Here is a 115,296-nt window from a genome sequence, read left to right as displayed (position 1 = left end):
AACCATAACTCGTAAGCACTTAGACCATCAGTACCGTCAACTCCGTTTAATCCGGCAGGAAGTGTTACTGTTACCGCTGTACCTTCCTCATTAGTGTAAGTAACAGTTCCGTCACCATTATCAACTAATGTGGTTACTGTTTCATATTGCGTAACAAAATCTGATATGTTAATTACGGTAGTCTCTCCAAGTTCATTTGTAAAAGTTATTGTACCTGCATTAATATTAGCTACAATACTTGTCACTGCCTGATTATCCTGAATTATACCTGTAAGATCAATATTGGTTTGGTTACCGTTTTCATCGGTATAAGTAATAGATCCGTCTTCATTTTTCACTAAAGAGGTTAATGTCTCAGCATTTTGAACCAATGTAGGTAAATCAATAACAACCGGGTTATTGTTCTCATCGGTATATGTCAGGGTATTAGCCGTTTGATCGTACACTAAAGTGGTTAATGTTTGATTACCCGGTATATCAATAACCGTTACCACACCATCTTCACTAGTGTAAGTATAGGTACCGTTACCATTATCTACCAGCGTAGTGATGGTTTCGTTAAAGATATCAAGGTCGGTTAAAATCCTGTTCCATTTATTATCAAACCAATAATAATAGCCTGGATTTACATCTGCTGTTTGTGAAGTATTGTAAACTAAAAGGCTTGAAACATTACCATTTGTTATGGTTGTGGCGTCTGTCGTATCTGTTAGGGAAACCTGTGGTATTAAAATACCCTTATCTTCAGATACAATTTCGAGTTGTGCAGAGGCATTAGGGCTGGAGGTTCCTACACCTACCTGCGCATTTGCAGCTGCCGCTCCCAGTAACAAGACCAGGGCAGACAATAAGTTTTTCATCGTCATTAGTAATTAAATTTCTTTTTTTGGGTTTTGATGTCTAAAAGTCTTTGGGGAAAACTTTTAAATATTTTACGGTATTTGTGGGGGCAATTTTGTAATTTACATCTTTAGTTTATAGATTTATATTAGACATATTTAACATCTCATTATATCTTAACATATAACAAAGCCTTAAATACTGCCTTATGTAAATTCCAATTTTTAATCACCCGGACGGGGTTGTCCTAACAAACCCACATCACCTCTTGCAGCATGTTCTTTTTTGTTTCAAAAAACTGTAAAAAAGTATTAAACAACACTTAAATTATATCACAGATTTTTTACTCCTCAGGGGAAAAAATCAGGAACGGTTACTTTTTGGGGGCAGTTATCGTTCTCTGTTAATAAAAACTTAATTTCTGATGCAAATCTCTAATTTTAAATCGCATATGGCGTAAAAAATAATTGGAAAAATACCTTTCCCAATTATTTGAACATAGACAAAACATAGAATTCATGGTTTAATTACGGTTTAATACTGAAACAACTATGATATTTACAAAACAATTATTATTTTCCCTTTGAGAGAGTGTGTTTTTTCCACAAAACAAACGATCAATGAAGTTTTTAAAAACAAAAAATAATCGAAAAAGAACAACAAAAATCACTCACACAAGTAACCAAAAAATAAGCAGCTCATAAATTTTGATTTGATTTGACAGGAGATAATAACAAAACCAGTAACGTTAAAAACCACATACAGGCAAAAAAGCAACCTAAGAGACTTTACAAACCTTAAAAGTTTAATCACAAAAAAAAGCCGAACCTTAAATATAAGGTCCGGCCTAGAGATAGTATATAGATTGGTATTGGGTGGTTCTTAAAGTTATACTAGCACTTGTGTACATGCTATTTAATTATCAAAAACTATATATAATAGAGTATCTTAAATTTAAACACTATAATGTTATGCTACTCCTTCCTTCTTAGTATAGTCTGACGGAGTACACCCCATAATATTTTTAAAATGTCTGTTGAAAGAAACTTTCGAATTAAAACCACTCTCAAAAGCAACTTCTTCCATTGTCATCTCACCTTCATTACCCTGAAGCAACTCACATGAATAGCTAATACGGTATTTATTAATATACTGATTAAAATTTTCTCCTATATAAACATTAAAGAGCTGAGTAAGATGGTGCTTAGAAAGTTTCATTTTCTCTGCCAGTACTTCCAGAGACATATCATTATCCAGAAAAACTTTTTCATCCTTAAAAAAATGCTGTAGCTTTTCCTCATATACTTCAAACATGTTTTCATTAAGTGCCGACTTAGCATATTTTTGAGGAGACGTTTTCAGGGAAATAACATCTTCGTTATTATGTAAATCATCATTCTCGTTATTAACATCCATTGCGTTAGCAGGCATATTTTCAGTTTGTAAACTTAAATTTTCAGATAATTTATCTTCTTCTTTTATTTCTTCCTGATCAAACTCTTCATTTACCGATCGCATAAAAGCAATAAAACTATACACCTTATACCTAAATGCGACTGCTACTAAAAATAAAGCCAGTGTATAGAAAATTGAACTAAAAATTACAGGGTTCACTTTGCCCGTATTTAAAAACTCTTTAATGAGATAAACTGAAGAAACAATACTCACAAGTATAACAAGAGCTGATGAAAAACTTAAAAGTTTACGAGCCAAAGGATCATTGTCACGTTCGTTTTTAGCTTTACCATATAAAAGTGCCCAAACAGAATAAGATGTCATCGATACAAAAACCGAAAGAAACATTATGTTGTTATATACCGGCAAATATGCATTTAGGAAACTAAATTCGTTTACAATGAGATAAGCAAAACAAAAAATAAAAGACGGGATAAAATGAACATAAACCGATTTCCTTGAAAACTGATTATTAATACGTGAGTTTACAGCATAATACTTAAACGGACCATATGCCAAAAAGAAAGGTATTGCCATGAAGGTATAATTACCACCGGCATATATACTAACTAGGGCAAATAATGCCTGTAGTGATGCAAATACCAAAAAGGCATTACATATCCTGTCGAATAATAAAACTGACTTTATTTGCGATGCAATATAAAGTGTAGCTGCCGTAAGAACGAGCAGGCCAATTAATACTAATTCAATCATAACAAATAATCATTTTGTGCACGTATGCAGTTAAAAGATTACTCTGCTTATCTTATACAATTCAGTTAAAAAATCAGTTACATAATCAAAATTCTCCCGAAATAAATACACGACAATACCCCATAGTGATTAAACCAAGGAGAAATCATGAATAAATCAGGCAAAAACTAATCTACTTCTGTTTTGTAAAGTTTGTTATCAGATTGATGAGCATTATTGTAATTAAATGCCTTTAAAACTTTTTGGGGGGATTTTAAAAACATAGCATTAGTAAATTAATTTTAGTTGTATTTTTATTTAATGGGGCGTTGCAAATCTATGTATTAAATTTATATCATTGCATAAAATTATATTTTTAGTTGTGTAGAATTATTTCTACAAACTAGGAATTGATCAAAAACATACAATAAATTTGGTTGATTTATAAGTTAAATTCATAGCCCCCAAAATGAATTATTTTCAATCTTTTATCCTATTACTGCTTTGCGTTGGCTGTAATACTATTAGTGCGCAGGAAAAGTTCCTGCACACCTGGTATTCAGCCGATAGTAACAACCTACCCCAAAATACGGTTAACTCTATAGTAAAAGATAAATACGGCTATATATGGCTATCTACAGAGAATGGTATAGCACGATATGACGGACAAACATTTGACATTTACAATTCTGAAAATATTCACGGGCTTATATCAAACAGGATGCGCCTTTTTAGCGGTATTCCCGAAAACGATAGTATTTACTTATTAAATGAAAGCCATCAGTTCTTACTGATAAACAACAGAAAAATAAAAAACCTCAACAAAAGAATATCTGAGCCTTATAAATCAGTTAAAGAAATAATTGAAAGCAATCACAACCCTGTATCATCATTATCGTTTATAGAAGACAGTGAATACATAGACATTCAGGCTAACCAAAATTTATACATAATAGGTAACGATAGTATAAAACTGTACAACAAACAAGCAAATACAGCTGTAGAGATTGCCTACAAATACCCCGTTAATTCTCAGTTTTATATAATTAACTCATCACTTTACCTGAACACTAAAGACAATAAAGCCATTGTTTTTGATTCAAATTTAAAGACCAAGTCTGTAGAATACGACAGGAAGTTTTCCTCTCCTTATTTTATATTTACTAACAATGCTGCCAGGCAATCGTTTATTTACACCCAAAAAAAACTCTATTATTTAAAACCCCATAATAACTTAATAGAAACCGTTTTGGTTTCAGAAGACTTTGATGTACCTCATAACAACATTATATCCTTTTTATATGATGAGTTCTCTAAAAAGCTATATCTGGGAAGTGCTAATAAAGGATTACTTGAAGTAAGAAAGGTAGGCTTTAACCATATCATACCCTTATTTCCTCATACTATAGGCACAGATGGTGTGTACTATGCCCTTTCGGATATTGGGCAAAACAAAATTTTAAGCAGTACCGGGGAAATATTTACTTCAAAAGGTTATAAAGAAATTACCGATATGGCTGGCTACTCAGACAAGTACATGATGGTAGTTGATAATCATGGAGACGTTTGGACTAAACACAGCAAGATACTGTATCGTTTTAAAAAAGATTCTGATTATAAATCTTTTGACAAATGGGAACTTGAAGTAAGCATTACAGCAATGACTAAGGCTCCTGACGGAAAAATATGGTTTGGAACATTAAATAAGCCTAACGCAAAGGGTGGATATATTTACTATATAGACCCTAAAGACAGGCATTGCCGCCCTACTGCTTTCCTGAGAGTTAAAGAAGCTGCCGCATCCATTAGCGTACCAAATAACACCACAATATGGACAGGAACATGGAAAGGACTAAGCAAATATGATATAAAAAGTAAAAAATGTTATAAAATACCTGATTTCCCGAGTTGCAATGTACGATCACTATACGTAGAGCCTACAGGAGAAGTATGGGCCTCTAGTTACGGCAAAGGCTTCTTCCTTTATAAGCATAATAAAACCACCCAGTTCCCTCCGGATAAAAACCAATACCTGTTAACCAGTCACTGTATAATAGAAGACAACAACGGCTTTTTCTGGATTACCACAAACAAAGGCATATTCCAGATTAAGAAGCAGGACTTGTTAAACTATGCCGCAAAAGAATCTGCCGGTATATATTATCATAGTTACAATAAAAACTCAGGCTTCCCTAATAATGAGTTTAATGGCGGATGCCAGCCTTGTGGTGTATACCTTAAAAATCAAACAATATATTTCCCTTCTATGGAAGGTATCGTTTTTTTCAATCCGGATGATATATCCCCTATTGTACCAAAAAACCCTTTGTATATTGATGAGATTGTAGTAGATGATAAAACAATTCATACCTGTGAAACATTTGAGCTTGACCGAAATTTTGGACGATTAAACTTTATAGTAAACAGTCCTTACTTTGGCGAGCCATATAATGAAAACATTGAGTTTATGCTGGAAGGCCCGGTAAATCAGCAATGGACTGTACTCACCGAAAAAACAATATCTTTCTCAACCTTACCTCCGGGAGAGTACATTCTAAAAACCAGAAAATTAACCGGATTCGGCTCAAAATGGACTTATAAAAATGTAGCATTCTCCATAAAACCGGCTTTTTGGCAAACAACCTGGTTTCAGTTATTCATCCTAATAGTTGGAATCCTGCTAGTACTACTTTTCATTAAACTACGTATAAAGTACATACGCTACAAAAACACTGTACTGGAAAGCAAAGTTATACTGCAAACTTCACAACTGCAGGAAACTATACTAACACTAAGAAGAACAAAAGATGACCTGAGTAAACAAATTGATAACCATAAAAAACTTATCAAGTCTATAACTCATGATATCAAGAGTCCGCTTAAGTTCCTTTCCATAACCGGCAGGTACCTGTATAATAATATAGATACTAATCAGGATAGTTTAAAAGAGAATCTCCAGTCTATATACACCTCATCATTTCAGCTGTACCATTTTGTAGATAACTTTTTAGAATATGCAAAGGAGACAAACATTAATAACGATGAGTCGACACCTTACTCCTTATATCAACTGGCCGAAGAGAAAAAAGACTTTTTCAGGAATATAGCACTTGCCCAAAAAACATATATCCATAATAAGATACCCCAATACTTTACAACTACCATAAATCGACATCTGTTATCCATTATATTGCATAATCTTATCGATAATGCCACAAAAAACACAACAGACGGATCGGTCATAATAAGTTCGGTTACAGAAAAAGACGGATTAACCCTATCTATTGAAGATACAGGAAAAGGTATGACCGATAAGGAACTTGAATACTACAATAAAATACTTCAGGGTAATTTTATGCAGGAAGAAAGCTCAACTAAAGGAATGGGACTACCAATGGTTGCAGAGCTTGTTCATATTTTAGAAGGAAAAATAAACATTACACGCACCCAAAAAGGCGGAACAAGTATTACAATAAAGTTTACAGTTTAGCTTTGCTCCCGATACATTTTAAACTTCTCTACCAGCGATACAACATTTGTAACACCCAGTTTATCAAATATTCGGCTTTTATAGGTACTCACTGTAGACATTTTAATATCCAGCCTGTTAGCTATTTCAAGGTTACCCTCTCCCCTTGCCAGTAAATCTGCAATTTCAAGCTCCCTGTTAGAAAGGCTGTCTAAAGGATTATCGGGTATTTTATTGATTACATTTTCAAAAATGCGTTCCTTTACTTTATTACTAAAGTATCTTCCGCCCTGTAATATCTCGGTTACGGCCTCTATTATTTTTTCTTCAGAGCTAAGCTTATTCAAATAGCCATCAACTCCTGCATGCAGGTATCTTAAAGCATATTGTTCTTCATCAAAAGCTGAGAACATCAAAATTTTTGTAGCAGGCTGCAAATCCTTTACCCTGCTAATCATTCCAACACTGTTGCCGCCGGGCAAATTAATATCAAGAAGAAGTAAATTAACAGATTGCTTCTTCAATTTTACTACAACTTCCTGAAAACTGTCTGCGTGATATATTTCAATGGTCTTGAACGCTTCTCTCAAAATCAATGCTACACCCTGCCTTACAACACTGTGGTCATCGGCTATCAATATATTCATACTATTTTTCGTTATACGGTGGGGATATAACTTTGTTTGATAAAAGTACTTAAAAAATCAAAAAAAATCATAAAAAGAAAATCAGACAATTTAGTTTTTAGTAAATTTTTAACTAAAATATGTTAAAGTAATCTTACAGATTGTACAATATTGATAAGTTTTAAACTAAATTTAACCTAAATCATCAAAAACAAACCTTCATTTTTTTCAAAGCCATACAGTTCATTATTAAGACAATAATCTCCAAAAACCAACTGTAAAAAGATTCTATTTTTTTTAGCTCATAATATTAATCACCTAAATCAATAAATTATGACAAAAAAATTAATCGCAGAATTCATTGGTACATTCTGGCTTGTACTGGGCGGTTGCGGAAGCGCCATACTTGCCTGCTCTTTCCCCGAACACGGAATAGGTTTTATGGGCGTTGCCCTTGCCTTTGGTCTCACTGTTTTAACTATGGCTTTCGCCATTGGTCATATATCCGGCTGTCATTTAAACCCTGCAGTATCTGTAGGCTTATGGATAAGCGGCAGGTTTGACAAGAAAGAACTTATCCCCTACATTATTTCACAGGTATTGGGAGGCATACTTGCCGCTTATGTTTTATACACTATAGCATCGGGCAAAGAAGGCTTTGTAGCCGGTGGTTTTGCCGCAAACGGCTATGGCGAACATTCCCCCGGCGGTTACAGTATGCAGGTCGTAATACTGTGTGAAATAGTAATGACATTTATGTTCCTCATTATTATTTTAGGCTCTACAGACGAAAGGGCACCTAAAGGACTTGCCCCAATAGCCATAGGGCTCGGGTTAACCCTCATCCACCTTATTAGCATACCGGTAAGCAATACATCGGTAAACCCTGCAAGGAGTACAAGTCAGGTATTTTTTGCCGATACATGGGCATTGAGTCAGTTATGGGTATTTTGGGTAGCCCCAATAATTGGAGCTGTACTCGCCGGACTGGTTTATAAAGGTTTCTTTGGGAAAAATGAATAAAAAATAACATTAGTAAACACTTAAGGGATAAGCTATTGGTTTTATCCCTTTTATTTTTTAATATGCATGCATAAAAAATTTATCCAAGCCAAATAATTTGTAACTTGGTAAAAAACTAATTCAGAATTAAATTATGAACTATACTAATAAAATGCTTCGTGACAACGCGCTTGAGAGTAAGGTTGTTGTTGTTACAGGTGGAGGTAGTGGCCTTGGTAAATCCATGACCAAATATTTTTTGGAACTGGGTGCAAAAGTCGCCATTACATCAAGAGATTTAGAAAAACTACAAAACACAGCTAAAGAACTGGAGCAGGAAACCGGTGGCAAATGTCTTGCTGTACAATGTGACGTTCGCCATTATGAAGAGGTTGAAAATATGCTTCAGGTTGTTTTAAAAGAGTATGGTAAAGTAGATGTACTGCTTAACAATGCTGCCGGCAACTTTATCTCTCCTACCGAAAGGCTATCGGCAAACGCATTTGATACCATTATAGATATTGTTCTTAAAGGCTCTAAAAACTGCACATTAGCCTTTGGTAAACACTGGATAGACACTAAACAGGAAAACACAACAATACTTAATATAGTAACCACCTATGCATGGACAGGATCTGCTTACGTAGTACCAAGTGCCACGGCAAAAGCAGGTGTATTAGCCATGACCCGAAGTCTGGCTGTAGAGTGGGCAAAATATGGCATTAGAAGCAATGCCATAGCACCTGGTCCATTCCCTACAAAAGGTGCCTGGGACAGATTACTGCCTGGTGATTTAAAAGAAAAATTCGATTTAGCTAAGAAAGTTCCGCTTAAACGCGTGGGAGACCATCAGGAACTGGCAAACCTTGCTGCCTATCTGGTTTCTGACTATTCTGCCTATGTAAACGGCGAAGTAATTACTATAGATGGTGGCGAATGGTTAAAAGGTGCCGGACAGTTTAACCTTCTTGAAGCAATCCCCGAAGAAATGTGGGATATGCTTGAAGCCATGATTAAAGCAAAGAAAAACAAATAATTACATTACTATATAAAAAACAACAAAGCCCGAAAATAAATTCGGGCTTAATTTTTTTACACTATTTAGAATAGGTTTAAATAAAAACAATATATTTGTGTCATTATTTTAAATAAATCTAAATAAAAGATATGAAACAATTATTACTCACTGCATCTTTAGTGTGTGCATCAATAATGGCAAATGCACAATGCGATCCAACCGCAACATTATCTGAAAACTTCAATACATTCGAAAATTTACCGCAAAACTGCTGGTCAGCCATTACAGACGGACCAATGGTATATATAGATGGTGAAGAAGGCGAAAACTTTGTAACTTTTTATGCATCAACTTTTGTAGATACTGATGCATACCTTATTACACCTGAGCTTAACACCTTAAATGGTAACTATGAACTATCTTTTGATACTCAAAGAATAGTTATGGGACCTCCACCTGCTCCTGGAACCGTTACCATACAATTGGGAACATTAACAGACAATACCGACGCTGATACATTTGTAGCCTTTGGCGAACCAATTACAGTTACAGATGATTATACTACTCACAGCAATATAGCTATAACTGCAGCCGAAGGCACTTATATTGCTTTCAAAATAAGTGGTGATACAGCACACAATGCTGCTTTTATAGACAATGTAGTATGGAGTGAAATCCCAAGTACCTGTGAAGCTGCTGATACTTTAGACGAAAACTTTAATGAATTTGTAATAACAGGTGCTGCAACAGATTTCCCTCAAAACTGTTGGTCAAAACTAACAACCAACACCATGGTTTATCTTGATGGTGAGGAAGGTGAAATAGCAGCAACTTTTTACACAGGGATGTCGATAAATGAAGCTGGTTATTTAATAACACCTGCAATTTCTACAATTGACGGAAACCATAAACTATCGTTTGACGCAGCTAAACTAACTGAGGCTAATGTGACTGTACAGATAGGCACAATGACAGATCCGGCAGATGCAGAAACCTTTACTGCCTTTGGAGATGTTATTACACTATCAGCAGATGTAACGACTTACAGTGACATTGTAATCAATGCTACAGAAGATACTTATATCGCATTCCAGTTTATGGCAGATGCTGTTCACAACGCTGCAATTCTTGATAATGTAAAATGGGAAATAAACTGTGAAGCACAGGCAGGATTAGAAGAAGGCTTTGAAGATTTTATAGTAGCCGGTCCTACAGCTTCGTTTCCACAAAACTGCTGGAGCAGCTTAACTGATGGTACTTTTGTTTACATCGATCAGGATGAGGAAACAGAAAACAAATTTGTTACTTACTACAGCATGATGTCTACTAACTCACCGGGATACCTTATTAGTCCGTCAATAGTAGCAACACAAGATGCATATGGGGTAACTTTTGATTCGTATAAAGAAGGTGCTGGTAACGTAACCGTTCAGTTGGGTACTATGACAAATCCTGCTGATACTGAAACTTTCACAGCATTAGGTGAACCAATAGCTCTTACAGAAGAAAACCAAAACTATACTGTAGAATTTGCTCAGGGAAGCTTTGATGAGCAAAAACACCTGGTATTCATGGTAAATGCAGATACCGCTCACCATGCAGCTTTTATTGATAACGTTATGTTTACAAACCTTCTGGGTAATGATGATTTTAACTTATCAACAACAAACTTTAGCCTATACCCTAACCCGTCTTCAGACAAGAATGTAACAGTAAACTTCAGTACTCAAAACACTGATGCAAACCAGGCAAACATAACTGTATATTCAATTACAGGAAGCATGGTTTACAATACAGTTATTACAAACGGACAGCCACAACAAATAAATCTTTCTGCACTTAACTCAGGTTTATACCTTGTAAAGGTACAGGCAGGTAACTATACTGATACTAAAAAGCTTATCATTAAATAACCAAAACAACCAATTAACCTTCCCGGAAAAGCCGATAATTAAATTTATCGGCTTTTCTGCGTTATTACAGGAAACACGGGGCAATAGCAAAACAAAAATTAATGTTAACAAATTCCACTTTCAAAAACCATAAATAATTGTATTTTTACGGTTCTAAAATTATTAAACATTCATGGGTAAGATCATTGCTATTGCCAACCAAAAAGGTGGCGTAGGAAAAACGACAACTTCAGTAAACTTAGCTGCAGCGCTGGGTGTATTGGAAAAAAAAGTATTACTAATAGATGCTGACCCTCAGGCAAATGCCAGCTCTGGGCTTGGCATTGATGTAGAAACTGTTGAGAGAGGCACCTACCAGATACTGGAACATACCAATACTCCGGATGAAGCTACTATTGACTGTAACGCTCCTAATGTTTCGGTTATCCCGGCACACATAGACCTTGTGGCTATTGAAATTGAGCTTGTGGATAAAGAAAACAGAGAATACATGCTTAAAACTGCGCTGGAAAGCGTTAAGGATAAGTATGATTATATACTGATAGACTGCGCCCCGTCTTTAGGGCTTTTAACACTTAATGCCCTTACGGCTGCAGATTCTGTGGTAATACCTATACAGTGTGAATATTTTGCCCTTGAAGGGTTAGGCAAACTGCTTAACACCATTAAGAGCGTACAAAAAATACACAACCCTTCACTGGATATTGAAGGACTGTTACTTACCATGTATGATTCACGTTTAAGACTGTCTAACCAAGTGGTTGAAGAGGTACAGAAACACTTCAACGACATGGTTTTCAATACCGTTATACAACGTAACGTGAAACTTAGTGAAGCGCCAAGTTTTGGCGAAAGCATCATTAACTATGACGCAACAAGCAAAGGTGCTATTAATTATATTCACCTTGCAGAAGAAATAATAAAGAAAAACACACTAGTACAACAGTAGGTTCATGACAAAAGCAATTAAAAAACAAGCACTTGGAAGAGGATTATCTGCATTATTAAAAGATCCGGAAAACGACATCAAATCGGTTGAGGATAAAAATGCTGATAAGGTTGTTGGTAACATAATAGAGCTTGAAATTGATGCTATAGAGATTAATCCGTTCCAGCCAAGAACAAACTTTAACGAAGAAACACTACAGGAACTAAGCACCTCCATTAAGGAACTGGGTGTTATACAGCCTATTACCGTTAGAAAACTGGAATACAACAAATACCAGCTTATATCGGGAGAGCGTCGTTTACGTGCTTCTAAACTGGCAGGCTTAAACACTATACCTGCTTACATTCGCCTTGCAGACGATAATGAGTCGCTTGTTATGGCTCTTGTAGAGAATATTCAGCGTCATGACCTTGACCCTATTGAAATTGCCCTTTCTTACCAAAGGCTTATAGATGAAATCCAACTTACTCAGGAACAAATGAGTGATCGCGTGGGTAAAAAGCGTTCTACAATTGCTAACTACCTGCGTTTATTAAAACTGGATCCTATAATCCAAACCGGTATTCGTGACGGCTTTATCACTATGGGACACGGCCGTGCTATAATTAATATTGAAGATCAGGACGCTCAGGCAAATATTTACCAGAAAATCGTTAGCGGAAATCTTTCAGTTAGGGAAACAGAAGCACTGGTTAAAGCTTATCAGGAAAGCCTGAAACCTGAAAATGAAAAAACTACGGTAAAAGCAAATTCTTTTGCTGTGGAAGACGAGCAGAAAAATACAATCACTGAATTCTTTGGCGCAAAAGTTGATGTAAAGGTTGATGCAAAAGGAAAAGGTAAAATCACCATACCTTTTCACTCAGAAGAAGATTTCAAAAGGATTATTAAACTTATCAAAAGTTAGTGAAAAACATACTGTTCATATTTATTTTTTTAATTACTTCGGCAACATTTGCTCAGGAAACAGAGAATGACTCCCTGCAGCTTACAATGAATACCGATGTTACTTTAAACAAACATGTCCACCAGGACCCCTTAGCACCGTCTAAAGCAGCATTTTATTCGGCTGTACTACCGGGACTTGGACAGGCTTACAATAAAAAATACTGGAAAATACCTATTGTGTATGCTGCAATAGGTACTTCGCTGTATTACTACTCCTGGAATAACAAAAAATACCACGAGTACAGGGATGCCTATAAAACACTTTTGGCAGGCGGCACCGTAACAGGAGAACTTGCCGATATTGGTGAAGACAGACTTATTAGAGCCCAAAAGTTTCATCAAAAAAACAGAGACCTCTCAATGCTACTGGCATTGGGATTTTATGTTTTAAACATTGTTGAAGCTAATGTTAACGCCCACCTCATGCAGTTTAACGTTAGCGATAACCTGTCACTCAGACCACAACTGCAACAAAACCAAATTGATTACAAACATAACATGGGTTTAACCCTTAGTTACCAATTTTAATATATGAAAATTGCACTTTTAGGCTATGGAAAAATGGGAAAAGTAATCGAAAAGATTGCTTTGGAAAGAGGCCACGAAATTGTATTACGAAAAACAAGAGACAATTCTTTTGACGGACTTGAAAATGCCGATGTAGCAATAGAATTCAGTATTCCTGATGCAGCCGTTGAAAATATATCACAATGCCTTAATAAAAATGTCCCAGTAATATCGGGCACAACAGGCTGGCTTGAAGAATACCACAATATAGTTAAGCTGTGTGAAGAAAAGAAAGGAGCCTTTATTTATGGTTCTAACTTTAGTCTTGGAGTTAATATTTTCTTTGAGTTAAACGAATACCTTGCTAAAATGATGAGCAAACTGGATCAGTACAAGGTTTCAATGGAAGAAATTCACCATACTCAAAAACTGGATGCTCCAAGTGGTACCGCTATTAGCTTAGCTAAAGGTGTTATAGAAAACAGCAACTACTCCAGCTGGGCACTTAGCGATGCTAAAGATGATGAAATTCTGATTGATGCCAAGCGTATAGAAAACGTTCCGGGTACACACTCGGTATTCTATGATTCAGACATTGATTCAATCGAAATTAAGCATACAGCACACAGCCGTGAAGGTTTTGCGCTGGGATCGGTAGTAGCTGCCGAATGGATAATTGGTAAACAGGGTGTCTTTACCATGAAAGATGTTTTAGATTTAAAGTAACATTTTTACCAAAAGACATACATATATAAAAAAACAATTTAAAGATGACTTTACTACAATGGTTTATTTTTTTTCTGGCAGTACAGGTAATACATTACCTTGGAACCTGGAAACTTTACCAAAAAGCAGGTAGAAAAAAATGGGAAGCAGCAGTCCCTGTATACAATGCAGTTGTACTGATGAAAATAATAAGAAAACCGATTTACTGGGCTATCTTATTGTTTATCCCTATTGTTAACCTTATTATGTTTCCTGTTGTATGGGTACTTACATTAAAAAGCTTTGGTAAAAAATCATCTTTAGATACTATTTTAGGCATTGTAACCTTAGGGTTTTACATATACTACATAAACTATGCTGAAGATGTAAAATATATCACTCAGGAAGAATATGAAGCCGAAAAGAAGAAAGAAAGCACTTTAGGTTCATTATTATTTGCTATTGTAGTTGCTACCATAGTACACACCTATGTAATGCAGCCATTTACCATACCTACGGCTTCCCTTGAAAAAACATTACTTATTGGTGATTTCCTTTTTGTAAGCAAGTTTCATTATGGTGCCCGCACACCTATGACTGCTGTTGCTGCGCCTATGGTACACGACACATTGCCTGTTTTAGGTAAATCATATATAAACTGGCCTCAACTCCCTTCATTCAGATTCCCCGGTTTTGAAGAGGTTGAAAAAAACGACATCGTAGTATTTAACTGGCCTACTGATACCGTTAGATATTTTGGAGACACAAAATCTATTGGCTTAAGAAAACCTATTGATAAAAAATCGAACTACGTTAAGCGATGTGTAGGTACACCGGGAGATACACTTTCTATTATAAACGGTACTGTTTATATTGATGGGAAAGAACTTCAGTTATCAGACAGGGCTAAGCTTCAGTATTTCCATACTATATACATTAAGCCCGGAACACTTTCTACGCAACAGGTATATCAAATACTTCATCAAAACGGTTCAACTGAATTTGGAAGAAGTCAAGGTGATTTGGAAAATACCGTTCGTGCGAACCTTACTTTAGAAGGTGCCGAAAAAATTAAAGGTGTTACAGGTATCGACTCTATAGTAAAAGACATTAATGCAGCCGAAGGCACTAAAACATTCCCTCATACTAAACCTTCATGGAGTGGTGATAACATGGGACCTATTTATATACCTGAAGCAGGAAAAACAGTTACACTTACAAAAGAGACACTTCCTTTTTACGAAATGATTATCAAGGAGTATGAAGGCAACAAACTTCAGGTTATAGGGGATGAAATCAGGATAAATGGAGAAATAGCCACATCATACACCTTTAAACAAAATTATTACTGGATGATGGGTGATAACCGTCACAACTCATTAGACAGCCGTTACTGGGGATTTGTACCGGAAGACCATATTGTTGGTAAGCCTGTATTCATTTGGATGAGCCTTGATCAAAACGTACCTTGGAAAAACTTTAGTAAAAAAGTACGTTGGGACAGAATGTTTACTACTGTAAGCGGTGAAGGTAAACCGGTTTCTTACTTTAAGTACTTCCTTATACTACTTGCCGGATGGTTTGTATTTGATTACTTCAGAAAGAAAAAGAAAAAAGCAACCAGTTAAATGATAATATTTTAAAAGTATATAAATTTGAAGATTGATACAATGTATCAATCTTCAGTTTTTTAAATCAATACCAATGAGCATTTTAATACACCCTACCTACTTCCCTTCTATCAGTCACTTTGTTGCCATGACCAAAACAGATAAAATTGTTTTTGAAGCAGAAGATAATTTCCAGAAGCAAACAAACAGGAACAGGATGTATATATACAGCCCTAATGGTATTCAGCTTTTAAATATTCCGGTAAAGCATAATACCGACAGTAAACATCAAAAGTTTAAAGACGTTAAGATAGAGCCTGCTTTTAACTGGCAAAAACAGCATTTTAAATCGCTTGAGGCCGCTTACCGAACCTCGCCCTTCTTTGAGTATTTTGAAGACGATATAAGGCCTGTATTTGAGAAAAAACATACTTTCATGATGGATCTTAATTTCCAGATAATGGAAATCGTTACAGATTGCCTAGGAATGGATTTCTCTTATGAAAAAACCGCAGAGTATTTTCATGAAGTTGAAGGTATACAGGACTTACGACATCTTGCCAACGGAAAAAAAGATCCTTCTCAGTTTGAACCTTACACACAGGTTTTTGAAGAAAAGCACGGCTTTATAAACAACCTAAGTATACTTGATCTTTTATTTAATGAAGGCCGTTATGCTATGGAATACTTAAAAAATCAGGAGCTTTAAAAATAATTACTCCTTATCCTCTTTCACAAAAGCCAGTCTTGATATTATAGGGTAATGGTCAGAATTCACAAACATGTCATATGTTTTAAATTCTTTTACATGTAGTCTGTTATCAGCAAATATATAATCTATCCTCGCAGGGTAATATTTATAGTTATACGACTTACCAAAACCGCTACCTGCCTCTTCAAACGAATCTTTCAAATCTCCCCTTATGCTTCGGTAAACATAAGAAAAAGCACTATTGTTAAGGTCACCGCAAATAATCATTGGGTAATGACAGTCTTTTTTATGCTGTTGTACTATTTCGGCCTGTAATTGTTGCTCTTTAAAAGCCTCACTTAAGCGCCTGAATATAATTTTTGATTTCTCTTCATCTATTTTTTCATGAATATCAGGACTTATTTTAACCGATTGCAAATGCATGCTGTAAAACCTTAATGTGTCTTTACCTTTTATTACATCTGCATATACAACACTGTTACCCGTATTAGGAAAAGTAAGACTTCCTGTATTTAAAATAGGGAACTTTGAAAAAAAGGCATGCTGACTCTTACCTTTTTCTTTGTATATATAACGATATTCAAACTGCTTAAATAAGTCGTTCCCCTTTTTATTATATTCCTGTAAACAAACTACATCAGGTTTTCTTTCCTTAACAAAATTATCTATTTTTTGAGGTACAAGAGTATCGTCTATCCATTCGTACAAATTGAACATCCTTACATTATAGCTCATCACTATAAAATCATCGGGAGTTACTTCTTCTTTGTCTGAAGAGAATCTGTACAGTTTACTAACAAAAGTAATTCCCAGTAGCAGTACCAAACCCGAAAGCAGCATTTGCCTTTTAGTTTGCAGCAGCCAGTACATAAAAAAGATGAAATTAAGCACCAGCAGCAAAGGTAATATTAAAGTAAAAACAGAAAGTAACGGAAATAACTTGGGCGCCAAAAAAGGTAAGACATAAGCAAGGAACGTCAGCACGGTTAAAACCATGTTGATAAAGTACATTAGCTTATTAAACCAGGAAAGGTTTTTCATGGGGAAACCCGGTTATTTATTGGTTGTTATTTGCCTACTTTAAACAAGAATTCTTTCTCTTCTTTAGTCAGGCTGTCATAGCCTGATTTACTAATCTTGTCCAGTATATCATCTATTTTTTGCTGTGTAATATCTTTAGACTGTCTTGCAGATGCCGAACTTGCTGTACTCCTGTTATTAGTCGTAGCAGTATTTTTATTTCTGTGTACTTTTTTAAACGGGCTAGACTTTTTAGGTTTAAACAAGTTAGCAAAAAAATCAATCACCACTGTTACTATACTACTAATATCAGTCCCTCTTTGCAAAAGTCTTATATAAACATATCCAAACAAAGCTCCGGAAAGATGCGCTATATGCCCGCCTGAATTACCACCGGAAGCCTGAATCAAATCCAGCACTACGTAGAATAACGCAATATGCCATAATTTAAGTGTGCCTATAAGCGGAAACCTAATAGGATAATAAGGTGCATATACTGCCGAAGCAATTAAAATAGTCATAATAGCTGCTGATGCACCTACCATTTTTGCTTGTGACAATACTAAGCCCGGAAGCACATTAAAGCTTAAAATAAATATTAAACCGGCAAAAACACCTCCTAATATGTAAAGCCCGAAAAATTGTTTTTGTGTAAAGAAAGTCAGAAAGAATCTGGCAGAGAAATACAACATAAGCATATTAAAAAGCAAATGAAGTACGCCTGCATGTAAAAACATATATGCTATTAACGACCAGGGTTTCCATAGTAAATCGGCTGGGTTTGATGATAAACTAAGCCAGTCAACCCCTACACTGTTCCAATTTAAAAAAGACAGGCTAACACCGAACAAAGGAAGTACACCAAACAGAATCATTGGTATGGCAAACAAACCTATATTCCAAAATATAAGTCTTTGCGCAATACCACCCATACGGTACTCCATTTTTAAGTCGTCTAAAATTCCCATACTAATTCCATCTATTATTTTTAAACTGATGATTTTTCCAATACAGCATCATAAGGAAACCTATAAGCGCACCTCCAATATGCGCAAAATATGCTGTTCCACCAGCATTACCTATAAGCATTTGTCCTTTAAATCCGGCTATTAAATCTCCTATTATAAAAAAAGCAATAAGATACTTAACTTTTACAGGGAGAACAAACATTAAATACACCTCTCTGTTTGGGAAAAGAAATGCATAAGCTGCAAGTACACCATATATAGCACCGGAAGCCCCAAGTGTAGCTATACTATAACTCCCTATCAAGTTATTAAGCTCTCTTAGTGTGAGAACCTCCTCCCATTTAGCCATGTACTTACCTTCATTCAGCACAGCCAAAACATCAGCTTTATTATAACCTTCGGTCACCAAAATATTTAAACTATCATGAAAAGCAAAATATGATATTCCCTGAGTTGCTAATATAGCGCCTACACCACAGGACAGATAGAAAAACAGGAATTTACTTCCTCCCCATTGATCCTCCAGCGACGGACCAAAGAAAAACAGAAGCAGCATATTAAAAAATATATGGCGTATATCAGCATGAATAAACATATAGCTAATTATCTGCCATGGTTTAAAAGAAGGATTACCAAAATAATGAAAGGCTAAATACTCATCAATTATATTTTGGCCAATTATTATTTTACCTACAAAGAAAATTATATTTATAATTATAAGTTGTTTTACAACTTCGGTCATTCTAAACATCATAGGGCAAATCGTTTATCTAAATCTTCTACGCTTAGTGTAATAAAAGTAGGTTTATTAAATGGTGAAACTCCGGGCTCCTTGCAGGCAAAAAGCGCGTTTACCATAGTTTCCTGTTCTTTCTCTGTCAACGCTACTCCGGTTTTAACTGCTAGGCTTCGTGACATTGACTTTGCAATACTATCGCTTTGGCTAAAACTGGTATCGGGTACTTCCTGCTCTAAATCATTAAGCAACTCTTCAAGCAGTATGGAAACCTCACTTTCGGCAACATTTACCGGAAGTCCGGAAACCACTATATGGTCGTCGCTAAATTCATCAAAAACAAAGCCAGTATTTTGTAACGATTCCTTCATTTCCTTTATTATACCAAGTTCGCTTTTATTAAAATGAAGCGTTAGCGGAAATAACAACTGCTGGCTTGAACCGTGCTGCACCGTAATATTAGCCAGAAATTGCTCATAAAGCACGCGCTGGTGCGCCCTTTTCTGGTCTATTATCACCATGCCCGACTTAATAGGACTTACGATATATTTTTTATGTATCTGATATGTTTTATGAGCCGTTTGCTCTACTTCCTCATCATTAAACAGCGAACCTGTCACTTCTTCCGATTCAAAGCTTATTTCGGCAATTTCGTCAGTCGATGTATTCAGTCCGTTATACAGGCTCTCCCACGACGGCATCTTATCCTTTTTAAATGAAGGTGAAGAATAGGACGAGGAGGAGGAAAAAGAGGAGGAGGAAGATGAACGCGAGCTACCTCCTGAAAAGGATTGTGCAGGCTTGTCATCACTATCATCGGCAAACGGGTTAAATGTAGAATCTACCTGAATGGTAGGCATACCTACATCTTTCTTTTCATAATCATAAGGAGTATCCAGTGTGGCATCCCTGTCAAAATCCAGTACAGGCGCTACGTTAAACTGCCCTAAGCTATGTTTTATAGCCGACCTGAGTATGGCATAAAGCGCGTGCTCATCGTCAAACTTTATTTCCGTTTTTGTTGGGTGAATATTAATATCAATAGTATTAGGCGGAACATCAAGGTACAGGTAATACCCCGGTTGTGTACCGTCCTTAAGCAAACCTTCGTAGGCAGCCATTACCGCATGGTGCAGGTAGGCACTTTTTATAAACCTGTCGTTTACAAAAAAGAACTGTTCTCCCCTGTTTTTCTTAGCAAATTCAGGCTTACAAACAAATCCGTTAATACTAACGATTTCGGTAGTTTCGTTTACCGGGACAAGCTTCTCATTGGTACGTCCGCCAAAAATATTTACTATACGCTGGCGTGTATTTGAAGCCGGCAGGTTAAACATTTCGCTTCCGTTATGTATCAAAACAAAATGAATATTGGCATGTGCCATAGCCACACGTTCAAACTCATCTACCACATGGCGAAACTCAACCGTATCAGACTTTAGGAAGTTTCTCCTTGCCGGAATATTAAAGAAAAGATTCTTCACCGAAAAAGAAGTCCCCTTTGGCAATACCGCCACATCCTGACTTACAAACTTACTCCCCTCTATAACGATATGCGTACCCAGCTCGTCCTGATCCTGTTTGGTTTTCATCTCAACGTGGGCAATAGCCGCTATAGAAGCCAATGCCTCTCCCCTAAAGCCTTTTGTCCCAAGGGCAAACAAATCTTCTGCATGGCGTATTTTTGAGGTTGCATGGCGCTCAAAACACAGCCTGGCATCGGTAACGCTCATACCCTTACCGTTATCTATAACCTGAATAAGGGTTTTACCGGCATCTTTAACTACAAGTTTTATCTCTGTAGAGCCCGCATCAACCGAATTTTCCATTAATTCTTTCACCACCGAAGCCGGTCTTTGTACTACCTCTCCGGCAGCTATCTGGTTGGCAACGTGGTCAGGAAGAAGTTGGATTATACTCGACATTGGAAAGTAAATAGGGATTAATTGATGAACCTCAAAGTTAAGGAAATATTACTAATCCTATAAAGTCACAATGAGTCTAATTTCGTAATATTGTTAACACACAACAACAACTTTAAAATGGATAATATATGTATTTATCCGAAAACGAAAAACTCACAGTATTTAGATTTTGCCTTACAAAAGGAGTAATCACAACCGATCATATTGAAAAATGGGCTATTACTACCTATCTTGAAACCGGAGCTCAACGAACTGATTATATCTTGGAATTATGTTCGGCAAAAGCAATGGGACTAAACGACACACTTAGTTTTCTAAAACAAAATCAACGTTTAGATCATAAAGAAGAAATAAAAGAAACTATATGCGGTATTGCCGGATATTTATTCCGTAACAACAAAATCTCTATTGAAAAAGCCGGGGAAATCATTGATTTTACTACGAAAGAAATTGATATTGAAACCATGACAAATACAGATTTTGATTATAGTTACAGCATCGATGATTATATATACTTAGCCTATGAAGGTGTTTTGAATATTGATGATGTAAAAAATCAACTACTCACTAACACTAAACCTTATGAAAAATTAGGTAAAGAGTTTCTCAAAGAGCATTTCGATTTGGATTAACAAATAAAAAAGCCCACTCAAATGAGTGGGCTTTTATTTTATATTAAGCCTGACCTGCAGGCCCGAAATTTAATGGAATTGGTGGTTGTTCTGATTCCTTAATCTCACCATGAGCGGCTTCAAAACGATGAATATTCTCACCAAGTACCTTTAGCAGCCTTTTGGCATGCTGAGGCGTTAATACGATGCGTGATTTAACTTTAGCTTTAGGCACTGCCGGCATTATGCTTACAAAGTCCACTACAAACTCGGAAGCCGAGTGGTTTATAATTGCCAGGTTAGAATAAATTCCTTCGGCTGTTTTCTCATCCAGTTCAATGTTAATTTGCCCCGGTTGCTGTTTTTGATCACTCATTTTGTATTAGTAATTAAATTCCTCTTTAGGAGTTAATAATTCATTATACTCTTCTTTAGAACCTACGATAATGTTGTCGTAATCTCTCATACCTGTACCAGCAGGTATTCTGTGTCCTACAATAACATTCTCTTTAAGTCCTTCAAGACCGTCTACTTTACCAGCTACAGCTGCTTCGTTAAGTACTTTAGTTGTTTCCTGGAACGATGCTGCCGAGATGAACGATTTAGTTTGTAGCGATGCTCTTGTAATACCCTGTAGTATTGGAGTAGCCGTTGCCGGAACAACGTCTCTTGCCACAACAAGGTTTTTGTCATTACGCTTAAGGATTGAGTTCTCATCCCTTAACTGACGCGGAGTAATAATCTGACCTGGTTTAAGAGTATCAGAATCACCTGCATCTTCTACAACTTTCATTCCGTACAGTTTATCATTCTCCTCGATAAAGTCGCTAGTGTGAGCTAACTGATCTTCAAGGAATAATGTATCTCCCGGATCTTCAATCTTAACTTTACGCATCATCTGGCGGATAACAACCTCAAAGTGCTTATCGTTGATTTTTACACCCTGTAGTCGGTAAACTTCCTGAATCTCGTTTACAAGATACTGCTGTACTGCAGATGGTCCCTGTATTCTAAGGATATCATCCGGAGTAATAGCACCGTCTGAAAGTGGCAGACCCGCTTTCACGTAGTCATTCTCCTGAACAAGAATCTGGTTAGAAAGTTTCACAAGATATTTCTTGATCTCACCAAACTTAGACTCAACTATAATCTCACGGTTACCTCTCTTAATTTTACCGAATGATACAACACCGTCGATTTCAGAAACCACAGCTGGGTTAGAAGGGTTACGTGCTTCAAGAAGCTCTGTAATCCTTGGTAAACCACCCGTAATATCACCCGCCTTAGAAGAACGTCTAGGAATCTTAACAAGTACTTTACCTGCCTTGATTTTCTCTCCGTTATCTACCATAAGGTGAGAACCTACCGGTAAGTTGTAAGAACGGATTAATTCTCCGTCATTACCGTAAATTAATAAGGTTGGGATTAATTTCTTATTCCTAGCCTCAGAGATTACTTTTTCCTGGAATCCTGTTTGCTCATCGATTTCAACAATAAACGTTTGTCCCTGTTCGATATCTTCGTAAGCAATTTTACCGGTAAATTCAGAAATAATTACACCGTTATAAGGGTCCCATTTACATATTACAGTTCCTTCTGCTACAACATCTCCGTTTTTCACATAGATGCTGGAACCGTAAGGTATGTTATGTGTATTTAATACAATTCCTGTAGTTTCGTCAACAAGTTTTAACTCGGTAGAACGTGATACCACGATATCCACTTCGTTACCTTCGTTGTCTTCACCTTTAACTGTTTTAAGATCTTCGATATCAAGCTTACCGCGGAATTTAGTAATGATACTAGACTCCTCAGAAATGTTACCCGCTGTACCACCCACGTGGAACGTACGTAGTGTAAGCTGTGTACCAGGCTCACCAATTGACTGTGCTGCAATAACACCTACTGCCTCACCTTTTTGTGTCATTTTGGCTGTTGCTAGGTTACGACCATAACATTTAGCACAAATACCTTTTTTAGCCTCACATGTTAGTGGAGAACGTACTTCAACGCTCTCTACCGGAGAAGCATTAATAGCTCTAACTTCAGCCTCTGTGATTTGCTCACCTGCGTGAACAAGAACCTCAGAAGTAAGCGGATTAACAACATCCTGTAGCGCTACACGACCTAATATTCTTTCACCAAGAGATTCTACAATCTCTTCGTTTTTCTTAAGTGCAGTTACTTCAATACCTCTTAATGTACCACAGTCAACAGAGTTTACGATAACGTCTTGAGAAACGTCATGCAGCCTCCTTGTAAGGTAACCCGCATCGGCCGTTTTAAGAGCCGTATCCGCAAGACCTTTACGAGCACCGTGAGTAGAGATAAAGTACTCAAGGATTGATAGACCTTCTTTAAAGTTAGATAAGATAGGGTTTTCAATAATCTCACCACCACCGGCAGTAGATTTCTTAGGCTTAGCCATAAGACCACGCATACCTGTAAGCTGACGAATCTGCTCCTTAGAACCCCTCGCCCCAGAATCAAGCATCATATACACCGAGTTGAATCCTTGCTGATCCTCTCTAATGTTCTTCATTGCAAGCTCTGTTAGAAGCGCGTTGGTAGAAGTCCAAACGTCAATTACCTGGTTGTAACGCTCATTGTTAGTGATAAGACCCATGTTATAGTTCATGGTAATCGCATCAACCTGCTCGTTTGCATCAGTAATAAGTTCTTGCTTTCTTGCAGGGATAATAATATCACCTAAGCTGAAAGAAAGACCACCTCTAAATGCGAAACGGTAACCCATATCTTTAATATTATCAAGGAAGGCAGCCGTTGTAGGTACATCAGTAGCATTTAAAATCTTACCGATAATATCCCTTAACGATTTTTTAGTCAATACCTCATTGATATATCCAGCCTGCTCTGGTACTACTTCGTTAAATAATACCCTACCTGCTGTAGTTTTGATAACCTGATAAACAAGTTCTCCTTTATCATTAAAGTCTTTAGTTCTAACCCTAACAGATGCATTAAGCTCTACTCTACCCTCATTTAAAGCAATATTTACTTCTTCTGCAGAATAGAAAGTAAGGCCTTCACCTAAAATTTTGTGTGTATCTGTAGACAAACGCTCTTTAGTCATATAGTAAAGACCAAGAACCATGTCCTGAGATGGTACAGTAATAGGTGCACCGTTAGCAGGGTTAAGAATGTTGTGTGAAGCAAGCATTAATAACTGTGCCTCAAGTATAGCCTCCGGCCCTAAAGGTAGGTGAACCGCCATCTGGTCACCATCAAAGTCGGCGTTAAATGCCGTACATACTAATGGGTGTAGCTGGATCGCTTTACCTTCAATAAGTTTAGGTTGGAATGCCTGTATACCTAAACGGTGAAGAGTAGGAGCACGGTTAAGTAGTACCGGGTGACCTTTAATTACATTTTCAAGGATATCCCACACTACAGGCTCTTTCTTATCTATAATCTTCTTAGCCGACTTAACTGTTTTTACAATACCTCTTTCGATAAGCTTACGGATAACGAATGGTTTGTAAAGCTCAGCAGCCATATCTTTTGGTAAACCACACTCAAAAAGCTTCATTTCAGGTCCAACAACGATAACCGAACGTGCAGAATAGTCAACACGTTTACCAAGAAGGTTTTGACGGAAACGTCCCTGTTTACCTTTTAATGAATCAGAAAGTGATTTAAGCGGCCTGTTTGATTCTGTTTTAACAGCAGAAGCTTTTCTTGTATTATCGAATAACGAGTCAACAGATTCCTGTAGCATACGTTTTTCGTTACGAAGGATAACTTCCGGCGCTTTGATTTCCATAAGTCTCTTAAGACGGTTGTTACGTATAATAACCCTTCTGTAAAGGTCATTAAGGTCAGACGTAGCAAAACGTCCACCATCAAGAGGTACTAACGGACGAAGCTCTGGCGGGATAACAGGAATAACTTTAAGAATCATCCACTCTGGGCGGTTTTCCCTGTTAAGGTTCGCCTCACGGAAAGATTCTACAACCTGTAGTCGTTTAAGCGCTTCAGTTTTTCTTTGTTTAGATGTCTCGGTATTAGCACTGTGACGAAGGTTGTATGACAACTGGTCAAGATCAATTCTTGCCAATAAATCCATAATACACTCAGCCCCCATCTTAGCAATAAACTTGTTAGGGTCTGTGTCATCTAAATATTGGTTTTCCATCGGAAGGGTATCTGCAATGTTCAGGTACTCTTCTTCAGTTAAAAAGTCTAATTCTTTAAGGGATTCCCCATCAGGACCCTTAGCAATACCCGGCTGGATAACCACATACCTTTCATAGTATATGATCATGTCTAATTTCTTAGACGGAAGGCCAAGAAGATAACCAATTTTGTTTGGTAATGAACGGAAGTACCAAATGTGAGCAATAGGCACAACAAGGTTGATATGTCCTACTCTGTCACGACGTACTTTTTTCTCCGTAACCTCTACACCACAACGGTCACAAACAATCCCTTTATAGCGGATTCTTTTGTACTTACCACAAGCACATTCAAAGTCTTTTACAGGACCGAAAATACGCTCACAGAAAAGTCCGTCTCTTTCCGGTTTGTGAGTACGATAGTTAATGGTTTCCGGCTTTAGAACCTCACCTCTTGACTCTGCAAGGATGGACTCCGGAGAAGCAAGACCTATCGATATCTGGTTAAATCTTTTAACGGTATTTTTATCTTTTAATCTCGTCATGATATGAATCTATCAATTATATTAAAAACGCTGTAAAGGGAATGGCGCTAAAAGCACCATTCCCGTGGAAATTTATTCTTCTAATCTGATGTCTAGTCCAAGACCTTTAAGCTCGTGCATCAATACATTGAATGATTCCGGCAGCCCTGGTTCCGGCATGGTTTCACCCTTAACGATAGATTCGTAAGTTTTAGCCCTACCTATAACGTCATCTGATTTAACTGTCAGGATCTCTCTCAGTGTGCTTGAAGCACCGTATGCCTCAAGTGCCCAAACCTCCATCTCTCCAAAACGCTGACCACCAAACTGTGCTTTACCTCCAAGAGGCTGCTGCGTGATAAGCGAGTAAGGACCAATAGAACGTGCGTGCATCTTATCATCTACCATGTGACCCAGCTTAAGCATATAAATTACACCTACTGTAGCCGGCTGGTGGAAACGCTCTCCTGTACCTCCGTCATATAAGTATGTATGACCAAATCTTGGTACGCCTGCCTCATCAGTAAGCGCGTTGATCTCATCAAGAGAAGCACCGTCAAAAATTGGCGTTGCAAATTTCTTGCCTAAGTTCATACCTGCCCATCCAAGTACAGTTTCGTAGATCTGACCAATGTTCATACGCGATGGTACCCCTAGTGGGTTAAGAACAATATCTACCGGAGTTCCGTCTTCAAGGAACGGCATATCCTCGTGGCGTACTATTTTAGCAACAATACCTTTGTTACCGTGACGACCTGCCATTTTATCACCCACTTTAAGTTTACGTTTCTTAGCGATGTAAACCTTAGCAAGTTTTAATATTCCTGACGGAAGCTCATCTCCTACAGTGATAGTGAATTTCTCTCTTCTTAATGCACCCTGAAGGTCGTTCAGCTTAATTTTATAGTTATGGATAAGGTCGTTAACCATTGCATTGGTTTCGTCATCCGTTGTCCACTGTCCTTTTGTTAAGTGAGCGAAATCTTCAACAGCATAAAGCATTTTCTGAGTGTATTTTTTACCTTTTGGTAAAATTTCCTCACCCAGATCATTCATTACTCCCTGAGAAGTTTTTCCGTTAACAATATTAAATAACTTATCGATAAGTCTGTCTTTAAGCTCAGTGAACTTAACTTCAAACTCCATTTCAAGTTTAGTTAAATCGTCTTTATCTTTTGTACGTTTGCGTTTATCTTTTACGGCTCTTGCAAATAATTTTTTGTCAAGAACAACACCATGTAATGACGGAGAAGCTTTTAACGAAGCATCCTTAACATCACCTGCTTTATCTCCAAAGATTGCTCTAAGTAGTTTTTCTTCAGGTGTTGGATCTGACTCTCCTTTTGGAGTAATCTTACCGATAAGGATATCACCAGGTTTAACTTCTGCACCAATCCTGATCATACCGTTTTCATCAAGATCTTTAGTAGCCTCTTCACTTACGTTAGGAATATCGTTAGTTAACTCTTCGTTACCTAATTTAGTATCCCTTACCTCTAGTGAATAATCGTCTACGTGAATCGATGTAAAGATATCATCACGAACAACTTTTTCAGAAATTACAATCGCATCCTCAAAGTTATACCCTTTCCAAGGCATGAACGCTACTTTAAGGTTTCTACCTAAAGCAAGTTCACCATTTTGAGTTGCATAACCCTCACAAAGTACCTGTCCTTTAGTAACCCTGTCACCTTTTCTAACGATAGGTTTAAGGTTGATACTTGTACTCTGGTTGGTTTTTCTGAACTTAATTAACTTGTATGTTTTCTCATCCGTATCAAAGCTTACACTTCTCTCACGGTCTGTACGGTCATACTTAATGGTAATCTCGTTAGCATCTACATACTCAACAGTACCATTGCCTTCGGCATTGATAAGTACCCTTGAATCTGAAGCTACCTGACGCTCTAAACCAGTACCCACGATAGGAGACTCAGGACGTAACAATGGTACGGCCTGGCGCATCATGTTTGATCCCATCAGTGCACGGTTCGCATCATCGTGCTCAAGGAAAGGAATTAACGAAGCTGAGATAGAAGCAATCTGGTTAGGAGCAACGTCTGTATAATGTACAACGTTTGGCTCAACAACCGGGAAGTCACCTTCCTCACGGGCAATTACTTTCTCTGCAGTAATTTCACCGTTATCGTTCATCTCAATGTTTGCCTGAGCAATCAGTTTACCTTCTTCCTCTTCTGCACTTAGGTAAATAGGTTCTGAAACAATATCAACTTTACCGTTTTCAACTTTACGGTAAGGAGTTTCGATAAAGCCCATTCCGTTTACTTTAGCATAAACACCAAGAGAAGAAATCAAACCAATGTTTGGTCCCTCTGGTGTTTCAATAGGACATAAACGTCCGTAATGCGTATAGTGAACGTCTCGCACCTCGAAACCTGCTCTCTCTCTCGAAAGACCACCAGGCCCTAGTGCAGACAATCTTCTTTTGTGCGTAATCTCAGCAAGAGGATTGGTTTGATCCATGAACTGAGAAAGCTGGTTCGTACCAAAGAAAGAGTTGATAACTGACGACAATGTTTTAGCATTGATAAGGTCAATTGGTGTAAACACCTCGTTATCCCTAACGTTCATACGCTCTCTAATGGTTCTCGCCATACGAGCCAAACCTACGCCAAACTGAGCTGAAAGCTGTTCACCTACAGTTCTTACACGACGGTTTGATAAGTGATCGATATCATCAATCTCTGCTTTAGAGTTGATAAGCTCGATTAAGTACTTAACAATAGTAATGATATCCTCTTTGGTAAGCACCTGCTTATCCATAGGGATGTCAAGACTAAGTTTTTTGTTCATTCTGTAACGACCTACCTCACCTAAGTTGTAACGTTGATCAGAGAAGAACAATTTATCTATGATGCCACGAGCAGTCTCCTCATCCGGCGGTTCTGCATTACGCAGCTGACGGTAGATGTGCTCTACAGCTTCTTTTTCTGAGTTTGTTGGGTCTTTTTGTAAAGTATTGTGGATAATAGCATAATCTGCCTGATTATTATCCTCTTTATGAAGCAGAATTGTTTTTACATTAGAATCGATAATCTCCTCAACATTATCCTTATCAATGATAGTATCCCTGTCTAATATAATTTCATTACGCTCGATAGAAACAACTTCACCTGTATCTTCATCCACGAAATCTTCGTGCCATGTGTTAAGAACACGTGCAGCAAGTCTTCTGCCTATATACTTTTTAAGACCGGTTTTAGAAACCTTAACCTCTTCAGCAAGGTCAAATATCTCAAGGATATCTTTATCCCTTTCAAAACCTATTGCCCTAAATAATGTTGTAACCGGTAATTTTTTCTTTCTGTCAATGTACGCATACATCACATTATTAATATCGGTTGCAAACTCTATCCAAGAACCTTTAAAAGGAATTACCCTGGCCGAATATAATTTTGTTCCGTTAGCGTGGAACGACTGACCGAAGAAAACACCCGGAGACCTGTGTAACTGAGATACAACCACACGTTCTGCACCGTTGATAACAAAAGTACCGCTAGGAGTCATGTATGGTATAGTACCTAAATACACGTCCTGTACAATTGTTTCAAAATCCTCATGTTCTGGGTCTGTACAATATAACTTAAGCCTTGCTTTTAACGGCACGCTGTAAGTTAAACCCCTATCAATACACTCTTCAATTGTATACCTTGGCGGATCAACAAAGTAATCAAGGAACTCCAGTACAAACTGATTTCTGGTATCAGTAATCGGAAAGTTTTCCATGAAGGTGTTGTATAGACCTTCGTTGCCTCTTTCGTCAGATTTGGTTTCCAGTTGAAAGAAATCCTTGAAAGACTTCACCTGGATATCTAGAAAATCCGGATATGCAGGAATGTTTTTCGTAGAGGCAAAATTTAATCTCTCAGTCTGATTTGTTATCATCAATGGACAAAATTTTGATTAAAAAAGTTTTATAAGAAAACGTATAAATGTTTATTATACGAAAAATGGTTTAGGCCTTTGAGAGTCTTTCTCAAGGCCTAAACCTGGGTTTTTTAAACCGAAGAGTATGCTTATTTAAGCTCTACTACTGCACCAGCTTCTTCTAAAGCTTTCTTAAGACCTTCTGCCTCATCTTTAGCAACGCCTTCTTTAACGTTAGCCGGAGCAGAGTCTACCATGTCTTTAGCTTCTTTAAGTCCAAGACCTGTAAGTTCTTTAACAGCTTTAACTACTGCTAATTTAGAAGCACCAGCTTCTTTAAGAACTACAGTGAACTCAGTTTGCTCAGCAGCAGCTTCACCACCACCAGCAGCAGGACCAGCAACAGCTACAGCAGCAGCTGCAGGCTCGATACCATACTCATCTTTTAATATTGTAGCTAGTTCGTTAACTTCTTTAACTGTTAAGTTAACTAATTGTTCTGCGAATTGTTTTAAATCTGCCATTTTCTATCGTTTTAATAATTTTAAAAAATATATAATTTATTAAGTGCGTACACGCTGTAAATATTATCCTTCTTTCTCAGATAATGTTTTAATGATTCCTGCAAGTTTACCGCCGCTTGATTTAAGAGCAGATACAACATTTTTAGCAGGAGACTGAAGTAATCCGATGATATCACCGATAACTTCTTCTTTAGATTTAAGTGAAGCAAGAGCCTCTAGTTGCTCATCACCAATAAATACTGCTTCATCTATATAAGCTCCTTTTAAAACAGGTTTGTCTGATTTTTTACGGAACTCTTTTATTACTTTAGCAGGAGAATTTCCTATCTCTGCAATCATGATAGACGTGTTTCCTTTTAAAATAGTAGGAAGGTCACCATAATTGTTTTCAGAAGTTTCCATCGCTTTCTCAAGCAGGGTGTTCTTAACAACCTCTAGCTTGATACCCGCTTTAAAGCAAGCTCTTCTTAAGTTTGAAGTAGTTTCTGCATCAAGACCTGAAATATCAGCAACGTAGATTACGTTTGTTCCGGCTAATTGTGCAGTTAAATCTTCAATAACTCTTGATTTTTCTTCTCTGGTCATAATAAAACTTTTTAACTACCAATTATACCGCTTTAGGGTCTAAAGCAATAGCAGGACTCATAGTACTAGAGATGTGAATACTCTTGATATATGTACCTTTTGCTGCAGTTGGTTTTAATTTAACTAATGTTTGAATTATTTCGTGAGCGTTTTCAGTGATCTTCTCAGCATCAAAAGATACTTTTCCGATAGCAGCGTGAACGATACCAGTTTTATCAACTTTAAAGTCAATTTTACCAGCTTTCACTTCCTGAACCGCTTTACCTACTTCCATTGTTACAGTACCGGTTTTAGGGTTAGGCATTAAACCTCTTGGACCTAAAATACGACCTAACGGACCTAGTTTACCCATAACGCTTGGCATAGTGATGATAACATCAACATCTGTCCAACCGTCTTTGATTTTCTGAAGATACTCATCTAAACCTACGTAGTCAGCACCAGCAGCTTTAGCCTCTTCTTCTTTATCAGGAGTTACAAGAGCAAGAACTCTTACATCTTTACCTGTACCGTGTGGTAGCGTTACAACTCCTCTTACCATTTGATTCGCTTTTCTTGGATCTACACCCAAACGAACTGCGATATCAACAGACTCGTCAAATTTTGCAGAAGAAACTGTTTTGATTAATGCAGATGCATCTTTCAGAGAGTACAGTTTATTCTTTTCAATTTTTGAAGCAGCCTCTTTTTGCTTTTTTGTTAATTTTGCCATGTCTTTTTTTTCTTAATTAGATTAAAAAGGAGCTGTTCCTGATACTGTTATACCCATAGATCTTGCAGTACCGGCAACCATACTCATTGCGCTCTCGATTGTGAAAGCATTCAGGTCAGGCATCTTATCTTCAGCGATAGCTTTGATTTGATCCCAGGTAACGCTAGCAACCTTTTTACGGTTTGGTTCCCCTGAACCTGATTTGATTTTAGCAGCCTCTAATAACTGAACAGCTGCAGGTGGCGTTTTAACAACAAAGTCAAAAGACTTGTCTTTGTACACAGTAATTTGAACTGGTAACACTTTGCCAGGCTTATCTTGTGTTCTAGCATTAAACTGCTTACAGAACTCCATGATGTTAACCCCAGCAGCCCCCAAAGCAGGTCCAACCGGTGGCGACGGATTCGCAGCACCTCCCTTAACTTGTAGTTTAACTACTTTACTAATTTCTTTAGCCATTTCTTTAAAAGATTTAGCACATCTTCATTGGAAGCGAATGATGTGATTTTATATTAGTGTAACAAAAATTATACTTTTTCAACTTGCATAAAGCTTAACTCTAACGGTGTTTTTCTTCCGAAAATTTTCACCATTACCTCAAGCTTACGCTTATCCTCATTTACTTTTTCAACCGTACCGTTAAATCCGTTAAAAGGACCATCTATAACCTTAACCGTTTCACCAACAGTATAAGGTATAGCAACATTATCTGTTTTAACAGAAAGCTCATCAACTTTTCCAAGCATCCTGTTAACTTCAGACATACGTAAAGGCACAGCATCTCCGCCTTTAGTTTCACCAAGGAAACCAATAACTCCGGAGATTGATTTTATAACGTGAGGAACTTCTCCGGTAAGGTTAGCTTCAACCATAACGTATCCCGGAAAATAAACTCTGTCTTTGCTAATTTTTTTACCATCTCTAACCTGCACCACTTTTTCTGTAGGCACAAGAACCTGAGAAACATAGTCAGACATTCCTAACCTGCTTATCTCAGTTTCGATGTAGTTTTTAACTTTATTTTCCTGACCGCTTACCGCTCTAACCACATACCATTTTTTGACATTGTTATCAGTCATCGTAATAAAATTAATTTTTTAAGAAACTATAAATATTCGCAATAACAACCTCAAACCCTCTATCAACTCCAAATGTTGCCAAGGCAAATATTATCGAAAAAAGAGCAACAATAATGGTCAGCCTTTGAACTTCTGCCCATTCAGGCCACGTTACATTTGTCTTTAATTCTGCAAATGCCTCTGATACATAATTGGTAACCTTTGCCATATATTTTTAGTTTTTGCACGGGTGGAGGGATTCGAACCCCCATCAACGGTTTTGGAGACCGCTATTCTACCCTTGAACTACACCCGTTTGTTATAAAAGCCGGTGAACAAAAAGCCACCGGCTTTAATTTATTTATTTAAACTAATAAATTAGTCTAGAATTTCAGTAACCTGACCAGCACCTACTGTTCTACCACCCTCACGGATAGCGAAACGTAAACCTACGCTAAGAGCGATTGGGTTAAGTAATTGTACGTCGATAGTTAAGTTATCACCAGGCATTACCATTTCAACACCAGCTGGTAAGTTAATAGTACCAGTTACGTCAGTTGTACGTACGTAGAACTGTGGACGGTAGTTGTTGTGGAATGGAGTGTGACGACCACCTTCTTCTTTCTTAAGGATATAAACCTCAGCTTTGAAGTGAGCGTGTGGCTTAACAGAACCTGGTTTACAGATTACCATACCACGACGGATGTCAGCTTTATCAATACCACGAAGAAGTAGACCTACGTTATCACCAGCCTCACCTCTGTCAAGGATTTTACGGAACATCTCAACACCTGTAATAGTAGAAGTTAATTTATCAGCACCCATACCGATGATTTCTACAGGATCACCTGTGTTAGCAACACCTGTTTCGATACGACCTGTTGCAACAGTACCACGACCTGTAATTGTAAACACGTCTTCAACCGGCATTAGGAATGGCTTCTCGATATCACGTACCGGCTCTTCGATCCACTCATCAACAGCATTCATAAGCTCCATTACAGTATCTACCCATTTTTGCTCACCGTTAAGTGCACCTAGAGCAGAACCTTTAACTACAGGACCATTATCACCATCATACTGATAGAAAGATAATAGATCACGGATTTCCATTTCAACAAGCTCTAAAAGCTCAGCATCATCAACCATATCCACTTTGTTCATGAATACAACGATTCTTGGAACACCAACCTGACGACCTAATAGGATGTGCTCACGAGTTTGCGGCATAGGACCATCAGTCGCAGCAACAACAAGGATAGCACCATCCATCTGAGCAGCACCAGTTACCATGTTCTTAACGTAGTCAGCGTGACCTGGACAGTCAACGTGAGCGTAGTGACGCTTAGCAGTTGCATATTCTACGTGAGATGTATTAATAGTAATACCCCTTTCTTTTTCTTCAGGAGCATTATCAATTTGATCAAATGATCTTGCTTCAGAAAGACCAGCATCACTTAATACTTTAGTGATAGCTGCAGTCAATGTAGTTTTACCGTGGTCAACGTGTCCAATAGTACCAATATTCAAGTGCGGTTTGGAACGATCAAAAGTTTCCTTTGCCATGATTTAATAATTTAATCTTAGTTATATAATTAGTGTTCAAATATTTACTAATATCGAGCCAATGACGGGATTTGAACCCGTGACCTCTTCCTTACCAAGGAAGCACTCTACCCCTGAGCTACACCGGCTTAACCCTGAAGGCTCGTTACCTTCAATTTAGTGGGGAGAGCAGGATTCGAACCTGCGAAGGTTTCCCAACGGATTTACAGTCCGTCCTCGTTGGCCGCTTGAGTATCTCCCCTAACCTTATTTTCAGTTGCTTTTCAAAAAAACTTTGAGCCGATGGAGGGACTCGAACCCACGACCTGCTGATTACAAATCAGCTGCTCTAGCCAGCTGAGCTACACCGGCAACTTACAATAAAAAAGTCCGCTATTTCTAACGGACTGCAAATGTATAGATTTTTTATTTTAATCAAAACATTTTTGAACTTTTTTTTCAGTTATGAGTGCGCTCTGATTTTTTGCTTCCTCTTTACTAATAAACGCTCCATCGAGTCAGCTGCCAATTCTACAGCCTCTTCAAATGTTTTACACTGCTTTTTAACTATAAACTCATCACCCGGCACATTAATTTTGAGCTCTGCAATTTTATTCACTTTTGCACTCGTATTATCCAGTTTAAAAAACACATCAGAATGAACTACCCTGTCATAATACTTATCAAGCTTATCCAACCTTGCCTGTACATAGCCAACCAGTTTTCTGTCAACATTGAAGTTGACCGCATGAACATTTACTTTCATAAACATAACTTTTAAATAGTTAAACATTATGAATTATTTCGGTTACGGGGATGCGCGTCCTTATACACTTTTTTAAGCTCTGATAAACTACTGTGAGTATATATTTGAGTGGAAGACAAACTTGCGTGACCTAATAATTCTTTTACTGAGTTTAAATCTGCCCCGTTGTTAAGCAAATGGGTCGCAAAAGTATGCCTAAGCACATGCGGACTCTTTTTTACTTTCACAGAGACAACACTAAAGTAACTATTTATTAACCTATAAACAAAAGATTCGCTCACTTTTTGCCCCCTCTTATTTAAAATTAACACATCCCTGTCAACAAAATTTTCAAGCTCACTTCTTTCTGTAAGATATTTAGTAATAAGTTCAGCCGTACAAGGCAACACAGGCAAAATCCGCTCCTTATTACGTTTACCTAAAACCTTTAAAGTATGCGCACTTTTATCATACGACGACAGCTTTAAACCAATAAGCTCTGCCCTACGCATACCGGTAGTATAAAAAAGCTCAATAATAAGCCTATCCCTTATCCCCTCAAAATCATCAGAATACTCTACTTCAGTATACACCTCCTGAAGCTCTTTTTCAGAGAAAGGAACCTGGACTTTTTTTTCAGTTTTAAGCGACTTGTGTTTTTGCAGCGGATTAACCGATATCTGCTTTGAACGCAACAGAAATTTGTAAAACGATTTTAGCGAAGAGATTTTTCGGTTCACAGAACGATTAGACAACCCCTGCTCTACCAAATAAACAATCCACCCCCTTATATGTGCATACACCACCTCCTCAAGCAATATACCTTCATCTCCCTGCTTTATAAACTTTTCGAAATCAGAAAGATCATTAGTATAAGCACGAAGCGTTAAAAGAGAATAATTTTTCTCCTTTAATAAAAAATCTGCGTATGCCTGTTTAGAATTAACCATAAAAAAAACCGTTAACAGCAAAGTTAATCAACTTTTCTGCTAACGGTTATTATTTTTAGTTCAAAAAACTACTAGCTCTCTAGAGCGTCTTTTAGTCCCTGAACATAAGCTGCTTTCTGGATTTGAGCTCTTCTTACAACAGAAGGTTTCGTAAATTGCTGACGACTTCTTAGTTGTCTAACAACTCCTGTTTTATCAAATTTTCTCTTATAGCGCTTTAGAGCTCTATCGATATTTTCTCCGTCTTTAATTGGTATAATCAACATATATAACACCTCCTCTCGTTAAGGGTGCAAACTTATAAAATATTTTTTGATTACCAACCAATTAATTCCGATTTTTATTTTACCGACCATACCGTATAACCATGTGGTGGCGCTTCTACCTTAACCCATGTGTCTGCCTGAGTAGTTGGCTCCCATCCTGAATTACCTGTATAATCTTTAATAACCGTATTAGCCCAATTGGTGTCTACCCATCGTTCCTGCCATGAATCACTATTATTAATATACACTATAAGCCCCGGGCTTCCGTTTCTTCTGGCAACATATTCATCGTTATCAGCATACAGATATGATGTAGTACCCGATGCCTTATTATTATGTATCCAGATAAGATTATTCATTTTATTTTTATCAAGCCATTCCTCATAATCTCTATAGAACACACACGGATAACCTTCATGAGTCATTATATATGCATATGCCAATAATTTATTATTATAAATTTCATCGGTATCATGGTTAGCTACAAATGTAACCGCCTTATACGAATTACGCTTTAACAGCATATCTCCGTTAAGCTGAGTAAGGTCGTTCCCCATAAAGGCATCACGCATCCTGTAATAACAGGCAAAGTCAAACGCACTGGCTTCCGCCTGATTAGCCCAAGACTCCAGTGTAGCAGCATTACCATCCCAATACTCTCCCACCGTAAAGCCTCCTACAGCATTTTTAAAATTTTTCACTACCCAAGGCTCAAAACCTTTTACGTAGTCAAAACGCCAGCCATCAAAACCCATTACATTCTTGTAATACTTGGCTATTGAATTGGAATTATTATAGAGCCAGTCCTGAACATACTGCTTATCATGACACAAGTCAGGGAAGCCACCGAAAGCCCCTGCATCTGCCGAATGATAATCGTTAGGATGGAAATCATAGTATGACCTTGTAAACATACCGGAAGCCGGCTGAAAATCAGTCCATGTATTACCTCCCGTAAAAGGATTGTACTGCGATGCCCCACCACTGTTATGATTAACAACAATATCGGCAATTACATCAAGATTGTTAGTATGCGCTGCCGATATAAGCGCCTGTATCTCACTAAGCGAACCGAAGCGGGTCTCTACACTTCCCATTTGGTTATAGCTACCAAAATCGAAATAATCAAACGGATCATATCCCATTGAATAACCACCGTTTTGTGCCTTGGTTGCAGGCGGAAGCCAAATAGCATCAAAACCTGCACTACTCCAGGAAGACACCTTCCCCTGTACAGTATTCCACCATGTTCCTCCGGCAGGCACATCCCAATAGAAAGCCTGCATCATTACTTTACCCCCAGCAGCCTTGGTATTAAACTCGGTCGTCGGGATTTCATTGTTAGTCTGGATGTCTTGCTCAACATCCGCTTCCTCGCCACAACTTACAAAAGCCGCAGCAAGCAATAAAACAGATATGTACTTCATAATTAAAAGGGTTAAATTTTATTTAATCTAAAAAATTAACCTTAATTTTTTAAGAAGTTTTTATTTAAAACTCAACTACAACGTTGTAATGTTAATAAATTAAACAAAAAAGAGCAACCTTATATAAGTTGCTCTTTTTTAATTATTTAAATTATAAATAACTATTCTTTTAGAATGTTACGGGAAATTACAAGTTTTTGAATCTCAGTAGTTCCTTCGCCTATGGTACATAGTTTAGAATCCCTGTAGAATTTCTCAACCGGATAATCTTTAGTATAACCATAACCTCCGTGTATCTGTACTGCTTCGTTAGAAACCTTAACACAAACCTCTGAAGAATACATTTTACCCATTGCTCCGGCAAGTGTAACTTTTTGGTTTGTATTTTTAAGATAAGCCGCTTTATGAAGCAACAGCTCAGATGCTTCGATTTCAGTAGCCATATCGGCAAGTTTGAAAGCAATACCCTGGAAGCTGCTTATAGGCTGACCAAACTGGTAGCGCTCTTTAGAATATTTTAAAGCCGCCTCATAAGCTCCTTTAGCAATACCTAATGACAGGGCTCCAATAGAGATTCTTCCGCCATCAAGCACTTTCATAGCCTGAATAAAACCGTCTCCCACTTCACCTAGTCTGTTGGCATCCGGTATACGGCAGTTATCAAAAATAAGCTCGGCAGTTTCGCTGGCACGCATACCCAGTTTATCTTCTTTTTTTCCGCTGGTAAAACCTTCCATTCCTTTTTCAAAAACAAAAGCTGTCATACCTCTTGAATCACCTTTCTCTCCGGTACGAACAATTACTACAGCTACATCTCCTGATTTAGCATGCGTGATAAAGTTTTTAGCACCATTTACAATCCAGTGATCACCATCTTTAACAGCCGTAGTATTCATACCACCGGCGTCTGACCCTGTATTGTGTTCAGTAAGACCCCAGGCACCAATGAATTCGGCAGTAGCCAGTTTAGGCAACCATTTCTTTTTTTGTTCTTCATTACCAAAAGTAAGGATATGGTTTGTACATAATGAGTTATGTGCTGCCACAGATAATCCTATTGACGGATCTACTTTTGATATTTCTTCTATTACTGTAATATATTCATGATAACCAAGACCAGATCCTCCGTAAGCTTCAGGAACCAAAACCCCCATATAGCCCATCTCACCAAGCTGCTTAAAAAGATCTACAGGAAAATGTTGTTTTTCGTCCCATTCCATAATATTAGGACGTATGTGCTGCTCTGCAAAATCTTTGATAGAGTCAGCGATCATTTTTTGCGTTTCGTTATATTCAAAATTCATTTTGACTGATTATTTTTTTAGAATTCCAAATATAACGCAATTATTTTTTCTTTTTGAACAGGAAAACCATTTATTTTTAACAAATCCTCAATTTTAACGAATTTTCCCAACATACTCCTGTGAGTAATAATAGCACGAGCCAGATCTTTATCAAAATAAGGAAATCGGGACAGCTGGTTCAATGAGGCACTATTCACATTTATCTTTAAGGTTTGAGGTACTTCTTTAACCTGAAAATGTTCTTTAAGAAGTATTATAGCCTGTTGTGGAATTTGAGAAAAATCATCCATTTGCTCCATACTCACATAGCCTCCTAATTGTTCTCTTCTCTCTATTATAAGTTTAGAATAATAATCCCCTATGCCGTGTATTTTAATTAGCTCTTCACTGGTAGCCTTATTAATATCGATGATAACTATTTCGTCTTTGTGAGTAATTGCAGGAATAACATGCTGTTCATTATCACTTTGCTTACTAATCGGTTTAACGGAAAACCTAAAATAGGGAGATAATTTAGCCAACACAGTATCATGAACACCTGTTACATTTTGAAATTCCTGAGCCGAATTTATAAATGCACCGCTCTGCCTGTATTCGTTTAGCTTATTTAATTGTTTGAGGTTAATCCCTAAAACATACGCTTTGTAGTCTGAAATATAATTGGGATTAAAAGGAAAAATAGTATCACGCTTTTGAGACTTTTGTAACTGTAGCCTGTCTATTTCCGTTTGATGAGAGAGCCATTCTCTCTCTTCCTGTGAAGTAAATTTATCTCCGGTAAATAAAACCGATACACATATATAGTAACCTAATTGAACTACCAATATTAAAAGCAGTAATGCAACAACTCCCTTTTGCTGCTGTTTGGTAAAACGCAAAAAGAAATCGTAAGGCTTTTTCATTCGGTAAAAATTTAAGGGAAAGTTTTGTTTACAAATCAAACACCGAACTGCGTTTGGTATAAACGGCATCTTTTAACCTAAGCCAAAATGCCAGTGTTAAGTATACCCCAAACCAAAGCCCAACTGTAAAAAAGGAGATATAAATAAAAAACAACCTTACATTAGTCACCCTCATACCCAACCTGTCGGAAAGGCGTGCAGAAACATGAAAGCCGTTCCTTTCAAAAAAATGCCTGATGTTTGTTACAAATGACATAGCTTTAGTTTAGATTCCAAATTTACACAATTAACTTTTAATAAGCTCTAGCCCTAAAGCACATTGCATACATTTTTTATGGTCGCAATATTTTTTTTTAAGCTGAAGGAGAGCCTGACTGTCAAAAGCTGACTCTACAGCTACTTTATAAAACCTGAACTTATCAATTACAGCGTTTTTCTCAGGTTTTAAAACAGTTAGTAAATCCAACACTTCATCATCAGTCTCTTTACCTATATAGCGGTTGTATGCAAACTTAAACGGCACTATGGTATTAATGATAAGTAAATCGATAAAAGCAGACGATAAGGCTTTTCGTTTTTTAGTGCTTTCCTTATCAAACTGATAATGCGTTTTCCAATATTCACTTACCTGCAAAGTAAACAAGTCGTATATCTCCTGTAGGGTATTAGCTTCAATAAGTTTAGAGAACAGATTTTGATGTAAGTGATACAACTGTGCCAATTGCGACAATCGTATGGTTGGAAAATTATTGGGCCTTAGTTTAAAGAATTGGAGTTCATCTAAGTATACTTCCGGTAACCTGTGTTTATGTATTATATAGTCAAACCTTGTTTTTAAATCCTTAAAATACACATCCTGCTTATCTGCTTTAAGCAAACCTGCCCTACCCATAAAAAGAGCCTCGAGGTTTTCGGCTTCAAAAGCCTCTTTTCGAATCACAGCAAACGGAATTGATTTTGCAAGTTTATAAAACACCTCACCGTTAGTATTGAGCCCGAAGTTTTTTGCCAGAAAACAAAACAACACAGCCTCCCAGTCGTTAGTCACTTCGGCAGCCAGTTCCAGTATAGGTTTTGATTTTCGTTCCAACCGTTCAAAAAACAATCTGTCTTTCCAGTTAGACATTACAAAACTATTTATAGACGCCAGTTCCTTTTCGCAATAAATCCATGTTTTAGGAGTGGTAAGCATTCTGTAATTATCAACAGCAGCCCTATCAGTAAAATCTTTAAGCTGTAAAACAGGAATCTCGGTATTATCTTTCCTGTATACTTCCGTATCATGTTCCCATACCACGTGTAGCACCACATTATCGTAAGCCGAATCATTTTCATGATTGTGTATATACCAGTCGGATGATTTTAAATGTATCTCAACATTACCGGCCCATTTTTGGTTACCAATAGTAAGCTGGGCATTAAAAAAATCAGGTCCGGCCTGTTGCAGGTATTGTCCGGAATTTATAATCTCTATTTTTTCTCCTTTAACGGTATGCAGATTAAGTATATCAAACTTTTTAAACTGCCACAGGTAATGCAGGAAGTCTTCTTTCATGAGGGTGTGGTTATAAACCACTAAAATACAGAAAAAACTTAAAAAAGCTTAATTTGATTATGTACCAGTAAGTATAATTTAGCACAGGCACGTGCGTCAGACAATGCTTCGTGGTGTGTAAGTTCTATACCATTACGTTCACTGCAGTATTTAAGATTAGCCGGTTTATAACCTTTTTTCCTGTAAATGCGGCAGGTACACTCCCATCTTTCCGCTAAATTAAGTTCATCGTAATCCAAACCATAAAACCCCATTGTTTTGGAAAGTACATTACGATCAAAAACCTCATTATGAGCCACCAGTTTTTTACCCAACAAACGTTTTCTTATTTCAGGGTAGAGTTGGTAAAACGTAGACTCCTGTAAAGTATCGTTTGGCTGTATACCATGCACCTGAATATTCCTGTACCAGTATTGGTTATCGGGTGGCTGGATAAGAGTATAATACTCCTCTGTTATCACTCCGTCTTCAACTGTCACGATACCCACAGCACAGGCACTATAAGGATGCCCGGTTGCAGTTTCAAAATCTATAGCTGTAAACGTACTCATAACAAATAAAAAAGAGCCATAAGGCTCTTTTCAAATATACTCAATATTATTTTATTGAACTTATAATGTCGTGTTTGGTTATAATGTGGTGTCTTCCGTTACCAAGATCAACCAGTACCGCCTGATTGTCTTTATTGATAAGCTTTGAAACTTCCTCAATAGAAGTATTTGCTGTTACCACCGGATAAGGCTTACCCATAACCTCTTTAATAGGTTTTTCGGCTATATCTTTATCTTCCACATAGCTTCTAAACAAATCCGTTTCGTCTACTGATCCTACAAAACCGTTTGTATCAATAACCGGGATTTGTGAAATTTTATATTTACGAAGACGCTCTATAGCATGAGATACCAACTCTTCTGTTCTAACTACTACAAGAGGTTTATCAGCATGATCTTTAATCAGGTCTTCTGCTTTAGTAAGTTCCTCATCAAGGAAGCCTCTTTCACGCATCCAGTCGTCATTGAACATTTTACCTACATAACGGCTACCGCTATCATGGAATAATACAACAACAACATCCTCCGGTTTGAAGTTTTCTTTTAACTGAAGTACTCCCTTTATAGCAGCCCCGGCAGAGTTACCTACAAATATACCTTCTTCTAAAGCCAGTCTTCTGGTAAATACCGCAGCATCTTTATCGGTAACTTTAGTAAAACCATCTATAAGCGAAAAGTCTACATTTTTAGGAAGAATATCCTCACCTATACCTTCTGTGATATAAGAGTAAATTTCGTTCTCATCAAATATTCCTGTTTCGTGGTATTTTTTGAAAACCGAACCATAGGTATCAACCCCCCATATCTTAACATTAGGGTTTTGCTCTTTAAGATATTTAGCAACACCCGATATGGTTCCGCCTGTACCAACACCAACAACAAAATGCGTTATCTTACCTTCAGTCTGTTCCCATATCTCCGGACCTGTCTGCTCATAATGCGCTAACGTGTTAGAAGGGTTATCATACTGGTTTACATACCATGCATTAGGCGTCTCTTCCGAAAGTCTTTTTGAAACCGAATAGTATGAACGCGGGTCTGTTGGTTCTACATCTGTAGGACAAACTACAACCTTAGCTCCAACAGCCCTAAGGATATCCATTTTCTCTTTAGACTGCTTGTCTGAAATAACACAAATAAGCTTATACCCCTTAACGATTGCTGCAAGAGCAAGCCCCATACCCGTGTTACCCGATGTACCTTCGATAATAGTACCTCCCGGTTTTAGGCGACCGTCTGCTTCGGCATCCTCTATCATTTTTACGGCCATCCTGTCTTTTACAGAATTACCCGGATTAAACGTTTCTACCTTAGCCAAAACCAAAGCATCTACCTCTTTAGTTATTTTGTTAAGTTTCACTAAAGGTGTGTTACCAATGGTTTCAAGTATATTGTTTGCGTATTTCATTTCAATAATTAATGGGTCCTGAATATGAGGACAAAGATATACAGATAATGTTAAAAAAACAGTTAATGAAAAGATTCTTAGGAGAAGAAATCCCAAATAACCCCAAAGCGAATAACAGCATCTCTATATGGATAGCTTGGTGCCGAGAAATAATTATATCCCGAAAACGAGGAGTTGAAATGTTCGTATTTAAGAAACACTCTAAAAGTCTTGATTTTCGCGTTAAGAAAGAAATCCATTAAAGGAAAATCACCAATCTTTCTCTTATCCTGAACATAAAACTCACCCAGTAAAGGGTTGTAATCATTAGCATAGTACTTAGTAAAATACTGGAAAGTAACACCGGTTTGGATAAACAAAGCTTTTTTAAATAAGTGTTCAGAAAAATAGAATGTATTACGGGTAATAAAATCAGGCACGTTAAGTATTTTATCACTTTGGGTAACATTTTGATAAAGCACTGTATTATCCAGTCCAAACTTCCCAAACTTAAATTCTTTGGCCGCCTTAATGGAAAGGTAGTTTATAGTACCGTCATACTGTGTAGGGCTAACAATAACAGGTTCAATCTCATCTTCATCAAAAGCCACTTCATTCCTTTCAAAATACAAATGATCATTAAGTACAGTATACTGCATGGAAGCATCAAGCCATTTGGTTTTTGCTTCAAACTCAAAACTGTTTATTTTTTCATTCTTAAATTCATTGAACCAGTTGTAGTCTATATAGCCACTTTGATATAGCCTGTAATTAAGATTCGGCAGTTTGTTCATGTTTTGATACCTAAAACTTAAAACATTCTTTTCATCAAAAGTATACCTGGCCGATGCCTGGATATTAGCCAATGACTGATTAGTTATAGAGTTTGAAAATAAAACAGAACCCTTAAGTTTATCTTTATGATAAGTATAGCGCGCACCATATGTATTAATCCTGTCATTAATAGCGTTTGGTATAAAATTGTCACCAAAAATGATTCTCTTATAAAAGTAATTATAGGTATAATCTTCAAGATAAAACTCAATCATACCAATATCCTCATTGCTGTAAGCAGCTCCAAGCATATTGTACAACCTGTTATAACGGGTTTTATTATTAATGTATGAAGTATAAAAATCACCAAACCTTTGGTTTGCCGTAGGCTGAGTATAAAGGAATGATTTATTCTCATAATTAAACTGATGATGAAAAACCAAACTGTTTGGATTCGATTTACTTAACCTAAAAGTATGATCTACAAAAAAGCGATTACCTTTCATTAAAGATGTTGCATCTTTATTATAAACATCCAGTCGTTCCCTATCTGTATAAAGTGGCTCACCACTTTCAAAAAAATCAACATCAGTAATACCTCCGTTCTCCTGATTGGAAATATCCTGACCTGTAAAATGTAGTTTTAAAACATACCTTTTATCAGTAGTATTATAACTGGTTATAAACCTAAAATTTCCGTTACTGGAAATAGAATTTATATACTTACCTATTGAACGTATTCCTTTATATGCTACAGCAAAATTTAAGTTATCTGAGGTATTAAGAGTAACTAAGGCATCCATTATTTGCCCTTGTGACAAAACTGATTTATAAAACAAATCAGTATATGGTGTAGGCACATGATAATAGTTTATATCATTAACCTCCATATAGGCTGCGTGTTTTGCTTTAAACCCGAAATCCGGAAAAGCATTATATTCAGTAAGCCCATAATCTAACACATTATACGTTTGCCCTTCATTAGGGAAAGCTAATAATCCAAAATTATCTTTCCTTAAATAATTAGCTTTATAATCGTTTTGAACAGTTAACGTAGTATCTACATAAGTAGTATCTCTGTCAATAGTAATTATCTTATACATATCAACTGTAGCTATCGAATCTGAAACTTTACTTACTGAAGATTTGATAGTCGAAGTATTATTATCAGACTGCATCGAAGCCCCCTGCTGGCTTGTAGTGGTTAATTTAGGTTTTACAGTTCCTTTTTCCCTTATTTGCGAAAACATCACCACAGGAAAAAAAAACAACAACAAAATGAAATGCTTCTTCAACATTGAATATTTGGAATTTCTGACAAAGATAATTTTTTAAAGATATATAAACATATAAAAAAACCCGCTATAAAGCGGGTTTTTAACTTATATAAAAAAGTTTTATTCTATTACACTATATTATTGCTTAGTTAATACAAGACTATTATTAGCATAAAGTGTAGTAGCACTTCTTAATCTAAAGTTAAGAGAAAGAGTACCTCCATTTAAACAAGTAGAAACACCATCGTTACCTTCAACATAGATAGGTGTATTACCATTAGTTAACAAGAAGTTACTTTCATAATCTGGCCAAGTAACACTTCCATCCTCATTAACATAAATAGTAGTTTGAGAACTAGCATCAATGCCATAAATATTACTAACAATTAAAGAGTTTGCCTCTGCACCTAGAGTTACGTTACACTGATACTGATCTTCACCATCTAGTAAAGCATTATAAGTACCTACCATTGAACTTAAATCATAAGCACCTACAACAAAATCATGAGTAGCAATATCGTTATCTTCAAAACCTACAGTAACATTAGCATTACTTGTAGATGTTAAAGTTACTCTGAATTGAGAACAAGAAACCTGAGCTGAAGCAGGAACCGTAAAAGTGATGTTAGCACTCAACTCTCCTTTTGGCACGTATACAGATCCAGGTATGTTTATAAATGATGATGAGCCATCAATATCTTCAACTGTATAATAAACCGTTAATCCTTCATTTACAGGATTATTAACTGTTGCATTACCATTTAAATCTATTATATCAATAGACTTGATTGAAACAGGAATTGAAGCAGTTATTGTAGATTTAGTACCCTGAGGTACACTAGCATAAGTCGCTCCGTTGCTTTCAAACTGAACCCATCCTGATGCTGAATCGTTACCGAATTTATCGGCATTAGGATCATGGTAATCACAGCTAGTTAAAGATATAGCTGCAAAACCTAATAAACCACATATAAATTTTTTCATAATTTAAATTTATTTATTTTACTATATCTTAATTAGTTTTTAGTTAACATAAACGAACTTTGATTTGGACCATACCCACAAGCGTTGGTAGTGTTCTCAAGAAAGTTAACATTAATAGTCGAATCATCTTCTGTATTGTAAGGAGCACGATTATCAGTATCAGCAGGTCCCCAAGTAAATTGAAGATCACCATCGTCATTACATCTAAGACCTGTTTGAACAACACCTCCTAAATTAACATAATCACACTGGAAGTTTAATCTTACAGTTCTTGAAGAACCAACATAACCAGGATAAGGGTTAATATCAAAAACACGCTCATAATCATTATCTCCTACAGAAAGCGTAACATTTGAATCATCAAAAATTACAGGATCTGTAAACATTGACTCTACTGCAGAAGCAGTATAGCTACCAGTAAATTCTGAAAGAAGAGGACAAACTTCATATACTCTAACCTGAGCTTCACTAAAGCCTAGAGACTCTCCATTAAAATTTGTATCAGGAATTTTAATTGTGAAGTCTTTGATTTCCTCATCAACAAGGTTATTATCCTGACCGGTAATACTCATAGTACCTACATACTCACCTGCAGGAATAGTTAATGTAGCAGGAACGTTGTAAGTAGCGGCATTAGCAGTACCTGCAATTACTTCAATATTGTAAACTCTGTCTGAATTAGATAAAGTACTTGAGGTAAAAGTAATAGTAGTAGCACCATTTGCATCTCTTTCCACAGGTAATGAGTAAACATCACTTGAGAATGATAATAGAGTAACATTTGATGGGTCTTCACCATTGAAAACCGTTGGCTCAACATCATCACACGAAGCAACGATAGCAGCCAGACAAAATATTTTTAATAAATTCTTCATACTCTTTTTTTTTAAATTTTAGTATCCAGGATTTTGCTGTATAGTAGGGTTTGCACTTATTTCCGAGTTAGGAATAGGCAAAGTAAACTTATAGCTCGTTGGAGCTAAATCACAGTCTGCACTAAATGAAGCACAGTCTACACTTTCTCTACTAACACCAACACCAATTTCAGTACCTATTCTCTTTAAGTCAAGATATCTGTGACCTTCAAAAGCAAATTCTTTTCTTCTCTCAAGTAAAATATCCTGTAATGCAGCATTTAAGTTAGCATAAGTAGGTAGAGTAGCACTACCACTAAGTAACCTAGAATCTCTTACAGCCTTAACCGTAGTAGCTGCAGCACTTAAGTTACCTGCACGTGCCTGAGCTTCAGCTCTGATTAAATACATCTCTGCTAGTCTGAAAACCTTAACGTCATTAATAAATGCATTATCACTAGACCCCAAGTACTTACCTTGAAGAAGAACGTTATCCGGAGAGTTAAAACCTTGAATAACACTTTGAGTGTGAATAAGGATATATCTTCTGATATCAGTAGATGATAATGTATTGAATAAACTGTTAGAAACTTCAAAGAATGGACTTCCGTTAATACCAGCACCATTTGCAGAATATAGACTCATAATCTGACTATCACCCTGGCGACGAGAAAGAGCAAAAATCAACTCTGTTGCTTCAACATTATCTTCTACATATAAAGATGTTAAATCATCTGTATCTGAAAGACTGTAAGAACCTTCTATATCTACTCCGTCAATTAATTTATTAGCATTGTTTAAAGCAGTAGTGTAATCACCTTCAAACAAAGCGACTCTAGCTTTCATTGCTACAATTACATCAGGATTAACGTAAAACTTCTGTTCTCCGGCTGCTCCTGCATAAGCATCAACAGTATCAAAATCAGCCCCCATTAAAGAAGCTGCTTCTTCTAGGTCATTATTGATGAATTCAAAAACTTCACCTACAGTATTACGAGGAAATACATCCAGTACTTCAGGAACAAAGTCCATAATGATAATACCAGGAGCAGTTAAATCTTGATAATCTGAAACGAAATATTGCATCATTTCAAAGTGACAAAATCCTCTCATCGCTAATAACTGAGCTTTAATTTCTTCAGCCTCTACTCTTTCCTCAGCAGTTTCCAGTGTTGGGTATATTCTATCCCAAGCTCTAAGAACCCTGTTTGAAAAGTTAATAACCGCATATCTTCCTCCCCATAATGTTGTTGGAAAGTTACTTCCCGGTTGAAGGATAAAGTTATAAGTTTGGTTACCCTGACCTGAGCTTGCAAAACCTCTCTTTAAGTTATCAGTAAAAAGATCATTAAATAAAATCTGATCTCCACTACCATTACCTCCAGCATCTGGGCTGTACGCTGCATAAACTCCATACAAACCGGTACGTAAATCGGTTATTGTCTGAAATGCAACTTCTTCGGTTAATTCTGACTCCTGAACTATATCGGTAGCATCTTCACAGGAAGTCATCCCTACGATAGCTGCCAGTAAGCTTATTCTTAATATTTTTTTCATAGTTGTCTTTTATTAGAAATTAATTACAGCTCCAAAAGTATAAATCTTAGGAGTTGGATAGTTACCCCTGTCTGTAGAACGGAAACCAGCTTCAGCATCCCAACCTCTGTATGAAGAGAAAGTTAAAAGATTCTCTCCCTGAACATATAGTCTTAAACCTGAAATTGGTAAATCACGTAATAACTCATCACTAAATGAATAACCGAATAAAACATTTCTAAGTCTTAAGAAAGATGCATCTTCTAAATATCTATCAGTTGAATTGATATAATCTACTGCACCATAAGCGTTACCTACTCTAGGAACAGATGTTATATCGCCTACATTTTGCCATGCTGTAGCTGTACTTGCTACCCTGTTAGAACCATCACTAATCACACTAGTTTCTTCTAATTCAGCATAATCAAGGTTGTTTCTGTAAAGATCAGCAAAGTAACTCCATTGAGTACTAAATTCAAAACCTTTATATTTCACAACAGTACCAAAACCACCTTGCCATGCAGGGTATGTAGATTTACCTGTATCAACCCTATCAGAATCATCAAGAGTTTCAGTTAAACCACCATCTGCAGTATAGAATAAAGGATTACCGTTTGCCGGGTTAACACCTGCATATTTAACCACATAGAAAGTATTAAATGCAGAACCTTCAATTAACGAAGTAGAACCATTACTAAACACTAAACCATTGTAACTATCCGGTAAATCCCTGATAAAGTTTTTATTATATGAAGTATTAGCATTAACAAGTATTGTCCAATCTTCATTACGGAATACATTATACTTTAAAGTAACCTCAACACCTTTGTTCTCCATAGAACCAATATTAGTATTGATAGCTGCAGTAGCATTAACAGGAGACACAGGAGTAGTTTGGAACAGGTCTGTAGTACGCTTTCTATAAACATCTACACTACCTGAAAGTTTATTTTCCCATACACCAAAGTCAACACCTATATTAGTTTGAGCTGTTTGCTCCCATCTTAAACCAGTGTAACCAATTTGAGTTGGAACTGTACTTATAGATCCGTCGTAATTACTACCTACTCCATATAAACTACGAGTTAAGTTTAACGAACTATATTGAGCATTACTTATACGCTGGTTACCAGATGTACCGTAAGAACCTCTAATTTTAAGATCAACACCTTTAAAATTATTTTTAAAGAAATCTTCCTGATCAATATTCCATCTAGCACCTACAGACCAAAAAGTACCCCATTTGTTATCATCAATGAAACGGAATGAAGCATCACGTCTTACAGTTGCAGTAACACCATATTTACCTTTGTAATCGTAATCAAAGTTACCAAAGTAAGAGAATAACCCTTCAGACACTTTAGTTGACCCAACAGTTGGAACATATGGCTGACCATCTCCTTCAACTACAGTACCATCAATAAATGCTGCTCCTGTACCAACTAACCTTGGATCAAGACCACTTTGAGCGAAGTTAATACCATCTAAGTGTGCTTTATTATACTCAACAAAAACAGTTGCATCAATTGTATGATCTCCAAACTGATTGTTATAGTTTAATCTTGCAACAGAGTTAAATCTAAAATCTCTACTGGTTGATTCACTATGAATACCTCCGTATTGAGCATAACCTTCAGAACTTGTTACCTGGAAAGGACCTAAAATACTGTTAGGATGTAAGATTTCAAGAGCTCTGAAACCAGAAAAATCAATACCCATCTGGAAACCTGCAGTAAGGTTTTTAGCAAAATTCCAATCTGCAGCAAAGCTGGAAAGAATTTTAATTTCGTCCTCAACATCTGTATTCATATGAACAGAGTTAAGTAGTACATAAGGAGCTTTATCTACCGCAATAGAAGAAGGATCTCCATAAACAAGACTTCCTGTATTTGTTACACTTCCATCAGCATCATATGGAGATAAATATGGTAAACCATGTAAAGCAGCTCTAAAAGGAGCAAAGTAAATAGCATTTGAACCAGCACCATCTACACCATTTGATCTAGAAAAGTTACCACTAAAGTTGAATGAGTAATTAAATTTACCATCCTCTGATTTACCAGAGAAGTTATTTCTAACACTAAAACGTTTAAAGTTTGTATTGATAAAAATACCATCTTGCTCAAAGTAACTTAAAGAAGTAAAGTTATTTGTATTCTTTGAACCTGTAGTAATAGCCAAGTTGTGAGACTGAGTAACACCTTTTCTAAAGAATATATCTGACCAATAAGTATTGTTTTGCTTAGAAAGTAAATCAATCTCAGCATCAGACAAAGAAGCTCCAAAACCATCACCAACTCTTTTCTGGAAGCTTAGCAACTCTTTTGAGTTCATTAACTCCATATTTAACGGCTGAAGTTCACTGTAACCAAACTGTGATGTATACCTAAACTCCATCTTCTCATCATAACCACCTCTTTTAGTAGTAATAACGATTACACCATTAGCACCTCTATTACCATAAATAGAAGTTGCCGCAGCATCTTTATAAACCTGAACAGAAGCAATATCGTTCTGGTTAATACTTCTAAAACCATCTTCATCTACCGGTACACCATCAATAACAAATAACGGCTCTACGTTACCATTAATTGTACCAATACCGCGAAGAATGATTGTACTATCAGCACCTGGTTGCCCAGATCCTGTACCAATATTAAGACCAGCTATCTGACCTTGTAAGTTTTGAAGAACAGAAGCATTCGCTCTATCCTCAATAGCCTCAGCTGTAATACCAGCAACAGCCATAGCTGACTTTTCCTTAGTTATACTACGGTAAACGTCTTTTACAACTGTAGTAAGTACTGTACCACCTTCTACAAGTGTAACACTATAAGAATTTTGCGCCCCAACCTGAACAGTTTGGGTTTCGTATCCTACAAAAGAAAACTCAAGAGTTTCCCCTACATTAACCTTGATAGAGTAATTACCATCAATGTCTGTTTGAGCACTACGTTGAGTCCCTTTTACAAATACGCTAGCGCCTGGAAGAGAGCCGGTCGCATCTGACACCGTACCACTCACTACTTTCTCCTGCGCAAAAGAGAAATTAATTGTCAACGCCATTAAAAGCGTCATAATCCAAGTAAACTTCGATCTCATACTTTATTAATTTGAGTTAGTTAACCGCAAACTTCTTAATAATTTATTAATAAAACAAATATTACTTCGGAATAATAATGTTAAATAGACGCAAAATTGCATTATCAAGAATTTGCTAATCATATAGTTATTAGATACCTTTTTTGTTAAAAGGTTGCGTAGGTTTTTTGTAAAAACAAAAAAAACTGCCTAAAAGGCAGTTTTTCAGTTGTTAACATATTTTTAACCTGTTAAATAAAATATTATTTAACTATTACTTTTTTTGTTTCTGTATAACCATCATAATTGATGTTTAAAACATACATACCCGCATTAAGAGAAGAAACATTTATAGTACTAACTACATAATCAAATTGTCTTACAATACGCCCCTGTAAATCATACATAACAACACTCCCCTCAGATGGCTGACCTAACGACCCCATATCAATATTAATAACATCAGTAGCAGGATTAGGATAAATAGCCACCTTGTTAAATTGATTATCTACAACATTTAGTTCATCTGTTATACCGTTTACTACTAACGAATAAGCCTGAGAACCTCCACTAAGACTACCTTTATGTTTAATTTCAATAGTATAAACACCAGGAGTAACATCAGTCACCTCAACATATTCAACATTATCCCTATCATTATCACCTCTTACAGCAGGTGTTAACACATTATTAGAAAGCATCCACGGATATACAGGAAATACATCTCCCACTTTTTTAACCGTTACATCAATATCATTAACAAGTCTTGGATTATTTTGGTTCGCCTGCTCCAAAGTAGCACCTGCAGGATCTGTCCAAACAACAGTTACCTTTAAAGGCTGGATTCCCTGCACAGTTACCTGCTTAGTATATGTACCTCCATTATTTAAAACATTCTCTTCTATAAGCGAGCTTACTCCATTATTATCAATAACCTCTACTGCTCTTTGAGCATTGATTAATCCCCAACCAAACTTATGATCCGGACCATCCCAAGAACCCGCTTCATCTGCAGTATTAATCATCAATGCTTTAAGAGTAGCTGCACGCATGTACTCCTCATTAGTATCATAATAATGTTCCTGTAACAAAATAAGAGTACCCGCTACACCAGGTGAAGCCATAGAAGTACCTTGTAATGTAGCATAACCACTACCACCACCCGCAGTAGGATATGAAGAATAAACACCTTCACCTTTCATAGCAATATCCGGCTTAACCCTCTTATCATCCGTTGGACCATAACTACTAAAAGAAGTCATCACAATATCATTAGTTTCACGATCTGCAAGAACATCTCTTACACCCTTAACCGCCGCAACAACAATAGCATTTTTAGATGTTTTATTACCAATAAGCAAATCACTGGTTTCACCCGTTCTATCATTACCGGCAGATATTACAGCCTGATAATAAGGAGCTGCATAATGAATAAGATCCCACGCACGGCTTTCACTAGAGTATGCTCCAGGCATCCAGCTTGCTGCATTCTCTAACGGTATACCATATGAGTGGTTAGAAACAAGAAGCGCAATATTTGGATCTGTTGCAGCACTTAGAGCCTCATTATTATCAAAAGAAGCTTCATAAGCTAATAAGTCTGCCTGATATGCAAGTCCTCTGGCACCAATATCACCATCACCAGACCCAATAAGAGTACCGGCAACGTGTGTAGCGTGACCCGAAGCTTCAAAATCCTCTTCGTTAAACGCAGCATTATCACCTATAGTAACTCTACCAACTAACTGCTCATGATCATCTAAACAACCTTCAATTTCCCACATCCCAAGAAGCATACCCGAACCATTAAGGTCAAGACCCATATCTCCTCCGGTTCTAATATGTGTAACCATCGAAGTCGCCGCACTACTTTTTTGCCCTAAATTATTATCAGAAGCCTTGTAAATAGGTTCATCATGAGAGGTAACACCCATTAAACGTGCAACAACACCATTTTTATTAGTAACTCTTAACGGCCAGCCATTCGCTTCCGCTAATTCAAGAGCTCTCTCATAACTTCTCAAATTCTCCTCTTCAAGCCCTTCAATTACTTTTTTAACTTCAGCCTGATTGTAGTGGCTAACTATCTTAGCTCTTTGCTCTGGCGTACTTTGAGCTGAAGCAGAAAAACCTGCCATTAACCCGATCGACAAAAGCATTAAAGCTGATACAGTATTTTTTTTCATAACTGTTTTAAAAATTTAATAATAAACAACCAATAGACCTTTTCTTTACAAGAATCTCAAAACCAAAAGATTTCAAAACCTTTTTTAAAAAGAAAAGCAAAAATATAAATAATTAGAAATTAACCTATATTAATTTTAATTTTAACGTAACTAAATTACATTTGCGTATAATTTTATACGTAAAAAATACATTTCCCGATTTATGTTATCCCTAAAATTTTCAGAATTCTCTTTAGAAACCGGCACCGATGAAGCCGGTCGCGGATGTCTTGCAGGGCCGGTAACAGCAGCTGCAGTTATCTTACCTGATAATTTTGAACTAAAACTCCTGAACGATTCTAAGAAACTTAACGAGAAAACAAGAGATCAACTAAGACCAATTATTGAAGAAATGGCCTTATGTTATCATGTTACAAATATTGAGCCAGAGATTATTGACGAAATAAATATATTAAACGCCTCAATAAAAGCAATGCAAAACTGCATTACCAAACTAACCCCAACACCGGAATACATAATAGTTGACGGCAACAGATTCAAACCCGTAAACAACATACCTTACAGCTGCATCGTTAAGGGGGACGGAAAATACCTTAGCATTGCTGCAGCATCAGTACTTGCAAAAACCTACAGAGATGAGTACATGAACAAAATTCATGAAGAATTCCCTATGTATAACTGGAAGAAAAACAAAGGCTACCCTACTATTGAACACCGTGAAGCCATTAAAAAATATGGCATAACAAAATACCACCGTAAATCTTTCAGGTTATTGCCCGATCAACTTGAAATTAACTTCGAGATTTAATTAAACCCTCAACAATACCTCTTCTTCAGCATTAACTATCTTTGCTGCAAATAGCTCTGTAAAATATTTCAGTATTTTCTGTTTAATTTCCTCTTCATCCACCTTATCTACTCTTAATTCTACATTAAGAGAAGTTACAGCCTTATCTTTTATCCCACAGGGTATTATATTATCAAAATACCCTAAATCAGCATTCACATTAAAAGCAAAACCATGCATGGTTACCCAGCGTGAAGCCCTTACCCCCATAGCACATATTTTACGGGCAAACGGAGTACCCACATCAAGCCAAACTCCGGTTTCTCCTTCACTCCTAACTCCCTCAAGACCATAATCTGCCATTACCTTTATAATCACGTCTTCTAAAAAACGAAGATATTTATGTATATCGGTAAAAAAGTTCTCTAAGTCCAATATAGGATAACCTACCACCTGACCGGGCCCGTGATAAGTTATATCACCACCTCTGTTTATTTTATAAAAAGTAGCTCCTTTATCTGCCAGTTGTTTTTCATTAAGCAATAGGTTTTGCATATCTCCGCTTTTACCTAATGTATAAACATGAGGATGCTGCGTAAACAACAGGTAATTTGGCGTAGCATCATTTTTTTCCTCACGCCTGTTTTTCACCTTTACATCAAGTATACCGCTAAAAAGGGTTTCCTGAAAATCCCAAACCTCTTTATAGTCTTTCATTCCTAAATCAAGGAACTGCACCTGCTTATTCATAGCTGTAATATCTAATTCATTACAAAATTACAAAACTTCTCGCGGTTTAACCCTATAAAAAAACCGGACATCTATTAAGTCTGTCCGGTTTAACAATATCATTTAAATCTCTATTAAAATTTAACTTCAAGCCCCATATCTTCCGGCTTATCAAAATAATCCAACAAAGAGTATGTAACCGTTACCGTTTTTTTATCATCGCTTATCACTGCCGATTTATCTGAAACAGACTTCACGGGTTTTGGGAACTGATAAATAACAGTATAGGTAGACTCTTCAAACATCGATTTCATCATCTCTTCACCCGCTGCATCTTCATCACTTTTCTCTTCCTCTTTTGCTTTAGCAGGCTTTATGGTTTTTACAAACTTCTTACCATCATAAAAATACTTAACATCAGACTCTTTTTTCTCTAAACTCATTCCCGATGGAGCGCCACCTGCCTTATTCATCTTATTAAGCTCACTAAAAGCCTGCATGATATCGGTAATATCTTCTGCCTTTTGAAAATCGGTAAAAATATCCATCTTGAATTCAGAAGTTTTAGGATCCATCATCATATGTACCTTAAAATTCTCAAGCTTTTTTAACCTCTCCTGATCTGCCTTCGGCAACTTCGCTATACTATCTCTTTTCTCATCCAGAATCTCTTTAAAGGTAAAAGTAGAATCTTTCCTCTCCCCTCCATCTTTAGCCAATTCCTCTCCGGCCATAGCCATCAACTGAGACGCATCTACCTCCAGGCTCATTTGCCCACTCCCGTCATCTTTAACTGTAACTCTTTCGGTAAAATTACACGATGTGGCAAACATCAGCATTAACAGGCTAAGCCCGTAAAAAAATCTTGTTTTCATAATTGGTGTTTGTTTTGTTAATCTTAAGTCAAAGATAATATTTTTAAAACCTAACAAAAAGCACTGATACAGTTAAAAATGCAAATTGATTATTTATTAATAATCACTATCTTTGCGGGCTTAAAAAAACATTAATAACATGCAGCTTTCAGAACAAGAAATCATTCGTAGAGAAAAACTGGACACGCTGAGAAACCTCGGCATCAATCCGTATCCCGCTAACCTATTTCCTGTAGACCACACATCTAAACAGGTGAAGGAAGATTTTGCTGAAGGCAAGAAGGTTGTTATTGCAGGCCGTGTGATGTCTTTCCGTATTCAGGGAAAGGCTTCTTTTGCCGAAATTCAGGATAGCGAAGGACGTATACAGATATACATAAACAGGGATGAAATTTGCCCTGGTGAAGATAAAACCAAATACAACGAGGTATTTAAAAAACTTATTGACCTTGGTGACTTTATAGGCGTAGAAGGCACGCTTTTCACTACTCAGGTAGGAGAAAAATCAGTACGTGTAACCGACTTCTCCCTGCTAAGCAAAACTCTTAGACCGTTACCAATGCCAAAAACAGATGCTGACGGTAAAGTATATGACAGTTTTAATGACCCTGAACTTCGTTACCGCCAGCGTTATGTAGACTTAGTGGTTAACCCTCAGGTGAAAGAAGTATTTGTTAAGAGAACAAAACTTTTTAACGCCATGAGAAGCTTCTTTAACGACAAAGGTTACTTTGAAGTTGAAACTCCAGTATTACAGCCAATACCGGGTGGTGCTGCCGCAAGACCGTTTGTTACTCACCACAACTCTTTAGATATTCCTCTATACATGAGGATTGCTAACGAGCTTTATCTTAAAAGACTTATAGTAGGTGGTTTTGACGGGGTTTATGAATTTAGTAAAAACTTCCGTAACGAAGGGATGGACAGAACCCATAACCCTGAGTTTACGGCTATGGAAATATATGTAGCTTACAAAGACTACAACTGGATGATGGAGTTTACCGAAAACCTGCTTGAGCATTGTGCAACAGCAGTAAACGGAACTACTATTACCACATTTGGCGAACACACGGTAGACTTTAAAGCTCCGTATGCCCGTGTTACTATGACAGATGCCATTAAACAGTTTACCGGATTTGATATTACCGGAAAAACGGAAGCCGAAATATTTGAGGCTGCAAAAGGCATGGGAATCGACGTAAATGAAACCATGGGTAAAGGAAAACTTATTGATGAGATTTTTGGCGAGAAATGTGAAGGCAACTTCATTCAGCCAACGTTCATTACCGATTACCCTAAAGAAATGAGTCCGCTTTGTAAAGAACACCGTGATAACCCTGAACTAACCGAGCGTTTTGAGCTTATGGTTTGTGGTAAAGAAATCGCCAACGCCTATTCAGAACTTAACGATCCTATTGACCAGAGAGAGCGTTTTGAAGCACAACTTAAACTTGCCGAAAGAGGTGATGATGAAGCAGGTCAGTTTATTGATTTTGATTTCCTTAGAGCTTTAGAATATGGTATGCCTCCTACGTCAGGTTTAGGTATTGGTATGGACAGGTTAATTATGTTCTTAACCAACAACCAGTCTATACAGGAAGTATTGTTCTTCCCTCAAATGAGACCTGAGAAAAAAGGACCTGAACTAACCGAAGACGAAAAGCTGATTACCGAAATACTTAAAGCCAATAATTCTATTGAACTGGGAGCTTTAAAAACCGAAGCCGGACTAAGCGGTAAAAAATGGGATGCTGCCATGAAAGGTTTATCTAAACACGGACTTGTAAAAGTTGTTGTTGAAGGCGATATAAAAACTGTGGAGTTTAAAGGATAATACATCTATTATATATATGTATAAAAAAAGGAACCGATAAGGTTCCTTTTTTTATAAGCTATAGTTAATATTAACTGCCAGCCTGTAGTTGGCTTCCACCTTACCTCCCGTAAGGTTTTGATTCATCGGAACCATTGCATTGACACCTAATGAAAACTTACCCATACCGGCCTCTACCCCTGCCTTAGCAAAAAAGATATCACCTTTAGTATCAGGAACATCTTCACCATACTGTCTGTTTGAAGCATATACTTCACCAGCCACACCCACTTGAGGTACCGTTATCATCTTCTGCCCTTTTATCATATAAAACAAAGTCCCACCATAATTAAACTGGTTACCAAACTGATAGTTTTGATTGTTTTCGGTTTTAAAAGTATAGTTAAGCATGGTATTAAACCCATAATTCCCTTTTTTAAGAATATATTCGGCTGCAAGCATATAATCCCAACTACCTGTACCTAACTGAAAGCTTGGGTTTACACTCCCGTTATTACTTCCGTTATATTCTCCGGTTGGAGCTTTCACTCCTACACCTGCCTGAAGCGTATGTTTATAGTTCACCGTATCTGTTTTGGTTTGATATACCGTATACATACCTAACACCGTAATATCACCTATACCATCAATAGTTTGTTTTCCTGTTGATGGCGCACGGTTATTAAAATGGTACGGCACCAATGCCGTTACCTGAAAATTTCTAAACATCGGAATTCTAGCCCATACCTGCATGGTATTAAAGTTCTCGTCTATCCAGGGGGAGTTATTAAATATACCCTCACGACTGGAGTAGCTTTGATACATATATCGCAAACCAACAAAGTTTTGATCGAGCATAGAACTAAACCCCATACTTCCGCCACTGGCAGAACAGCCACAGGCATCACAAAAATCTTCAAACTCATAAGCATACTGCCTAAAGTTTGGATAAAGCGTATCTCTTACTGTCTCCGCATAAAAACACTGAGTAACCAAAAGCAATACACCTATTATATATTTTTTCATTTTAATTAAGTTTGATAGTAAAACAGAGGATTATTGATATACTCCTCATCAGTTAATGTTTTCAGGAAAGCTACAAGAGCATCTTTCTCTTCCTGTGTAAGCGGGATACCTAAAACGTCTTCATGCCTTAACTCATTGTCCAATGTTTCGGAATCAGTAACCCCGTTAGCGTAAAAATTAAGCACCGACTGTAGCGAGCCAAAGCGACCATCGTGCATATAAGGAGCAGTTAACTCCACATTACGCAGGCTGGGAACTTTAAACTTATACCTGTCGGTCGTAAAACCGGTTACTATTTCCCTACCTAAATCATTAAGATTTGGATTAGGCGGAAGTCCGTTATTCCTGAAAGCACTATCGGTAAACAAATCGGTTTTATGACACATGGCACATTTTTGCTGAAACAGTGCCATACCCTGTTCTTCCTGACTGGTAAAGTCACCTCCCGGTTCATTACGTACATGCTTATCATAACGGGAGTTGGCCGAAACCATCATAGTCATGAACTGCCCAAGCGCCTTTAATATATTACCCGATGAAACCTGTTTATCCTCAAAAGCAAGCCCGAAGAGCTTTACATACTCAGCATCCTGCATCAGCTTTTCAGCTATCCCCTGCAGAGTCTCATCCATTTCCTTTGGATTATGAATAGGCACTATGGAAAGCATCTCGATACTGTTTGAAGCTCCGTCATAAAAATATTCACTTTGGAAAGCCATATTTTGAACCGCCGGAGCATTACGCGTCCCTACCTGATCGTATATCCCGTGACTAAAATCGTGTCCATGATGTGTAAAAGCATACCCTTGCTCATGGCAAAAAGAGCATGAAATAGTATTATCGGCAGATAACCGTCCGTCATAAAAAAGTTTCCTTCCCAACTCAAAGCCTTTTTCTGTAAGCATATTATGGGATACACCCTGTGCTAAGGGTGGAAAATTTGAAGGAACCTGAAAATTCAGTGGTTTATCAACTTCGGTATACTCCTCTTCTTTAGAACACGACACGAAAAAACACCCTATTAAAAAGGTTAGAATAATTGTTCTCATATTAAAAAAGTTAGCCTTGCCATACCAAATACAGCAAGGCATTAACAATTAGTCTTCGTGGCTTGAGTTACCTCCGTTATGAACGTGATCTACAACAAACATATTCAGCGTGTTTTCGGCAATAGTTATAAGATTTTCACCTCCCATAATAGCCGTAGCTGTTTGTGCCTCATTGATATTATCTGCCAGCTTTATTTTGTTTACTCCGTCAAGAATTACATTGGCATCGGTTTTTAGGTGTATGTTAGGCATTTCACCTTCCCTAACTCTTGCAGTAGTAGGCAGTGATAAGGTAACCTCCCTGTAATTATCGGTAGCTGTATTACTCCCCTGATGCACCTGGAAAGCTTTCTCACCATCAACCTCAGGTGAAGTATAAGTCCCTTCAAAATTTATGAAACGGTATCCTGTAGACCATGTCCATGTAAGATTGTATTCTGTAGCTAAATCCCAAAAACTCTGCTGAGCCGTTTCTCCCTGTAGATAACGTTGCTCATCTACACCAATACCAAACTTAAGCTGAGTATAATCTCCGGCTGGTACATTTTCTAAATGAGCGGTTAGTAAGTTTCCTTCGGCACTAATAACAAAATAGCTTTCTTCTTTTGGGTAAGTATATTCAGTACCGTCTGCCTTAATAAGCACTATATTGCTTATTATATAGTTAAGCCTGTTAATTGTTAAGCTCTCTCCGTTAGAATTTGTATAGGTACTCCCCAATATAAGGGCATCACCATTAACACCGTTATCAAAATACAACTCTACATCGCCCGATGTTCCTTCGGCAACCGAAGAAGAATCGTCGTCGCTACTACATGATACAAAAAAGAAAGTAAGTGCCAATATGGCTATGGTGTTTTTTAACTGAAATTTCATTTTAATTTATTTGTTACGTTTATATATGTTTCCCGGCCACGCATAAAAGTACACGCAGACCAATTGCACTACTACAGTTATAACATAACCGCATAGCACCTTAAGCACACACTAAACATATTGTGTTGCCTGATTACATAGTTATTTAACCAATAAATGTGGGCGGATGAAATACAGTTCCTGTATTATTATGAGAATACAGATTTGTATAAGGAATTGCAACTTTCTCTATAGGCTGAAGCACTACAGTATTGAAAGTAAAATCAAATGAATCCTGAAAAAATAATACTTCAGTTTCCTGATGTGAAGTCTTTTTGTTTGATACCGGTTTTTCGTCTTCGGCGGCTTTAGCAAGCTCCTTCATTAAGTGACATTTACCGTTACAGTGAAGTTCGGGCTTTGCTTTGTTTTCACAAAGTTCATTAGCAATATAGTCATAGTTCAAAACATATTCAAAAACCGGTATAAGCGGCTTAAAGAATATTACCATAGAACATATGATTACTAATTTTTTCACGACACAAAAGTACTGCCAACAGACTTATTGAAAAAATTTTCACGCAACATTTTAAACTTTTTCTTTTTAAAAATGTCTTAACAGTATGTAACTTAAAAAAATAAGATTATGAAAACATGGATTTTAGCAGTAGTATTATGTGTTAGCACAGGTGTATTTGCACAACCGGGAAGAGGTGAACATCATGGAGAAAGACAAAAACTAACTGCAGAACAGCGCACCGAACTTCAGGTTAAAAAGATGACTCTTGAACTAGACCTTACAGACAAGCAAAAGGCTGACATACAAAAACTGGTTTTAGACCGAAATAAAAAAGCCGAAACCGAAATGGCTAAACATAAAGCCGACAGGGAAGCAGGTAAAGTGCCAACTAAAGACGAAAGGTTTGCCATGCAAAGCAAAAAACTAGACGAACAGATTGCCATGAAAGCCGAAATGAAAAAGGTATTAAATGACGAACAGTTTGAAAAATGGCAAAAAATGCACGAAAAAAGAAAGGATAATTTTAAAGACCGACGTAAAAACTTAAAAAAAGAAAAGAGAAGATAATTTTTTTTCTGTTAAAGTTTTGAGTTGTTTTATAAATTAATTAGATTTGGCGTACATAACACTAAACAAAAACCAGTTTAATCATGAAAAAAATAATTGCTTTATTCGTTGTAATGCTGGCTTTCGGTCTTAACGCCAATGCCCAGAAAAAAGCTCCGTCTAACCAAGTAGTTGCAACTCAAAGCCAAGAGACTTTCAAAGCATCTGCAGAGAAAGATCTTAAAGCTTTAAAAGAGGTTGTTGCTCTTGAAGGAAATCAGGAAGATGCTTTCATTAAGCTTTTCACTTACAAGCACGAGGTTTTATCTCACGACTTAAGCCAGGAGCGTAAAGATATTTTAGCTGAATCTGTTGAGTCTAAAATTACTTCTACACTAACACCAGAGCAAAACAAAAAACTTGCTGCTGCACCGGGCTTACTTAAAGTTTTAAGTCATTAATAGTATATAAATACTAAAAATAAAAAAGCTCCCTTTTCAGGGAGTTTTTTTATTATAACTCTTTTGCTACTTTTTCAATAGCATTGATTGTAAAATCAAGATCTTCATACGTAAGAGCATCAGTAATAAACCAGGTCTCATAAGCCGATGGCGCTATATAAACACCTTCCTTAAGCAAACCGTGGAAAAACTTCTTAAACGTTTCGTTATCACCGTTCGCCGCCGTTTTAAAATCAGTTACCGGATTAGCATCAAAGTGAACCGAAATCATAGAACCTCTCCTGTTTATAGTATAAGCTAAATTAGCCTCTGTAAGTTTTTCACGAATACCTTTTTCAAGGTAAGCAGTTTTCTCTTCAAGCCTGCTAAATATTGCCTCATCACTATTCAAAGCCTTAAGCATTTCAAGTCCGGCTGCCATTGCTAATGGATTACCCGAAAGCGTACCTGCCTGATATACCGGTCCTACCGGAGCAAGGTAATTCATTATTTCATTTCTTCCTGCAAAAGCGCCTACCGGAAGTCCGCCACCTATAACCTTACCGAAAGTTACAATATCGGCCTTAACTCCAAACAGTTCCTGCGCACCACCTTTTGCCAGACGGAAACCGGTCATAACCTCATCAAAAATCAACAAGGCACCGTTTGCATCACAAACCTCTCTTAACGCCTGCAGGAAACCTTCTGCCGGAGGTATACAACCCATATTACCTGCAACAGGCTCTATGATAATAGCTGCAATCTCATCCTTATTAGCTTCAAACAAATCTTTTACATTTTGTAAATCATTGTATGTAGCCAGTAAAGTATCTTTTGCTGTTCCCTGAGTTACACCCGGGCTGTTTGGGGAACCAAAAGTTACTGCACCACTACCCGCCTGTATTAAAAACGAGTCGGAATGCCCATGGTAACATCCTGCAAATTTTATAATCTTTTCACGCTTCGTATACCCTCTGGCAAGCCTTACAGCACTCATACATGCCTCAGTACCCGAGTTTACAAAACGAATTTTATCAATATTAGGAACCATACTCACTGCCAGTTGGGCAATTTCGGTTTCCAAAGCTGTAGGCGTACCAAACGAGGTTCCTTTTTTAGCTCTTTCTATAACTGCATTTACTACAGGCTCATAGGCATGACCTAAAATCATAGGTCCCCATGAGTTAATATAATCTACTAATCGGTTACCGTCTTCATCATACAGGTAAGCCCCTTTTGCCTCTTTTACAAAAATTGGGGTACCCCCTACCGATTTAAATGCACGTACCGGAGAGTTTACACCTCCCGGAATCACTTTTTCAGCCTCAGCAAACAGCTGGCTGCTTCTTTGATATAACATGTTTATTTAACTTTTAAAATCTGTCCTATAGAAATTGCATTGCTTGATAAATCATTCAATTTCTTAAGCTCGTCTACTGTCAGGTTATGTTTTTTTGAAATGGAATACAAAGTATCTCCCTGCATTACCTTATATGTTTTTGAAGAACGTGAAGGTGACGATGTTTGAGCCACTGCCCCTTCCCTGTTCTTTTCTATTTCTTTTTCAACTTCTCTACGATGCTTGCCTTTTTTGCCTAGTACCTCAGCATCAAAAGCATCAAGGTTATAGCGTTCAATAAGATCAATCAGTTTATTAGGATATTTAGGATCTGTAGCATAACCGGCTTTTTTAAGTCCGTGCGCCCATCCTTTATAATCATCGGGATCTAATTCAAAAAGCGAAGCATAACGCTTTCTGGTAGTAAGGAATAATGAGTGATCTTCATACGAGCCCGCAGGGTCATCATATTTCCTGAAACATTCACCTTTAGCATCATCATCATGATATACTTTATCTCCGTCCCAATCGGTATGGCATTTTATTCCAAAATGGTTATTAGCAGTAACACAAAGTGTACCCCTACCTGCACCAGACTCCAATATACCCTGAGCCAGCGTAATACTTGCCGGTATGCCGTGACGCCTCATATTATCTTCTGCTGTTGATTTGAAGGTATTAATATAATTACTAACCACATCAGCATACACTACTGTTTTTGAGCTGGACTCAAGTGTTTCGATTTTAGATGAATTTGAAGCCGTAGCCTTACGGGAATCAGTAGTACTTATTTTAGACCTTGATTTTTTGTCTTTTTTCCTGTGCTTAGCAGTTCCGTCTTTAGTGGTTTGAATGCGTGATTTGTGTGAGCCGCAGCTAGCCACTAAACCAAGTAAAAATAAAACTAAAATTTTCTTCATCATTTGCATCAGGTTTTAATTGTAAGCAATCCTTTTTTATGTAATTGTTTATTCATTCCGGCTATACCCTGCAGCCCTCCGGTATGTATAACCAGTATACGGGAACCTTCCGGGAAATATCCGTTTTCAATCATATCTATAACGCCAAAAACCGTTTTTCCCGTATACACCGGATCTAAAGGTATATTTGTTTTAGCATAAAAATCATTAATAAAAGCTATAAGGCTTTCATCGGTTTTGGCATAACCGCCAAAATGATAATCCGTTATCAGTTGCCAGTTATCCTTTATGGCAAATTTAGCAATATCGGCAGATAAATCTGCTTTTAAAGCCGGAAACCCAAGCACTTTTTGATGGTCTTCGGCACTATTGGCAATACCCGATATTGTACCACCCGTACCAACAGCACAGGCAATGTAATCAAACTCGGTATCATCTAGTGTCAATATCTCTTCGCATCCTTTTACAGCAAAGTCATTAGTACCACCTTCGGGCACTAAATAAAAATCACCAAACTTCTGTCTTAGAGTCTCAATAAACGTTTCTTCGGTTTTCTGCCTGTAGGCCTCACGCGTTACAAACTCAAATTCCATTCCGCAATCTCTGGCAAAACTCAGCGTAGGGTTATCATTAACCTTTCCGGTAAGCTCTTCCCCTCTTATCACACCCAGTGTTTTAAGTCCGTACTCTTTCCCTGCCGCTGCTGTAGCCGCAATATGATTAGAGTAAGCTCCGCCAAAGGTAAGCATCATGGTTTTACCCTGCCTTTGGGCTTCCTGTACATTGTACTTAAGCTTCCTGAATTTATTACCGGATATATAGGGGTGAAGGAGGTCTTCCCGTTTTATGGCGAGATGTATATTCTTTGGAAATCGAATTTGTACCGTTTGGTTCATAAAACAAAAAAGACACCACAAAATAAGTACAAAATATCTAAAAAACATCATGAATTGTGTTAAACATAGCCTTTTCTAAACTGTATCTTAAAATTTTGTAACTTTGATATACTTTTTACACACATGAAAATGGACTGCTCAAAAGAAATATGTACCCCTTTAATTGCGCGGATATCCTTTCATAAAGTACTGGAAAAACTCGAAGAAATAGCAGAATCGGACGTTGATTACAGATCAGACTACGCTAAAGCCTTACTTAGACACACTGAGCCTTTCCCGGAACTTCGCGAGGGTATTACCGATCTTGCGCTTCTTGAAAAGCACAAGCTACTTATAAAAAACCTGCTGGCCGACCTATTCCCGACAGCCCTTACTCATAATGAGATAAAAGCGGCTGCAATACCTTTTTTCAACATCACCTTTAACCATACCGAACGTTTTAATAAAATACTTGAAAATGCCGGTGAGGATTTTGACATTGAAATAAGAAACTTTGACGACCATCAGTTTTATGTTTTTTGCTGTTGTTTAATTTTAAACATGTATTATGGCTATAATTTTGACTTCAGCAAGCCTTTGTTCTACGATATACCTGATGCCGAGGGTATAATGAAACATTACCGCATATTATATAATGCGGATTTCCTTGAAATTATCCCTACAGACAAAGCCATAAAAATAACACAGGAAGATGTAGATATACTTATAGATAATTTTGACAACCTGGAGTTGTGGAAAGAGAAATTCCCGCAAAACAGCTGGATCTCTAAAGGTTTTGGTATAATATCGCTATTTGACGCTACTGTAGAGAATGCCATATCTAACCTTAAATCTAACCTTTTATTACCTAATGAGTTTAAAGAAGTAATTAAGGATGATATTGAAAGCATTTTTAAGTCGATATACAAAGTACCCGACCTGAAAATCGGTTTTACCGAAGTAAACGAAGACGATCAGGTTTTCACTATGGCATCCTTTAAGGATGTTAAAAGTCACATTCTTAAAGATTGTGAGGAAATGAACTGTAATAAACTGTTTTGTGATTCTACCCTGAAAAACATGATGGGAGAAAAACAACAGCTCATCATATCTGATGTAGAAGCTTACAGAACTAATAATCCTGAAGATACACGTTTTGCCGACAGGTTACTGGAACAAAATATAAAAAGCTGCATACTGGCTCCTATCATTAAAAACGACAGGATGTTGGGCTTTATTGAGCTTGTTTCTTCTAAACCAAAAGAGCTTAATAGTATTAATGCCATTAAACTTAATTACATACTCCCGTTCCTTACCGACACACTTGAAAGATATTACTCTGAGCTTCAAAACGAAATTGATGCTATTATTCAAAATGAGTATACCGCAATACATAATAGTGTTTACTGGAAATTTAGAGAAGAAGCACTTGCACATATTAAGGCAGGTAACAATCCTGACTTAGCCTACAAAGAAATCATCTTTAAAGAGGTATATCCTCTTTACGGACAAATTGACATTAAAGGCTCATCTACAGCACGTAACGAATCGACCGAGAAAGACCTTATTCGTCAGATTGAAAAACTAATTGTGCTGTTCCGTTTCATTAATGAGATCGAGAAGCTTCCGCTTATCGAGCAACACACCTATGAACTGGAAAAAATACAGGACGATCTTAAGCATGAGCTTAAAGCCGATACCGAAGCGGTAGTACAGGGATATATAATTAATGAAATCCATGTACTGCTTAAACATTTTGACACCACTAATGCCAAGATACACGAAAGGATTTCAGAATATTTTGAAAGCCTTGACGGTAAGGTAAAAATGGTTTATGAAAACCGTAAGGACTTTGACGATGCCCTTTCTGTAATCAATAAGAAAATGGCCGAGGTGCTGGACAAAAAACAGGCCGAAGCCCAGTCATTCTTCCCACATTACTATGAGCGCTTTAAAACCGATGGTGTAGAACACAACCTGTACATAGGCGCCTCTATAGCCCCTAAACTGTCTTATAATCCGTTATACCTAAACAACCTTAGGTTATGGCAGTTACAGGCCATGTGCGAAATGGAAAATGAATACCATAAACTTCGCCCTACCCTTCCATATGACCTTGATGTCACTTCACTGATACTGGTTTTCAGTACCCCTATATCAATACGTTTCAGGATGGACGAAAAACGTTTTGATGTAGACGGCACTTATAATGCCCGCTATGAGGTGGTTAAAAAACGTATCGACAAGTCGTACATTAAAGGCACTCAGGAAAGGATTACACAGCAGGGCAAAATCACTATAGTGTACTCCCAAAAACAGGAAGAAGCCGAATACAGGAGATACATTAAATACCTGCAGCATAAAAATATGCTGGGCAAGACCATTGAAAATTTTGAGGTAGAAGACCTACAGGGTGTTACCGGGCTAAGAGCATTAAGGGTAGAAATCATTTATGATGAAACCGACGCATCGGGAACATACAGTTACCAGGACCTTTTAAAAGAAATGACTACGAAATAATTTTACGCTACATCATTTTAAACGCATATATAAACAAGCCTACCGATACTATTATCCCAATCATGAAAATAGTGTAGGTTATTCTTAAAAGCTTGTACTTTCTGTGGAGTACCTTCCCCAGAAAGTACAGGTCTTTTATCATAGAATTATACAGATAATCCCTGTCTTTCATTAACTCATTTACTGCCCACTCATACTCGTCAAGAGGCATTTTATAGAAATTACCAAAAAATAACAGATTTACCTTTTTATCCTCAATATCCTTACGGGTAAAAGTACCACTGGTCACCTTAGGTCTTGTAGAGAGTATAGCAAACACAATAGAAACCACTGCAAACAGCATCATTACCAGTGTAGGTATAATAAGATGGGCATTGTTAGGACTATCAAGTTTAGGAATTAAGGTAGAAAGTGAAATGGAAATAATAATCGCATTAACCGAAAGCAGGATATTCGCCTTACTGTCGGCTATATCACTTAATCGGGTATGATTATTAAGTGTCACCCTAAACATGGTATCAATACCACGCTCAGGCCTATCCAGTTTTTCCAGTTTTTTCTGATTTATTTTTTCTTTAGCACTCTTTTTATTGCCTTTTTCCAGCTTGTTGATTACGTTTTGCAGTTCTGTAATATTAGCTTCTTTTAACGGCTGAAGTTCCCTTTGGGCATATGCCGTAAAAAAGCGGTGTTTGTTTAGCAACACTCCCCTGTTTATGGTAGCCCATTCTAAATCAGTAAAGCTTTTATTGTGGGTTAACTTCCATTCGGCCCTAAGCAGTTCTGAAAGCCTGCAGTAATCCTTATCTGCAAAATGCGAACAATCAGCATCCTTAATTATTTTCTCTAAATGGTTTTGGGGTTCAACGCCAAGCTTAGTTACCTTAATAAGCGACTGTATTTTAGCTATTTTAGTTTCGTCATACCCATTCTCCTTTAAAAAAGCTTCAGCTATTTTAGCACTCTCTTCCTCATGACCCAAGTCGCTCACAATGTAGCCTGTATCATGAAGCCATGCTGCCAGCAAAAGCAGTTCTTCTTCCTCTACGGTTACATTTTCATTACCGGCAATAACCTCTGTATTGTTTACTACACGTAAAGTATGGATGAAATTATGGTAAATATAATCGGGAGATAGTTTATCTTTGAATAAGTTAAAAACGTAGCTTTCGGCTTTTTGGACAACATTCATAAGTATGCAATTAACACTACCAAATTATGAAATTCTTTTTGGTTAACATTATAAGGTGCAGAAATATTAAACTCCTGTTACCCGTTTTTATTGTGTTCACCCTCTTTTCATGCGCTTCCTATGAAGCTAAATATGGGAAAGAAGCTTTTAAATTCCCTATAAAGGATACACTTAACTATACAATATCTCACCGCTTTGTACTTATAGGAGATGCGGGCTATGCTGCACGCCCTAACTCACAACAGGTACTGGCTTATGCCAAAGAAAAACTACAGGAAACAGGCGAAAACACTTCCCTGTTTTATCTTGGCGATAATATTTACCCGCATGGCATGCCTGCAAAAGGTGAAAAAGGAAGAGAAGCTGCCGAAGAAAGCCTTACGTTTCAGCTAAAACTATCTGAATCTTTTACAGGGACAACTCATTTTATACCGGGTAACCACGACTGGTATAGCGGACTGAAAGGCCTTGAGGAACAGGAAGATTTTGTAAAAGATTACCTTGACCAGAAAAAAGCTTACTTACCCGGAAATGGTTGTGGGATAGACGACCTTAAAATAAACGACAGCCTTACCGTAATAGCCATAGACAGCCAATGGTTTATTGAAGACTGGGACCGTTACCCTACTATTAATGACGATTGCGATATTAAAACCCGCGACGCCATGCTAAACGAACTGGAAAGCCTACTAAATAAAAACCAGAATAAAACTGTTATACTTGCCATTCATCACCCTTTAATGACTAATGGTTCGCACGGCGGATACTTCTCATTACGAAAACAACTTTTCCCGCTGGAAAGCGACATTCCGTTACCGGTACTGGGATTGTTTTTAAATTTGATCAGGAAAACATCGGGTGTTAGTCCACAGGATATACAGGGAAGACAGTATAATGCACTTACCAAAAGAATAAAAACACTTGTTCAGGGCAAAGACAATGTAATAGTGGTTTCAGGCCACGACCACAATTTGCAATACATCTATAAAGACAATATCAACCAGATTATAAGTGGTGCAGGATCTAAAGCTGAAGCAGCCACTACCGTAAACCCTCAGGACTTTTCTTATGGAGGATCAGGGTATGCCGTACTGGACATATATGATACTTACACCTCTAAAGTAACTTACTATGCCGTTAAAGACGACGTTGAGAATAAAGTATTTGAAAAATACATTACAAGACCAAGACCAAAGAAATATATCGCCGAAAAGTTTGACTCTAATTTTCCTGCAAAGGTAAAAGCATCGGTATACACTCCCGAAATGACCCAAAAAAGCGGATTTTATAAATTTCTGTTTGGCAATTACTATCGTAAATACTTTAGTATGCCTATTGAAGCAAACACCGTTAATCTGGACACCCTATACGGAGGAGTTACACCTATTAGGGAAGGTGGCGGACACCAGTCGCTTTCGGTAAGGTTACAGGGTCCACAAGGTAGGGAGTATGTTATGAGGGGATTAAAGAAAAGCGCCGATCGTTTTTTACAAACTGTTGCCTTCAAAACCAAATACATAGGAGATGATTTCAACAATACTCTTACTGAGGCTTTCCTTATGGATTTTTACACCTCGTCTCACCCATACACTCCATTTATTATAGGAGATATGCAGGAATCTTTGGGTATTTACCATACAAATCCCGAATTGTTTTACATACCTAAACAGACCGCTTTACAGGAATACAATGCTGACTATGGTAATGCCCTATATATGGTGGAAGAGCGACCAATGGGTGAATTTAAAAACCTGAAAAGCTTTGGCAGCCCTGACGACATTGAAAGTACTGATGACGTATTGGAACACCTAAGAAAGAGTCCGAAGTACACGATAGACGAAAAAGCGTTTATTCGTGTAAGGCTATTTGATATGCTTATAGGTGACTGGGACAGGCATACTGACCAATGGCGCTGGTCACGTTTTAACGAGAATGACAGTGTAATTTACAGACCCATACCACGTGACCGTGATCAGGCATTTCCTAACTACGAAGGCGTGTTATTACCTCTTATTATGAACATCCCGTCACTTCGTTACATGCAGGATTATAAAGACCATATTAGAAGTGTAAAATGGCTTGCTTTTGAGCCTTACCCTATGGATATGGCACTTATAAGAAACTCCAGTGAACAGGAATGGCTTGAAGAAGCCCGCTACCTGAAAACAAACCTTACAGATAAAGTAATCGATGAAGCCTTTAGTAAACTTCCGCCGGAAGTACAGGATGAAACTATCGAGGAAATCAAATCTAATCTAAAGAAAAGACGGGAAGATGTAGAAAAATATGCACTGGAATACCGTGCTGTTTTATTGAGAACCGTACTCATTACAGGGACCGATAAAGATGAGCACTTTGTAATTACCCGACTTTCAGAAGGGCAAACAAGGGTACAGATATACAGTATCAAAAAACACCACGAAGAACTTATTAGCGACAACACATACAACCGTAAACAAACCAAAGAACTTTGGATATACGGTCTTGACGACGATGATATTTTTGAGGTAAAAGGCAAACCCGAGCAACCAATACTTGTTCGTTTGCTTGGTGGTCAAAACAACGACAAATACATTGTTGAAAACGGTAAAAAGGTTAAGATATACGACTTTAAAAGTAAAAAAAACACTTATGAAGTAGACGGCAAAACCAAGTTGTTATTAACCGATGATTATGAAACCAATACATACAACTTTAAAAAACCTGCATTTAACGCCTATACCGGTTTACCAACTGTAGGCTACAACCCTGATGACGGCTTTAAGTTAGGATTGATTGCTAACTATACTGTAAACAGTTTTAACCGCAGGCCCTTTTCGCGCAAGCATACCGTTAAAGCCAACCTGTACTTTGCTACTGGAGGTTTTGAGCTTGATTACACAGGTCAGTTTATGAATGTAGCCAGTAAGTGGAATTTTGGTTTTAATGCCCACTTTACAAGCCCTACCTATAGTATTAATTTCTTTGGTTACGGAAATCAAACTATTAACGACGACGACAAATTGGGCATGAACTACAACAGGGTAAAACTGCAAACCTTTAGCGTAGCTCCTGCCCTTTTTAAAGAAACCCCAAACGGCAGTTACTTTGAAGTACACACCATGTTCAGAACTATTGAGGTGGAAGAAAGCAACAACCGCTTTGTTAGTTGGCCCGGTGTAATACCTGATTATTTACAGGAACACAGGCAATATGCCACTATAAACGGTAAGTACAAATTTGAAAATTATGACATAAAATCACTTCCTGCTATGGGAATGTTGTTCTCTATATCGGGCGGATGGACAATGAGCTTAGATCAGGCTGAAAGGAATTTCCCGCATGTACAAAGTGTTTTAGGCTTTACCCACAGGATCACCCGTGATGAGAACCTTGTATTTGCCACTACTTTTAAAGGGCATGTACTGTTTAATAATAATTTTGAGTTTTATCAGGCAGCTACACTTGGTGGCGATAATGACTTACGCGGTTACAGGAATCAACGTTTTACAGGTAAGGAATCTTACTTACAGAGCACTGATTTAAGACTTACCCTTGGGAATTTCAGGAGCAGTATTATTCCTTTCAAATACGGAATATTTGGCGGATATGACTACGGGCGCGTATGGGTAGAAAACGATGATTCAAGAAAGTGGCATCAGTCTGCCGGTGGTGGATTATGGATAAACGGTGTAGATGCCCTTACGGCAAAAGCATTCTACTTCCACGGGTCAGATGGTGGCAGGGTAGCCTTTGGGTTATTATTCGGATTTTAATAATCTTTCCATCCCTACCTCATATAAGTAACCTCCTGCCTTACTGTCTTTTTCATCAACAATATAAAGGGTATACTTATCCTTAAAACAAATACCTTCCTTTTGGGACATATGTCCCAAAGGGTATTGCGTCATGTTTTCCTGTTTAAAATTATCATTCTCAAAATCGGTAATCAACCATACTTTGTCAGACGACAAAAGTGCCACCGTTTTGCCATCAGGACTAATATCTGCAGCCGTAATAGCACATTTACTGTACACTTTGCAGCTATTCAATTCGGCAATACGTTGCGCTGCATGCTCCCCTTCTTTATTAGGCACTTTGTATACAAAAAAAGTCCCGTCAAACTTAGCACTTCTGTTTTTGGTAAATAAGTAAAAATTGTCGTTAAATTCAAAAAAGGCTTCCACATCAAAAAGCATTTTGGAACGCTTTGGCGGAAATCCGTTTTGTTCAGGGTAATAAAACGAAACCTTGTAAGATGATTTTGCTTCTTTCTTTTCCAGTTCTTCTTTATCCACCCTATAGATAGCAAGATCTTTCCTGTCGTTATCATTATTACCGAAATCACCTATATAGATGTTTCCTTCCTTATCAGAAGTTAAATCTTCCCAGTCCTTGTTTTTGGCATTGGTGATTTTTAGTTTCTTTTCGGTTTTCCCATTCTCATCTATACTGTAAAGATTGTTTTTGTTTCCGCTGTCTTCAAGTACCCATAGTTTTCCGGTTTCGTGTATATACTCAATACCCGAAGCTTCTTTAAGTTCAAGCTTACCCTTTTCCTGCAGGACATCATTACAATTACAGGAAAGTAAAAACAGGGACAGGAGGTAAAACACGATTTTCATAAACTGTATACTTTATTAATACAGTAAAGTTATAAATAAAAAACCATCGGCTAAAAAGCCGATGGCACAACTACTAAAAAAATCAATGTGTCCTATGATTAAATCAAATTGGAAAAAAATAATTCTGCGTAACTAACCTGTCACAAACATACACTTGTAATTTATACAGACCGAGTGTTCCACAAAAAAAACGTTAAAATGTAGTTTTTTTGGGATAAAATGCCACATAAACACACAACCTGTTAATGATGAGTTAATTACAAAAATATTATCATTTAACCCGTAAAGCTTTTGGTAACTTTATAGTAGCAATCACAGTAATATTGTACTAAAAATTAATAACCATTAAAATTTGAAAATTATGGCAAATGATGATAAAAGAAGGGAAAACAAACCTGACAATGCACTAAACAATCCGGATGAACAATTAATCCCTACAAACGATCCGGCAATTATAAATCCGGTGGAACTGGCTACTTTTCCTAAACAGAAAAAAAACGAAGATCCAGACTTGGAAGAGGAAAGGGAAAACCATATGACCAACAGAAAACAATCGGCTGTAAGAAGCGGTCGTAACATTACAAATACTAGTGATAACCCTGAAAAAGACAGTTATATGTAGAAAAAAGCCCTATGCGGGCTTTTTTAACACTTCTATATTAAAATATTATTACTTTTTATAATAATTATATTACATATATACATTATTAACATTGAAAAGTTGTCAAATCGTTAATTTTTTATTATATTTAACTAATTAAATTTTAAGCGATTATGGCAAATGAATTTTTCGGGCGTCAGGATCCAGGCAATCAGGGCGCACCAAATGAAGGCGTAAACATGTATGGTAAAATGTGGGGTTATGAATATTTACCATACGAAGACCCGGCAAAAGTAAATCCACAGGAACTTGCAACCTTCCCTAAGCAGGTAAGGAAAGACATCGCACATCATCATCCACATCATCATCATTATTACGATCAGAGTAAACACATTACACGAACTGATAACCATCCCGATAAAGACGGTTATATGTAAAAGTAACAAAACTCATTAACCATGGTAAAAAGGCTGTTTAAACAGCCTTTATTTTTGCACTAAATCTAACATCCTGAAAAATGAATTATACTCAAATACTGGGACTAATTGCTGCCATATTGACCACAGGAGCCAATATACCGCAGGCTATTAAAGTTATAAAAACAAAGTCAACAAAAAGCCTTTCGGCAGCTACATACGCCCTGCTTTTTGCAGGAATGATATCATGGGTTATATATGGAATATTAAGAAAAGACATTCCCATAATACTAGCCAATGCCGTTGCCGGTAGTCTGTGTGGGGTAATACTGTTTATGAAACTGTTTGTAAAAAGTAAATCAGGTTAAGCCTGTATTAACAATCAAAATCAACATAACTCATTAAAAATAAATTCATTACCTTACATATCCAAAAAAATATTACCATGAACCAACCAGACAAAAGCCATAACAGCTACCTTAACAATGAAGTAGCTTTAAACGCTAGTAAAGAGCAAATTCATGCCGGCAACGAACCAAGACACAGAAGAATAAAGGAAAAATTCAGTCCGGGATTACAGCACGAGTACAATCCGGAAGATTTTTGTACCGATTAACCTGCCCCTTGTTTAAGAATAAATTCTTGACTGCTTCTTTTTGGTTTTATTTACCCTGCCTGTTTCCATATAACTTTTAAAGGCAGCTATATCTTCACGTATTGTTTTCTCAAAGGCAGGTGTAAGTAACTTGGCTATTTCCTGTCCCATAGTACCAAACGGAGCATGATAAGAAAAGGTAATATGTATAAGCGTACCTAATTCACCGGCATCCTTAAACTGTACTTTCCCAGCATTCTTAATTTCTGCTCCCGGTAATGATTGCCAACCTATAAAACGGTTAGCTTCTTCACCTACAATTTCTGCCTCCCATTGTACAGTACCCAATCCGCCCGGCAATACAGCCACCCATTTGGATGTTGTATCACTTATTGTTTCCACACTTTTAAGGTGTTCCATAAAAAGCGGCAAATTGTTTAGGTTTCGCCAAAAATCATACACCTCATCAATAGGCTTATCAATCACCATTCGGGTATGTATATTCACATTTGAATTATGCCTGTAATTTTTATCCAACAGTCGATGTCCTAATTCGCTTGCCGGACAAAAACCACTAATCCCTCTAAACAGCATAAAGGCTGCTGCTCCATATTCGGCCACTCCCCTTTTATGCCTTAGCGAATCATACAAAAGATAACCACCTCCCAATACCGATACCAACTGTTCCATCACACTAATGTTCTTTTTAACAGCAGGCAGGTTTATTTCATTTAGCTTTTTCATAGGTATGTATTGTTTACCTTAAAAATACTAAAGCCCAAAATAAACTCTTATTACTTTAACACAACCTTAGTAGCACAAAAAAGCTACCAGAAACCTATTAATTAACTCATTTTTAATTATTAACATTTTTTAAGAGGTGTTTTTACATAGTTAATAAATCTCCTTATCAAAATATACAACATGTATAAAATTTTATAACGAATTGATATTATAATACATAAGCAAATGGTCATTTTTACCTACATTTACTTTCTTATAAAAAATTACCATGCATATACTACAAAAAACACTTTGTTTACTATTGGTTTCTGCATTAGCACTATCTGCAGGCAAACCCAATTCAAAATCCAACCTATACATTACACAGGGACGTACCGATAAAACCGAAGATAACAGGATAATACTGGCAGGACCGGGATCATCTGTTACCTTCAGTTATAAAGGCTCTCAATGCACCATTAACGCACAGTCACTTAACAACTACAACCAGTATGATTATATTGCTATTGAAGTTGACGGTAAATACATGGGAAAAGAAAAAGTAAACATCAAACCCGATAATGTTTCTATAAACATACCAAGTAGTGAAAATGATATCCATAAGGTAACGGTTTACAAAGCTACCGAAGCAGGAAACGGAAGTATTATCTTCTCTGGCGCCGAAGGAAATATTGTAAAGACCAAAAAAGAAAAGGGGAAAAAGAAAATCGAATTTATAGGCGACTCCATTACCTGTGGTATGGGTAACGAGACCGAAGAAATTCCGTGTGGCACGGGCGAATGGTTTGACCAACATAATGCTTATTTTGCATACGGTCCTGTTACTTCAAGAACACTTAATGCCGATTTCGTTTTAAGTTCGGTTTCGGGTATCGGTATTTACCGTAACTGGAACGATGAGCATGAAAAGGAAAAAATAATGCCTGATGTGTACGAGAACATCTACCTGAACAATTCTGACAAAACAGTTCCTTATAAATTTGGGTTTAATCCGGACATTACCTGTATTGCACTAGGTACAAACGATTTCTCTGACGGAGACGGTAAAAAAGAGAGGCTTCCGTTTAATACTGATAAGTATGTGAAAAGCTATGTAAACTTTATTAAAACCGTTTACAGCCACTCCCCTAACACACAAATTGTATTATTAACCAGCCCAATGGTTAAAGGAGAAAAAGCAAAAATATTTGCTAACTGCCTTAAACGTATACAGGCAGCCTATAAGGACGATAAAAAACATAAACCGGTTCAGGTTTTTGAATTTAGCGACATCACTCCTCACGGTTGTGGTTATCACCCTGATATAAAAGATCATCAGGAAATGGCAAATGAATTAGCTCCATTCTTAAAATCACTTTTAAATGAATAAAATCAGCTTTTACCTATCACTTTTCATCTTGCTAATTACAGGAGCAGCAAAAGCAAACGTATTATTGCCTTCCTTTTTTTCAGACAACATGGTACTGCAACGCAACAGCGAAGTTACCATTTGGGGATGGGCAAGTCCTTTTGAAGATGTTACCCTTACCGTAGGATGGTCTAAAGAGGAAATTAAAATCAAGCCCGATAATCAGGCTCACTGGGAAGTAAAACTTAAAACTCCTGAAGCAGGCGGACCTTACACTCTGCATTTTAAAGGATACAACGAACTTACCATTAAAAACATAATGATTGGTGAGGTATGGTTCTGTTCGGGGCAGTCAAACATGGAATGGTCGGCCTCAATAGGAATAGACAATGCCGAAGCTGAAATTGCAAAAGCCAACTACCCTAACATACGTTTCTTTACAGCTCCAAAGGTAGCAGGTACTTCTCCTCAAATGAACATTGTGGGTAACTGGCAGGAATGTACTCCGGAAACCATGAAATACTTTAGTGCTGTAGCTTACTTTTTTGGTGAGCGCTTACAAAAAGATTTGAAAGATGTTCCGATAGGACTCATTAACTCCAGCTGGGGTGGTACTCCGGCAGAGATATGGATGCCTGAAGATTATATTGCCAAAGACGCTGTACTTGCCGAAGCCGCTGCAAAACTTACTCCGGTTGCATGGGGCCCTACAGAACCGGGACGTACCTATAACACCATGATAAATCCGTTTGTTGGCCTTAAACTGGCAGGTGCCATATGGTATCAGGGAGAAAGCAATGTAGGTAGTACTGTGTACGATAAAACACTGGCAGGACTTATCAAATCATGGCGTGAGGCATGGGGAGATGATTTCCCTTTCTATTTTATACAAATAGCGCCGTTTAACTATGAGAACGATACTTACGGAGGTGTAATAATACGTAACTCACAACGCAAAGTACTTAACGAAATTCCTAAAATCGGGATGGTGGTTGTAGGCGATGTTAGCCCTACCGATGATATACACCCGCGTGATAAGAGAACCGTAGGCGAAAGATTGGGTAACCTTGTATTAAAATCACAATATGGTATTGATACAGGAGTAGTTTACGGTCCGCTTTATAAAGATATCACTATTAGTAAAAATAAAATAACTATACGTTTTGATTATGCCGAAGGACTGCATTTTTCTTCAAAGAAATCAGAGCTGTTTGAGGTAGCCGGAAAAGACGGTACGTTTTACCCGGCAACAGCAACCATAAAAGGCAATACTGTAGTGGTTTCATCCAAAAAGGTAAAAGAACCTGTTACTGTACGTTATGCTTGGCACAACACTGCTAAACCCGATTTATTTAACAGTGCAGGATTACCGGCCTCATCTTTTTTAAGTGAATAATTATGAAACGAACCTTATTGATACTTGCCGTGCTTACTGTTTGCACCGCTAATGCCCAAAAAAAGAAATCAATGGATAAAAAACAGGATATAGAACAAAGAATTGACGAACTACTGATCAAAATGACCCTTGAGGAAAAAGTAGGTCAAATGAATCAGTATAACGGTTTTTGGGATGTAACAGGACCCTCACCAAAAGAAGGCAATGCTGCCACAAAATACGAACACCTGCGTAAAGGATGGGTAGGCTCCATGCTTACCGTTCGTGGTGTGAAGGAAGTGCGTGCCGTACAAAAAATTGCTGTTGAGGAAACCCGCCTGGGTATTCCGCTTATCATAGGTTTTGATGTAATACATGGTTATAAAACATTAAGCCCAATACCACTTGCCGAAGCTGCCAGCTGGGATATGGATGCCATAAAGAATTCGGCTAAAACTGCCGCATCAGAAGCTGCTGCTTCGGGTATCAACTGGACATTTGGCCCTAATGTAGATATTTCACGCGATGCACGTTGGGGTCGTGTTATGGAAGGTGCCGGAGAAGATCCGTTTTTAGGAAGCCAGGTGGCGATAGCCCGAGTAAAAGGATTTCAGGGAGATGACCTTTCCAACCCGCTTACCATTGCAGCCTGTGCCAAGCACTTTGCAGCTTATGGTTTTGCAGAAGCCGGGAGAGACTACAATACGGTAGATATTGGTAACGCCACATTATACAATACAGTACTGCCTCCGTTCAAAGCGGCTAACGATGCAGGTGTGCGTACTTATATGAACTCATTCAATATCCTTAACGGAGTACCTGCAACAGGAAACAGCTTCCTGCAAAGGGATATACTGAAAGGAAAATGGGGTTTTGACGGTTTTGTTATTACCGACTGGGCTTCTATAAGGGAAATGATTGCCCACGGATTTGCTGAGGATGGTGCCGAAGCCAGCGAAAAAGCAGTTAAGGCAGGTGCCGATATGGATATGGAATCTCACCTGTATGTTTATGAACTGGTTAAACTGGTTGAGGAAGGCAAAGTAGACGAAGCTCTTATTGATGATGCGGTAAGACGTATTTTAAGGGTGAAATTTGAACTTGGCCTGTTTGATGACCCATACCGCTACTGCGATGAAAAACGCGAAAAAGAAATAATATACAGTAAGGCAAACCATGAAGCCGTACTGGATATGGCTAAAAAATCGATTGTACTTTTAAAAAACGAAGGCAACCTACTTCCGCTTAAAAAGAAAGGGCAAAAAATCGCGCTTATCGGTTCGCTTGCTAATGATAAAACGAGTCCGCTTGGAAGTTGGAGAATCGCTTCAGATGATAATACAGCCGTATCAGTACTGGAAGGTATGCAGCAGTACAAAGGCAACACATTAGTGTTTGAAAAAGGTGCCGATCTAACCATTGGCAAAACCACTTTCCTTGATGAACTGGTTTTCAACACTACCGAGAGAAGCGGATTTGAAGCTGCTAAAAAAGCCGCTAAAGAAGCCGATGTTGTGGTTATGGTTCTTGGTGAGCACGGTTTCCAGAGTGGTGAAGGTCGTAGCCGCACCAACCTGGACCTACCGGGATTACAACAGGAATTACTGGAGGAAATTTATAAAGTAAACCCTAATATAGTACTGGTACTTAACAATGGTCGCCCATTGGCTTTACCATGGGCTACCGAAAACATCCCAACCATAGTTGAAGCATGGCATTTAGGTACTGAAACCGGTAATGCCGTTGCACAGGTACTGTATGGCGATTATAACCCTAGCGGTAAATTACCTATGAGTTTCCCACGCAATGTAGGGCAGGTGCCTATTTATTATAACCAACACAGCACAGGAAGACCAACAAACAGCGACAACAATGTTTTCTGGTCTCATTACAGTGATGTGGAAAAAACTCCGTTATTCGCATTTGGTCATGGCTTAAGCTACACTACCTTTAAGTATGGTACAATTAAGCTTAACAAGAAAACCTATGCTAAAGGTGAGCCTGTAAAAGTATCTGTTGAAGTTACCAATACAGGAGATTACGACGGTAAAGAAGTCGTTCAGTTATATATAAGGGACATAGCAGCAAGCCTTTCACGACCTGTAAAAGAACTGAAAGGGTTTGAGTTAGTACCGCTTAAAAAAGGCGAAACCAAAACAGTTACCTTTACCCTTACCGATAAAGAGCTTGGTTTCTTCAATAACGAAGGTGAATATCTGGTAGAGCCGGGAATATTTAAAGTGTTTGTAGGCACCAGTTCTGCAGACAATCAGGAAACTGAGTTTGAACTGAAATAACCACTACATATAAGTTTTACTAAAAGGCGTTGAATTCAACGCCTTTTTTATTTAACTTTAGTTAAAACACAGTAATTCAGGATCATGAAACCAACCATCAGCCAACCAAACCTGTTTTTCTGGATTTTACTACTTATTTGTAATACGGTATTTTCTCAGGAAAACAATGATTCCATATCCGTTAAAAAACATAAGGTAAACCTAACCGGAATACCTATGGTAAGCTATAATAAATCGTACGGATTTATAGGCGGAGTAAGAGGTATGGGATTTTTTAATGTAAATGAAAAAGACACTATATCCCCTGCCAGTTTAGCCGGAATAGCCTTAGGATATACCGAAAACAAATCATGGTTTGGATCGGCTTTCTCCCAGCTTTACTTTAACGAAGATACCTGGAGAATCACTGCAGCTGTGGGGTTGGGAAAAATCAATTTTCAATACTTTGACGCATCGGGATCTGATGAAGGTAATTTTGTAGACTACAGCAATGTAACCGATTTTTACTATTTAAAAGGCATGCGTAAAATTATCCCCCACTTTTACGCCGGAGCCCTGTTAAAAATACAACGTTCTGAAGTGGTTTTTGAATCGGCTCCCGACAGCACTACGGTTACACATGCAAACGGATTTGGAGTAAGTGTGCTATATGACAATCGCAACAATATATACAGCCCCACAAAAGGATGGAAAAGCGAAATAACCTTTGTAAGTAATGCCGAGTGGATGGGCAGTGATGAACTTTTCAATTCAATAAGAGCTTATGCCAATTATTATTTAAATCTAAACGAAACAATGGTACTTGCCAGTAGGGTAAGTATGTTTTCGGGGTTGGGCAACGTACCCTTTACAGGACAGCATTCTGTAGGCGGAAAAGACATAAGAGGGTATACTGAAGGCAAATACCGTGGCGAACAGGTGTATGCTTTACAAAGCGAATACAGATGGAATTTTTATAAACGCTGGGGCGCGGTAGGCTTTATGGGATTGGCATTTACCGAGAAGCCCTACAGCGGTATACTCCCCGGAGGAGGTTTGGGCCTACGCTTTAGAGCGATCCCTTCCCGAAGTATTAATATTGGTCTTGACTATGCAATAGGTAAAGGTGATAACGGAATTTACTTTAGGATCAATGAAGCCTTTTAAATAAAAAAGCATGGCTTTCACCATGCTTTTTTTACTTCTTCCACTTTTCTAATTGATAAGCACTATCCCAAAACAGGTATTCCAAACGGCTGGCATCTACAAATGCAGCAATCATTTGCTTTCTTTGAGCTTCAGTACAGCTATTAGCAGCTTCATCACAAAGTGTAATGGCTTTCTCCACAAGTTGTCCAAACTCCTCACCACCGTAGGTGTTTATCCAGTCCGCATAAGGGTTGTTTCCTTTTGTTTGTATTTCCAGTATATAATCCCCTACTTTTTTATAAATCCAAAAACAAGGCAATACTGCTGCCATTCCTACTTCAACCTGTTGCATATACACCGTACTTTGCATATAATGCACATAATGATGGCAGGTAGGTGACATAGGCACCCTGTCACCTACGTTAAACTGCTTGAAGTAAGAATCGTGCAAAGCTCTTTCGACCACTATGGCACCTTCTGAAAAACGAATAAAGTCCAACATAGTATTCACACTTTGGGCTTTAGCACTAATCACTGCCAGTGTTCGTGCAAAATATTCCAAATAGTGAGCATCCTGCTGCATGTAGTATTTAAACTTCTCTAAGTCCAGTGTTCCGTTTGCCAGTTCGGTTATAAAGGGCATTTGGATAATATCGTTATAAATAGGCAGTATTTCCTGCCATGCTTTTTCACTCCATTTCATTTTTTATCATGGTTTGCGGGTTATAAAAATGATTTAAAGGTCCGTTGCCCTTACCTATAAGCACATCCCTGCCGTGGTATATGGCTCCGTTAATATATTCCTGCGCCAGGGCAACCGCATTTTGCAATTCCTCTCCCCTTGCCAGATAAGACGCAATAGCAGATGACAGTGTGCAACCTGAACCATGTACATTATTGGTATCTACCTTATCTGAAACATAGGTATTTACAATTCCGTTCTCATCCATAAGGATGGAGGTAAGTTGTTCCGTTTGCAGGTGTCCTCCTTTCATTAAAAGAGCCTTACAACCTGTAGCGCTTATTACCTCCCCTGCCTGCTGCATTTGCGATACAGTTTCAATAGGCATATTAGCCAATAATGAGGCCTCATCCATATTTGGGGTAATTAGTGTAACCAACGGAAAAAGCTGTGAAACAATTACCTCAATAGTGGTGTCTTCAATGAGCTTATCACCACTGGTAGCCACCATAACCGGATCGAACACTACCGGAATATCAGGGTACTTTTTAAGGGTAGCTGCAATTACCTCGACAAGCTGTGAGGTATGTACCATTCCTATTTTTATGGCATCAGGACGTATGTCTTCCATAACAGCGTCTAATTGTTGCTGTACAAAATCTGCAGGAATATTATGTATAGCCCTTACCCCTGTGGTATTTTGTGCAACCAACGCGGTAATAACCGACATACCATAACAACCCAATGCCGAAAATGTTTTCAAATCGGCCTGAATACCTGCTCCACCACTAGGGTCGGTACCTGCTATGGTTAATACTGTTGGGTATGTATATTTCTTTTTCATGCTGTTTCTATTAAGTTTCGTAATGCCTGAGCAGCCATAGCAGGATTGCTTGCTGCACATATTGCCGACACCACTGCAAGGCAATCGGCTCCTGCCTGTATTACCTCCTGAGCATTTGTTTCATTAATCCCTCCTATTGCTACAAGTGGTTTATTTGTAATGCTTTTTATTTTGGCAATCCCCTCCAGTCCCCATTCGGTAACCGTATCGGTTTTGGTTGGTGTACTAAATACCGGACTTACACCAAGATAATCAACATATTGAATTTCCTTTCCTGTAAGCTGCTCTAAATACTCTACCGAATAACCCGTCATATTACAATCAGGCCATTTATTTTTAATTTCAGACGGAGGTACATCCGAATTCCCTACATGAACCCCATAAGCATTACAGTTTACCACTACCAAAGGATTATCGTTTACAATAAGCGGTACCCGATACCTGTCCAGCATTTCCTTTAGCCTTAAACTGCTTTCCAAAAAATCAGGATAGCTTTTGCTTTTTTCCCTTATCTGCACCAAATCAACTCCGCCTTTCACCGCCTGTTCGGCAACCCAAAGCATATCCCTGCCACAACAGGCCTCTTCACTTATTACCAGATATAGCTTATATGGAAACGGCTTAGTCATTCTCAATGGTGACTTTTAGATAAGTGTTGAACTCATCTTCGGTAATATTATACAGTTTATCCAATAAGTGCATCTGTAAACTACCCGGTCCTTCAGACTGTTGTACAGCAATCTCACCAACAATACCCAGTAATGCCATAGCTGCTGCCGTAGCCTCTTCAGCATTATCAGGTTCACTAGCCACAAAAGCACCAATAAGAGCCGTGGCTGTACAGCCAAGACCTGTTACTTTTGTCATCATTACGTGCCCATTATTGATAAGTATTTTTTGATTTGCAGAAACAATCACATCGGTAGCACCCGATATGCAAACTACGGCTCCTGTATTTTCATTAAGCCATTTGGCAGAAGCTATAGCCTCTACAGACTGATGTGTACTATCTACCCCTTTTGTTTGTCCTCCGGCATTAGCCAGTGCCATAATCTCTGAAGCATTACCACGAATTACTGTAGGCCTGTACTTTAAAAGTTCAGCCACTGTAGTATTACGAAGATTGCTTGCTCCCACCCCTACAGGATCCAACACCCAGGGCTTACCCAACTGTTGGGCTTTTGCGGCTGCCTTATACATGCTTTCAATCCAGTATTCGTCAAGCGTACCTATGTTTATAACTGTAGCTCCGCAAATGCTCACCATCTCTTCAATCTCAGCATGTGCATGTGCCATAATAGGCGATGCTCCTGCTGCCAGTAGCGCATTTGCCGTATTGTTCATTACCACATAATTGGTAATATTATGTACCAAAGGGGATTTTTGCCTAAGTTGTAAAACAGATTTCCAAAGGGACTCTCTCATATTTAATTTTTTATAGTGCGTAAATATGGCTTAAGAGTTTCCCGAAAAGAAATCAGGATATAGAAGTGTATACAGATACGCTTTTCCCTACGCCGGTATAAACCGAATCAGGTTCAAAGGGACTCTCTCAATTCTTTACAGAATACCCCTAAAGCCAGCATCAAAGATACATATAGTTATGGTGTGAATAAAGTTACTCAATGTTAAAATAAAAAAAGGGCTTAAAAAGCCCTTTTGTAAAGTATGTTTTTTATTATTAGAATTTGTTATCTCCGTCAAGCAGATTACCCAATCCGCCCAGTATGCTTCCTTCGCCTCTTTGCTGACCTCCGCCCTGTGGTGCCGATGCATAAATTCTGCCTGCAAGCCTGCTAAATGGTAACGATTGTATATAAACCACTCCAGGACCGCGAAGTGTTGCATAAAACAATCCTTCACCTCCAAAAATTGTATTTTTAATACCGCCTATAAATTCAATGTCATACTGTACATCTTTAGTGAACCCCACAATACAGCCTGTATCTACTTTAAGCACTTCGCCAGCCTGTAATTCTTTACGTGCCAGTGTACCCCCGGCGTGTACAAATGCCATACCGTCGCCTTCCAGCTTCTGCATAATGAAACCTTCACCTCCAAACAGACCTCTGCCCAGTTTTCGGGAAAACTCAATCCCTACCGAAACACCTTTTGCCGCACAGAGGAAAGCATCCTTTTGACAGATAAAGCGTCCGCCGTATTCGCTTAGGTCTATAGGTACAATTTTACCGGGATAAGGAGAAGCAAAGCTTACTTTTCGTTTACCGTGATATTGATTTAAAAATACTGTCATGAACAGGCTTTCTCCGGTAAGTAACCTTTTACCTGCCGAAAACAGTTTCCCCATAACACCCTGTGTTTGGTTAGAACCGTCGCCAAAAATGGTATCCATGTGTATACCGGTATCCATCATCATAAAGCTTCCTGCCTCTGCCACTACAGCTTCCTGCGGATCCAGCTCTATTTCTACATATTGCATTTCTTCACCATAGATATGGTAGTCAATTTCGTGTGATGTCATTTTCTTTATTGTTTTTTGATTTGATTAACTATTAGTTGTCAAAATACGCTATTTGTTACACCCTAACCTAAGTTATAAAGCAACACAAGGCTAAACACATAAAGCAGGAATATAACCAGTGTATCCCAGGCCATGAATATCCTTTTCTTTTGATAAGGGAATATAAACCCTATAATAGCCACTGCTGTCATCATCAATACAATAAAAACCGTCATTACATTAATATCGGCAGCATCTTTTAAAAGAAGTCCTTTGGTATATAATATATCGTCTATAAACAGGATGAAGATATTAAAGATGTTGCTTCCTAAAAGGTTACCAACAGCCATATCGGCAGATCCCATTCTTACGGCAGCTACAGAAACGGCTATCTCCGGCAGTGATGTAGATACTGCTAAAAACAGCGTACCCACAAACGATTTACCCAGTCCTGTCTGTTCGGCAATATGCTCGGCAAAAAACGGCAGGGATAACGCAACGACAATAATAATTAACGCAAAGAAAGAATACCTCAAAATAACTCCGCGTAAGGTATACACCTCAGTATGTCCGTTATCGGTAACCTCAATACTATCACTGGCATTTGCCTTTTGGTATCTGTATATGGTACGAACCGACATTAAATACAACACCGCAAAACTGATACTGGTAATTCCAATTGAATGTGAAAACAGTATATCGGTCTCAAAAAACAGTCCAAGCCCTACAAAGGCCAGCAGTATCACGCCAAAAGAAGCCGCCAGTATATGGCTTTGCGAAACCTGAGAGAAAAGGGGTTTATTTTTTGACGTAAAAACATCCATAAACGAGAGAAGGCAAAGGTTAAGGGCACAGCTCCCCAATATGTCTCCCATCGCCAAATCGGCCGACTGCACAATGGAAACCGAACTTATACCTACCATAAGCTCAGGAAGTGATGTTACGGTAGACATTAATATTAAACCTATAAAGGCTTTACCCATACCGGTCATATCGGCTAGTAAATCGCCATAAAAAGAAAGTTTTTTACCCGCAAAAAATATAATTGCAGCACTAACGAGAAACCCTACTATGTACATTAAAATATTATGAATTATTGGTTTGTGTAAAAATACTAAAAAACATTTGCTGTCTGAAAAAGAAAAGGGGGCTTTCGCCCCCAATAACTAGTAACTATACACTTAAACACAATTTATGAAAACAATTTTGCCGCCTGGACATGCATCCAGTCGTAATTACGTTCACGCCCCAAGCTTACCCAGCCTTCCTCTTCCCAAAACTCCCACCATTTATTATACTCAGGGCGGGCAAAAGTAGCTTTATCACTACCCCAGCGAAGCTGGTTATTTATTGGGTCGAAATCAAGGGCTATACCCCATGAGTGGGTACTTAATGATGTACCGCCTCTCATAACACGGTAGTTAAAGCATCCGCCAAAATAATCCAGACGAAGTCTTTTTATTTCGGTTAGCCCGTAATAATCGTGAACTTTATTTAATACACGTAGCACACTGTCTTTAACTTTAGCATGCGCCGTGATTTTAGTAACTTTTTTTGAAGTATCCCATGCGAGTAACATAGGATAAGGTATGGGAAACGTAGTAAGGTTTTTATTTCCTGTTGGTTTGGCTTTTCCGTAAAACTCCTCTAATTCCGACTGACTTTGTACCGGCCAGTTATTAGGGTTTACAGGCTCCCTGTCTTCTGCCCTCCAAGGTTGCGGAGTTTCACCATATAGAAGGATGTATTTGAGCTGGTCGTAGGCCGACTGGGTACGTTGTCCCCATAGTCCGTCTATTGGTCCGGGGTCAAGTCCTTGCTCCTTTGCATACAATTGTATAGCACCTACCAGTTTTCTTTCGTCTTTCCAGCTTTTAGGAAGATCTTTAAGCTTATCCAGTGCGGCATAGGTTTTTTTACCTGCAATGCCATCAATAGCTCCCGGATTAAGCTTTTTAAAAGTAAGGTAACGCTGTACAATCCTGATTATTTCGGGTGTGGGCTCCATAATCTGTGGGATTTATATCTTAAAGTTAGGTTTTTTGTTTTTAAAAACCCTATTTAATTGATAAACAGCACAAAAAAGCGATAAAAAGCAAATTAGTACTCTCCGTCTACATAAAACCAGCTATCTCCCTGTTTTATAAAGTTTGATTTTTCGTGGTGTATTTGTCCTTCAAGGTTATTATCAATATAATACGCTTTGAACTCAACGGTAGTTTCGGTAGTATTTAGCACTTCAAGCCTTATCCATTGATTACTTCTTGACCATTCGAGCATAGCCGATTTGCTGTGATGTCTTCTTTCCTTTGGTGCAGTGGTTACCCATAAATAATCGGCATTTTGCACCACATAAGCCGAATAACGGGAACGCATAAGCGCTTCGGCTGTCGGCGCTTTTTCGATGCCGTTAATATAAGACTGGCAGCAATTAACAAATAACTTACCGGAACCACAATAACAATTTACTGAAGACATGTTTTTTATTTTGTACAAAAATAAAAAAAGAGCCGAAGCCCTTTTTATTATTTATTGAATATTATTTGGTGTTACTTACCTGAGTCGTATGACTTACCTTGGTAACCATCTTCATTTTCATAGGCATCCCTCCCTGTTCCATATCTAAGTCCATACTAATTTCTCCATCATTAACAACAGGATATTTAGTATCTATATCATAAACCATTTTACCGGTTCCATTACCTGAACCTTTCAAACTTAGACCGTCTACAAGGTCTCCATCCATAGAAATATCATGTACTACATCAAAATAAGCTTTTTTACTTTCAACTTTCTTAAGTGTATAGGTTATTTTATCATTCATCTTTATAGCTCCGCCACCAACAGGCATCTCAACAGGAACATCCTGAACAAAAGTTTCTCCTATTTTAAGGGTCTTTTTAGGGTAATCGATTTTTGTAAGCATATCTTTCACGCCTTCAAGAGCCATCTGTTTAGCCTGTGAAGGCATATCCGGTGCAACGATAGAGTCAAAAACAGGTACAAATTCCCCTTTTTTAACTTTACCATACATATCCATCTTTACGTCATTGGAATTCCCTGGCATACCTTCCATTTCCATTGACATAGACATTGATGTAGTCATAACAACAGGTATCATTCCTTTAGCTTCTTTTTTAGTAGAAATTTCCCCGTTAATAGAAATTTTCATGTCCATTTTTTGGGCATTTCCTCCATATTCCATGTCCATTTGTATACTTTGTACAGATGCCTGCTCATACTTTTTACTTGGCAGTAACTGTATATCAAGTGTTACGGAATCCTGTGCTTTCATGGCTCCTGCCATAAGGAAAGCGGCAATAAATAATGTTGCTTTATTCATGGTGTGTTTTAAGTTAAAGCTGCAAATATACATTAAAAAAAGGGCCTGAGCCCTTTTGTTATTTCTGTAATTTCTTATTGTATTCTTTTATAAGATTGAGTGTAGTAGTATCTGTCGCAAAAACCGAATTAAGCCCCTGTGGTTCCTGCGGAGGATCGGTGGTAAAATCATCTCCTTTATTCCACTTACCGTTTTCAGGATTGTTTTTACCTATACCGCCAAAGCCCCAAAAGTTAAGTCCGGCAAAAGCTTCCTTATTTGTAACGCTTTGTTCTAATCTATCGAAAACCGACTTATAAAAAGTATCCCTGTTTGCTACAGATGCCTTTTTATCAAGGCTCTCCCCTTCACGCGGAAGTCCAAACTCCTCAAGCACTATAGGCTTGTTCAGTTTTTGCGCCACAGCTATATGGTCGTTAATATACTGTTGTGCATTAGTAATGACAACAGGTAGGGTTTCCCCGGCATTTTCATGCTTAAACCAACCCCAGTTTTTAGGCCATATGTGCATTGTTAGATAATCTATTTTAGGATTGTTATGCGTACGCTCATAAATAGCGATATCATCTGCCGAGCCTGCCTTCCCTTCAGACCCTGTACATATTAAATGATAAGGATCTAGTTCGTCTATAAGGTTTACCACATCGTTAAGCCAAAGTGTAAATTTCTCCTCATTATCAGCAGTGAATACCCTGGGCTCATTAGCCACCTGCCATGCCATAATAGTATTGTCTTCTGTATACTTTTTATCGTTATATGTGTTTGATCTTCCTAAGATGAATTTTATATGGTTTTTAAAGGCCTGCATACAAGGTTCACAACTATGGAACTGCTTGGTATAGTCCATAAATTCAGGCCATGTGTGAGGGGGAACATTAGGGTTAGGAAATTCTCCTTTACCATTCCACTCAAGATACTGCGCCATGCCGCCGCTCCATTCCCAATTATTGGTAAGGTATAATACGGCATGCATATCGCGTTTTGCCATTTCGTTAAGTAAGTAATCCAGTCCGTCTAACAGATTATTATCATACTGACCTTGTTTCGGCTGTAGTGCCGGATTAACCGTAAAATCCTGAGTACCGGCTTCTGCCCCTACCAAAATACGAAGGTTGTCTATACCGTACTCTTTCATCATATCCAGTTCTTTTGCCAGCCGTTCCCTGTCACCGCCTTCTTTAGCTGCAATGAGTGTTCCGTACCAGTAATTGGTTCCTATATAATGATAAGGCTTGTCTCCTTTGTACAGTTCAGTCCCCTTAACGGTTATTCTTTCGGGTGTAACAATCTCGGTTGTTGTGGCTGTGTCTTCCGTTTTTTCTTTTTTGTCTCCGCAGGAAAACAATAAAGGCAACGTTAGCAAGCCTGCCAGTAACTTATTCATATTATGGTTTAGTTTAGGTTTTTAAGTATTTGTGCTGCCGATTCGGGCGTTATGTCCCTTTGTGGCGTAGCCAGCATTTCATATCCCACCATGAATTTTTTTACCGTAGCCGAACGTAACAATGGCGGATAGAAGGCCATGTGCCAGTGCCATTCGTTATGTTCTTTACCATCGGTAGGTGCCTGATGTATACCCGCCGAATACGGGAATGAAACATCAAACACCTTATCGTATATCATAGTTAGCCTTTTGTAAGTATCGGCTAAAGCTGTTTTCTCATCATCGGTCATATCGGTAATCCTTGCCATAGCACGCTTAGGGATAATCATAGCCTCATAAGGCCATGTTGCCCAAAAAGGCACTATTGCAGCAAAATGATTGTTTTCAAAAATTATGCGTTCGTCTTTTTGAAGCTCCTTTTGCAAATAGTCTGACAGTAATGTATCCCCGTGTTTTTGGAAATACTCCAGCTGGTAATGTTGTTTTTTTGAAGGCTCTACCGGAAGTTTTTGGGAAGCCCATATCTGTCCGTGCGGATGCGGGTTACTACAACCCATTATCTCGCCTTTATTCTCAAATATCTGTACGTAATTAATTTCGGGGTCACTACCCAGTGTATGATATTCCTCAATCCATAAATCAACTACTTTCCTTATGTCTTCCACCTTCATTTGCGGAATCGTTAAGCTGTGATCGGGTGAAAAGCATATTACCCTACAAATCCCTTTTTCTGATTCTGCTTTAAAAATATCGTCTTCAACAACATCAAAATCAGGTGAATCTTTTAATAGGGCAGAAAAATCGTTGATAAAAACATACACGTCCTTATAATCGGGATTTTGTTCTCCTCCCGAACGGGAATTACCCGGACATAAATAACAACCGGGATCGTACTGAGGCCTTACCTCTGCCGAATGTTTCTCTACCTGCCCCTGCCACGGGCGTTTGCTCCTGTGTGGGGAAACCAGTACCCATTCTCCGGTTAAGGCATTATATCTTCTGTGTGGGTATTCGTTTAAATTCTTATCCATTTTTTATTACAGTAGCGCCATCCCCTATACTTACAGGATATACTTTCAGTTCTTTATTATATTGTTTATGATAATTCTCTCCTACCTGTTGGATTACCTCATCAACAGCATTTGTTTTTATTAGGTTGATAGTACAGCCGCCAAAGCCGCCGCCCATTAATCGGGCTCCTAAAACATTAGGGTTATCGCTTACTGCCGAAACCAGAAAATCTAATTCTTTACAGCTTACTTCATACTGACCTCTTAGCCCTGCATGAGTTTCAAACATTTTTTGTCCAACCGCTTTTAAGTTACCTGCTTCAAGAAAAGCAGCTACCTGCTGTACACGTTGGTTTTCCTCTACCACATAGCGGCAGCGGTTGTATACAACCGTATCATTTGGATATACATACTTATCAAGCATTTCGAGAGATACATCACGAAGGCTGTCTACCAACGGTACATATTTTTTGACCATAGCCACACCTTCCTCACATTGTTTTCTTCTCACATTATATTCTGAAGATGCCAGGGAATGCTTAACATCACTATCAAACAGTAAAAGGCTTGCTCCTTCAAGCTTTAACGGCTTATATTCATACTGAAGTGAACGGCAGTCCAGTTTTATAAGGGTATCTTTTTTACCGAATACACTGGCAAACTGATCCATTATACCACACTGTACTCCTGCAAAATTATGCTCGGCCTTTTGGGCTATTTGTGCCAAAGTGCTTTTATCCAAACCTGCATTGGTATAGACATTTAAAGTTACCGCAACAGCACACTCTAAAGCCGCCGAAGACGATACCCCTGCCCCAATAGGAATATTGCCTGTAAAAACGGCATCAAATCCTTTAACTTCTAAACCTTTTTTAATAAAGCCGTCCACTACACCTAAAATATAATTGGCCCAAGTTTTATGGTCTGTTTTGGCTAGGTTTTCAATTGTTGTTGAAAAGTCCTGTTTCATGTCCAGACTTTTCAGGTTAATGGTACTGTCCTCCCTTGGAGAAAGCACAAAGTACATCCTTTTGTCTATCGAAGCTGGCATAACAAAACCGTCGTTATAATCGGTATGTTCACCTAAAAGATTAATCCTGCCCGGAGCAAAGGAAACGATACTTGTTTCTTTAATAAACTGTTCTAACGATGCCGGAAGCATCTTTGTCTCTATCATATCCATTTATTACTATGGTAAAGTATACATATCAGGAATATCGTTTTGTAATACGCTTCCTGCTTTGTTGGCAAAAGTTACAAAATCCTGAGTATCTGTTTGTCCCGCTGGCGGAACATAATACCCATCCTGTGAATTTGCCCAAAACATTACAAACGCCAATTCCACATCGTTGCTAGTCATTGCGCTGTAAATATAATCAGAAAAGAAATGGTCAATAGGACTATTTGAAGAATTTATTTGAAATCCGGTTTCTGTCATTGCTGCGATTTTAACCTTTTCCTTCGCCAAATCAGAAATCATTTTAAGTTTAGCATTTGCTGTTACTGCTCCTGCTGTACCCTGATTGTTAAAATCACCATAGTTATCCATACCCAGTATATCCACATAGGTATCACCCGGGTAACGGTTTAGATACTGACTTTCTGTTGTGTATGAATTATCGGGAGAGAAGGCATAAATGACATTATGCACGTGTTTTGTATCCCTTAAATATTCTACAGTAAATTGCCATACCTGCTGGTATTGTGCCGGAGTACAGTAGGCACTACCCCACCAAAACCAGTTGCCGTCAAACTCATGAAACGGCCTGAAGATTACAGGTATAAGCTTATCGTTATTGTCCTTTAGATTAGAAAGTACACTAGCTACCTTATCCAGTTTGGCTTTGTAATAATCGTGGTTTAACCCTCCCGGAAGCAAACTGGGGAAAGCATTGTACTTTTGATAGTCGGTCATATCACTGGTATAAAAACTCTCGCCTTCAAAAGGTTCCCTGAAATGCCAACTGAAAATATTCACCATTCCCTTACTGTAAGCCTCCTTAACATCATCTGTAATCAGGATTTCCTGCTGATAGAACCAGTTATCAGGCTGCTCATTATTCTGGTCATCGGTAATAAACATAAAGTCAGAACCCAGCAAAGCCGGATCATTGCCTGTTGCCTTCTTCATGTCTGAATCTCCCACATCGTTATTATAAAAACCATTAAAGGCATCCTGCTGCCCTACTAAAAACTGTGTTTTCGAAAGGTGGTATAAATTATAGAATAAAGCTACGGTTTCATCGGTAGCATTTGCATCTACCATATAACTGCGCACATTAGCTACGGTAAGTTCATCAACGGTTTCAACGGGCTCATCAATTATCCCTTCGGTAGTTTTATTGTCATCGTCTGACGAACAGCTTATAAAAGTTATACATGTAAGAAACAATGCCGCAAATACTGAATTATAATTCGATTTCATAGTAGTTTCGTTTAGGAATAAGTGGTTTTTCAGCCCTGAAAAACCACTTATCACATAATGTGTTAGGTTTTTGAAAATTAAGATTTCAAACGTTTTCGAACTACTTGTTTTTTGTCAAAAAGGCGTACTATTCCTTCAATTAAGGCAGTCTTTTAATAAGTTCGATACATGCCCTTGAGTTATGGTACGGGCATTTCCAAAAACCAGCCTTATCTTTTTCTATAAGCGAATAATCTTTATTCACACCCCAAACCCATTCACCGTTGGTTTTATCCAGTATATGCTGCTGCACAAATGCCCAGTTCTTTTGGGTAAGGTCCAGGTATTTTTTATCTCCGGTTAACTGCCATGCATTCACAAGGCCAATCCATAATTCTGACTGTGGCCACCAGTGTTTTTCCTCAATCATTTGATTATTGTGCATTTCAAGCTCATACCACAAACCACCGTCATTATCCAGTCCTTCAAGAGCACCTTCGGTAAGTACTATAGCGTGCTTTTTATAGATAGCTGTAAGATTCACATCCTCTATAGCTTCGGCACACCATTGCAGTAACCAGGCTGCCTCAATATCATGTCCGTAAGAAACAACGTCTTCCTTCTCTACCCATTCCTCATTGAAGAATAATCTTAGGTGTTTACTATTGGTATTGATAAAATACTTATCTATAGTTTCCAGAAGACCTGCAGCTACCTGTTTTAGTTTTTCATCCTTCCACACCCTGTACAGGTTAGCATAAGCCTCCACAATATGCAGGTGCGTGTTCATGGTTTTCTTCTCATTGGCGTCCTTATCACTAAGGCGTAAATCATCTATAGGCTGCCAGTCCCTTGTAAAGGCTTCGAAGTAGCCTTTATGTAACGGATCAAAACTGTGTTCCTCTATTTTTTTATACAACGCTATTGCCATTTTAAGCGCCTCTTCATTTCCGGAAGCAGCATAAAATTCAGATAAGCCATATATGGTAAATGCCAGTGCATAAATTTGATTTTTGGTGTCTTTTGGAGTACCGTCATAATTTAGGCTCCAAAAAACCCCACCATGTTCCCTGTCATAAAAATAACGGGCAATATAATCAAAAGCCCTTTCGGCCATTTGTAGGTGCTCCTTATTTTGAGTGATAGGATAGGAAGCAGAAAATGCCCATAAAATACGGGCATTTAATACTGAACCTTTTGGATCATTATATTGTTTTGTCTCTGTATAGTCAATGGTTCCAATAAAGCCTCCGTTCTTTTCGTCTATTGCGTTTTTAACCCAATAATCCAAAATTGAGCGTAGCTCATTGTGCATTTGTGACTTTAATTCCATTACAAAAACTTTTTATTATTTTCTACCTGAGCAATAATCGTATTTACCGACCCTGCTGATGTAAAGGTATCTTCCGGAGTGTTCATTACATAATCCACCAACTTATCTACTGTAGAAACCGCCACATGCATACGTGTATCTGAAGATGCATAGTAAATATATACTGTACCATCTTCATCTGCAACCCAACCGTTAGAGAATAATACGTTAGAAACATCCCCAACTCTCTCTTCTCCTTCAGGCCCCATAAAATGACCTGCCGGTATATGTGTTACTTTAGAGATATCGTTAAGATCTGTCATGAACATGTATAGTGTATATCGCAGTCCGGCAGCAGTGTTACGGACACCGTGTGCCATATGTAGCCAACCTTTTTCTGTTTTAATAGGTGCAGGCCCAAGTCCGTTTTTAAGCTCATATATTGTATGATATACTTTACCACAAATGATTTTCTCATCCTGAACAACCGGATTTGTCATATCGTCAACAAAACCTAGGCCTATTCCGCCTCCGCTTCCTACATCAATAAAGCCATCCTGAGGGCGGGTATATAATGCATATTTACCATTTACAAACTCCGGGTGAAGCACCACATTACGCTGTTGCCCTGTGTTTGATACTAAATCAGGTAATCTTTCCCAGTTTACCAAATCTTTAGTCCTTACAATACCCGCATTAGCAACTGCTGCACTGGTATCACCTTTTGGTGCGTTAGGATCTTTTCTTTCTGTACAGAAAATACCGTAAATCCATCCGTCTTCGTGCTCAATAAGCCTCATGTCATACACATTGGTATCCGGTTCATCAAGCTGAGGGATTACACACGGTTTTTCCCAAAATTTAAAGTTATCTACACCGTTAGGACTTTCGGCAATCGCAAAAAACGATTTCCTGTCTACTCCTTCTGTACGTACAGCCAAAATATACTTACCGTTCCATTTCATGGCTCCGGCATTAAAAGCTGCATTCATACCAATACGCTCCATGCCAAACGGATTAGTTGCCGCATTAAGGTCATACCTCCATTCTACAGGAGTATGGGCTGCCGTAACTACAGGGTTTTTATATCTTGTATAAATACCATTAGTATCATCTACCGGGGTATTTTTCTTTTCAATCAGTTCCTGATGTTTTTTAACCAGAGATTCATAATTAGGTATTCTTACCTGGTTATTTGTAATCATCTCACTAGCCATATAATAATCTATATTAAATTCAAGTTTTTATTTTTTATTTTAGAAGTCGGAAAGCCTGTTCCACCAGGTACGTTTCATTATCAGTACTATTACCATCATTAGCCCCAGTACTATGGCAAATCCTGTCCATTTTGAAAGAATAAAATACATAGGGAGTAATGTTAACAGTATCTGTCCGGTAATCCCCATGGCTACGTTTGCCATATTGATACCAAAGTTTTTATTCTCCACAATAGTAGGATCCTGAGCCTGAGCCGCCTCTTTAATTGGTTTCCAGAAGCCCCACGGTCTAACTGTTTTGTAGAAATCTATAAGTGTTTCCTGATTTGTAGGAGGTGCCGCATAAGATCCTGCCACACAAGCCACAAACTGAATAATGATAAATACAGGGAAATAGTACAGCATACGGGTTCCGTCAAAATAATCGGTCACACCGCTTACTGATAATGCCGGAGGGATGGCGCTTGCAATAATACCCGCAAGCATACCCCAAAAGAATCCGTTTGCATTAAAGCGCCACCAGTACCATTTAAGTACATTAGCACACACAAATCCACCATAAAGTCCAGCAGTAATAATATTAAAGATCATGTTTACATCTTTAATCAAAAGACCTAAACCAACACCCAGTATAACCATCACCGTACCTGACAGGTAACTCATGGTGATGATTTTCTTCCTGTCGGCATCGGGTTTTATAAATTTCAGGTAAATATCGTTTACCAAATAAGCCTGCCCTGCATTAAGCGTGCCCGAGAAGTTGCTCATAAATGCTCCAAGGAAACCTGCCAGTACAAGTCCTACTAACCCAACAGGAAGATATTTATTGATTACGGCCGGCATTATACTCTCAAAGTTAATTCCGTCGGCGGTTTGTCCAAGGGTTAAATCTTTAAAATAAAGTATACCCAGTATACAAAGTCCCATTGTCATAAAGTAACGGATAGGAAGCAGAATAATGGAAATGAATCCGCTCATCTTACTGGCTTCTTCCGGAGACTTGGTACTTAATATCTTCTGGCAATCGTAGTTTGGTGCCGGTCCGGCTAAACTCTTAAGTACACCCGAGAAGAACATCATCCCTACAATAGCCGAGAATAGTTTGTACCCGTCCTTTTCCAGTTTTACCTGTGCATCGGCTAGGATGTTTTGCCATTCAAGACCCAGCTCCCAGCCAAACATAGGGCTATCCCACCCTACGGGCATCATATCTTTAATTGCTATTCCTGAATCGGCTAAATGCATCATGGCGATACTACCCACAAACAGCGAACATACAATCATAATCATGTACTTGATAAAGTCGGCCAAAACGATACCGTGCATCCCTCCTACAATACTGTAAAATGTAGCTACAAGACATATACTTACACCATAAAATTTTGCAGTAAGATCTTTTGCTTCATACAGAGCCGTTTCGTATGCCGGAGTTCCAACCTGGAAAGCATCCACATGCTGATCAAGGAACGGGAATACCTCTTTTACACTTTCATAAGGAATAAAGATCTCAAGAAATTCACCCACACCCACAAAGGCATAAGCCATATAGCCCACGCATAACATAAGTGCAAAAACAACTACCACAGCATGACTTTGCTTTACCCCCTTATCACTAAGCCCAAAACGGGTACCCAGCCATTCGGCTCCGGTAGTGGCATTACTTCTCCTTAACCATTTACTAAGGAAAACCATAAGGAATACCTGATTGAAAACAGGCCACATCCATGGTATCCAAACACTTTTAAAACCATATAAAAAGGCCATACTCACTAAAAGCATAGTACCACTAATATCAAACATATCACTGGCATCACTTAGCCCAAGCATGTACCACGGAAGTTTTTTACCTCCCATAAGGTAACTGTCTTTACTCTTCTTTGCACGGTTTTTCATGATAATCCCTATAACGATCATCATTAAAAAGTACAGTGCAATTATTGTTAAGTCTATCGCTGTTAATCTCATATCTTGAAATAGCTGCTATTACAGCTTTTAACTTATTGGTATAAATTTTCTTTAGTCACATCTTTTTGGAACAGCACTCTATCCTGATTGTAGTATTCTACAAAATCGGCTTTGTGTGCATGCCCGCTATATGGTGCATAATAATGCATTCTTGGCGGATTCATATACTCGTTCCAACCGTGGTTTCTCCATAACAGCACATATGATATTTTATAATCACCTATTGCATTGGTTAAGGTCTCTGTCCACCATTTTTCATAGGGTATAGCCTCATAACCTGTTTCTGCTATTGCGGTAAGCTTGCCGTGTTCATCTGCTGCCTCCTGCATTACACCAATTAAACTGTGTACGTTATCTGTATACTCTTTAAGCTTTTCCCCTTCACCGGTTTGATAAACATCAAAACTCATCATATCCACATAATCATCACCAGGGTAGTACTCTAAAAAGTCCGCTTTGGTTTTCACATTAGCGTCCGACGTATTGTATACATATATAAGGTTATGCACTCCTTTTTGCTCAAAGTAATCTACCGTAAATTTCCATAGTTCCTTAAACTGTTCAGGGCTGGTAGTGTTTTTACACCACCAAAACCAGTCGCCCGTAAACTCATGGTATGGCCTGTATAGAATTGGCACCAAATTACCGTCACTGCCTTTTAGAGAAAGGAAAAATCCAGCCGCATTATCCAGCCAACCTTTGTAAACCTCATGTTTAGAACCACCGGGAAGTACCGACGCTACCGTACCTTCAGGATTATCCCACGAATCACCTCCACTTAAAGGATTATTTACATGCCAGCTTATAGTATTAACACCGCCCCTGTCGTACACTTCTTTTATAAACTGCCTCATTTTATCAAAAGGCACTCCGTCAAGGTTTTTATCGGCATTATTCTCTATCCTTCCTATATCCCAACCGTATACGGCAGGATAATCTCCAGTGACATCTTTAACATCACTTCTACCCTCTTCATATTTCCACTCTACACCATAAGCAAGATCATCCTGATGACCGAACATGTATCCCTTTTCTCTTAATTTAAAAAGGTTTTTATACAAAGTAACTGTTTGCGCTGTAGCATTTTTATCTGCTAAAACACCTACAGCTATCTCTTTTTCTTCCTGATTAGTAGTCACTTCCTCTTTATTAACTGATTTCCCGCAGGAAACTACAGCTAAGGCTAGTAACAGTATTGATATCCTATTTTTCATTTAAATTTGTAGTTGGTTTAAAGAGAATGCTTTAAACTTGATAAATTCTTAATTTATTGACCTTAATATTTAACAAAGCACAATTTTAAACGTACTTTTTTGATAATGTCAAAGATAATTTTAGTCTTAAATTTAAGTTAATATTATTTTATCAATATTATATCATATAATTGCAAATAAAAACACTCAAATGAACACTCAAAAATTTCACAGAGAAATTCCGCCACTATCTAAAGGTGATAGTTTCCTGGTTTTTGACAGGATTAAAGATAGTTTTGACTTCCCTATACATTATCATCCGGAGTATGAAATTAACTTTATACTTAATGGCAAAGGTGTAAAAAGAATTGTGGGAGATCATATAGAGGAAATAGATGATGTAGAACTGGTATTGGTTGGTCCAAACCTGCATCACGGATGGGAAATGAACACCTGCAAGAACAAAAAGGTACACGAAATAACCATACAGTTTCATAACGACCTGTTTAGTGATTCGTTACTGTCACGACGTATAATGATGCCTATTAAGGACATGTTTAACCGATCTAACCACGGTATACTGTTTTCTAAAAAAACAGGTGAAGAACTAGCTAACAGACTAATAAGCATTTCTAAACTTGATGGTATGGATTACTTTCTGGAAATTATCTCCATACTTCACGACATGGCTAATTCCAGAAATCAGAGGCTGCTTTCCACCTTCACCGTAGACCACGATACTTTTGAAGATGACGATAAAATGAAACTGGTATACGAGTATATACAAAAAAACTTCTCTAACAAGATTACCTTAGATGAGGTGTCTGACATTACAAGTATGAGTCCTGTATCGTTTAACCGTTTTATAAAGAAACGAACCGGAAAAACATTTGTGAATTACCTTAATGATATAAGAGTAGGTTATGCTGCAAGGTGGCTCATAGAGAAAGATTTGAGTATATCTGAAATTGCATTTAAGTCGGGCTTCAACAATATTGCCAACTTTAACCGCATATTTAAAAGTATAAAGAACACAACTCCAAGCCAGTACAGAGATGAATTTTATGGCATGAAACGCTTTTTATAAACTAAAGCTGACTAAAAAATACACCTTAAAACCTTCATTTTATGATATTTTAATCATTGACAGTCAACATATTAAATATCTTCATAAAAGTAAGTATATTTTTATGATATATTATTTACGCAAACGTTAGAGAAAATATTATCATTAAATGATAAAATAATATTAACAAACGCTTAACATCTCCCATAAATTTGTTTTTATCAATAAATGAACTCTAAAATTACCGAAAGCAAAATTAAAGTGTTTATTTATTTAGAAATTAGTAACTAACCTAACACAAATTAATTATGGGGATTACATTACTTTATTTTACTAATTGGCTTAAACGAGGCAATACACTGTTGTACTTGCTTTTGTTGTGCTCTTTTAGTGCGTTACAGGCGCAAACCACTGTTTCAGGTACCGTGACAGACAACACTGGCTTTGGTATACCGGGAGCCAATGTTAGTGTTAAAGGCACCAATACAGCTATTGCTACTGATATAGATGGAAATTATGCCATCGAAGCGCCTGAAAATGCTGTTCTTGTATATACCTTTATAGGATATGAAACTCAGGAAATAGCAGTAAAAGGACGTAACGTACTTAACGTTACCCTTGAGGAAAACTCACAACTTCTTGACGATGTAGTCATAATTGGTTATGGCGCTCAAAAGAAAGACGATGTTAACAGTGCGGTATCCAGCATTCGTACTAAGGACATCGAAAACCTAAAACAAACCACTGTGGACCAAATGATTCAGGGTAAAGCAGCAGGTGTTTCGGTTACAAACAACAGCGGGCAGCCGGGTAGTGCTGTTTCAATCAGGGTTCGTGGTACAACATCAATCTCAGGTACTAACGAACCTTTATACATTATAGACGGTGTGCCTATCTCCGGCGACGGTACTAACATCTCTACCAGCGGAAGACCTATATCGGGTAGTGATTTCTCTTCAAACGGAGGCGCAGGTAATAACGCTGTGAGTCCGCTTTCCATGATTAACCCTAACGATATCCTTTCTATAGACATCCTAAAAGATGCATCAGCTACAGCTATTTACGGCTCAAGAGGTGCTAATGGTGTAATCATTATTACTACAAAATCAGGTAGAAAAGGTGAAGGTAAAATCGCTTATGAAGGCTACACTTCTATCCAGAATATTTACAAAAAACTAGACGTTCTTGACCTACAGGGCTATGCCAAACAACAAAAAGCATTATGGCTGGCTTATGGTTTTAACGAATCAGACTTCCGTCCTGAGTTTCAGCATCCTGAACTTTTAGGATCAGGTACCGACTGGCAGGATGAGGTATATCAAACAGCTTATTCACACAGCCATCAGCTTTCATTCTCGGGAGCTAAAGACGCTACCAGATATTATATATCAGGTGGTTTTCTTGATCAGGAGGGTATCCTTTTAGGTTCAGGATATAAAAGATACACCATGCGTGTTAACCTTGACTCACAGGTTAAAAGCTGGTTAAAAGTAGGTGTAAATGCAAACACGGGTATTACTAACGAAAAGCTTACTATTAACCAGAGTTATGGTGGTATAATAAGCAATACATTACTACAGGCTCCGGATATACCTGTTAGAAATCCTGACGGAAGTTTTGCAGGACCTACAAGTAACGACCTTAACTCTACTTATTTTAACCCGGTTGCTGAGGCGCTTGTTAAAGACAATAAACTGGTACGAAAAAATTTCCTTGGAAATGTTTTTGCTGAAGCCGACATTATTGACGGGCTTAAATACAGAATTGAAGTTGGTGCTAATACTGAATTTTCTGAAAACACCGATTTTACTCCTTCTTACAGTTGGGGTGTACAAACAAACCCTAGTGCCGACTTAATGGAAAGAAGACAAAACTGGTACTCGGTTAACATTAAAAACCTGCTTACATATACAAAAAGCTTAGGTAAACATAACTTCACATTACTTGCAGGTCAGGAAGCTAACGACAGTCACTGGGAAGGTCTTGTTGCAACAGGTACAGGTTTCCAAACCAACAATGTTTATGGCTTAAACCTTAGTGACCCTGCACAAAATAAAGTGACAAGCTACAAGGGCAGCCAGGCTTTATACTCATTTTTCGGACGTTTAATTTATGACTTCAATGATCGCTACGGACTTTCAGCTTCATGGAGAGCAGACCGTTCGTCTAAATTTGACCCGACTACAGATAACCAGTGGGGTTACTTCCCTGCAGTTGCTGTTTCATGGAAACTTTCTAACGAGTCGTTCATGGAAAGTACACGTAAATATATAGACAACATTAAGTTCAGGATAGGTTATGGTGAAACCGGTAACCAGCAAATTCCAAACAACAGGTATACGGCTTATCTGGGTCAGCAAAACTCAGGTATTGGCCCTGGTTTCCTTCCTTCAAACTTCCCTAACCCTGATTTAACATGGGAGTCAATGCAACAAACCAACTTTGGTCTTGACTTTACAGTTCTTGGCGGTAGGCTATCGGCTAACCTTGACTACTATGTTAAAAAATCTGACGGATTCCTTTTCCAAATGCCGTGGCCTTTATACCTAACAGGTGGTGGTGGCCAGTATGGTGGTGTTGATGCTCCATACTCAAACCTTGGTGAAATGGAAAACAGAGGTTATGATATTACCTTAAACTATAATACAAAAGGCTCAGGTGATTTTTCATGGAGTTCTACTCTTGTATTCTCACACTATAAAAATGAGCTAACAAGCTTATCTAATGGTTTATCTCTAACTCAGGAAGTAAACACTAACGGTTACCAGCCAGTTGTTGTAACTAATACCGAAGTAGGTTCTCCTATTGGTATGTTCTACGGATATGAAGTAGTAGGGCTGTTCCAAACTATGGACCAACTTAACAATGCTCCTATACAGTTTGACCAGTCTGTTGGACAAGGCGTTGGGCAAACATGGCTTGGTGATGTTCAGTACAAAGACGTGAACGGAGACGGTGTTATAGATGCTAATGATAAAACATTTATAGGTAACCCTCACCCTGACTTTACTTTTGGTTTTACTAATACTTTTAACTACAAAAACTTTGATCTTTCTGTTTTTGTACAGGGATCTTATGGTAACGACGTAATGAACCTTACTTACAGAAACGGAACACAAAACGGACAGTTGTACCAAAATGCACTTACAGATGCTGCAAATTACTGGACACCTGAAAACACTGATACTAATATCCCAAGGATAGTTCCCGGTAATGCTAACACTAACGTACAGATATCAAGCCGTTATGTTGAAGACGGGTCTTATGCAAGAATCCAAAACCTTACTTTAGGTTACTCTCTGCCACAGGACATCGTTTCTAAAGTAAAAATGTCAAGAGTACGTATTTACGGCTCTGTTCAAAACCTTCATACCTTTACTAAATACAAAGGCTATGACCCTGAAATTGGTTCATTTAACCAAAATCAGCTACTAACAGGTATTGATAACGGACGATACCCTTCACCAAGAACTTTTTCTGTAGGAGTTAATGTAGAATTTTAAAAAAAATGAAAATGAAAAGATTTTTTAATCTATACAAAATATGTAGTTTGGCATTAGCACTTACAATGCTTGCCTCCTGTGCCGAAGAGTTTACAAACCGTCCGCCGGAAGATACTATCTCTTTAGACAGCTACTACAGCACAAATGAACAGGTTACATCGGCCACAAACGGTATGTATGCCAGAACCTGGTTCCAGTTTCATAACAAGTTTTTCTTTGCTGTTGCCGAGGTAGGTTCGGGCAATATGTATACAGGATCGAGCGACGTTAATGCCATGAGAACCTTTTCTCTAAATGGTAGTGACCCTGAACTTGTTAACGGATGGAGCTCTTTATGGGCAAATATCGCTCAGGCAAATCTTATTATTAACTTCTTACCAGACCGTGTTGGACCGGGTGTAAGTCCGGAAGTACTTCAAAACACTATTGGAGAAGCTTATTTCATGAGAGCTACTGCTTATTTCTATTTAGTAAGACTTTGGGGCGATGTACCAATTATTGAAAACAACCTTGATTTTGCATCAAACCCTGTAATCAATAAAAATAGAATTGAAGATGTTTATACTTTAATCGAAATGGATTATCAGGCAGCTATTGAAAATCTATACGACAAAACAAGATCTTCAAACTACACTGCTAATGCACGTGTATCTAAAGGATCTGCTAAAGCAATGTTGGCTAAGGTTTACCTGTATCAGCAAAGATACAGTGATGCAAGACAAATGGCAGAAGAAGTAATAAACAGCGGAGAGTTTAAATTGCTTGGTGGTGAATCGTTACCTGATAAAAGTTTTGGTGATTTATTTACGTATCCTAACAACAATAACGAAGAATCTATTTTTGCTATCCAGTGGGTAACCGACGGTAACTATGGTTCTGCCAGCAACTGTAATACTCAGTTTGGTATCAGTACGGCAGCAATCACAACATCAAACGCTTCATATGGTGGAGTATTTGGTCCTTCTCAGGATGCAATCTTCAATATATACACTGAGCCGGGTGATGTAAGAAGAAAAGAAACTATCATGATGCCGGGTGATGAATACCCTAACATAAAAGTTCGTATTAACAGCGGTACTGAAGAACAAACAGGGTTTATTGTTCCTGATGCAGACCAGATAGGCGGTCAGGGAGCCGGTGCAGCCATTAAAAAATACTGTATTGGTATTGTGAATGGTGATGTTACAGGCCCTATAGATGCTTGGAATATGATGGAAAACAATACTTATCTTATGAGATATGCTGACCTGTTACTTATACATGCTGAAGCTATTCTTGGAGGAGCCGGAAGCACTTCGGACGCAAGTGCATTAAGCTCATACAATGCTGTAAGAAACAGGGCAGGTTTACCTAGTGTTAGCTCTTTTACTTTTGATGAACTTTTCCTTGAAAGAAGACGTGAACTTTGTTTTGAAGGTGATTTTTGGTTTGACCTTGGAAGAATTCCAAGAGCACAGGCTATTGCTATTATGGCAGCTCAAAACAGAGGTAATAAAGATCTTGAAGAACATTTTACTCCGGATGAATCTGACTTCTACCTGGACTACCCTGATAATGAAGTAGCTAAAAACCCATTATTATTAGAGGATCCGGTACCATATTCATTTGACTAATATTAAAAAACAGAGTTATGAAGAACTTTAGATTAAAACATATATTGGGCTTACTTTCTGTATTCGCAATATTATTTGTGGTCTCATGTAGTGATGACGACAGTATAAAACCCGGGAAACCGAGTATTGAAAGCGTTAGCTATGCAGAAAACGATTCGCTTGTAGAGTATGGCTATGCTAACAACATGTATATTGTGCGTGGTACCGGATTTACAGGTACCGAAAAGATATACTTTAACGACGTTGATACTTATTTCAACCCAACCCTTGTAACAGATGGAGTTATTTTTGTAACTATTGACGAAGACACTCCTTATGAAAATGCTTCAAACGAACTTAAAGTGGTGACACCTCGCGGTACGGCAATATATCCGTTTGTAGTGGCGCCACCTGCTCCTACTTTAAAAAGTTTCCAGCCAATAAATGCTGCCGAAGGAGAAGAGATTACTATTTATGGCAAATACTTCCTTGATCCGGTAGTTACTATTGATGGCGTTGAGGCAGAAATCGTTTCAAGCAGTATTGATAAGATTGTAGCAATTGTACCTGCAGGCTCTAACGGAAAATATGTGCAGGTAGAAACTATATCAGGGGCTTCAAAGTGGGACACTGCTATTGGTACTGCCATTTATGATGATGCTTTCTACGCCCCTTGGGATATTGAAGCCTGGAACAACCATGAATATATAACTAATGAGGCCGATGCTTACCAGGGAACTACTTTCATAAAAAAGGAAATTGCCGGATGGGATAACATTCAGGGTAACTGGAACTGGGATGATCAAATCTCTCAATACACAGGTATTCACTTTGCTGTACGCTCTGACGATGCAGGTAAACTGGTACTTATTTTTAACGGTGCTAATTGGGGAGATGCAAACTTTGCATTTGAAACTACCGAAGAATGGATTGACTTCCGTTTCACTTGGGAAGAACTTGGCGGAATGCCGGAAGCCCTACAAAACATTTCTTTCCAGGAATTTACCGGAGAAACACACAATTACTATTTTGACAACTTCGGTTATACCGTAGACTAATAAGCTCATACATTCTAATTTTGTTTTTTGTGAAACATTCCCTGGTTATAAATCAGGGAATGTTTTAATCATTTATAGCCAGTAATGAATACCAATCATAAAATAAGAATACTGTAAACAGCATTAAAAGCCCAGCATTTTCGGCATCCGAATTAAACGAAATAAACCGCATAATTAATATATAGTACAACCTCGCATAAAACTTTAAGAATGAAAAAAATTATTTATAGCATTTTAAGTTTGGCACTAAGTATAACGGCTTTTGCTCAGGGAAATGTTTATAAACAGGAACCAACAAAATTTGAAGGCCTTGCCATGACTCCGCCAATGGGATGGAACTCATGGAACACCTTTGCTACCAATATTGACGAAGATCTTGTAAAGCAAACTGCTGATATTATGGTATCATCGGGTATGAGAGATGCCGGGTATACTTACATAGTGCTTGACGATGGCTGGATGACGCGTGAAAGGGATGAAAACGGAAACTTAGTACCCGATCCTAAAAAATTCCCAAGCGGAATGAAAGCGCTTATCGATTATGTTCATTCTAAAGGTTTAAAATTCGGACTATATAACTGTGCCGGTACAAAAACATGTGCAGGATACCCTGGCACCAGAGGTTACGAATATCAGGATGCCCGTTTTTATGCATCATTAGGCATTGATTTCTTAAAATACGACTGGTGTAATACAGAAGGTATTAACGCTACAGAAGCATATACTACAATGAGCAATGCTCTTAAAACTGCCGGAAGGCCTATACTTTTCAGCCTTTGCGAATGGGGTGATAACCAACCTTGGGAATGGGGCGAACCACTGGGTAACATGTGGAGAATATCGGGTGACATCTATCCTTGTTTTGACTGCGAATTCAAACACCCTGAAAACTGGTCTTCATGGGGTTTCATGAAAATTGTTGACATGAGAAAAGGTATCAGGAAATATTCGGGACCAGACCATTGGAATGATTTTGACATGATGGAAGTAGGTAACGAAATGAACGATACCGAAGATAAATCGCATTTCAGTATTTGGTGTATGGTGGCTTCTCCGCTTATTGCAGGTAACGACTTTAGGAGTATGAGTAAAGAAACACTGGAGATACTTACCAATAAAGATATGATTGCCATTAATCAGGATAAACTGGGCATACAGGGTTTTAGATACAACAGCGATAACGGACTTGAAACATGGGTTAAACCACTTGAAAATGGGGACTGGGCTATTGCTTTTCTTAACAGAAGCGAAGAAGACAAGAGTATTAACTTTAACTGGAAAGAGCATACTATTAAAGATGATATTTTTAACTTGGAAACATCTTTTGACTCTGCTGCATACGATATTTATGACGTATGGAATCATAAAAAAAGCGGAACTACCAAAAAAGCATTCAAGGACAAAGTTGCTTCGCATGACATTGTAGTGCTTAGGCTTTCTAAAAAATAAAAAATGACAAACAGAATAAAACATATCGCTTTTTTGTTGCTCTTTAGTTTTACAGCTTTTGCACAGGTTTCAAAACATGGGCAGCTAAGTGTAAAGGGCACTAAACTTACAGATGAAAAAGGCAAACATGTAATGCTGAGAGGTGTTAGTTTTGGCTGGCACAGCTTTTGGCCCCGTTTTTACAATCAGAATGCTGTAAAATGGCTTAGAGACGACTGGAATGTAAATGTGGTACGTGCCGCTATGGGTATTGAAGTAGGTAATGATACTTACATACAAAACCCACAGTTTGCTACAGAGAAAATAATGACTGTTGTTGAAGGAGCCATTACAAATGATATTTATGTAATAATAGACTGGCACAGCCATAACATTAACCTTGAGGAAGCAAAGTTGTTTTTTGATCAGGTATCAAAAAAATATGGCAACTCCCCTAACGTAATTTATGAAGTATTTAATGAACCGGATGACGAAAGCTGGGCTGACGTTAAAGCTTACAGTGAAGAGATTATAAAGATTATAAGGAAAAATGACCCTGATAATATTATACTGGTAGGCTGCCCACACTGGGATCAGGATATTAACCTCCCGGCTGCCGATCCTATTAAAGGTTTTAACAACATAATGTATACCGTTCACTTTTATGCTGCTACACATAAACAGGAATTAAGAGATCGTACCGATAAAGCTATTGAATCGGGATTACCAGTATTTATATCTGAAAGCGCAGGTATGGAAGCTAGTGGCGACGGACCAATGAACTATGACGAATGGCAAAACTGGATAGACTGGATGGAAGAGCGCGGGTTAAGCTGGATAACATGGTCCATATCCGACAAGGATGAAACCTGTAGTATGCTAAAAAAATCGGCCTCCTCTACTGGTGAATGGAAAGAAAAACACCTGAAAGAAAGTGGTATTAAAACCCGTAATTATTTAAGATTACTGAACAAACAATAAGTTAAGTTGAGTTAGTTTTGTAATTTGAGAGAGCCTCACGTTAAGTGGGGCTTTTTTTATGATACACAAAATACCGCACTGATTATTTTTATTTATATTCGCCGAAAAATAAACATTTATGAAAAATTTAATTTACCTATGCCTTGCAGTCTGTATGGCTACAACTGCTGGATTTGCACAAAAAATTACCGATAAAGACTTACAGGGCACATGGAACCTCGTAGCTTTAGATGCATTAAGCTCTCAGGGAATTTATTTAGATCTTGCTAATAATGACGTAAAATTTTCGGAAGAAGCAGAAGCACAGGCTCCGCCGGAAGCTCTTGCTCAGGCAAAAGAAAGCATGGGGCCTACAATAGATATGCTGAAACAAATGAAAATGATTATAAACGGAAATGAAATAAAACAAAGTATTCCGGGTGACGAGCAAACTGGCGTATATAGCATTGTCAATGAAGAAGATATGCAAAAGCTTAAAATAATTTATGCTGACGGTACCGGAGACAATGTAGAATTTTACATGAAAGACAAAAAACTTCATGTAAATCTAGGTGAAGACGGCTTATTTATATACAGCAAAGAACAATAATTACTTTGTAAGAAAAACAAAAAGAGCTGCCATAAGGCAGCTCTTTTTGTTTTTAAGCAGTTTTTTCCTTAACAAAGGTAACAAGCCCCTACAAAAAGCAGGATTACAGAAATAAACAGGTTACAAACACCTATACTCCTAAAGCGTATATTGTTTCTGTCTATTCCCGCCAGGATTAGCTTCCCCGATGCTAATAAAAAGAAGGCTCCAAACGAATAACATAAAACCTGATACATAATCATAGATTTTTAAGTGAAACATTAGGCTTTCTTTTCTTTTTCTTTTAGCGCATTTTTAGTTATTCCCCCAAACATAACAAGTAACAGATGCAGGTGTTTAGTGCCATGTACAAGGACAGTTACTGATACCCTGGAATATATCCAAACCAACAGTTATCATATGTGTACCACTGTTATAAGCAAGAAGCTCATTTGTGGTTAACTGATATGAGTAAGCAAAATAGAAATTTGAAACGTTTAATCCAACCATTGGACCAATATTTATTGGATTTCCTAACTGATCGTTAAGAAAACGGTAGCTACCCCCTATCCAATAGTAGTCATCACCGTCCATATAACGGAATTTAAGGTTAATATCTGTAGTAGATCTTCCGTCACTTTCAAAATACTGAACGAATGAAGATGGTTCTACCTCCCAATTACCGCTTCCTTTAAACGTATAACCTGTATAAAACTGATAGTTTCTAAGCCTGTTAGGTTCCTGTATTGCAAAAATATCAAGATCCTTGTTCAGTATATTAGCACCGGTAGCGCTAATATAAAACTCCCCTATTCTATACAGTAATGCAACATCAAAGTTGTGGTTCACAACATAACGATTGTTGTTTATAGAAGGATCGGGTGTTGTGATATTCTCAATATCTACCTTAAACTGGTTAAGGTTGTAGGAAATACCAAACGAAAGGAACTGATTAGTATACTTGTCTAATATAATATGGTGTGCAAAAGATACTTTACCACCATACTGCCTGGTATTACCATTACGGTCATTATATAAAAACATACCAATACCCGTATTATCGGCTATCCTTAAATCTGCCGCCAGCGATTGCATATCAGGAGCATCTTTAATTCCTACCCATTGTGTAAGTCCGTTAAGCCTTATTTTCACATGGTCACCAATACCTGCATAAGCAGGAGAAATAATATAAGGGTTATCTGCCAGATACTGTGTATGTGTTGGTATTGTTAACTCCTGAGCACGCATTACAAATGCTGTAAGTAGTAAAGTTAGGAGGAGAAAAGTTTTTTTCATTGTGTGTGTATTTTGGCCTTGTTATTTAATTCAAGCCATGGCTGCCTTTGCAGCCATGGCTATTTATGAATTTATTATCTGAAAATAGTAAAGTGTCCGACAAACTCTCTGTCATCCTCAGGATTATTTAGTTTTACAATATACCAATAATCTCCTGTTGGTAACTCCTGTCCGTTATATCTACCATCCCACTCCTGTCCTTGTCTAAGTGTAGCCAGTTTACGACCGTACCTGTCGAATACAAAGAACTCAAGGTTAGGGTAATTTTCTGCATGACCCGGTGCCCATGTATCATTAATACCATCGTCATTTGGTGACATAACATCCGGAAGGATAATATCTACAAACTCATAGTATAATGATTTCTCTGCCACACAGCCTCTGCTATCGGTTACGGTTACCACATAGGTTCCTGTTGAGTAAATCTCAAACACGTTATCTGTTCCCATATCCTCACCGTTTAAGGTGTAAGTATAACCTCCTGAACCTCCGGTTGTAGTTGCCGTAATCTCATTAATATCAGATTCAGCAAGTATCATAACCAGTGCAGTAGTATTTGTTACTGTTACAGGTTCAGTACTGTCTATACATCCTGACTCATGAAGTACATCTACCACATAAGTTCCGTCTGCAAGATTAGTGAACGTATTACTTGTTTGAGGAACACCTCCGTTTAGTGAGTAGGTTACCGCACCCTGTACGGCTGTCTCAACATTTACCGTAAGTACATTTTCATCACAGTTGTAAACAAGTTCCGGTTGTGCATTAATCATTATTGGTGCATCAATCCATACATCTATAGAGGCTATACATCCGTTAGCATCCTTAACATAAATGGTATAGGTTTGTCCGCCATCAAGATCTGTATACATATCCTTACCTACTTCAAACGGCTCGTCCATATCCATACTTGTTGAATATGGTGCAGTACCACCTGTTATATCAATAAGAATTGCTGCATTATCATCGTTCTCACAAATTTCCGGATACACTTCAACTTCTGTAAGTATTATTTCCGAAGGCTCGTCTACAGTAGCTGTATACTCTTTATAACATCCTGTTTCATCCTGTACTCTTACAGTGTATTGACCTGCTGCAACGTTAAACAAGTTATTTTCGGTCATATCAAAGTCTGGAGAGATACCATAGGTAAGTGTACCTATTCCTCCCGAACCGTTTACTGTAATTGTACCGTTATCTTCACCGTTACAAAGCGCATCTACAACTGTTAATACTCCAAGAATTGGTTTTTCATGCCTAACCATTACGTTTCTTGTAGTAACACATCCGTTAGCATGCATTACATATACCACATAGTTTCCGTCAGGAAGGTCTGTAAATACATTTGATGACTGGTAGTTCACTCCGTCAAGAGAGTACATAACATCATCAACAATTGCAGGGTTGATGTTAGTAACCGTAAGCATACTTAACGATACGTTGTTTGTACATATTGGAGTTACCTCAACTACCGGATTAAGTACAACACCGTGCTCTATATTAAATACTATAGGTACAATTTGACATCCTGCCGCATCCTGAACAAACAGTACATGCTGACCACCGTTAAGGTTTGTATAAGTAAACTGATCCTGGATAAAGGTTACACCGTCTAAACTTGTTGAGTATGGCGCAGTACCACCAGATACTGTTACTGTTATACTACCGTCGTTAGCATTATAACAAGTCTCTCCAGTCCAATCGGCTGATGCTATAATCTGAGTTTCAGACTGAGTTATAACAACGTTGTTTATTACCTGAACACAACCTAACTCATCTCTTACCCTTATGGTATATGTACCTGCAATTAGTGAAGAGAAGGTATTATTAGTTGAATAGGTATATATAGGAGAGATAGCATATTCTAACTGACCTGTACCTCCTGTTGCTGTAACTATAATCTCACCCGTATCATCGCCATAACAAATTACGTTTTGAATAACGGTTGCAGTAGCATTTACAGGCTCATGGCTTTCTACATCAAAGTCAACCGTTTGGATACATCCGTTTATGTGTTGCACATAGGCCGTATGTGTACCTGCCGCAAGATCCATAAATGTATTTGAAGCCTGATAGCTAATTCCGTCTACAGAATACTGAACTTCACCTAAGTATTGTGCATCAATATTAATTGTTACTACATTACCCGGCATGTTGTTCATACAGTTTGCCACAACATCTACATTTGGCTGAGTATTAACACCCTGTTGGATTACAAAATCAATAGGAGTTATTGTACAACCGCTGTCATCAGTTACGTAAATAGTATGAGCACCTGCTGCAAGATCTGTGTAAGTAAACTGATCCTGAACAAAGGTTACACCATCTAAACTTGTTGAATATGGAGCAGTACCTCCTGTTACAGAGATTGTAACCGAACCGTTTGCATCTCCAATACAAGTTTCATCAACAGCTACATAAGTTGCAGCAAGAGCTTCTGCCGGAGTAGTTATTGTTAAAGTTGCTGATTCAACCTCACAACCTATACCATCGGTCACTCTTACTGTGTAAGTACCTGCTGCAAGGTTAGAGAATACGTTTGATGAACCGTAAACAAAGTCTGGAGAGATTGCATACTGTAACGTACCTGTACCACCCGAAGCAGTTACTGTAATCTCACCTGTTTCTTCACCAAAACATAGTACATTATTAACTACCGTAGCCGTGTCTATTATAATAGGCTGTAGCGTATTGATAGTGAATGTTGTTGTTTCTATACATCCGTTAGCATGCTGAACATAAGCTGTGTAGTTACCCGGTGCTAAGTTATTGAACACATTTGATGCCTGATAAGTAGTACCGTCTACCGAGTATGTCAAATCAGCAGGATCAAGTGTTTGAGATGAAGCTACACTGATTGTAACCTCATTACCCGGTACATTGTTAGTACAGTTATCCACAACACCTGCACTCGGAGTCATATCGGCTCCCGGCTCA

The 115,296-nt window shown here is 37.9% G+C and carries 96 protein-coding genes, 4 tRNA genes, 1 pseudogene and 1 riboswitch; of the genes and pseudogenes, 32 read left to right on the top strand and 69 right to left on the bottom strand.

What is annotated here, in order from left to right:
• Window positions 1–860 (bottom strand): annotated as a pseudogene (locus Q763_RS14420) (hypothetical protein); the annotation flags it as partial.
• A 949-nt stretch (window positions 861–1,809) separates the two neighbouring features.
• Window positions 1,810–3,009: a helix-turn-helix domain-containing protein gene (locus Q763_RS14415; RefSeq protein ID WP_035135539.1), complete on the bottom strand. Its 1,200-nt coding sequence runs from the start codon at window positions 3,007–3,009 to the stop codon at window positions 1,810–1,812.
• Window positions 3,010–3,457: 448 nt separating this feature from the next.
• Between Q763_RS14415 and Q763_RS14410 the strand changes: the two genes are divergently transcribed.
• Complete coding sequence (locus Q763_RS14410) at window positions 3,458–6,478, top strand: ligand-binding sensor domain-containing protein (RefSeq protein WP_035135533.1); 3,021 nt, start codon at window positions 3,458–3,460, stop codon at window positions 6,476–6,478.
• Here Q763_RS14410 and Q763_RS14405 read toward each other — a convergent pair.
• Window positions 6,475–7,104 (bottom strand): response regulator transcription factor, encoded by a 630-nt coding sequence (locus tag Q763_RS14405; RefSeq protein ID WP_035135531.1) that lies wholly within the window; start codon window positions 7,102–7,104, stop codon window positions 6,475–6,477. The two genes, Q763_RS14410 and Q763_RS14405, sit on opposite strands and share 4 nt — an antisense overlap.
• 312 nt (window positions 7,105–7,416) lie before the next feature.
• Between Q763_RS14405 and aqpZ the strand changes: the two genes are divergently transcribed.
• The 9 genes from aqpZ (at window position 7,417) to Q763_RS14360 (ending at window position 16,444) form a co-directional block, all read left to right on the top strand.
• A complete protein-coding gene (aqpZ, locus tag Q763_RS14400; RefSeq protein ID WP_035135529.1) occupies window positions 7,417–8,106 on the top strand; it encodes an aquaporin Z in 690 nt (229 codons plus the stop codon).
• A gap of 133 nt (window positions 8,107–8,239) precedes the next feature.
• Window positions 8,240–9,121: an SDR family oxidoreductase gene (locus Q763_RS14395; protein ID WP_035135526.1), complete on the top strand. Its 882-nt coding sequence runs from the start codon at window positions 8,240–8,242 to the stop codon at window positions 9,119–9,121.
• Between the two features lie 131 nt (window positions 9,122–9,252).
• A complete protein-coding gene (locus tag Q763_RS14390) occupies window positions 9,253–11,016 on the top strand; it encodes a T9SS type A sorting domain-containing protein (protein WP_084596078.1) in 1,764 nt (587 codons plus the stop codon).
• A gap of 172 nt (window positions 11,017–11,188) precedes the next feature.
• The gene (locus Q763_RS14385; RefSeq protein ID WP_035135521.1) at window positions 11,189–11,965 is read left to right on the top strand and encodes a ParA family protein; all 777 of its coding nucleotides are present in this window, start codon (window positions 11,189–11,191) and stop codon (window positions 11,963–11,965) included.
• Between the two features lie 4 nt (window positions 11,966–11,969).
• Window positions 11,970–12,872: a ParB/RepB/Spo0J family partition protein gene (locus Q763_RS14380; RefSeq protein WP_035135519.1), complete on the top strand. Its 903-nt coding sequence runs from the start codon at window positions 11,970–11,972 to the stop codon at window positions 12,870–12,872.
• Window positions 12,872–13,441 carry a DUF5683 domain-containing protein gene (locus Q763_RS14375; RefSeq protein WP_052123460.1) on the top strand — a complete coding sequence of 190 codons (570 nt, stop codon included), beginning with the start codon at window positions 12,872–12,874 and terminating at the stop codon, window positions 13,439–13,441. The genes Q763_RS14380 and Q763_RS14375 overlap by 1 nt, the downstream gene beginning before the upstream one ends.
• Window positions 13,442–13,444: 3 nt before the next feature.
• On the top strand, window positions 13,445–14,146 hold the full coding sequence (gene dapB, locus Q763_RS14370; RefSeq protein ID WP_035135517.1) for a 4-hydroxy-tetrahydrodipicolinate reductase: 702 nt from the start codon (window positions 13,445–13,447) through the stop codon (window positions 14,144–14,146).
• A gap of 44 nt (window positions 14,147–14,190) precedes the next feature.
• A complete protein-coding gene (lepB, locus tag Q763_RS14365) occupies window positions 14,191–15,753 on the top strand; it encodes a signal peptidase I (RefSeq protein ID WP_035135515.1) in 1,563 nt (520 codons plus the stop codon).
• 76 nt (window positions 15,754–15,829) lie between these two features.
• Window positions 15,830–16,444 carry a WbqC family protein gene (locus Q763_RS14360; protein ID WP_035135512.1) on the top strand — a complete coding sequence of 205 codons (615 nt, stop codon included), beginning with the start codon at window positions 15,830–15,832 and terminating at the stop codon, window positions 16,442–16,444.
• A gap of 6 nt (window positions 16,445–16,450) precedes the next feature.
• On the opposite strand, the gene Q763_RS14355 is transcribed toward Q763_RS14360, so the two are convergent.
• The 4 genes from Q763_RS14355 to mutL are packed head-to-tail and all read right to left on the bottom strand — an operon-like array spanning window position 16,451 to window position 21,096.
• Complete coding sequence (locus Q763_RS14355) at window positions 16,451–17,488, bottom strand: endonuclease/exonuclease/phosphatase family protein (protein ID WP_035135510.1); 1,038 nt, start codon at window positions 17,486–17,488, stop codon at window positions 16,451–16,453.
• A gap of 26 nt (window positions 17,489–17,514) precedes the next feature.
• Window positions 17,515–18,435 (bottom strand): rhomboid family intramembrane serine protease, encoded by a 921-nt coding sequence (locus Q763_RS14350; RefSeq protein ID WP_035135507.1) that lies wholly within the window; start codon window positions 18,433–18,435, stop codon window positions 17,515–17,517.
• A gap of 1 nt (window position 18,436) precedes the next feature.
• Complete coding sequence (locus tag Q763_RS14345) at window positions 18,437–19,189, bottom strand: rhomboid family intramembrane serine protease (protein ID WP_232297531.1); 753 nt, start codon at window positions 19,187–19,189, stop codon at window positions 18,437–18,439.
• Window positions 19,186–21,096, bottom strand: a complete 1,911-nt coding sequence (gene mutL, locus Q763_RS14340; RefSeq protein WP_035135505.1) for a DNA mismatch repair endonuclease MutL — start codon at window positions 21,094–21,096, stop codon at window positions 19,186–19,188. The genes Q763_RS14345 and mutL overlap by 4 nt, the downstream gene beginning before the upstream one ends.
• Before the next feature lie 128 nt (window positions 21,097–21,224).
• Between mutL and Q763_RS14335 the strand changes: the two genes are divergently transcribed.
• Entirely contained in the window at window positions 21,225–21,728 is a 504-nt protein-coding gene (locus Q763_RS14335; RefSeq protein ID WP_035135504.1) for a hypothetical protein, read from the top strand.
• Between the two features lie 43 nt (window positions 21,729–21,771).
• On the opposite strand, the gene Q763_RS14330 is transcribed toward Q763_RS14335, so the two are convergent.
• The 30 genes from Q763_RS14330 to Q763_RS17565 form a co-directional block, all read right to left on the bottom strand.
• The gene (locus Q763_RS14330) at window positions 21,772–22,083 is read right to left on the bottom strand and encodes a DUF3467 domain-containing protein (RefSeq protein WP_035135501.1); all 312 of its coding nucleotides are present in this window, start codon (window positions 22,081–22,083) and stop codon (window positions 21,772–21,774) included.
• A 6-nt stretch (window positions 22,084–22,089) separates the two neighbouring features.
• Window positions 22,090–26,388 carry a DNA-directed RNA polymerase subunit beta' gene (gene rpoC, locus Q763_RS14325; RefSeq protein ID WP_035135499.1) on the bottom strand — a complete coding sequence of 1,433 codons (4,299 nt, stop codon included), beginning with the start codon at window positions 26,386–26,388 and terminating at the stop codon, window positions 22,090–22,092.
• A gap of 72 nt (window positions 26,389–26,460) precedes the next feature.
• Window positions 26,461–30,273: a DNA-directed RNA polymerase subunit beta gene (gene rpoB, locus Q763_RS14320; protein WP_035135498.1), complete on the bottom strand. Its 3,813-nt coding sequence runs from the start codon at window positions 30,271–30,273 to the stop codon at window positions 26,461–26,463.
• 131 nt (window positions 30,274–30,404) lie between these two features.
• Entirely contained in the window at window positions 30,405–30,779 is a 375-nt protein-coding gene (gene rplL / locus Q763_RS14315) for a 50S ribosomal protein L7/L12 (RefSeq protein ID WP_035135497.1), read from the bottom strand.
• A gap of 63 nt (window positions 30,780–30,842) precedes the next feature.
• Window positions 30,843–31,364: a 50S ribosomal protein L10 gene (rplJ, locus tag Q763_RS14310; RefSeq protein ID WP_035135495.1), complete on the bottom strand. Its 522-nt coding sequence runs from the start codon at window positions 31,362–31,364 to the stop codon at window positions 30,843–30,845.
• 22 nt (window positions 31,365–31,386) lie between these two features.
• Entirely contained in the window at window positions 31,387–32,076 is a 690-nt protein-coding gene (gene rplA, locus Q763_RS14305; RefSeq protein WP_035135493.1) for a 50S ribosomal protein L1, read from the bottom strand.
• A gap of 21 nt (window positions 32,077–32,097) precedes the next feature.
• Window positions 32,098–32,535: a 50S ribosomal protein L11 gene (gene rplK, locus Q763_RS14300; protein WP_035135491.1), complete on the bottom strand. Its 438-nt coding sequence runs from the start codon at window positions 32,533–32,535 to the stop codon at window positions 32,098–32,100.
• Between the two features lie 68 nt (window positions 32,536–32,603).
• Complete coding sequence (nusG, locus tag Q763_RS14295; protein WP_035135489.1) at window positions 32,604–33,155, bottom strand: transcription termination/antitermination protein NusG; 552 nt, start codon at window positions 33,153–33,155, stop codon at window positions 32,604–32,606.
• Window positions 33,156–33,165: 10 nt separating this feature from the next.
• On the bottom strand, window positions 33,166–33,363 hold the full coding sequence (gene secE / locus Q763_RS14290; RefSeq protein ID WP_035135487.1) for a preprotein translocase subunit SecE: 198 nt from the start codon (window positions 33,361–33,363) through the stop codon (window positions 33,166–33,168).
• Window positions 33,364–33,379: 16 nt separating this feature from the next.
• Window positions 33,380–33,450: transfer RNA gene (locus Q763_RS14285), tRNA-Trp, on the bottom strand.
• Window positions 33,451–33,512: 62 nt separating this feature from the next.
• Window positions 33,513–34,700 carry an elongation factor Tu gene (gene tuf / locus Q763_RS14280; RefSeq protein WP_035135485.1) on the bottom strand — a complete coding sequence of 396 codons (1,188 nt, stop codon included), beginning with the start codon at window positions 34,698–34,700 and terminating at the stop codon, window positions 33,513–33,515.
• A 56-nt stretch (window positions 34,701–34,756) separates the two neighbouring features.
• Window positions 34,757–34,828: transfer RNA gene (locus Q763_RS14275), tRNA-Thr, on the bottom strand.
• A gap of 32 nt (window positions 34,829–34,860) precedes the next feature.
• Window positions 34,861–34,941 (bottom strand) — tRNA-Tyr (locus Q763_RS14270).
• A gap of 36 nt (window positions 34,942–34,977) precedes the next feature.
• Window positions 34,978–35,051: transfer RNA gene (locus tag Q763_RS14265), tRNA-Thr, on the bottom strand.
• Window positions 35,052–35,142: 91 nt separating this feature from the next.
• The gene (gene hpf, locus Q763_RS14260; protein ID WP_035135564.1) at window positions 35,143–35,445 is read right to left on the bottom strand and encodes a ribosome hibernation-promoting factor, HPF/YfiA family; all 303 of its coding nucleotides are present in this window, start codon (window positions 35,443–35,445) and stop codon (window positions 35,143–35,145) included.
• A 26-nt stretch (window positions 35,446–35,471) separates the two neighbouring features.
• Window positions 35,472–36,374 (bottom strand): tyrosine-type recombinase/integrase, encoded by a 903-nt coding sequence (locus Q763_RS14255; protein WP_035135484.1) that lies wholly within the window; start codon window positions 36,372–36,374, stop codon window positions 35,472–35,474.
• 71 nt (window positions 36,375–36,445) lie between these two features.
• On the bottom strand, window positions 36,446–36,640 hold the full coding sequence (gene rpsU, locus Q763_RS14250; protein WP_035135481.1) for a 30S ribosomal protein S21: 195 nt from the start codon (window positions 36,638–36,640) through the stop codon (window positions 36,446–36,448).
• A 74-nt stretch (window positions 36,641–36,714) separates the two neighbouring features.
• The gene (locus tag Q763_RS14245) at window positions 36,715–38,067 is read right to left on the bottom strand and encodes an alpha-amylase (protein WP_035135479.1); all 1,353 of its coding nucleotides are present in this window, start codon (window positions 38,065–38,067) and stop codon (window positions 36,715–36,717) included.
• Window positions 38,068–38,228: 161 nt separating this feature from the next.
• Window positions 38,229–39,371 carry an acyl-CoA dehydrogenase family protein gene (locus Q763_RS14240; protein WP_035135477.1) on the bottom strand — a complete coding sequence of 381 codons (1,143 nt, stop codon included), beginning with the start codon at window positions 39,369–39,371 and terminating at the stop codon, window positions 38,229–38,231.
• Window positions 39,372–39,388: 17 nt separating this feature from the next.
• Window positions 39,389–40,273 (bottom strand): ComEA family DNA-binding protein, encoded by an 885-nt coding sequence (locus tag Q763_RS14235; RefSeq protein ID WP_035135475.1) that lies wholly within the window; start codon window positions 40,271–40,273, stop codon window positions 39,389–39,391.
• Window positions 40,274–40,301: 28 nt separating this feature from the next.
• Window positions 40,302–40,529, bottom strand: a complete 228-nt coding sequence (locus tag Q763_RS14230) for a hypothetical protein (RefSeq protein ID WP_035135473.1) — start codon at window positions 40,527–40,529, stop codon at window positions 40,302–40,304.
• 30 nt (window positions 40,530–40,559) lie between these two features.
• Window positions 40,560–41,828 carry a DUF2851 family protein gene (locus tag Q763_RS14225; protein ID WP_035135471.1) on the bottom strand — a complete coding sequence of 423 codons (1,269 nt, stop codon included), beginning with the start codon at window positions 41,826–41,828 and terminating at the stop codon, window positions 40,560–40,562.
• A gap of 38 nt (window positions 41,829–41,866) precedes the next feature.
• Window positions 41,867–42,379 carry a 3'-5' exonuclease gene (locus Q763_RS14220; protein ID WP_035135470.1) on the bottom strand — a complete coding sequence of 171 codons (513 nt, stop codon included), beginning with the start codon at window positions 42,377–42,379 and terminating at the stop codon, window positions 41,867–41,869.
• A 46-nt stretch (window positions 42,380–42,425) separates the two neighbouring features.
• Window positions 42,426–43,787, bottom strand: a complete 1,362-nt coding sequence (locus Q763_RS14215; protein ID WP_035135468.1) for a pyridoxal-phosphate dependent enzyme — start codon at window positions 43,785–43,787, stop codon at window positions 42,426–42,428.
• Window positions 43,788–43,864: 77 nt separating this feature from the next.
• Window positions 43,865–45,790 carry a putative porin gene (locus tag Q763_RS14210; RefSeq protein WP_232297530.1) on the bottom strand — a complete coding sequence of 642 codons (1,926 nt, stop codon included), beginning with the start codon at window positions 45,788–45,790 and terminating at the stop codon, window positions 43,865–43,867.
• 165 nt (window positions 45,791–45,955) lie between these two features.
• Window positions 45,956–46,801: a hypothetical protein gene (locus Q763_RS14205; RefSeq protein ID WP_035135464.1), complete on the bottom strand. Its 846-nt coding sequence runs from the start codon at window positions 46,799–46,801 to the stop codon at window positions 45,956–45,958.
• A 32-nt stretch (window positions 46,802–46,833) separates the two neighbouring features.
• Entirely contained in the window at window positions 46,834–47,676 is an 843-nt protein-coding gene (locus Q763_RS14200; RefSeq protein ID WP_035135462.1) for a hypothetical protein, read from the bottom strand.
• Window positions 47,677–47,694: 18 nt separating this feature from the next.
• Window positions 47,695–49,212: a RagB/SusD family nutrient uptake outer membrane protein gene (locus Q763_RS14195; protein ID WP_035135460.1), complete on the bottom strand. Its 1,518-nt coding sequence runs from the start codon at window positions 49,210–49,212 to the stop codon at window positions 47,695–47,697.
• A 12-nt stretch (window positions 49,213–49,224) separates the two neighbouring features.
• Window positions 49,225–52,293, bottom strand: coding sequence for a SusC/RagA family TonB-linked outer membrane protein (locus tag Q763_RS14190; protein WP_035135458.1), 3,069 nt, complete (start codon window positions 52,291–52,293; stop codon window positions 49,225–49,227).
• Between the two features lie 242 nt (window positions 52,294–52,535).
• The gene (locus tag Q763_RS17565) at window positions 52,536–54,458 is read right to left on the bottom strand and encodes a S8 family serine peptidase (RefSeq protein WP_084596076.1); all 1,923 of its coding nucleotides are present in this window, start codon (window positions 54,456–54,458) and stop codon (window positions 52,536–52,538) included.
• Window positions 54,459–54,660: 202 nt separating this feature from the next.
• Between Q763_RS17565 and Q763_RS14180 the strand changes: the two genes are divergently transcribed.
• Entirely contained in the window at window positions 54,661–55,266 is a 606-nt protein-coding gene (locus Q763_RS14180) for a ribonuclease HII (RefSeq protein WP_035135457.1), read from the top strand.
• Here Q763_RS14180 and lipB read toward each other — a convergent pair whose 3' ends face one another.
• A complete protein-coding gene (gene lipB, locus Q763_RS14175; protein WP_035135455.1) occupies window positions 55,267–55,995 on the bottom strand; it encodes a lipoyl(octanoyl) transferase LipB in 729 nt (242 codons plus the stop codon). It abuts the gene before it with no gap.
• A gap of 113 nt (window positions 55,996–56,108) precedes the next feature.
• Window positions 56,109–56,849 carry a hypothetical protein gene (locus Q763_RS14170; protein ID WP_157499452.1) on the bottom strand — a complete coding sequence of 247 codons (741 nt, stop codon included), beginning with the start codon at window positions 56,847–56,849 and terminating at the stop codon, window positions 56,109–56,111.
• 139 nt (window positions 56,850–56,988) lie between these two features.
• On the opposite strand from Q763_RS14170, the gene lysS reads away from it, so the two are divergent.
• Entirely contained in the window at window positions 56,989–58,683 is a 1,695-nt protein-coding gene (lysS, locus tag Q763_RS14165) for a lysine--tRNA ligase (protein WP_035135453.1), read from the top strand.
• 51 nt (window positions 58,684–58,734) lie between these two features.
• Here lysS and Q763_RS14160 read toward each other — a convergent pair whose 3' ends face one another.
• The 4 genes from Q763_RS14160 to Q763_RS14145 all read right to left on the bottom strand — a co-directional run bounded on the left by Q763_RS14160 (window position 58,735) and on the right by Q763_RS14145 (window position 62,130).
• Window positions 58,735–59,688, bottom strand: coding sequence for a transporter family protein (locus Q763_RS14160; protein ID WP_035135451.1), 954 nt, complete (start codon window positions 59,686–59,688; stop codon window positions 58,735–58,737).
• A gap of 5 nt (window positions 59,689–59,693) precedes the next feature.
• Window positions 59,694–60,737 (bottom strand): cytochrome-c peroxidase, encoded by a 1,044-nt coding sequence (locus Q763_RS14155; RefSeq protein WP_035135450.1) that lies wholly within the window; start codon window positions 60,735–60,737, stop codon window positions 59,694–59,696.
• Window positions 60,738–60,785: 48 nt separating this feature from the next.
• A complete protein-coding gene (locus Q763_RS14150) occupies window positions 60,786–61,613 on the bottom strand; it encodes an MbnP family protein (protein ID WP_035135448.1) in 828 nt (275 codons plus the stop codon).
• 145 nt (window positions 61,614–61,758) lie between these two features.
• Window positions 61,759–62,130 carry a hypothetical protein gene (locus tag Q763_RS14145; RefSeq protein WP_232297529.1) on the bottom strand — a complete coding sequence of 124 codons (372 nt, stop codon included), beginning with the start codon at window positions 62,128–62,130 and terminating at the stop codon, window positions 61,759–61,761.
• A 108-nt stretch (window positions 62,131–62,238) separates the two neighbouring features.
• Here Q763_RS14145 and Q763_RS14140 point away from each other — a divergent pair, with 108 nt between their 5' ends.
• Window positions 62,239–62,679, top strand: a complete 441-nt coding sequence (locus Q763_RS14140; protein WP_035135446.1) for a hypothetical protein — start codon at window positions 62,239–62,241, stop codon at window positions 62,677–62,679.
• A gap of 83 nt (window positions 62,680–62,762) precedes the next feature.
• Window positions 62,763–63,119, top strand: a complete 357-nt coding sequence (locus Q763_RS14135; protein WP_035135444.1) for a hypothetical protein — start codon at window positions 62,763–62,765, stop codon at window positions 63,117–63,119.
• A 52-nt stretch (window positions 63,120–63,171) separates the two neighbouring features.
• Here Q763_RS14135 and hemL read toward each other — a convergent pair whose 3' ends face one another.
• The 3 genes from hemL to Q763_RS14120 are packed head-to-tail and all read right to left on the bottom strand — an operon-like array spanning window position 63,172 to window position 66,253.
• Window positions 63,172–64,458, bottom strand: a complete 1,287-nt coding sequence (hemL, locus tag Q763_RS14130) for a glutamate-1-semialdehyde 2,1-aminomutase (protein WP_035135442.1) — start codon at window positions 64,456–64,458, stop codon at window positions 63,172–63,174.
• Between the two features lie 2 nt (window positions 64,459–64,460).
• Window positions 64,461–65,360 carry a glucosaminidase domain-containing protein gene (locus Q763_RS14125; protein WP_035135557.1) on the bottom strand — a complete coding sequence of 300 codons (900 nt, stop codon included), beginning with the start codon at window positions 65,358–65,360 and terminating at the stop codon, window positions 64,461–64,463.
• A 5-nt stretch (window positions 65,361–65,365) separates the two neighbouring features.
• Complete coding sequence (locus Q763_RS14120) at window positions 65,366–66,253, bottom strand: 1-aminocyclopropane-1-carboxylate deaminase/D-cysteine desulfhydrase (RefSeq protein WP_035135441.1); 888 nt, start codon at window positions 66,251–66,253, stop codon at window positions 65,366–65,368.
• Between the two features lie 123 nt (window positions 66,254–66,376).
• On the opposite strand from Q763_RS14120, the gene Q763_RS14115 reads away from it, so the two are divergent.
• A complete protein-coding gene (locus Q763_RS14115) occupies window positions 66,377–68,752 on the top strand; it encodes a GAF domain-containing protein (RefSeq protein WP_035135439.1) in 2,376 nt (791 codons plus the stop codon).
• A 7-nt stretch (window positions 68,753–68,759) separates the two neighbouring features.
• Here the strand turns inward: Q763_RS14115 and Q763_RS14110 are convergent, their stop codons facing one another.
• A complete protein-coding gene (locus Q763_RS14110) occupies window positions 68,760–69,944 on the bottom strand; it encodes a Pycsar system effector family protein (protein WP_035135437.1) in 1,185 nt (394 codons plus the stop codon).
• 92 nt (window positions 69,945–70,036) lie between these two features.
• On the opposite strand from Q763_RS14110, the gene Q763_RS14105 reads away from it, so the two are divergent.
• Window positions 70,037–73,699, top strand: coding sequence for a metallophosphoesterase (locus Q763_RS14105; protein WP_232297528.1), 3,663 nt, complete (start codon window positions 70,037–70,039; stop codon window positions 73,697–73,699).
• On the opposite strand, the gene Q763_RS14100 is transcribed toward Q763_RS14105, so the two are convergent.
• Window positions 73,685–74,548, bottom strand: coding sequence for a hypothetical protein (locus Q763_RS14100; protein WP_035135432.1), 864 nt, complete (start codon window positions 74,546–74,548; stop codon window positions 73,685–73,687). The two genes, Q763_RS14105 and Q763_RS14100, sit on opposite strands and share 15 nt — an antisense overlap.
• A gap of 361 nt (window positions 74,549–74,909) precedes the next feature.
• On the opposite strand from Q763_RS14100, the gene Q763_RS14095 reads away from it, so the two are divergent.
• From Q763_RS14095 to Q763_RS17855, 4 genes are all read left to right on the top strand, one after another.
• The gene (locus Q763_RS14095) at window positions 74,910–75,170 is read left to right on the top strand and encodes a hypothetical protein (protein ID WP_035135430.1); all 261 of its coding nucleotides are present in this window, start codon (window positions 74,910–74,912) and stop codon (window positions 75,168–75,170) included.
• 152 nt (window positions 75,171–75,322) lie between these two features.
• Entirely contained in the window at window positions 75,323–75,586 is a 264-nt protein-coding gene (locus Q763_RS14090) for a hypothetical protein (protein WP_035135428.1), read from the top strand.
• Between the two features lie 80 nt (window positions 75,587–75,666).
• Window positions 75,667–75,933 carry a SemiSWEET family sugar transporter gene (locus tag Q763_RS14085; protein WP_035135427.1) on the top strand — a complete coding sequence of 89 codons (267 nt, stop codon included), beginning with the start codon at window positions 75,667–75,669 and terminating at the stop codon, window positions 75,931–75,933.
• A gap of 77 nt (window positions 75,934–76,010) precedes the next feature.
• Window positions 76,011–76,181, top strand: coding sequence for a hypothetical protein (locus Q763_RS17855; protein ID WP_157499450.1), 171 nt, complete (start codon window positions 76,011–76,013; stop codon window positions 76,179–76,181).
• Window positions 76,182–76,193: 12 nt separating this feature from the next.
• Here Q763_RS17855 and Q763_RS14080 read toward each other — a convergent pair whose 3' ends face one another.
• A complete protein-coding gene (locus tag Q763_RS14080) occupies window positions 76,194–76,904 on the bottom strand; it encodes an SRPBCC family protein (RefSeq protein ID WP_052123455.1) in 711 nt (236 codons plus the stop codon).
• A 268-nt stretch (window positions 76,905–77,172) separates the two neighbouring features.
• On the opposite strand from Q763_RS14080, the gene Q763_RS14075 reads away from it, so the two are divergent.
• The 4 genes from Q763_RS14075 to Q763_RS17560 all read left to right on the top strand — a co-directional run bounded on the left by Q763_RS14075 (window position 77,173) and on the right by Q763_RS17560 (window position 83,070).
• The gene (locus Q763_RS14075) at window positions 77,173–78,273 is read left to right on the top strand and encodes an SGNH/GDSL hydrolase family protein (RefSeq protein ID WP_035135425.1); all 1,101 of its coding nucleotides are present in this window, start codon (window positions 77,173–77,175) and stop codon (window positions 78,271–78,273) included.
• Window positions 78,266–79,648: a sialate O-acetylesterase gene (locus tag Q763_RS14070; RefSeq protein ID WP_035135423.1), complete on the top strand. Its 1,383-nt coding sequence runs from the start codon at window positions 78,266–78,268 to the stop codon at window positions 79,646–79,648. Before Q763_RS14075 ends, Q763_RS14070 begins: the two co-directional genes overlap by 8 nt.
• Window positions 79,649–79,650: 2 nt before the next feature.
• Entirely contained in the window at window positions 79,651–81,924 is a 2,274-nt protein-coding gene (gene bglX, locus Q763_RS14065; RefSeq protein ID WP_035135422.1) for a beta-glucosidase BglX, read from the top strand.
• Window positions 81,925–82,008: 84 nt separating this feature from the next.
• Window positions 82,009–83,070, top strand: coding sequence for a BamA/TamA family outer membrane protein (locus Q763_RS17560; RefSeq protein WP_052123454.1), 1,062 nt, complete (start codon window positions 82,009–82,011; stop codon window positions 83,068–83,070).
• A 31-nt stretch (window positions 83,071–83,101) separates the two neighbouring features.
• Here Q763_RS17560 and tenA read toward each other — a convergent pair whose 3' ends face one another.
• From tenA to Q763_RS13975, 17 genes are all read right to left on the bottom strand, one after another.
• Complete coding sequence (gene tenA / locus Q763_RS14055; protein WP_035135421.1) at window positions 83,102–83,755, bottom strand: thiaminase II; 654 nt, start codon at window positions 83,753–83,755, stop codon at window positions 83,102–83,104.
• On the bottom strand, window positions 83,742–84,578 hold the full coding sequence (thiD, locus tag Q763_RS14050) for a bifunctional hydroxymethylpyrimidine kinase/phosphomethylpyrimidine kinase (protein ID WP_035135420.1): 837 nt from the start codon (window positions 84,576–84,578) through the stop codon (window positions 83,742–83,744). Before thiD ends, tenA begins: the two co-directional genes overlap by 14 nt.
• A complete protein-coding gene (gene thiE, locus Q763_RS14045) occupies window positions 84,575–85,207 on the bottom strand; it encodes a thiamine phosphate synthase (RefSeq protein ID WP_035135417.1) in 633 nt (210 codons plus the stop codon). The genes thiD and thiE overlap by 4 nt, the downstream gene beginning before the upstream one ends.
• Window positions 85,200–86,003 (bottom strand): hydroxyethylthiazole kinase, encoded by an 804-nt coding sequence (gene thiM / locus Q763_RS14040; RefSeq protein WP_035135415.1) that lies wholly within the window; start codon window positions 86,001–86,003, stop codon window positions 85,200–85,202. The genes thiE and thiM overlap by 8 nt, the downstream gene beginning before the upstream one ends.
• Window positions 86,004–86,070: 67 nt before the next feature.
• Window positions 86,071–86,163, bottom strand: a riboswitch (TPP riboswitch).
• 96 nt (window positions 86,164–86,259) lie between these two features.
• Window positions 86,260–87,060 (bottom strand): TIGR00266 family protein, encoded by an 801-nt coding sequence (locus tag Q763_RS14035; RefSeq protein WP_035135413.1) that lies wholly within the window; start codon window positions 87,058–87,060, stop codon window positions 86,260–86,262.
• Between the two features lie 62 nt (window positions 87,061–87,122).
• On the bottom strand, window positions 87,123–88,118 hold the full coding sequence (locus Q763_RS14030) for a sodium:calcium antiporter (protein WP_035135411.1): 996 nt from the start codon (window positions 88,116–88,118) through the stop codon (window positions 87,123–87,125).
• Between the two features lie 113 nt (window positions 88,119–88,231).
• Window positions 88,232–89,047, bottom strand: a complete 816-nt coding sequence (locus tag Q763_RS14025; RefSeq protein WP_035135409.1) for a M15 family metallopeptidase — start codon at window positions 89,045–89,047, stop codon at window positions 88,232–88,234.
• Between the two features lie 92 nt (window positions 89,048–89,139).
• On the bottom strand, window positions 89,140–89,517 hold the full coding sequence (locus Q763_RS14020; RefSeq protein ID WP_035135407.1) for a YchJ family protein: 378 nt from the start codon (window positions 89,515–89,517) through the stop codon (window positions 89,140–89,142).
• Window positions 89,518–89,578: 61 nt separating this feature from the next.
• Window positions 89,579–90,382 (bottom strand): DUF6263 family protein, encoded by an 804-nt coding sequence (locus Q763_RS14015; RefSeq protein WP_035135405.1) that lies wholly within the window; start codon window positions 90,380–90,382, stop codon window positions 89,579–89,581.
• Between the two features lie 58 nt (window positions 90,383–90,440).
• Window positions 90,441–91,766, bottom strand: a complete 1,326-nt coding sequence (locus Q763_RS14010) for a glycoside hydrolase 5 family protein (protein ID WP_035135403.1) — start codon at window positions 91,764–91,766, stop codon at window positions 90,441–90,443.
• 8 nt (window positions 91,767–91,774) lie between these two features.
• Window positions 91,775–92,797: a UDP-glucose--hexose-1-phosphate uridylyltransferase gene (locus tag Q763_RS14005; RefSeq protein WP_035135395.1), complete on the bottom strand. Its 1,023-nt coding sequence runs from the start codon at window positions 92,795–92,797 to the stop codon at window positions 91,775–91,777.
• Window positions 92,790–93,953 carry a galactokinase gene (gene galK, locus Q763_RS14000; protein ID WP_198133473.1) on the bottom strand — a complete coding sequence of 388 codons (1,164 nt, stop codon included), beginning with the start codon at window positions 93,951–93,953 and terminating at the stop codon, window positions 92,790–92,792. Before galK ends, Q763_RS14005 begins: the two co-directional genes overlap by 8 nt.
• A 12-nt stretch (window positions 93,954–93,965) precedes the next feature.
• Entirely contained in the window at window positions 93,966–95,201 is a 1,236-nt protein-coding gene (locus Q763_RS13995) for a glycoside hydrolase family 26 protein (RefSeq protein ID WP_035135552.1), read from the bottom strand.
• 139 nt (window positions 95,202–95,340) lie between these two features.
• A complete protein-coding gene (locus Q763_RS13990) occupies window positions 95,341–96,513 on the bottom strand; it encodes an AGE family epimerase/isomerase (RefSeq protein WP_035135391.1) in 1,173 nt (390 codons plus the stop codon).
• Entirely contained in the window at window positions 96,513–97,697 is a 1,185-nt protein-coding gene (locus Q763_RS13985) for a glycoside hydrolase family 130 protein (RefSeq protein WP_052123453.1), read from the bottom strand. The genes Q763_RS13990 and Q763_RS13985 overlap by 1 nt, the downstream gene beginning before the upstream one ends.
• Window positions 97,698–97,748: 51 nt before the next feature.
• The gene (locus Q763_RS13980) at window positions 97,749–99,674 is read right to left on the bottom strand and encodes a sodium:solute symporter family protein (RefSeq protein ID WP_035135389.1); all 1,926 of its coding nucleotides are present in this window, start codon (window positions 99,672–99,674) and stop codon (window positions 97,749–97,751) included.
• Window positions 99,675–99,706: 32 nt separating this feature from the next.
• A complete protein-coding gene (locus tag Q763_RS13975; RefSeq protein WP_052123452.1) occupies window positions 99,707–100,888 on the bottom strand; it encodes a glycoside hydrolase family 26 protein in 1,182 nt (393 codons plus the stop codon).
• Between the two features lie 190 nt (window positions 100,889–101,078).
• On the opposite strand from Q763_RS13975, the gene Q763_RS13970 reads away from it, so the two are divergent.
• The 7 genes from Q763_RS13970 (at window position 101,079) to Q763_RS13940 (ending at window position 111,084) form a co-directional block, all read left to right on the top strand.
• On the top strand, window positions 101,079–101,954 hold the full coding sequence (locus tag Q763_RS13970) for an AraC family transcriptional regulator (RefSeq protein WP_035135387.1): 876 nt from the start codon (window positions 101,079–101,081) through the stop codon (window positions 101,952–101,954).
• 287 nt (window positions 101,955–102,241) lie between these two features.
• Complete coding sequence (locus Q763_RS13965) at window positions 102,242–105,436, top strand: SusC/RagA family TonB-linked outer membrane protein (RefSeq protein WP_052123451.1); 3,195 nt, start codon at window positions 102,242–102,244, stop codon at window positions 105,434–105,436.
• Window positions 105,437–105,447: 11 nt separating this feature from the next.
• Window positions 105,448–107,049, top strand: a complete 1,602-nt coding sequence (locus tag Q763_RS13960) for a RagB/SusD family nutrient uptake outer membrane protein (RefSeq protein WP_232297527.1) — start codon at window positions 105,448–105,450, stop codon at window positions 107,047–107,049.
• A 17-nt stretch (window positions 107,050–107,066) separates the two neighbouring features.
• Window positions 107,067–108,086, top strand: a complete 1,020-nt coding sequence (locus tag Q763_RS13955; RefSeq protein ID WP_052123450.1) for an IPT/TIG domain-containing protein — start codon at window positions 107,067–107,069, stop codon at window positions 108,084–108,086.
• 210 nt (window positions 108,087–108,296) lie between these two features.
• Window positions 108,297–109,535 (top strand): glycoside hydrolase family 27 protein, encoded by a 1,239-nt coding sequence (locus Q763_RS13950; RefSeq protein ID WP_035135382.1) that lies wholly within the window; start codon window positions 108,297–108,299, stop codon window positions 109,533–109,535.
• Between the two features lie 3 nt (window positions 109,536–109,538).
• Window positions 109,539–110,495 carry a glycoside hydrolase family 5 protein gene (locus Q763_RS13945; protein WP_052123449.1) on the top strand — a complete coding sequence of 319 codons (957 nt, stop codon included), beginning with the start codon at window positions 109,539–109,541 and terminating at the stop codon, window positions 110,493–110,495.
• 118 nt (window positions 110,496–110,613) lie between these two features.
• Window positions 110,614–111,084 carry a hypothetical protein gene (locus Q763_RS13940; RefSeq protein ID WP_157499448.1) on the top strand — a complete coding sequence of 157 codons (471 nt, stop codon included), beginning with the start codon at window positions 110,614–110,616 and terminating at the stop codon, window positions 111,082–111,084.
• 68 nt (window positions 111,085–111,152) lie between these two features.
• On the opposite strand, the gene Q763_RS17850 is transcribed toward Q763_RS13940, so the two are convergent.
• The 3 genes from Q763_RS17850 to Q763_RS13930 form a co-directional block, all read right to left on the bottom strand.
• Entirely contained in the window at window positions 111,153–111,320 is a 168-nt protein-coding gene (locus Q763_RS17850; RefSeq protein ID WP_157481403.1) for a hypothetical protein, read from the bottom strand.
• A 100-nt stretch (window positions 111,321–111,420) separates the two neighbouring features.
• Window positions 111,421–112,359, bottom strand: coding sequence for a PorP/SprF family type IX secretion system membrane protein (locus Q763_RS13935; RefSeq protein WP_035135378.1), 939 nt, complete (start codon window positions 112,357–112,359; stop codon window positions 111,421–111,423).
• Between the two features lie 74 nt (window positions 112,360–112,433).
• On the bottom strand, window positions 112,434–115,296 hold a 2,863-nt coding region (locus Q763_RS13930; RefSeq protein ID WP_035135376.1), incomplete at its 5' end, for a T9SS type B sorting domain-containing protein.

Origin of the sequence: Flavobacterium beibuense F44-8 (assembly GCF_000769915.1) — a bacterium.
Lineage (GTDB): Bacteria > Bacteroidota > Bacteroidia > Flavobacteriales > Flavobacteriaceae > Flavobacterium > Flavobacterium beibuense.
The sequence above is the reverse complement of the archived record's forward strand: the minus strand, read 5'-3'. Positions and strand labels throughout refer to the sequence as shown.

What these genes read in the sequence shown, in the direction of transcription:
- Q763_RS14415 (WP_035135539.1), bottom strand. Translation starts at nt 3,009, where the DNA reads ATGATTGAATTAGTATTAATTGGCCTGCTCGTTCTTACGGCAGCTACA.
- Q763_RS14410 (WP_035135533.1), top strand. Translation starts at nt 3,458, where the DNA reads ATGAATTATTTTCAATCTTTTATCCTATTACTGCTTTGCGTTGGCTGT.
- Q763_RS14405 (WP_035135531.1), bottom strand. Translation starts at nt 7,104, where the DNA reads ATGAATATATTGATAGCCGATGACCACAGTGTTGTAAGGCAGGGTGTA.
- aqpZ (WP_035135529.1), top strand. Translation starts at nt 7,417, where the DNA reads ATGACAAAAAAATTAATCGCAGAATTCATTGGTACATTCTGGCTTGTA.
- Q763_RS14395 (WP_035135526.1), top strand. Translation starts at nt 8,240, where the DNA reads ATGAACTATACTAATAAAATGCTTCGTGACAACGCGCTTGAGAGTAAG.
- Q763_RS14390 (WP_084596078.1), top strand. Translation starts at nt 9,253, where the DNA reads ATGAAACAATTATTACTCACTGCATCTTTAGTGTGTGCATCAATAATG.
- Q763_RS14385 (WP_035135521.1), top strand. Translation starts at nt 11,189, where the DNA reads ATGGGTAAGATCATTGCTATTGCCAACCAAAAAGGTGGCGTAGGAAAA.
- Q763_RS14380 (WP_035135519.1), top strand. Translation starts at nt 11,970, where the DNA reads ATGACAAAAGCAATTAAAAAACAAGCACTTGGAAGAGGATTATCTGCA.
- dapB (WP_035135517.1), top strand. Translation starts at nt 13,445, where the DNA reads ATGAAAATTGCACTTTTAGGCTATGGAAAAATGGGAAAAGTAATCGAA.
- lepB (WP_035135515.1), top strand. Translation starts at nt 14,191, where the DNA reads ATGACTTTACTACAATGGTTTATTTTTTTTCTGGCAGTACAGGTAATA.
- Q763_RS14360 (WP_035135512.1), top strand. Translation starts at nt 15,830, where the DNA reads ATGAGCATTTTAATACACCCTACCTACTTCCCTTCTATCAGTCACTTT.
- Q763_RS14355 (WP_035135510.1), bottom strand. Translation starts at nt 17,488, where the DNA reads ATGAAAAACCTTTCCTGGTTTAATAAGCTAATGTACTTTATCAACATG.
- Q763_RS14350 (WP_035135507.1), bottom strand. Translation starts at nt 18,435, where the DNA reads ATGGGAATTTTAGACGACTTAAAAATGGAGTACCGTATGGGTGGTATT.
- Q763_RS14345 (WP_232297531.1), bottom strand. Translation starts at nt 19,189, where the DNA reads ATGATGTTTAGAATGACCGAAGTTGTAAAACAACTTATAATTATAAAT.
- mutL (WP_035135505.1), bottom strand. Translation starts at nt 21,096, where the DNA reads ATGTCGAGTATAATCCAACTTCTTCCTGACCACGTTGCCAACCAGATA.
- Q763_RS14335 (WP_035135504.1), top strand. Translation starts at nt 21,225, where the DNA reads ATGTATTTATCCGAAAACGAAAAACTCACAGTATTTAGATTTTGCCTT.
- Q763_RS14330 (WP_035135501.1), bottom strand. Translation starts at nt 22,083, where the DNA reads ATGAGTGATCAAAAACAGCAACCGGGGCAAATTAACATTGAACTGGAT.
- rpoC (WP_035135499.1), bottom strand. Translation starts at nt 26,388, where the DNA reads ATGACGAGATTAAAAGATAAAAATACCGTTAAAAGATTTAACCAGATA.
- rpoB (WP_035135498.1), bottom strand. Translation starts at nt 30,273, where the DNA reads ATGATAACAAATCAGACTGAGAGATTAAATTTTGCCTCTACGAAAAAC.
- rplL (WP_035135497.1), bottom strand. Translation starts at nt 30,779, where the DNA reads ATGGCAGATTTAAAACAATTCGCAGAACAATTAGTTAACTTAACAGTT.
- rplJ (WP_035135495.1), bottom strand. Translation starts at nt 31,364, where the DNA reads ATGACCAGAGAAGAAAAATCAAGAGTTATTGAAGATTTAACTGCACAA.
- rplA (WP_035135493.1), bottom strand. Translation starts at nt 32,076, where the DNA reads ATGGCAAAATTAACAAAAAAGCAAAAAGAGGCTGCTTCAAAAATTGAA.
- rplK (WP_035135491.1), bottom strand. Translation starts at nt 32,535, where the DNA reads ATGGCTAAAGAAATTAGTAAAGTAGTTAAACTACAAGTTAAGGGAGGT.
- nusG (WP_035135489.1), bottom strand. Translation starts at nt 33,155, where the DNA reads ATGACTGATAACAATGTCAAAAAATGGTATGTGGTTAGAGCGGTAAGC.
- secE (WP_035135487.1), bottom strand. Translation starts at nt 33,363, where the DNA reads ATGGCAAAGGTTACCAATTATGTATCAGAGGCATTTGCAGAATTAAAG.
- tuf (WP_035135485.1), bottom strand. Translation starts at nt 34,700, where the DNA reads ATGGCAAAGGAAACTTTTGATCGTTCCAAACCGCACTTGAATATTGGT.
- hpf (WP_035135564.1), bottom strand. Translation starts at nt 35,445, where the DNA reads ATGAAAGTAAATGTTCATGCGGTCAACTTCAATGTTGACAGAAAACTG.
- Q763_RS14255 (WP_035135484.1), bottom strand. Translation starts at nt 36,374, where the DNA reads ATGGTTAATTCTAAACAGGCATACGCAGATTTTTTATTAAAGGAGAAA.
- rpsU (WP_035135481.1), bottom strand. Translation starts at nt 36,640, where the DNA reads ATGTTGATTATACCAATTAAAGACGGAGAAAATATCGATAGAGCTCTA.
- Q763_RS14245 (WP_035135479.1), bottom strand. Translation starts at nt 38,067, where the DNA reads ATGAAGTACATATCTGTTTTATTGCTTGCTGCGGCTTTTGTAAGTTGT.
- Q763_RS14240 (WP_035135477.1), bottom strand. Translation starts at nt 39,371, where the DNA reads ATGAATTTTGAATATAACGAAACGCAAAAAATGATCGCTGACTCTATC.
- Q763_RS14235 (WP_035135475.1), bottom strand. Translation starts at nt 40,273, where the DNA reads ATGAAAAAGCCTTACGATTTCTTTTTGCGTTTTACCAAACAGCAGCAA.
- Q763_RS14230 (WP_035135473.1), bottom strand. Translation starts at nt 40,529, where the DNA reads ATGTCATTTGTAACAAACATCAGGCATTTTTTTGAAAGGAACGGCTTT.
- Q763_RS14225 (WP_035135471.1), bottom strand. Translation starts at nt 41,828, where the DNA reads ATGAAAGAAGACTTCCTGCATTACCTGTGGCAGTTTAAAAAGTTTGAT.
- Q763_RS14220 (WP_035135470.1), bottom strand. Translation starts at nt 42,379, where the DNA reads ATGAGTACGTTTACAGCTATAGATTTTGAAACTGCAACCGGGCATCCT.
- Q763_RS14215 (WP_035135468.1), bottom strand. Translation starts at nt 43,787, where the DNA reads ATGAAATACGCAAACAATATACTTGAAACCATTGGTAACACACCTTTA.
- Q763_RS14210 (WP_232297530.1), bottom strand. Translation starts at nt 45,790, where the DNA reads ATGTTTTCGCAAATAAGGGAAAAAGGAACTGTAAAACCTAAATTAACC.
- Q763_RS14205 (WP_035135464.1), bottom strand. Translation starts at nt 46,801, where the DNA reads ATGAAAAAATTTATATGTGGTTTATTAGGTTTTGCAGCTATATCTTTA.
- Q763_RS14200 (WP_035135462.1), bottom strand. Translation starts at nt 47,676, where the DNA reads ATGAAGAATTTATTAAAAATATTTTGTCTGGCTGCTATCGTTGCTTCG.
- Q763_RS14195 (WP_035135460.1), bottom strand. Translation starts at nt 49,212, where the DNA reads ATGAAAAAAATATTAAGAATAAGCTTACTGGCAGCTATCGTAGGGATG.
- Q763_RS14190 (WP_035135458.1), bottom strand. Translation starts at nt 52,293, where the DNA reads ATGAGATCGAAGTTTACTTGGATTATGACGCTTTTAATGGCGTTGACA.
- Q763_RS17565 (WP_084596076.1), bottom strand. Translation starts at nt 54,458, where the DNA reads ATGAAAAAAAATACTGTATCAGCTTTAATGCTTTTGTCGATCGGGTTA.
- Q763_RS14180 (WP_035135457.1), top strand. Translation starts at nt 54,661, where the DNA reads ATGTTATCCCTAAAATTTTCAGAATTCTCTTTAGAAACCGGCACCGAT.
- lipB (WP_035135455.1), bottom strand. Translation starts at nt 55,995, where the DNA reads ATGAATAAGCAGGTGCAGTTCCTTGATTTAGGAATGAAAGACTATAAA.
- Q763_RS14170 (WP_157499452.1), bottom strand. Translation starts at nt 56,849, where the DNA reads ATGAAAACAAGATTTTTTTACGGGCTTAGCCTGTTAATGCTGATGTTT.
- lysS (WP_035135453.1), top strand. Translation starts at nt 56,989, where the DNA reads ATGCAGCTTTCAGAACAAGAAATCATTCGTAGAGAAAAACTGGACACG.
- Q763_RS14160 (WP_035135451.1), bottom strand. Translation starts at nt 59,688, where the DNA reads ATGAAAAAATATATAATAGGTGTATTGCTTTTGGTTACTCAGTGTTTT.
- Q763_RS14155 (WP_035135450.1), bottom strand. Translation starts at nt 60,737, where the DNA reads ATGAGAACAATTATTCTAACCTTTTTAATAGGGTGTTTTTTCGTGTCG.
- Q763_RS14150 (WP_035135448.1), bottom strand. Translation starts at nt 61,613, where the DNA reads ATGAAATTTCAGTTAAAAAACACCATAGCCATATTGGCACTTACTTTC.
- Q763_RS14140 (WP_035135446.1), top strand. Translation starts at nt 62,239, where the DNA reads ATGAAAACATGGATTTTAGCAGTAGTATTATGTGTTAGCACAGGTGTA.
- Q763_RS14135 (WP_035135444.1), top strand. Translation starts at nt 62,763, where the DNA reads ATGAAAAAAATAATTGCTTTATTCGTTGTAATGCTGGCTTTCGGTCTT.
- hemL (WP_035135442.1), bottom strand. Translation starts at nt 64,458, where the DNA reads ATGTTATATCAAAGAAGCAGCCAGCTGTTTGCTGAGGCTGAAAAAGTG.
- Q763_RS14125 (WP_035135557.1), bottom strand. Translation starts at nt 65,360, where the DNA reads ATGATGAAGAAAATTTTAGTTTTATTTTTACTTGGTTTAGTGGCTAGC.
- Q763_RS14120 (WP_035135441.1), bottom strand. Translation starts at nt 66,253, where the DNA reads ATGAACCAAACGGTACAAATTCGATTTCCAAAGAATATACATCTCGCC.
- Q763_RS14115 (WP_035135439.1), top strand. Translation starts at nt 66,377, where the DNA reads ATGAAAATGGACTGCTCAAAAGAAATATGTACCCCTTTAATTGCGCGG.
- Q763_RS14110 (WP_035135437.1), bottom strand. Translation starts at nt 69,944, where the DNA reads ATGAATGTTGTCCAAAAAGCCGAAAGCTACGTTTTTAACTTATTCAAA.
- Q763_RS14100 (WP_035135432.1), bottom strand. Translation starts at nt 74,548, where the DNA reads ATGAAAATCGTGTTTTACCTCCTGTCCCTGTTTTTACTTTCCTGTAAT.
- Q763_RS14095 (WP_035135430.1), top strand. Translation starts at nt 74,910, where the DNA reads ATGGCAAATGATGATAAAAGAAGGGAAAACAAACCTGACAATGCACTA.
- Q763_RS14090 (WP_035135428.1), top strand. Translation starts at nt 75,323, where the DNA reads ATGGCAAATGAATTTTTCGGGCGTCAGGATCCAGGCAATCAGGGCGCA.
- Q763_RS14085 (WP_035135427.1), top strand. Translation starts at nt 75,667, where the DNA reads ATGAATTATACTCAAATACTGGGACTAATTGCTGCCATATTGACCACA.
- Q763_RS17855 (WP_157499450.1), top strand. Translation starts at nt 76,011, where the DNA reads ATGAACCAACCAGACAAAAGCCATAACAGCTACCTTAACAATGAAGTA.
- Q763_RS14080 (WP_052123455.1), bottom strand. Translation starts at nt 76,904, where the DNA reads ATGAAAAAGCTAAATGAAATAAACCTGCCTGCTGTTAAAAAGAACATT.
- Q763_RS14075 (WP_035135425.1), top strand. Translation starts at nt 77,173, where the DNA reads ATGCATATACTACAAAAAACACTTTGTTTACTATTGGTTTCTGCATTA.
- Q763_RS14070 (WP_035135423.1), top strand. Translation starts at nt 78,266, where the DNA reads ATGAATAAAATCAGCTTTTACCTATCACTTTTCATCTTGCTAATTACA.
- bglX (WP_035135422.1), top strand. Translation starts at nt 79,651, where the DNA reads ATGAAACGAACCTTATTGATACTTGCCGTGCTTACTGTTTGCACCGCT.
- Q763_RS17560 (WP_052123454.1), top strand. Translation starts at nt 82,009, where the DNA reads ATGAAACCAACCATCAGCCAACCAAACCTGTTTTTCTGGATTTTACTA.
- tenA (WP_035135421.1), bottom strand. Translation starts at nt 83,755, where the DNA reads ATGAAATGGAGTGAAAAAGCATGGCAGGAAATACTGCCTATTTATAAC.
- thiD (WP_035135420.1), bottom strand. Translation starts at nt 84,578, where the DNA reads ATGAAAAAGAAATATACATACCCAACAGTATTAACCATAGCAGGTACC.
- thiE (WP_035135417.1), bottom strand. Translation starts at nt 85,207, where the DNA reads ATGACTAAGCCGTTTCCATATAAGCTATATCTGGTAATAAGTGAAGAG.
- thiM (WP_035135415.1), bottom strand. Translation starts at nt 86,003, where the DNA reads ATGAGAGAGTCCCTTTGGAAATCTGTTTTACAACTTAGGCAAAAATCC.
- Q763_RS14035 (WP_035135413.1), bottom strand. Translation starts at nt 87,060, where the DNA reads ATGACATCACACGAAATTGACTACCATATCTATGGTGAAGAAATGCAA.
- Q763_RS14030 (WP_035135411.1), bottom strand. Translation starts at nt 88,118, where the DNA reads ATGTACATAGTAGGGTTTCTCGTTAGTGCTGCAATTATATTTTTTGCG.
- Q763_RS14025 (WP_035135409.1), bottom strand. Translation starts at nt 89,047, where the DNA reads ATGGAGCCCACACCCGAAATAATCAGGATTGTACAGCGTTACCTTACT.
- Q763_RS14020 (WP_035135407.1), bottom strand. Translation starts at nt 89,517, where the DNA reads ATGTCTTCAGTAAATTGTTATTGTGGTTCCGGTAAGTTATTTGTTAAT.
- Q763_RS14015 (WP_035135405.1), bottom strand. Translation starts at nt 90,382, where the DNA reads ATGAATAAAGCAACATTATTTATTGCCGCTTTCCTTATGGCAGGAGCC.
- Q763_RS14010 (WP_035135403.1), bottom strand. Translation starts at nt 91,766, where the DNA reads ATGAATAAGTTACTGGCAGGCTTGCTAACGTTGCCTTTATTGTTTTCC.
- Q763_RS14005 (WP_035135395.1), bottom strand. Translation starts at nt 92,797, where the DNA reads ATGGATAAGAATTTAAACGAATACCCACACAGAAGATATAATGCCTTA.
- galK (WP_198133473.1), bottom strand. Translation starts at nt 93,953, where the DNA reads ATGATAGAGACAAAGATGCTTCCGGCATCGTTAGAACAGTTTATTAAA.
- Q763_RS13995 (WP_035135552.1), bottom strand. Translation starts at nt 95,201, where the DNA reads ATGAAATCGAATTATAATTCAGTATTTGCGGCATTGTTTCTTACATGT.
- Q763_RS13990 (WP_035135391.1), bottom strand. Translation starts at nt 96,513, where the DNA reads ATGGAATTAAAGTCACAAATGCACAATGAGCTACGCTCAATTTTGGAT.
- Q763_RS13985 (WP_052123453.1), bottom strand. Translation starts at nt 97,697, where the DNA reads ATGATTACAAATAACCAGGTAAGAATACCTAATTATGAATCTCTGGTT.
- Q763_RS13980 (WP_035135389.1), bottom strand. Translation starts at nt 99,674, where the DNA reads ATGAGATTAACAGCGATAGACTTAACAATAATTGCACTGTACTTTTTA.
- Q763_RS13975 (WP_052123452.1), bottom strand. Translation starts at nt 100,888, where the DNA reads ATGAAAAATAGGATATCAATACTGTTACTAGCCTTAGCTGTAGTTTCC.
- Q763_RS13970 (WP_035135387.1), top strand. Translation starts at nt 101,079, where the DNA reads ATGAACACTCAAAAATTTCACAGAGAAATTCCGCCACTATCTAAAGGT.
- Q763_RS13965 (WP_052123451.1), top strand. Translation starts at nt 102,242, where the DNA reads ATGGGGATTACATTACTTTATTTTACTAATTGGCTTAAACGAGGCAAT.
- Q763_RS13960 (WP_232297527.1), top strand. Translation starts at nt 105,448, where the DNA reads ATGAAAAGATTTTTTAATCTATACAAAATATGTAGTTTGGCATTAGCA.
- Q763_RS13955 (WP_052123450.1), top strand. Translation starts at nt 107,067, where the DNA reads ATGAAGAACTTTAGATTAAAACATATATTGGGCTTACTTTCTGTATTC.
- Q763_RS13950 (WP_035135382.1), top strand. Translation starts at nt 108,297, where the DNA reads ATGAAAAAAATTATTTATAGCATTTTAAGTTTGGCACTAAGTATAACG.
- Q763_RS13945 (WP_052123449.1), top strand. Translation starts at nt 109,539, where the DNA reads ATGACAAACAGAATAAAACATATCGCTTTTTTGTTGCTCTTTAGTTTT.
- Q763_RS13940 (WP_157499448.1), top strand. Translation starts at nt 110,614, where the DNA reads ATGAAAAATTTAATTTACCTATGCCTTGCAGTCTGTATGGCTACAACT.
- Q763_RS17850 (WP_157481403.1), bottom strand. Translation starts at nt 111,320, where the DNA reads ATGTATCAGGTTTTATGTTATTCGTTTGGAGCCTTCTTTTTATTAGCA.
- Q763_RS13935 (WP_035135378.1), bottom strand. Translation starts at nt 112,359, where the DNA reads ATGAAAAAAACTTTTCTCCTCCTAACTTTACTACTTACAGCATTTGTA.